General features: G+C 68.0%; 110 protein-coding genes and 1 other RNA gene (2 of these 111 only partly in view). 71 read left to right on the top strand and 40 right to left on the bottom strand.

Translation table 11 applies throughout. The annotated features are described in order from the left end of the window. The 3 genes in view from ACFWUU_RS07405 to ACFWUU_RS07395 are tightly spaced (at most 10 nt apart) and all read left to right on the top strand, a layout consistent with a single transcriptional unit that may run on beyond the window. Window positions 1-165, top strand: the end of a protein-coding gene (locus ACFWUU_RS07405; protein ID WP_380173524.1) for a nitrilase-related carbon-nitrogen hydrolase. 678 nt of this gene lie to the left of the window's left edge; only the last 165 of its 843 coding nucleotides appear in the window; its start codon lies off the left edge, out of view; it ends in the stop codon at window positions 163-165. Between the two features lie 10 nt (window positions 166-175). Beyond that, on the top strand, window positions 176-1,582 hold the full coding sequence (hydA, locus tag ACFWUU_RS07400) for a dihydropyrimidinase (protein ID WP_380173522.1): 1,407 nt from the start codon (window positions 176-178) through the stop codon (window positions 1,580-1,582). A 9-nt stretch (window positions 1,583-1,591) separates the two neighbouring features. Beyond that, complete coding sequence (locus tag ACFWUU_RS07395; RefSeq protein WP_380173520.1) at window positions 1,592-2,584, top strand: TIGR03842 family LLM class F420-dependent oxidoreductase; 993 nt, start codon at window positions 1,592-1,594, stop codon at window positions 2,582-2,584. On the opposite strand, the gene ACFWUU_RS07390 is transcribed toward ACFWUU_RS07395, so the two are convergent. After that, window positions 2,554-3,090 carry a winged helix-turn-helix transcriptional regulator gene (locus ACFWUU_RS07390; RefSeq protein ID WP_380173518.1) on the bottom strand — a complete coding sequence of 179 codons (537 nt, stop codon included), beginning with the start codon at window positions 3,088-3,090 and terminating at the stop codon, window positions 2,554-2,556. The genes ACFWUU_RS07395 and ACFWUU_RS07390 overlap by 31 nt on opposite strands. A 29-nt stretch (window positions 3,091-3,119) precedes the next feature. On the opposite strand from ACFWUU_RS07390, the gene ACFWUU_RS07385 reads away from it, so the two are divergent. Both ACFWUU_RS07385 and ACFWUU_RS07380 read left to right on the top strand, forming a co-directional pair. After that, window positions 3,120-3,491 (top strand): VOC family protein, encoded by a 372-nt coding sequence (locus tag ACFWUU_RS07385; RefSeq protein ID WP_380173517.1) that lies wholly within the window; start codon window positions 3,120-3,122, stop codon window positions 3,489-3,491. Beyond that, window positions 3,488-3,820 (top strand): YciI family protein, encoded by a 333-nt coding sequence (locus ACFWUU_RS07380; protein WP_380173515.1) that lies wholly within the window; start codon window positions 3,488-3,490, stop codon window positions 3,818-3,820. Before ACFWUU_RS07385 ends, ACFWUU_RS07380 begins: the two co-directional genes overlap by 4 nt. Here ACFWUU_RS07380 and ACFWUU_RS07375 read toward each other — a convergent pair. Continuing rightward, a complete protein-coding gene (locus ACFWUU_RS07375; RefSeq protein WP_380173513.1) occupies window positions 3,807-4,223 on the bottom strand; it encodes a cytidine deaminase family protein in 417 nt (138 codons plus the stop codon). The genes ACFWUU_RS07380 and ACFWUU_RS07375 overlap by 14 nt on opposite strands. Window positions 4,224-4,421: 198 nt before the next feature. Here ACFWUU_RS07375 and ACFWUU_RS07370 point away from each other — a divergent pair, with 198 nt between their 5' ends. Next, the gene (locus ACFWUU_RS07370; protein ID WP_134104957.1) at window positions 4,422-4,625 is read left to right on the top strand and encodes a cold-shock protein; all 204 of its coding nucleotides are present in this window, start codon (window positions 4,422-4,424) and stop codon (window positions 4,623-4,625) included. 48 nt (window positions 4,626-4,673) lie between these two features. Here ACFWUU_RS07370 and ACFWUU_RS07365 read toward each other — a convergent pair whose 3' ends face one another. The 3 genes from ACFWUU_RS07365 to ACFWUU_RS07355 form a co-directional block, all read right to left on the bottom strand. After that, window positions 4,674-5,945 (bottom strand): ABC transporter substrate-binding protein, encoded by a 1,272-nt coding sequence (locus tag ACFWUU_RS07365; RefSeq protein ID WP_380173511.1) that lies wholly within the window; start codon window positions 5,943-5,945, stop codon window positions 4,674-4,676. 104 nt (window positions 5,946-6,049) lie between these two features. Continuing rightward, a complete protein-coding gene (locus ACFWUU_RS07360; protein WP_157997087.1) occupies window positions 6,050-6,214 on the bottom strand; it encodes a hypothetical protein in 165 nt (54 codons plus the stop codon). Then, on the bottom strand, window positions 6,207-6,590 hold the full coding sequence (locus ACFWUU_RS07355) for a hypothetical protein (RefSeq protein ID WP_233714559.1): 384 nt from the start codon (window positions 6,588-6,590) through the stop codon (window positions 6,207-6,209). Before ACFWUU_RS07355 ends, ACFWUU_RS07360 begins: the two co-directional genes overlap by 8 nt. A 107-nt stretch (window positions 6,591-6,697) precedes the next feature. On the opposite strand from ACFWUU_RS07355, the gene ACFWUU_RS07350 reads away from it, so the two are divergent. The 7 genes from ACFWUU_RS07350 to ssrA all read left to right on the top strand — a co-directional run bounded on the left by ACFWUU_RS07350 (window position 6,698) and on the right by ssrA (window position 12,673). Beyond that, complete coding sequence (locus ACFWUU_RS07350; protein ID WP_233714558.1) at window positions 6,698-7,747, top strand: carbohydrate kinase family protein; 1,050 nt, start codon at window positions 6,698-6,700, stop codon at window positions 7,745-7,747. A gap of 173 nt (window positions 7,748-7,920) precedes the next feature. Then, on the top strand, window positions 7,921-8,610 hold the full coding sequence (gene ftsE, locus ACFWUU_RS07345) for a cell division ATP-binding protein FtsE (RefSeq protein ID WP_130444829.1): 690 nt from the start codon (window positions 7,921-7,923) through the stop codon (window positions 8,608-8,610). Window positions 8,611-8,629: 19 nt separating this feature from the next. Next, a complete protein-coding gene (gene ftsX / locus ACFWUU_RS07340; RefSeq protein ID WP_380173509.1) occupies window positions 8,630-9,541 on the top strand; it encodes a permease-like cell division protein FtsX in 912 nt (303 codons plus the stop codon). A 96-nt stretch (window positions 9,542-9,637) separates the two neighbouring features. Beyond that, complete coding sequence (locus tag ACFWUU_RS07335) at window positions 9,638-11,080, top strand: M23 family metallopeptidase (RefSeq protein ID WP_380173507.1); 1,443 nt, start codon at window positions 9,638-9,640, stop codon at window positions 11,078-11,080. 21 nt (window positions 11,081-11,101) lie between these two features. After that, window positions 11,102-11,575, top strand: coding sequence for an SsrA-binding protein SmpB (smpB, locus tag ACFWUU_RS07330; RefSeq protein WP_137253166.1), 474 nt, complete (start codon window positions 11,102-11,104; stop codon window positions 11,573-11,575). A gap of 73 nt (window positions 11,576-11,648) precedes the next feature. Further along, on the top strand, window positions 11,649-12,209 hold the full coding sequence (locus tag ACFWUU_RS07325) for a DUF1707 and DUF4870 domain-containing protein (RefSeq protein WP_380173505.1): 561 nt from the start codon (window positions 11,649-11,651) through the stop codon (window positions 12,207-12,209). 88 nt (window positions 12,210-12,297) lie between these two features. Beyond that, window positions 12,298-12,673, top strand: a transfer-messenger RNA (tmRNA) gene (ssrA, locus tag ACFWUU_RS07320). 195 nt (window positions 12,674-12,868) lie between these two features. Here the strand turns inward: ssrA and ACFWUU_RS07315 are convergent. Next, window positions 12,869-13,285 carry a nuclear transport factor 2 family protein gene (locus ACFWUU_RS07315; protein ID WP_380173503.1) on the bottom strand — a complete coding sequence of 139 codons (417 nt, stop codon included), beginning with the start codon at window positions 13,283-13,285 and terminating at the stop codon, window positions 12,869-12,871. A 221-nt stretch (window positions 13,286-13,506) separates the two neighbouring features. Between ACFWUU_RS07315 and ACFWUU_RS07310 the strand changes: the two genes are divergently transcribed. From ACFWUU_RS07310 to ACFWUU_RS07300, 3 genes are read left to right on the top strand one after another with little or no spacing between them, the layout of a single operon-like run. Then, window positions 13,507-14,415, top strand: coding sequence for an alpha/beta fold hydrolase (locus ACFWUU_RS07310; protein ID WP_380173501.1), 909 nt, complete (start codon window positions 13,507-13,509; stop codon window positions 14,413-14,415). Between the two features lie 31 nt (window positions 14,416-14,446). Beyond that, window positions 14,447-14,887, top strand: a complete 441-nt coding sequence (locus ACFWUU_RS07305; protein WP_380173499.1) for a MarR family transcriptional regulator — start codon at window positions 14,447-14,449, stop codon at window positions 14,885-14,887. Further along, window positions 14,874-15,113 carry a hypothetical protein gene (locus ACFWUU_RS07300; RefSeq protein WP_380173497.1) on the top strand — a complete coding sequence of 80 codons (240 nt, stop codon included), beginning with the start codon at window positions 14,874-14,876 and terminating at the stop codon, window positions 15,111-15,113. The genes ACFWUU_RS07305 and ACFWUU_RS07300 overlap by 14 nt, the downstream gene beginning before the upstream one ends. 1 nt (window position 15,114) lies before the next feature. Here the strand turns inward: ACFWUU_RS07300 and ACFWUU_RS07295 are convergent, their stop codons facing one another. Continuing rightward, a complete protein-coding gene (locus ACFWUU_RS07295; RefSeq protein ID WP_380173495.1) occupies window positions 15,115-15,435 on the bottom strand; it encodes a nuclear transport factor 2 family protein in 321 nt (106 codons plus the stop codon). A 77-nt stretch (window positions 15,436-15,512) separates the two neighbouring features. On the opposite strand from ACFWUU_RS07295, the gene ACFWUU_RS07290 reads away from it, so the two are divergent. Further along, window positions 15,513-16,283 carry a helix-turn-helix domain-containing protein gene (locus ACFWUU_RS07290; RefSeq protein WP_380173493.1) on the top strand — a complete coding sequence of 257 codons (771 nt, stop codon included), beginning with the start codon at window positions 15,513-15,515 and terminating at the stop codon, window positions 16,281-16,283. On the opposite strand, the gene ACFWUU_RS07285 is transcribed toward ACFWUU_RS07290, so the two are convergent. From ACFWUU_RS07285 to ACFWUU_RS07275, 3 genes are read right to left on the bottom strand one after another with little or no spacing between them, the layout of a single operon-like run. After that, complete coding sequence (locus ACFWUU_RS07285; protein ID WP_380173491.1) at window positions 16,280-17,470, bottom strand: epoxide hydrolase family protein; 1,191 nt, start codon at window positions 17,468-17,470, stop codon at window positions 16,280-16,282. The genes ACFWUU_RS07290 and ACFWUU_RS07285 overlap by 4 nt on opposite strands. Beyond that, a complete protein-coding gene (locus ACFWUU_RS07280; RefSeq protein WP_137253175.1) occupies window positions 17,467-17,889 on the bottom strand; it encodes a MarR family winged helix-turn-helix transcriptional regulator in 423 nt (140 codons plus the stop codon). Before ACFWUU_RS07280 ends, ACFWUU_RS07285 begins: the two co-directional genes overlap by 4 nt. 36 nt (window positions 17,890-17,925) lie before the next feature. Next, window positions 17,926-20,013, bottom strand: coding sequence for an FHA domain-containing protein (locus ACFWUU_RS07275; protein ID WP_380173489.1), 2,088 nt, complete (start codon window positions 20,011-20,013; stop codon window positions 17,926-17,928). 478 nt (window positions 20,014-20,491) lie between these two features. Between ACFWUU_RS07275 and ACFWUU_RS07270 the strand changes: the two genes are divergently transcribed. Next, complete coding sequence (locus ACFWUU_RS07270; RefSeq protein ID WP_137253177.1) at window positions 20,492-22,804, top strand: M4 family metallopeptidase; 2,313 nt, start codon at window positions 20,492-20,494, stop codon at window positions 22,802-22,804. Window positions 22,805-22,867: 63 nt separating this feature from the next. Here ACFWUU_RS07270 and ACFWUU_RS07265 read toward each other — a convergent pair whose 3' ends face one another. From ACFWUU_RS07265 to ACFWUU_RS07255, 3 genes are all read right to left on the bottom strand, one after another. After that, complete coding sequence (locus ACFWUU_RS07265; protein WP_380173487.1) at window positions 22,868-24,046, bottom strand: hypothetical protein; 1,179 nt, start codon at window positions 24,044-24,046, stop codon at window positions 22,868-22,870. Window positions 24,047-24,205: 159 nt separating this feature from the next. After that, window positions 24,206-24,904: a hypothetical protein gene (locus ACFWUU_RS07260; protein WP_380173485.1), complete on the bottom strand. Its 699-nt coding sequence runs from the start codon at window positions 24,902-24,904 to the stop codon at window positions 24,206-24,208. After that, the gene (locus ACFWUU_RS07255) at window positions 24,901-25,470 is read right to left on the bottom strand and encodes a helix-turn-helix domain-containing protein (RefSeq protein WP_380173484.1); all 570 of its coding nucleotides are present in this window, start codon (window positions 25,468-25,470) and stop codon (window positions 24,901-24,903) included. The genes ACFWUU_RS07260 and ACFWUU_RS07255 overlap by 4 nt, the downstream gene beginning before the upstream one ends. Before the next feature lie 72 nt (window positions 25,471-25,542). Here ACFWUU_RS07255 and ACFWUU_RS07250 point away from each other — a divergent pair, with 72 nt between their 5' ends. From ACFWUU_RS07250 to ACFWUU_RS07200, 11 genes are all read left to right on the top strand, one after another. Continuing rightward, window positions 25,543-26,460: a DNA polymerase beta superfamily protein gene (locus tag ACFWUU_RS07250; protein ID WP_380173482.1), complete on the top strand. Its 918-nt coding sequence runs from the start codon at window positions 25,543-25,545 to the stop codon at window positions 26,458-26,460. Then, window positions 26,450-27,205 (top strand): DNA polymerase beta superfamily protein, encoded by a 756-nt coding sequence (locus ACFWUU_RS07245; RefSeq protein WP_380173480.1) that lies wholly within the window; start codon window positions 26,450-26,452, stop codon window positions 27,203-27,205. The genes ACFWUU_RS07250 and ACFWUU_RS07245 overlap by 11 nt, the downstream gene beginning before the upstream one ends. Window positions 27,206-27,409: 204 nt before the next feature. Then, on the top strand, window positions 27,410-29,533 hold the full coding sequence (locus tag ACFWUU_RS07240; protein WP_380173478.1) for an alpha-galactosidase: 2,124 nt from the start codon (window positions 27,410-27,412) through the stop codon (window positions 29,531-29,533). Window positions 29,534-29,670: 137 nt separating this feature from the next. After that, window positions 29,671-30,513, top strand: coding sequence for a carbohydrate ABC transporter permease (locus tag ACFWUU_RS07235; protein ID WP_137253185.1), 843 nt, complete (start codon window positions 29,671-29,673; stop codon window positions 30,511-30,513). Further along, window positions 30,510-31,409: a carbohydrate ABC transporter permease gene (locus ACFWUU_RS07230; protein ID WP_380173475.1), complete on the top strand. Its 900-nt coding sequence runs from the start codon at window positions 30,510-30,512 to the stop codon at window positions 31,407-31,409. Before ACFWUU_RS07235 ends, ACFWUU_RS07230 begins: the two co-directional genes overlap by 4 nt. An 8-nt stretch (window positions 31,410-31,417) precedes the next feature. After that, window positions 31,418-32,779 carry an ABC transporter substrate-binding protein gene (locus ACFWUU_RS07225; protein ID WP_380173473.1) on the top strand — a complete coding sequence of 454 codons (1,362 nt, stop codon included), beginning with the start codon at window positions 31,418-31,420 and terminating at the stop codon, window positions 32,777-32,779. A 182-nt stretch (window positions 32,780-32,961) separates the two neighbouring features. Further along, window positions 32,962-33,513: a DUF1707 domain-containing protein gene (locus tag ACFWUU_RS07220; protein WP_380173471.1), complete on the top strand. Its 552-nt coding sequence runs from the start codon at window positions 32,962-32,964 to the stop codon at window positions 33,511-33,513. Next, the gene (locus ACFWUU_RS07215; RefSeq protein WP_137253188.1) at window positions 33,510-33,923 is read left to right on the top strand and encodes a hypothetical protein; all 414 of its coding nucleotides are present in this window, start codon (window positions 33,510-33,512) and stop codon (window positions 33,921-33,923) included. Before ACFWUU_RS07220 ends, ACFWUU_RS07215 begins: the two co-directional genes overlap by 4 nt. Further along, window positions 33,916-35,370 (top strand): multicopper oxidase family protein, encoded by a 1,455-nt coding sequence (locus ACFWUU_RS07210; protein WP_380173469.1) that lies wholly within the window; start codon window positions 33,916-33,918, stop codon window positions 35,368-35,370. Before ACFWUU_RS07215 ends, ACFWUU_RS07210 begins: the two co-directional genes overlap by 8 nt. A 46-nt stretch (window positions 35,371-35,416) precedes the next feature. Next, window positions 35,417-35,887, top strand: coding sequence for a hypothetical protein (locus tag ACFWUU_RS07205; protein WP_380173468.1), 471 nt, complete (start codon window positions 35,417-35,419; stop codon window positions 35,885-35,887). A 9-nt stretch (window positions 35,888-35,896) separates the two neighbouring features. After that, complete coding sequence (locus ACFWUU_RS07200) at window positions 35,897-36,187, top strand: hypothetical protein (RefSeq protein ID WP_380173466.1); 291 nt, start codon at window positions 35,897-35,899, stop codon at window positions 36,185-36,187. A 266-nt stretch (window positions 36,188-36,453) separates the two neighbouring features. On the opposite strand, the gene ACFWUU_RS07195 is transcribed toward ACFWUU_RS07200, so the two are convergent. From ACFWUU_RS07195 to ACFWUU_RS07175, 5 genes are read right to left on the bottom strand one after another with little or no spacing between them, the layout of a single operon-like run. Beyond that, window positions 36,454-37,551 (bottom strand): sulfite oxidase, encoded by a 1,098-nt coding sequence (locus ACFWUU_RS07195; RefSeq protein ID WP_137253190.1) that lies wholly within the window; start codon window positions 37,549-37,551, stop codon window positions 36,454-36,456. Window positions 37,552-37,595: 44 nt separating this feature from the next. Next, complete coding sequence (locus ACFWUU_RS07190) at window positions 37,596-38,204, bottom strand: response regulator transcription factor (RefSeq protein ID WP_130444881.1); 609 nt, start codon at window positions 38,202-38,204, stop codon at window positions 37,596-37,598. A 10-nt stretch (window positions 38,205-38,214) separates the two neighbouring features. Further along, window positions 38,215-39,351 (bottom strand): sensor histidine kinase, encoded by a 1,137-nt coding sequence (locus ACFWUU_RS07185; RefSeq protein WP_137253192.1) that lies wholly within the window; start codon window positions 39,349-39,351, stop codon window positions 38,215-38,217. A gap of 17 nt (window positions 39,352-39,368) precedes the next feature. Then, window positions 39,369-40,103 carry an ABC transporter permease gene (locus ACFWUU_RS07180; protein WP_380173464.1) on the bottom strand — a complete coding sequence of 245 codons (735 nt, stop codon included), beginning with the start codon at window positions 40,101-40,103 and terminating at the stop codon, window positions 39,369-39,371. Continuing rightward, entirely contained in the window at window positions 40,100-41,002 is a 903-nt protein-coding gene (locus ACFWUU_RS07175; protein WP_380173462.1) for an ABC transporter ATP-binding protein, read from the bottom strand. The genes ACFWUU_RS07180 and ACFWUU_RS07175 overlap by 4 nt, the downstream gene beginning before the upstream one ends. Window positions 41,003-41,176: 174 nt before the next feature. Between ACFWUU_RS07175 and ACFWUU_RS07170 the strand changes: the two genes are divergently transcribed. Then, entirely contained in the window at window positions 41,177-41,668 is a 492-nt protein-coding gene (locus ACFWUU_RS07170; protein WP_137253195.1) for a DUF1269 domain-containing protein, read from the top strand. On the opposite strand, the gene ACFWUU_RS07165 is transcribed toward ACFWUU_RS07170, so the two are convergent. Next, window positions 41,665-42,948 (bottom strand): hypothetical protein, encoded by a 1,284-nt coding sequence (locus ACFWUU_RS07165; protein ID WP_380173460.1) that lies wholly within the window; start codon window positions 42,946-42,948, stop codon window positions 41,665-41,667. The two genes, ACFWUU_RS07170 and ACFWUU_RS07165, sit on opposite strands and share 4 nt — an antisense overlap. A gap of 173 nt (window positions 42,949-43,121) precedes the next feature. On the opposite strand from ACFWUU_RS07165, the gene ACFWUU_RS07160 reads away from it, so the two are divergent. After that, window positions 43,122-45,410, top strand: coding sequence for a chitobiase/beta-hexosaminidase C-terminal domain-containing protein (locus ACFWUU_RS07160; protein ID WP_380173458.1), 2,289 nt, complete (start codon window positions 43,122-43,124; stop codon window positions 45,408-45,410). A gap of 16 nt (window positions 45,411-45,426) precedes the next feature. On the opposite strand, the gene ACFWUU_RS07155 is transcribed toward ACFWUU_RS07160, so the two are convergent. Then, window positions 45,427-46,404, bottom strand: a complete 978-nt coding sequence (locus tag ACFWUU_RS07155; protein WP_380173456.1) for an acetylxylan esterase — start codon at window positions 46,402-46,404, stop codon at window positions 45,427-45,429. Between the two features lie 109 nt (window positions 46,405-46,513). Here ACFWUU_RS07155 and ACFWUU_RS07150 point away from each other — a divergent pair, with 109 nt between their 5' ends. Beyond that, window positions 46,514-47,548 (top strand): LacI family DNA-binding transcriptional regulator, encoded by a 1,035-nt coding sequence (locus tag ACFWUU_RS07150; protein ID WP_380173454.1) that lies wholly within the window; start codon window positions 46,514-46,516, stop codon window positions 47,546-47,548. A gap of 55 nt (window positions 47,549-47,603) precedes the next feature. Further along, complete coding sequence (locus ACFWUU_RS07145) at window positions 47,604-48,503, top strand: aminoglycoside phosphotransferase family protein (RefSeq protein WP_380173452.1); 900 nt, start codon at window positions 47,604-47,606, stop codon at window positions 48,501-48,503. 6 nt (window positions 48,504-48,509) lie between these two features. Here ACFWUU_RS07145 and ACFWUU_RS07140 read toward each other — a convergent pair whose 3' ends face one another. Next, complete coding sequence (locus ACFWUU_RS07140; RefSeq protein ID WP_380173450.1) at window positions 48,510-49,145, bottom strand: TetR/AcrR family transcriptional regulator; 636 nt, start codon at window positions 49,143-49,145, stop codon at window positions 48,510-48,512. 66 nt (window positions 49,146-49,211) lie between these two features. Between ACFWUU_RS07140 and ACFWUU_RS07135 the strand changes: the two genes are divergently transcribed. The 3 genes from ACFWUU_RS07135 to ACFWUU_RS07125 are packed head-to-tail and all read left to right on the top strand — an operon-like array spanning window position 49,212 to window position 52,303. After that, window positions 49,212-50,666: a flavin-containing monooxygenase gene (locus ACFWUU_RS07135; protein ID WP_380173447.1), complete on the top strand. Its 1,455-nt coding sequence runs from the start codon at window positions 49,212-49,214 to the stop codon at window positions 50,664-50,666. Between the two features lie 54 nt (window positions 50,667-50,720). Further along, entirely contained in the window at window positions 50,721-52,025 is a 1,305-nt protein-coding gene (locus ACFWUU_RS07130; protein ID WP_380173445.1) for a hypothetical protein, read from the top strand. Next, window positions 52,022-52,303, top strand: a complete 282-nt coding sequence (locus tag ACFWUU_RS07125; protein ID WP_380173443.1) for a hypothetical protein — start codon at window positions 52,022-52,024, stop codon at window positions 52,301-52,303. The genes ACFWUU_RS07130 and ACFWUU_RS07125 overlap by 4 nt, the downstream gene beginning before the upstream one ends. Window positions 52,304-52,357: 54 nt before the next feature. On the opposite strand, the gene ACFWUU_RS07120 is transcribed toward ACFWUU_RS07125, so the two are convergent. Together ACFWUU_RS07120 and ACFWUU_RS07115 are read right to left on the bottom strand one after the other, a co-directional pair. Then, entirely contained in the window at window positions 52,358-52,579 is a 222-nt protein-coding gene (locus ACFWUU_RS07120) for a hypothetical protein (protein WP_137253205.1), read from the bottom strand. 358 nt (window positions 52,580-52,937) lie between these two features. Beyond that, the gene (locus ACFWUU_RS07115; protein WP_233714565.1) at window positions 52,938-53,678 is read right to left on the bottom strand and encodes a MerR family transcriptional regulator; all 741 of its coding nucleotides are present in this window, start codon (window positions 53,676-53,678) and stop codon (window positions 52,938-52,940) included. A 79-nt stretch (window positions 53,679-53,757) separates the two neighbouring features. On the opposite strand from ACFWUU_RS07115, the gene ACFWUU_RS07110 reads away from it, so the two are divergent. The 6 genes from ACFWUU_RS07110 to ACFWUU_RS07085 are packed head-to-tail and all read left to right on the top strand — an operon-like array spanning window position 53,758 to window position 60,387. After that, window positions 53,758-55,581 carry a hypothetical protein gene (locus tag ACFWUU_RS07110; protein ID WP_380173441.1) on the top strand — a complete coding sequence of 608 codons (1,824 nt, stop codon included), beginning with the start codon at window positions 53,758-53,760 and terminating at the stop codon, window positions 55,579-55,581. After that, complete coding sequence (locus tag ACFWUU_RS07105; RefSeq protein WP_380173439.1) at window positions 55,578-56,765, top strand: alpha/beta fold hydrolase; 1,188 nt, start codon at window positions 55,578-55,580, stop codon at window positions 56,763-56,765. Before ACFWUU_RS07110 ends, ACFWUU_RS07105 begins: the two co-directional genes overlap by 4 nt. A gap of 46 nt (window positions 56,766-56,811) precedes the next feature. Then, window positions 56,812-57,960: a CaiB/BaiF CoA transferase family protein gene (locus ACFWUU_RS07100; protein ID WP_380173437.1), complete on the top strand. Its 1,149-nt coding sequence runs from the start codon at window positions 56,812-56,814 to the stop codon at window positions 57,958-57,960. A gap of 60 nt (window positions 57,961-58,020) precedes the next feature. Then, complete coding sequence (locus tag ACFWUU_RS07095; protein WP_380173435.1) at window positions 58,021-59,448, top strand: NAD-dependent malic enzyme; 1,428 nt, start codon at window positions 58,021-58,023, stop codon at window positions 59,446-59,448. Next, window positions 59,445-59,822, top strand: a complete 378-nt coding sequence (locus ACFWUU_RS07090) for a VanZ family protein (RefSeq protein ID WP_380173434.1) — start codon at window positions 59,445-59,447, stop codon at window positions 59,820-59,822. The genes ACFWUU_RS07095 and ACFWUU_RS07090 overlap by 4 nt, the downstream gene beginning before the upstream one ends. A gap of 7 nt (window positions 59,823-59,829) precedes the next feature. Next, a complete protein-coding gene (locus tag ACFWUU_RS07085; RefSeq protein WP_380173432.1) occupies window positions 59,830-60,387 on the top strand; it encodes a YqgE/AlgH family protein in 558 nt (185 codons plus the stop codon). A 6-nt stretch (window positions 60,388-60,393) separates the two neighbouring features. Here ACFWUU_RS07085 and ACFWUU_RS07080 read toward each other — a convergent pair whose 3' ends face one another. Next, the gene (locus ACFWUU_RS07080) at window positions 60,394-60,657 is read right to left on the bottom strand and encodes a DUF3039 domain-containing protein (RefSeq protein WP_380173431.1); all 264 of its coding nucleotides are present in this window, start codon (window positions 60,655-60,657) and stop codon (window positions 60,394-60,396) included. A 148-nt stretch (window positions 60,658-60,805) separates the two neighbouring features. Between ACFWUU_RS07080 and ACFWUU_RS07075 the strand changes: the two genes are divergently transcribed. Continuing rightward, entirely contained in the window at window positions 60,806-62,596 is a 1,791-nt protein-coding gene (locus tag ACFWUU_RS07075; protein WP_380173429.1) for a DEAD/DEAH box helicase, read from the top strand. A 166-nt stretch (window positions 62,597-62,762) separates the two neighbouring features. Next, window positions 62,763-66,095, top strand: a complete 3,333-nt coding sequence (locus ACFWUU_RS07070; RefSeq protein ID WP_380173427.1) for a CARDB domain-containing protein — start codon at window positions 62,763-62,765, stop codon at window positions 66,093-66,095. A gap of 78 nt (window positions 66,096-66,173) precedes the next feature. Here ACFWUU_RS07070 and ACFWUU_RS07065 read toward each other — a convergent pair whose 3' ends face one another. Both ACFWUU_RS07065 and ACFWUU_RS07060 read right to left on the bottom strand, forming a co-directional pair. Then, window positions 66,174-66,920: a family 16 glycosylhydrolase gene (locus ACFWUU_RS07065; RefSeq protein WP_380173425.1), complete on the bottom strand. Its 747-nt coding sequence runs from the start codon at window positions 66,918-66,920 to the stop codon at window positions 66,174-66,176. A gap of 47 nt (window positions 66,921-66,967) precedes the next feature. Then, window positions 66,968-67,810: a helix-turn-helix transcriptional regulator gene (locus ACFWUU_RS07060; protein ID WP_380173423.1), complete on the bottom strand. Its 843-nt coding sequence runs from the start codon at window positions 67,808-67,810 to the stop codon at window positions 66,968-66,970. A gap of 101 nt (window positions 67,811-67,911) precedes the next feature. Between ACFWUU_RS07060 and ACFWUU_RS07055 the strand changes: the two genes are divergently transcribed. Then, window positions 67,912-68,634 (top strand): SDR family oxidoreductase, encoded by a 723-nt coding sequence (locus ACFWUU_RS07055; protein ID WP_380173421.1) that lies wholly within the window; start codon window positions 67,912-67,914, stop codon window positions 68,632-68,634. A 67-nt stretch (window positions 68,635-68,701) separates the two neighbouring features. On the opposite strand, the gene ACFWUU_RS07050 is transcribed toward ACFWUU_RS07055, so the two are convergent. Further along, on the bottom strand, window positions 68,702-69,250 hold the full coding sequence (locus ACFWUU_RS07050; protein ID WP_134104901.1) for an NUDIX hydrolase family protein: 549 nt from the start codon (window positions 69,248-69,250) through the stop codon (window positions 68,702-68,704). 14 nt (window positions 69,251-69,264) lie between these two features. Beyond that, window positions 69,265-69,939, bottom strand: a complete 675-nt coding sequence (locus ACFWUU_RS07045) for an AraC family transcriptional regulator (protein ID WP_170989608.1) — start codon at window positions 69,937-69,939, stop codon at window positions 69,265-69,267. Between the two features lie 87 nt (window positions 69,940-70,026). Here ACFWUU_RS07045 and ACFWUU_RS07040 point away from each other — a divergent pair, with 87 nt between their 5' ends. Both ACFWUU_RS07040 and ACFWUU_RS07035 read left to right on the top strand, forming a co-directional pair. Further along, window positions 70,027-70,788, top strand: a complete 762-nt coding sequence (locus ACFWUU_RS07040; protein WP_380173419.1) for a phytanoyl-CoA dioxygenase family protein — start codon at window positions 70,027-70,029, stop codon at window positions 70,786-70,788. A gap of 29 nt (window positions 70,789-70,817) precedes the next feature. Next, window positions 70,818-72,050: an MFS transporter gene (locus ACFWUU_RS07035; RefSeq protein WP_137253218.1), complete on the top strand. Its 1,233-nt coding sequence runs from the start codon at window positions 70,818-70,820 to the stop codon at window positions 72,048-72,050. Here ACFWUU_RS07035 and ACFWUU_RS07030 read toward each other — a convergent pair whose 3' ends face one another. Beyond that, a complete protein-coding gene (locus tag ACFWUU_RS07030; protein ID WP_380173417.1) occupies window positions 72,051-72,800 on the bottom strand; it encodes a hypothetical protein in 750 nt (249 codons plus the stop codon). A gap of 55 nt (window positions 72,801-72,855) precedes the next feature. Here ACFWUU_RS07030 and ACFWUU_RS07025 point away from each other — a divergent pair, with 55 nt between their 5' ends. Continuing rightward, window positions 72,856-73,500 carry an IclR family transcriptional regulator gene (locus tag ACFWUU_RS07025; protein ID WP_130444922.1) on the top strand — a complete coding sequence of 215 codons (645 nt, stop codon included), beginning with the start codon at window positions 72,856-72,858 and terminating at the stop codon, window positions 73,498-73,500. Here the strand turns inward: ACFWUU_RS07025 and ACFWUU_RS07020 are convergent. After that, the gene (locus ACFWUU_RS07020) at window positions 73,497-73,967 is read right to left on the bottom strand and encodes an Lrp/AsnC family transcriptional regulator (protein WP_137253220.1); all 471 of its coding nucleotides are present in this window, start codon (window positions 73,965-73,967) and stop codon (window positions 73,497-73,499) included. The two genes, ACFWUU_RS07025 and ACFWUU_RS07020, sit on opposite strands and share 4 nt — an antisense overlap. Window positions 73,968-74,117: 150 nt before the next feature. On the opposite strand from ACFWUU_RS07020, the gene hppD reads away from it, so the two are divergent. The 7 genes from hppD to ACFWUU_RS06985 all read left to right on the top strand — a co-directional run bounded on the left by hppD (window position 74,118) and on the right by ACFWUU_RS06985 (window position 80,594). Beyond that, window positions 74,118-75,320 (top strand): 4-hydroxyphenylpyruvate dioxygenase, encoded by a 1,203-nt coding sequence (gene hppD, locus ACFWUU_RS07015; RefSeq protein ID WP_380173415.1) that lies wholly within the window; start codon window positions 74,118-74,120, stop codon window positions 75,318-75,320. A 151-nt stretch (window positions 75,321-75,471) separates the two neighbouring features. After that, complete coding sequence (locus ACFWUU_RS07010; protein ID WP_380173413.1) at window positions 75,472-75,945, top strand: hypothetical protein; 474 nt, start codon at window positions 75,472-75,474, stop codon at window positions 75,943-75,945. A 91-nt stretch (window positions 75,946-76,036) separates the two neighbouring features. Further along, window positions 76,037-77,413, top strand: coding sequence for an FAD-binding oxidoreductase (locus ACFWUU_RS07005; protein WP_380173411.1), 1,377 nt, complete (start codon window positions 76,037-76,039; stop codon window positions 77,411-77,413). Between the two features lie 135 nt (window positions 77,414-77,548). Then, a complete protein-coding gene (locus ACFWUU_RS07000) occupies window positions 77,549-78,139 on the top strand; it encodes an LppP/LprE family lipoprotein (protein ID WP_233714569.1) in 591 nt (196 codons plus the stop codon). Between the two features lie 15 nt (window positions 78,140-78,154). Then, window positions 78,155-78,853: a two-component system response regulator CseB gene (gene cseB, locus ACFWUU_RS06995; RefSeq protein WP_137253224.1), complete on the top strand. Its 699-nt coding sequence runs from the start codon at window positions 78,155-78,157 to the stop codon at window positions 78,851-78,853. Between the two features lie 3 nt (window positions 78,854-78,856). Then, window positions 78,857-80,101, top strand: coding sequence for an ATP-binding protein (locus ACFWUU_RS06990; RefSeq protein ID WP_371407777.1), 1,245 nt, complete (start codon window positions 78,857-78,859; stop codon window positions 80,099-80,101). Between the two features lie 79 nt (window positions 80,102-80,180). Next, window positions 80,181-80,594 carry a hypothetical protein gene (locus ACFWUU_RS06985; protein ID WP_380173409.1) on the top strand — a complete coding sequence of 138 codons (414 nt, stop codon included), beginning with the start codon at window positions 80,181-80,183 and terminating at the stop codon, window positions 80,592-80,594. A gap of 48 nt (window positions 80,595-80,642) precedes the next feature. Here ACFWUU_RS06985 and ACFWUU_RS06980 read toward each other — a convergent pair whose 3' ends face one another. The 3 genes from ACFWUU_RS06980 to ACFWUU_RS06970 form a co-directional block, all read right to left on the bottom strand. Continuing rightward, window positions 80,643-84,395, bottom strand: a complete 3,753-nt coding sequence (locus tag ACFWUU_RS06980) for an endo-alpha-N-acetylgalactosaminidase family protein (RefSeq protein ID WP_380173407.1) — start codon at window positions 84,393-84,395, stop codon at window positions 80,643-80,645. A gap of 104 nt (window positions 84,396-84,499) precedes the next feature. Further along, complete coding sequence (fahA, locus tag ACFWUU_RS06975) at window positions 84,500-85,723, bottom strand: fumarylacetoacetase (RefSeq protein WP_380173405.1); 1,224 nt, start codon at window positions 85,721-85,723, stop codon at window positions 84,500-84,502. After that, window positions 85,723-86,574 (bottom strand): hypothetical protein, encoded by an 852-nt coding sequence (locus ACFWUU_RS06970; protein WP_137253228.1) that lies wholly within the window; start codon window positions 86,572-86,574, stop codon window positions 85,723-85,725. Before ACFWUU_RS06970 ends, fahA begins: the two co-directional genes overlap by 1 nt. 74 nt (window positions 86,575-86,648) lie before the next feature. On the opposite strand from ACFWUU_RS06970, the gene ACFWUU_RS06965 reads away from it, so the two are divergent. Further along, on the top strand, window positions 86,649-87,842 hold the full coding sequence (locus ACFWUU_RS06965) for a homogentisate 1,2-dioxygenase (RefSeq protein WP_380173404.1): 1,194 nt from the start codon (window positions 86,649-86,651) through the stop codon (window positions 87,840-87,842). Between the two features lie 23 nt (window positions 87,843-87,865). Beyond that, on the top strand, window positions 87,866-88,582 hold the full coding sequence (locus tag ACFWUU_RS06960; RefSeq protein WP_380173402.1) for a hypothetical protein: 717 nt from the start codon (window positions 87,866-87,868) through the stop codon (window positions 88,580-88,582). On the opposite strand, the gene ACFWUU_RS06955 is transcribed toward ACFWUU_RS06960, so the two are convergent. Beyond that, entirely contained in the window at window positions 88,579-89,367 is a 789-nt protein-coding gene (locus ACFWUU_RS06955) for a polysaccharide deacetylase family protein (RefSeq protein WP_380173400.1), read from the bottom strand. The genes ACFWUU_RS06960 and ACFWUU_RS06955 overlap by 4 nt on opposite strands. 129 nt (window positions 89,368-89,496) lie before the next feature. Here ACFWUU_RS06955 and ACFWUU_RS06950 point away from each other — a divergent pair, with 129 nt between their 5' ends. The 5 genes from ACFWUU_RS06950 to ACFWUU_RS06930 all read left to right on the top strand — a co-directional run bounded on the left by ACFWUU_RS06950 (window position 89,497) and on the right by ACFWUU_RS06930 (window position 95,883). Beyond that, window positions 89,497-91,314 (top strand): bifunctional metallophosphatase/5'-nucleotidase, encoded by a 1,818-nt coding sequence (locus ACFWUU_RS06950; RefSeq protein ID WP_380173398.1) that lies wholly within the window; start codon window positions 89,497-89,499, stop codon window positions 91,312-91,314. A 586-nt stretch (window positions 91,315-91,900) separates the two neighbouring features. Continuing rightward, window positions 91,901-92,545 (top strand): FadR/GntR family transcriptional regulator, encoded by a 645-nt coding sequence (locus ACFWUU_RS06945; protein ID WP_380173396.1) that lies wholly within the window; start codon window positions 91,901-91,903, stop codon window positions 92,543-92,545. Beyond that, window positions 92,542-93,285, top strand: coding sequence for a creatininase family protein (locus ACFWUU_RS06940; RefSeq protein WP_380173395.1), 744 nt, complete (start codon window positions 92,542-92,544; stop codon window positions 93,283-93,285). The genes ACFWUU_RS06945 and ACFWUU_RS06940 overlap by 4 nt, the downstream gene beginning before the upstream one ends. Before the next feature lie 148 nt (window positions 93,286-93,433). Continuing rightward, window positions 93,434-94,354, top strand: a complete 921-nt coding sequence (locus tag ACFWUU_RS06935) for an alpha/beta hydrolase family esterase (protein WP_380173393.1) — start codon at window positions 93,434-93,436, stop codon at window positions 94,352-94,354. Next, window positions 94,351-95,883, top strand: coding sequence for an AbgT family transporter (locus tag ACFWUU_RS06930; RefSeq protein WP_380173391.1), 1,533 nt, complete (start codon window positions 94,351-94,353; stop codon window positions 95,881-95,883). Before ACFWUU_RS06935 ends, ACFWUU_RS06930 begins: the two co-directional genes overlap by 4 nt. Here ACFWUU_RS06930 and ACFWUU_RS06925 read toward each other — a convergent pair. Then, a complete protein-coding gene (locus ACFWUU_RS06925) occupies window positions 95,876-96,454 on the bottom strand; it encodes a nicotinamidase (RefSeq protein WP_137253235.1) in 579 nt (192 codons plus the stop codon). The two genes, ACFWUU_RS06930 and ACFWUU_RS06925, sit on opposite strands and share 8 nt — an antisense overlap. A gap of 75 nt (window positions 96,455-96,529) precedes the next feature. Further along, window positions 96,530-97,309 carry an SDR family NAD(P)-dependent oxidoreductase gene (locus ACFWUU_RS06920; RefSeq protein ID WP_380173389.1) on the bottom strand — a complete coding sequence of 260 codons (780 nt, stop codon included), beginning with the start codon at window positions 97,307-97,309 and terminating at the stop codon, window positions 96,530-96,532. A 137-nt stretch (window positions 97,310-97,446) separates the two neighbouring features. On the opposite strand from ACFWUU_RS06920, the gene ACFWUU_RS06915 reads away from it, so the two are divergent. Continuing rightward, complete coding sequence (locus ACFWUU_RS06915; RefSeq protein WP_380173387.1) at window positions 97,447-98,598, top strand: cation:proton antiporter; 1,152 nt, start codon at window positions 97,447-97,449, stop codon at window positions 98,596-98,598. Next, on the top strand, window positions 98,595-99,632 hold the full coding sequence (locus tag ACFWUU_RS06910; RefSeq protein ID WP_380173385.1) for a DUF2252 family protein: 1,038 nt from the start codon (window positions 98,595-98,597) through the stop codon (window positions 99,630-99,632). The genes ACFWUU_RS06915 and ACFWUU_RS06910 overlap by 4 nt, the downstream gene beginning before the upstream one ends. Here the strand turns inward: ACFWUU_RS06910 and ACFWUU_RS06905 are convergent. Further along, window positions 99,621-100,769, bottom strand: a complete 1,149-nt coding sequence (locus ACFWUU_RS06905) for an NAD(P)/FAD-dependent oxidoreductase (protein WP_380173383.1) — start codon at window positions 100,767-100,769, stop codon at window positions 99,621-99,623. The two genes, ACFWUU_RS06910 and ACFWUU_RS06905, sit on opposite strands and share 12 nt — an antisense overlap. Before the next feature lie 95 nt (window positions 100,770-100,864). Between ACFWUU_RS06905 and sigJ the strand changes: the two genes are divergently transcribed. From sigJ to ACFWUU_RS06885, 4 genes are all read left to right on the top strand, one after another. After that, on the top strand, window positions 100,865-101,722 hold the full coding sequence (gene sigJ, locus ACFWUU_RS06900) for an RNA polymerase sigma factor SigJ (protein ID WP_380173381.1): 858 nt from the start codon (window positions 100,865-100,867) through the stop codon (window positions 101,720-101,722). 79 nt (window positions 101,723-101,801) lie between these two features. Then, window positions 101,802-103,346: a fibronectin type III domain-containing protein gene (locus tag ACFWUU_RS06895; RefSeq protein WP_380173379.1), complete on the top strand. Its 1,545-nt coding sequence runs from the start codon at window positions 101,802-101,804 to the stop codon at window positions 103,344-103,346. 132 nt (window positions 103,347-103,478) lie between these two features. Further along, complete coding sequence (locus ACFWUU_RS06890; RefSeq protein ID WP_380173377.1) at window positions 103,479-104,675, top strand: MFS transporter; 1,197 nt, start codon at window positions 103,479-103,481, stop codon at window positions 104,673-104,675. Window positions 104,676-104,694: 19 nt separating this feature from the next. Further along, complete coding sequence (locus ACFWUU_RS06885; RefSeq protein ID WP_380173375.1) at window positions 104,695-105,459, top strand: sulfite exporter TauE/SafE family protein; 765 nt, start codon at window positions 104,695-104,697, stop codon at window positions 105,457-105,459. Here the strand turns inward: ACFWUU_RS06885 and ACFWUU_RS06880 are convergent. After that, window positions 105,456-106,451: an ElyC/SanA/YdcF family protein gene (locus ACFWUU_RS06880; protein WP_380173373.1), complete on the bottom strand. Its 996-nt coding sequence runs from the start codon at window positions 106,449-106,451 to the stop codon at window positions 105,456-105,458. The two genes, ACFWUU_RS06885 and ACFWUU_RS06880, sit on opposite strands and share 4 nt — an antisense overlap. An 82-nt stretch (window positions 106,452-106,533) precedes the next feature. Between ACFWUU_RS06880 and ACFWUU_RS06875 the strand changes: the two genes are divergently transcribed. Beyond that, window positions 106,534-107,769 (top strand): D-arabinono-1,4-lactone oxidase, encoded by a 1,236-nt coding sequence (locus ACFWUU_RS06875; protein ID WP_137253245.1) that lies wholly within the window; start codon window positions 106,534-106,536, stop codon window positions 107,767-107,769. On the opposite strand, the gene ACFWUU_RS06870 is transcribed toward ACFWUU_RS06875, so the two are convergent. Together ACFWUU_RS06870 and ACFWUU_RS06865 are read right to left on the bottom strand one after the other, a co-directional pair. Then, a complete protein-coding gene (locus ACFWUU_RS06870; protein ID WP_137253246.1) occupies window positions 107,759-108,457 on the bottom strand; it encodes a cache domain-containing protein in 699 nt (232 codons plus the stop codon). The two genes, ACFWUU_RS06875 and ACFWUU_RS06870, sit on opposite strands and share 11 nt — an antisense overlap. Beyond that, on the bottom strand, window positions 108,454-109,200 hold the full coding sequence (locus tag ACFWUU_RS06865; RefSeq protein ID WP_137253247.1) for a FadR/GntR family transcriptional regulator: 747 nt from the start codon (window positions 109,198-109,200) through the stop codon (window positions 108,454-108,456). Before ACFWUU_RS06865 ends, ACFWUU_RS06870 begins: the two co-directional genes overlap by 4 nt. A 119-nt stretch (window positions 109,201-109,319) precedes the next feature. Here ACFWUU_RS06865 and ACFWUU_RS06860 point away from each other — a divergent pair, with 119 nt between their 5' ends. Together ACFWUU_RS06860 and ACFWUU_RS06855 are read left to right on the top strand one after the other, a co-directional pair. Continuing rightward, entirely contained in the window at window positions 109,320-110,756 is a 1,437-nt protein-coding gene (locus ACFWUU_RS06860) for an aminobutyraldehyde dehydrogenase (RefSeq protein ID WP_380173371.1), read from the top strand. After that, on the top strand, window positions 110,753-111,380 hold the 5' portion of the coding sequence (locus ACFWUU_RS06855) for an ABC transporter ATP-binding protein (RefSeq protein WP_380173369.1). Its footprint extends 443 nt past the window's final position; 628 of the gene's 1,071 nt are visible here — the first part of the coding sequence; it begins with the start codon at window positions 110,753-110,755; the stop codon falls past the right edge of the window. Before ACFWUU_RS06860 ends, ACFWUU_RS06855 begins: the two co-directional genes overlap by 4 nt.

The raw sequence follows: 111,380 nt of genomic DNA, 5'->3' as shown, positions 1-111,380 counted from the left end.
TTCGTCGACCCCGAGGGCAAGTTCGTCGGGGACGTCGGCCATGACCACGATCCGGAACTGATCATCCGCGACCTGGACCTCGGGCTGCTGGACACGGTCCGGGACCGCTGGCAGTTCTACCGCGATCGCCGCCCGGATGCCTACGGAGACCTGACGAAGCCTTAAGGGGACCTACATGTCTTTGCTGGTCAAGGGTGGAACCGTTGTCGGACCGACCGGGACGCGGGTCGCGGACGTGCTGGTCGAGGGCGAGAAGATCGTTGCCGTCCTCGACCCGTCGTTCACGCCGACGATCACCGCCGACGAGGTGATCGATGCCTCCGGCAAGTATGTGATCCCGGGCGGGATCGACGCGCACACGCATATGGAGATGCCGTTCGGCGGTACGTCGGCCAGCGACACGTTCGACACCGGGACCCGCGCCGCGGCGTACGGCGGGACCACGACGATCATCGACTTCGCGATCCAGCGCACCGGCGAGGTGGTGCAGGACGGGCTGGCGGCCTGGCACGCGAAGACCGAGGGCGAGTGCCACATCGACTACGCGTTCCACATGATCCTCGGCGGCGTCGACACCGACGCGCTGAAGGCGATGGACCAGCTGGTCGCCGACGAGGGCATCACCAGCTTCAAGCTGTTCATGGCGTACCCGGGCGTCTTCTACTCCGACGACGGGCAGATCCTCCGCGCGATGCAGACCGCGCGGGCCAACGGCGCGATGATCATGATGCACGCCGAGAACGGCATCGCGATCGACGTACTCGTCCAGCAGGCGCTGGAACGCGGCGAGACCGACCCGATCTACCACGGCATCACCCGCCCGGCCGCGCTGGAGGCCGAGGCAACGAACCGCGCGATCGCGCTGGCCGAGGTCGCGCAGGACTGCCCGCTGTACATCGTCCACCTGTCCGCGAGTCAGGCGCTGGCCAAGGTCGCCGAGGCGCGGGACGCCGGCCGCAACGTGTTCGCCGAGACGTGTCCGCAGTACCTCTATCTGACGCTGGAGGACCAGCTCGGGGCGCCCGGTTTCGAGGGTGCGAAGTGGGTGTGCTCGACACCGCTGCGGAGCAAACACGAGTCGCACGCTCGGGATCTGTGGAAGGGGCTGCGGAGCAACGATCTGGCGATCGTGTCGACCGACCACTGCCCGTTCTGCATGAAGGATCAGAAGGAGATGGGCATCGGCGACTTCTCCAAGATCCCGAACGGGATCGGCGGCGTCGAGCATCGCGTCGACCTGATCTTCCAGGGCGTTGTCGACGGCCACCTCTCGCTCGAGCGCTGGGTGGAGACGATCGCGACCACGCCGGCCCGGATGTTCGGGCTGTACCCGCAGAAGGGCATCGTCCAGCCGGGATCCGACGCCGACCTGGTGATCTACGACCCGAACGGTACGACGCGGATCGGGGTCGAGACGCATCACATGAACATGGACTACTCGGCGTACGAAGGGGTCGAGATCCAGGGCCGGGTGGGCACCGTGATCTCGCGCGGCGAGGTAATCGTGGCTGACGGCAACTACCATGGCCGCAAGGGCCGGGGGAAGTTCCTGAAGCGTGGCCTGTCGTCGTACCTGATGTAAGGGGGAGCCGTGGACTTCGGTGTGGTGTTCCAGTGTGATCCGCCCGCGTCCACGGTCGTGGAGCTGGCCCGGAAGGCGGAGGACGCCGGGTTCGACTACGTGTGGACGTTCGACTCGCATCTACTGTGGCAGGAGCCGTTCGTCATCTACAGCCAGATCCTGGCCAGCACGCAGCGGGTGATCGTCGGGCCGATGGTGACGAACCCGGGGACGCGGGACTGGACCGTGATCGCGTCCCAGTTCGCCACGCTGAACGAGATGTTCGGCAACCGGACGATCTGCGGGATCGGTCGCGGCGACTCCGCGCTGCGCACACTCGGTGCGAAGCCGGGGACGATCGCCGAGATGAAGCAGTGCGTCGAGGTCGTGCGTTCGCTGGCGCGCGGCGAGACGGTCGAGTACCGCGGGCAGCAGCTGAAGTTCGCGTGGGTCGACAACGGCGCGCTCGACGTGTGGGTCGCGGCGTACGGTCCGCGGGCGTTGGCTGCGACGGGAGAGGTCGGCGACGGCTACATCCTGCAGCTGGCGGATCCCGATATCGCCGAGTGGATGATCACCGCCGTACGGCGTGCTGCCGAGGAGGCGGGGCGCGATCCGATGGCGATCAAGTTCTGCGTCGCGGCCCCGGCGTACGTCGGCGACGACCTGGAACACCAGCGCGAACAGACCCGCTGGTTCGGCGGCATGGTCGGCAACCACGTCGCGGACATCGTCGAGCGCTACGGGTCCAGTGGCGCCGTACCGCAAGCCCTCACCGACTACATCGAAGGCCGCAAGGGCTACGACTACGCCGAACACGGCCGCGCCGGCAACACCCACACCACCTTCGTCCCCGACGAGGTCGTCGACCGCTTCTGCATCCTCGGCCCCGTCGAGAACCACGTCACCCGGCTCAATCAATTGAAGGATCTCGGCGTCGACCAGTTCGCGCTCTACCTGCAGCACGACGCCAAGGAAGAGACCCTGGCCGCCTACGGCAAGGACATCATCCCGAGCTTCTGAGCAGCCTCAGCCAACCGCAGGCCCGGTGGAGTGGCGAGGTAGACGGCCGACGGCGGGTAACCGGTTGTGACGCTGCGGCTGATGAGGTCGGCCGCCTCGAGTTCCTTCAGCGTCAGCGTCAACGCGCGCGGCGTGATGTCCGGGAGCGCCCGCCGGACCTCCGAGAACCGGTGTGCCCCGGCCAGCAGGGTGAGCGTCGGCAGCGACCACTTCTTCAGCCCTACGTCCGTGACGTCCAGTTCGTCGAGCAGTTCTGTGAGCGCGGCGGCCGATGCACCGAGCACGGGGGAGGTCAGCAGGTATTCCGGGCGTAGCGGGTGGCCTTTGCCCGGATTGCGCTGGATCAGGCCGGTCCCAAGCAGGAACGTCAGCGTCCGGCGTAATGACTCGCGGCTCACACCGAGGGTATTGCTGAGGTTCACGAAACGGCCGCCGTGGCCGCGGTGCAGCTCGGCCAGCACCGGGACGGCCCAACGGAAATGAACCAGGCGGGCAAGCGTTGACACGAAAGTAAGCTTAGTATAAAAACAGGACTATGGGTGGGATCGAGTACGACGGGCGCGCGGTCTGCGCGCTGGATGTTTCCGACCTGGAGCGGGCCGTGCAGTGGTACGAGCAGGCCCTCGGCTTCGAGGTCGTACACCGGCTGGAGTCCTGGGGCTGGGCCGAGTTGAGTACGCCGCTACCCGGGATCTCGATCGGCCTCGGCCAGGTCGAGGACCCGAAGACCGACGGCGGGGTCGTGGTCACGTTCGGCGTCCACGACATCGACAGGTCCCGCGCGCACCTGGAGTCGCTGGACACCCGCTTCGACGGCGAGACCCGGCAGATCGCCGACGAAGTCCGCCTCGCCACGTTCTACGACCCGGACGGCAACGCCTTCATGCTCGCGCAGAGGTTGGTGTGAGCACGCCGCCGCGCCCGGGCATGGAGAGCCTCACGCTGGTCCTGCTCCGCCGTCCGGCGACTCCGACGGACTTCACCGAGGACGAGGCGGACCGGATCCAGCAGGCCCACCTCGACTTCCTCGACGGCAAGCGGGCGGCCGGCGTGATGGGCGCGGCCGGCCCGTTCCGGGACCACGACGACCAGGTACTGCGGGGTTTGTGCGTCTACCGCACCGGCATCGAGGAGGCCCGCAAGCACGCGGCCGAGGATCCGGCGGTGCAGGCGGGCATGCTCGAGGCGGAGGTCATCACCTGGTGGTTCCGCGAGGGTGAGATCAGGCTGGGTTAGGCGTCCAGCGGTAGGCGCCCGGGAGTAGGTCGGTGGCGAGGACGGACCTGGGGCCGTCGTCGGTCGGCAGGATGACGCGGATGCCCGGGTGGTAGTCGACCAGGACCTGGCGATCGCGGCCGCACGGACCGACGACGCCGCGGCCTTCGTTGCCAACGGCCACGATCGTGGTGAGCTCGCGGGCACCGTCCGCGCGGGCGCGGCCGAGGGCGACCAGTTCGGCGCACGGGCCGCCGGTGAAGTGGTAGAGGTTGATACCGGCGTACATCCGGCCGTCGATCCCGCGGACGGCGGCACCCATCGTGTAGACGCCGTCGGGTCCGTCGGTGTTCGCATCGACCGTACGACGGGCCAGCTCGATCAGCTCGCGGTCGTCGTCGGTGAGCGGTTGCAGGGAGAGCATGCGGCCAAGCCTGCCACGTCAGCCCACGCCGGATGGAACAAATTTGCCGCAGGCGTGGTTGGATGTACTAGGTCTAGTTTCAGTAGCTGTGGTTTATCTCGATCTTTCCTTGCGAGAGATGGTGTGCCGCGCCGGTGCGACGAACGCCGGGCCTGCCGCGACCGCGGTGCGCCTCATCTCTGACAAGGGAGCAACAACATGGCACAGGGAACTGTGAAGTGGTTCAACGCCGACAAGGGCTTCGGCTTCATCACCGTCGACGGCGGCGGAGCGGACGTTTTCGTCCACTACTCCACCATCCAGACCGACGGGTTCCGTAGCCTCGACGAGAACCAGCGGGTCGAGTTCGACATCGCCCAGGGCCCCAAGGGCCAGCAGGCGGAGAACGTCAAGGTCGTCTGACTCCGAACAGCCGCGGCTCCCACTCGTGGGGGCCGCGGCTGTTTTGTTTCAGCCGGCGATGCGTTTCAGCTCGGCCTCGGTGACGGACCTCACCTTCTTGATCTCCGCGGCCGGGTCGGCGCCGCTGCGGATGATCCGGTTCAGCGCGTCGGAGTACGCCGTACTGGCTTTGGGTGACCAGAGCATCGGGTTCTGCGGGCGGCCGTTCTCGTTGAGCAGCTTGACCGCGTCCGCCGCCGGGCCGGACTTGAGCTTGTCCGCCTTGCCGGCCAGGCTCTTGCGCGCCGGGACGTGGAAGCCGTACGACTGCGCGAAGTCGAGCTGGTCGTCGGTCTGGTCGACCCACAACCACTTGATGTACTTCTTCGCCGCGTCGATGTTCTTCGACTTCGCGTTCACGCACGCGCCATAAGCACCGACGGGGACGCTCGCCTCGCCGGTCGTCGCGTTGAGCTTCGGCCAGGGGAGTACGCCGTAGTCGCCCGGCAACGCCTTCTCGATCACGGGAAGCGTCCACAGCCCGGTGAACTGCATCGCGGTCAGGCCCTGCGTGAACGCAGCCGGGTCGGACCAATCGGTCGGTGCCCCGAGCAACAGAACCTTCGAGGTCCAGAGCTCGCGCAACTTGCTCAGCGACTCGGCCGCGCGCGGGTCGTCGAACCCGAACTGGTTGTCCGCGGTCAGGTAGTCCAGACCGGCCGACCAGAGCGCCGGTCCACCGAGCACGCCGACCCCGCCGTCGTTGCCGACGAACAGACCCTTCACCTTGTCGTTGGTCAGCTTCTTCGCCGCGGCCAGCAGTTCGTCGACGGTCTGCGGCGGCTGTACGCCGGCTGCGCTCAGCATGCTCTTGCGGTAGACCATCAGCTGCATGTCGATCACCTGCGGGATCGCATACAGCTTGCCCTCGTACGACATCCGCTGGACCAGCGCGACGTTGAAGTCGTTCTTCGCGTCGCCCAGGATGTCGCCGAGGTCCACGACCTGGTTGCCCTTGATCATGTCGATCGTCGGGCCGTTCGGGTACTCGAACGTGTCCGGACCCTGGTTCGTGAGCAGCGCGGTCGAGGCCTTCTTCTCGTAGTCGCCCGGCGACCACTGGATCGTCACGGTGGCGTCCGGGTAGGCCTTCGCGTACTTCTCGACCGCCTGCTGCGTGCCCGCTTCGCCGTATTGGTGGTACCACTGCTGGAGCGCCGGCTTGTCGCCGCTGCCGCTACTCGAGGGCCGCCCGCTGTTGGATCCACACCCAGCCACCGCCATCGCCGCCAGCCCGGCACCGAGCCCCAGCACCCGCCGCCTGCTGATCCCACCACTCATCACACCGTCTCCAGTCCCGCACGGTCCCACAGCCCGTGCGCATCTGCTGACCCTACGTCGACGGCAGGGCTTCGGAGACGGTAATTCCAGCGCTCGAACTGGGATCAGGCAGGAGCCGGCGCGGCACCCGCGCCGTTGCCCGGCCGGGCGCTCGCGATCCGCGCGACGCCGGCATCGGGTTTGCGGCCGGCCTTGCGGGCAGCCTCGACATGCAACCGGGCCAGCTCGACGGCCTGGCGGGAGACCTTCACGGTCTTCTTCTCAGCCATTGTCACTGTCTCCCTCGACGACCTCGATGTCTGCATCCGCAATATCAGCGTACGCGGCCGCGCCGACCCGGTCGATCGCTACCGCGGCAGTCAGCGCGGCGACCAGGTCGTAGTCCTCCGGCTGTAACAACTCCGACCGCATCAGTGAGCGCAGCGTCACCACGCCGGCGTCCGTGCCCGCATCGTCCTCGCCGTCGAGGATCTGCTCGACCGCCCAGCGGACCATCCGCATCGTCTCCTCACGGTGCCGCCAGGTGTCGAGCTCACGATCGGACTTGCGGACCAGGTACGACCCGAGGAAGACGCCGCCGAGCGCGAGCAGCGGACTGAGCACCGTCATCACGACGCCGACGATCGAGATCCAGGTGGGGATCACGCACGCGCCTCCCAATTGCATGGTTTTGACCGGCTGATGATGTTACGAAGGAGCATTCCACCCGCCACCGACAAAGCTGACCCAGGATGACAAGGAGCGGTGTCACCGTGACCGACGAACCCGACATGTACGACGTGTTCGTACAAGGGACCGTGTTCTACGACATCGTGATGACCGGCCTGGAAACCGCCCCGACCACCGGGACCGAGATCTTCGCAGAAGGTATGGGGTCCTGCCCCGGCGGCGTCGCGAACTTCGCGATCGCGGCCGCCCGGCTCGGCCTGAAGAGCGGCCTGGCCGCCGTCTTCGGTGACGACGTGTACGCCGACTTCTGCTGGCGGACCCTGGCCGACCAGGAGGGTGTGGACCTGTCCCATTCGCGACGGATCGGCCACTGGCACTCGCCCGTCACCGTCTCGATGTCGATCGACCGGGACCGCGCGATGGTCACGCACGCCCACGAGGCGCCCGGCGACCCCAGCAAACTGGTCGGTCCCGGCCTGAAGACGCGGTCCGCGATCGTGCCGGTCGCCGACGAGTTGCCCGGCTGGACGGTCGAGGCACGCGAGTCCGGTGCGCTGCTGTTCGGTGACGTCGGGTGGGACCCGACGGACGAGTGGTCGCCGGCCGTTCTCGACGTACTGGAAGGGTTCTACGCGTTCACGCCCAACGCGACCGAGGCGATGTCGTACACGCGGACCGACACGCCGAAGGCCGCCCTGCACAAGCTGGCCGAGCGGGTGCCGCTGGCGGTCGTGACGAACGGGGCAGACGGCGTACTGGCGATCGACTCGACGACCGGCGAGGAGGAGCAGGTGCCGGCGCTGCCGGTCCGCTCGTACGACCCGACGGGTGCCGGCGACGTCTTCCTCGCGTCGCTGGTCCTCGGAACGCTCCGCGGCTGGCCGCTGGCTCATCGGCTTGCGTTCAGCAACCTCTGCGCCGGGCTGTCGGTCCAGCACTTCGGCGGATCGCTCGCGGCGCCGGGCTGGGGCGACATCATCGACTGGGTCCGCGACCACAGCCGGCACCGGCCGGGCGACGTCGACCCGGCCATCCTCGAGCACTACACGTTCGTCGGCGACGTCCTGCCCGCCGGGCCGGTCCCGATCGTTCGCCGGGCGTCGGCAACGATCGCGCGCCAGTCGGACGCCTGACACATCCGTTTCAAACGCACCGGGTATCGGACGCGCCCGTACGTACCGGCAGGCCTGGTCGGCGGCACGCCCGGGAGCGCCTAGACTGATCGCCGGCCGCTCCGGTGGCGTACGGTGCACTTCGTGGTTACCGTCGCGCCGCTTCCTGTTCCCGACCACGGCCGGATGATCCCGTGATCCGCTTCGAGAATGTGTCCAAGACGTACGAGGGCCAGTCCAAGGCCGCTCTGCTGAACGTCAACGTCGAGATCGAGAAAGGCGAGTTCGTCTTCCTGGTCGGCACCTCCGGGTCCGGCAAGTCGACGTTCCTGCGCCTGGTACTGCGTGAGCACCGGACCACCCGCGGTCACATCATGGTCGCCGGCAAGGACCTGAACCGGCTGGCCAGCTGGCGGATCCCGCAGATGCGCCGCCAGATCGGGACCGTGTTCCAGGACTTCCGGCTGCTGCCGAACAAGACCGTCGCGGAGAACGTGGCGTTCGCGCTGCAGGTGATCGGCAAGCCCCGCTCGCACATCCGCAAGACCGTTCCCGAGGTGCTCGAGCTGGTCGGCCTGGACGGCAAGGAAGACCGGATGCCGGACGAGCTGTCCGGCGGTGAGCAGCAGCGGGTGGCGATCGCCCGCGCGTTCGTGAACCGGCCGATGATCCTGATCGCCGACGAGCCCACCGGAAACCTCGACCCGGGTACGTCGGTCGGCATCATGAAGCTGCTGGACCGGATCAACCGCACCGGAACGACCGTGGTGATGGCCACCCACGACGTGTCGATCGTGGACCAGATGCGCAAGCGCGTGATCGAGCTGGAGAACGGCCACGTCGTCCGCGACGAGTCGCGCGGCGTCTACGGCTACCAGCACTGACCAGGGGACTGACTGACTGATGCGCTTGAACTACATCCTCTCCGACCTCGGTATCGGCCTGCGGCGGAACATGTCGATGACGATCGCGGTCGTCGTCACGATCTGGGTCTCGCTGTCGCTGTTCGGCAGCGCGCTGCTCGCCCGCGAGCAGGTCGACCTGATGAAGGGGAACTGGTACGACAAGATCCAGATCTCGGTCTTCCTGTGCACCAAGGACTCCGGCGGCCGCGGCTGCAGCGGGACCGACGTGACCCAGGAGCAGAAGAACCGGATCCAGCAGGTCATCCAGACCAACCCCGACACCGCACCCGACGGCGTCTTCTCGGAGTCGAAGTCCGAAGCATTCGAGTCGTTCAAGAAGCTGTACAAGGACTCGCCGATCGTCAGCACGGTCACCCAGGACCAGATGCAGGAGTCCTTCCGGGTCAAGCTGAAGGATCCACAGCGCTATCAGAACCTGGTGAGTGCGGTCAGCGGCTTACCGGGCGTCGATACGGTGCAGGACCTCCGGCAGTACCTCGATCCGTTGTTCAAGGCCCTCAACGGGTTGCAGGTCGGCGCGCTGATATCGGCCGGCTTGCTGCTGGTCGCAGCCCTGATGCAGATCTCCAACACGATCCGGCTGGCGGCGTACGCCCGGAGACGGGAGATCGGCATCATGCGCCTGGTGGGCGCCTCGAACTTCTATATCCAGCTGCCGTTCCTGCTCGAAGCGGTGCTGGCCGCCCTGGTGGGCGCGGTCTTTGCCTGCGGCACCCTGTGGGTCGGGGTGTACTTCGTTGTCATGCAGCGGGCCCAGGAGACGTTCCGGGTCTGGCAGTGGGTCGGCGCGGCCGAAACCTTCCGCGCGACGCTGATCATGGTCGTGGTCGGCCTGATCCTGGCCGTGATCCCGACATTCCTGACGACGCGGAAATACCTCAAAGTCTGACCCGGGTGACCTATCGTGCTGTATCAGGAGTCACAGAAGTAACAGACGTAACTCCTGTACCGCACGACAACTGAACCCAGAGCAAGGGGTCGACCTGTGGTCCCGCACTTCCCCGGTGCGAACCCGCGCAAGCGGGGGAGCATCAAGCGAGACGACAGCACCGGCACCGCCACCACGCCGTACCAGCGATCACGCACGCGACCGCCGGGCCGGCAGACGGTGGTTGCCGCTTGCTGCCTTGTCCTGTCCCTGTCCGCCGGAGTCCTGGCGGCGGTTCCGTCTGCCCCGTCGGCAGAGGCGAAACCGCCGGATCCAGCCGCCAAGAAGAAACAGCTCGACGCGCAGCTCGGTCAGCAGAAGGCCGATCTCGACGACGCGTCCGACCAGCTCGGCAAGTCCGTTGCCGCGTACAACCAAGCCGAGACGAAATACCAGGCCGTCCAGGTCCGGTACGCCGCCGCGCAGGGCCAGTTGGCCGCCGCGAAGGCCGCCGATGCGGTTGCCGCCGGCAAGCTTGCCGCGGCCGAGGCGGCTCTGCGTACGGCGGTGTCCGACGTCGAGGCCGGCGAGAAGCTGATCGCGGAGAAGCGGGCCGTCGCCGGTCGCGCCGTACGGTCGGCGTACCAGCAGCAGAACAGTCTCGTCGGGCTGTCGATCGCGCTGCGCGGTGCCGCGCCGGCCGATATCGCCACCGGGATGCAGATCCAGCGGAACGTGTTCGGCATCCAGAGCAACGCGATCACCAACCTGAACAACGCGCAGGCGGAGCTCGCCAGCCGTCGGGTCAAGGTCGCGGCCGCGGAGAAGGCATCCGAGGCGGCCCGGGCCGAGGCGGCGGCGACCGTACAGCGGGTCACCGAGCTGACCAAGCAGGTCGCGGCCGACAAGGCCGAGGCGGCGGCGGTCGCGAAGGTGAAGCTGATCGCGTTCAAGGCTGCCGAGAAGGAGAAGAACAGCGAGCTGGCGCAGTACAACTCGCTGCTGCGTGAGCGGGCGCGGGTCGAGGCGCTGCTGATCGCGCGGGCGAAGGCCGAGAAGGCAGCAGCCGCGCGGCGGAAGGCGGCGGCCGAGAAGGCCGAACGGGAGAAGGCGCGCAAGGAACACCGGCCACCGCGGAACATCCCGGATCCGGGCGGTTCGGGTGGCGGTCGGTTGAGTTACCCGGTGAGCAGTTACATCACCTCGCCGTACGGGATGCGGTTCCACCCGGTCCTGCATTACTGGAAGCTGCACGACGGCACCGACTTCCGCGCTCCCTGCGGTACGCCGGTTCGCGCCGCGGCCGACGGCGTCGTGACGGACAAGTACTACAACGGCGGTTACGGGAACCGGCTCTTCGTCTCACACGGAGTGATGGACGGTCGCTCGATCACGACCGTCTACAACCACCTCTCGAAGTACAAGGCCCACGTCGGCGAGCGGGTCCGCAGAGGCGAGATCATCGCGTGGTCCGGGACGACCGGCTACTCGACCGGCTGCCATCTGCACTTCATGGTCTACCAGGACGGCAACGTCATTAATCCGATGAAGTGGCTCTGAGCGACCTGCGATACTGGTCGGATGGTGAAACAGACCGGCCAGCAGAAGCCGATCGCGCAGAACCGGAAGGCGCGACACGACTACCACATCGAGGACGTGGTGGAGGCCGGGCTGGTGCTGACGGGGACCGAGGTCAAGTCCCTCCGGCTGGGCCGGGCCTCCCTCGTCGACGCGTTCGCCGCCGTCCGCGGCAACGAGCTGTGGCTGCAGGGCATGCACATCCCGGAGTACACGCACGGCACCTGGACCAACCACGAGCCACGCCGGGCGCGGAAGCTGCTGCTGCACAAGGACGAGGTGCAGAAGCTGATCCGGGCGGTCGAGCAGCAGGGTGTGTCGCTGATCCCGCTGTCGCTGTACTTCAAGGACGGGTACGCGAAGGTCGAGCTCGCGACCGGGCGCGGCAAGAAGGACTACGACAAACGCCACGCCCTCGCCGAGCGCCAGGCCAACCGCGAGGCCCAGCGCGCCCTGTCGGACCGCCACCGTCACTGACCGGGGATCGCTCAGGGACTGCTCCGGGCTGAACCCGATGGGGCGAACGGCAGGTCGCGCGCAGAGTGGAAGCATGTCCACTTCAGACCTGCTGGTGACGCCGGCCCAACGGGACCGCGCAGTCGAGATCCTGAAAGAGATGTACGCCGACGGCCGGCTCGACCACATGGAGTTCGACCTCCGGCTCGAGAAGGCCCTGAAGGCCCGCACCCGCGCGGAGCTGAACAGCACGTTCGACGGCCTGGTCGCACGGCCCGTCCCGACGTTCGCGCCGGCCGCCTTCACCCGCCCGGCGCCGATCCAGCGCTACCAGGGTGACGGGCGGGGGATGGGCACGGTCGCGCACTGGCTCGGCTACCCGACGTTCTTCGTCGGCCCCGCCATCGTGGTCGCCACCACCGGCCAGAAGAACCCCGCCGTACGCCGCCACGCCGTCGAGGCCCTCAACTTCCAACTGACCGCCGTCGGCGCCTTCGCCGCCCTCGGCATCCTCACCGGCTTCACCCACGGCTTCCTCGGGTTCCTCTTCCCCATCCTCGGAATCCTCTGGTTCCTCCTCACCGGCATCGGCGGCCTGGCCACCGCAGCCACCGGCAAGTTCCGCTACCCCTTCACCCTCCGCCTGATCAAGTAGGGGAATGTCAGGTGCGGTGGGTCTGTTGGACTTGATAGTGTGGATCTTCCACCACCCTCCGGGGCGGTGGGAGTTTGACAACTCAACAGGGGGTGAACGGTTTCGACTTTGGACGTTGGTTCCAAGGGAAGCGGGCCGAGGATCCAGGGTTATCTCGTTAACGATCTCTGGAAACCAATAAGTGCCAATACATCGCGCACTAGCTACGCTCTCGCCGCCTGACGGCCGAGCACTAAAGTAGCGGTCAGCCCGGGGATGCTTCCGACCCGGTTCCTGGCCTCAGCTAGGAAGCTTGCTGTGCTAGCCCGGTCACGGGGTTAGCACGGGACATTCACAGTGACTGAGCCTGTCAGCGAGATGTCTGTACAAACGCTGGGGCTGAGAAAAACGCCATTCAGACTGCGCCCGGAGAAGTCTTGAAACCCCGCCGAAGGACGCGGGTTCGATTCCCGCCACCTCCACGAAGGCGATGGGCGACTCGTGCCGACGGAAAGCGTCGGCCGGGTCGCCTTCGTCGTTTTGTGCGGCTGCGCTTCGCTTGCCGCAAGCGGGGGCTCCGCCACCCGCACCCCCTGCGCCTTCGCTTCGCTCGGCTCCGTGGCTGGGTTGAGCAGTCAGCTCACCTGCGGTGATGGAGTGAGCAGTCTCCGTGGCTTGTTTCAGTCTTCGGAGAGTAGTTGGGCTGTTTGGGCTGTGTCTTCGGTGCCTCGGTAGTGGTAGATCTTGCCGTTGCGGAAGCGCCACCAGTGGTGGAGTTCCATGACGGCGGATTTGCCGGTTCGGGTGCTTGTTGCGCCGAAGCGGATGATGGCCATCACGTCGGTGTCGTTGGATGCGATGGCCAGTGGGGTGAACTCGGTGACGGTGAGTGCTTCGGCGAGTTCTTTGAAGAAATCCGGGACCTCGGACTTGCCGTGCTTGACCCCGTGCCAGGGGGCCGGCGCCGCCTCGGAGACGGATGCCCAGTCGACGTCGTCGGTCAGCTGCTCGAGGATGAAGCCGACGTCGCCGCGGCCGAACGCGTCGTAGACCGACTCGACGGTCTTGATGTTGTCGCTTGCGCTGGTCTGCGCCATGGAAGCCTCCCCCAATTGTGTGGCCTCCCCCAGGGACCACGTCCCTTACCTACAGCTATAGGCCGGTCGGCCGCGGATGGGAACGCCTGAGGGAATATTCCGCACAGCGAATATTCGCTGATCGGGCAGATATCGGGACGCCGGCGGGTTGTACCAGTGGGGTGTCAGGCGGGTGACAGCGCGACGGGGGATGGTGGGGCTGTGAAGCAGGGAGGGCGCAGATGAGCGGCGTGCGAAATGGGCGGCGGGATGTCGTGGTCGCGGACGACGGGGCTGCGATCGAGGTACTGAGCTTCGGAGCGGGGCCGGGGCTCGTGGTGATTCCGGGCAACAACCGGCGGGCTCACCACTACGAGGCACTGGCGCGCGGGCTGGCCGGCGCGCATACGGTGCACGTGATCGAGCGACGCGGCCGCGGGGCGAGCGGTCCGCAAGGGCCGTCGTACGGCGTGGACACGGAAGTCGACGACGCCGTCGCGGTGATGGAGCACACCGGTACGCGGATGGTGTTCGGTCACAGCTACGGCGGTTTGGTGGCGTTGCACGTCGGGCTGCGGCGGACGGTCGATGCGCTGGTCGTCTACGAACCCGGCGTGAGCATCGGCGGGTCGTTCGACGCGAGTTGGCTGGAGGTGTTCACGCGGCAACTCGGGGACCGGCGACAGGTCGCGGCGATGGCGACGTTCCTCAAAGGGACCGGGCTGTTGCCGTTCCGGACCTCACCGTTGCTGTGGGCAATCTCCTTGCTGATGTTGCGCGGGCCCGGTGGGCACGAGACGCGGGCCATGATGCCGACGACGCCGGCGGAGATCGCCGAGATCGTTCGGCTCGACTCCGACGGCAGCCGGTACGCCGGGATCGCGTCGCGGACCCTTCTCCTCGGTGGTGAGAAGTCGCCCGCATACCTGACCGGAGTACTCCCGCAACTCGCGACGATCCTGCCGAGCGCCGAGTACACGATCCTGCCCGGCCTCGACCACAACGCCCCGGACGAGAACGCCGCTGACGTCATCGCCCAGCAGATCCGCCTGCACCTGGTCCGCGGGGAGCGCCACGGGTACGTCGACCACGAGTCGGTCGAGTACGGCGTACACCTGGCCGACGAACGGGTGCCGATCCATCGGGATTGACGATGGATCCGGCGCGGTGGACATTCTGTGTGTGAGCACGGCCGAACAGGACGCCCAGGCGTTCGCTGACCTCTTCCGCGAGACGTACCTGCGTTTCCACCGCCGGGACGGCAAGCGGACCGAGATGTCCGGCGCGAGCCGGGCCGTTCTGCAGCACCTCTCGCAGACCGGGCCGTTGACCGTCGGCGATATCGCGCTGCACCTGGACCGGGCGCAGTCCGTCGTCAGCGACATCGTGACCCAGCTCGAGTCCAAGGGCGTGCTGGAGCGCGAGCGCGATCCCGAGGACCGGCGCCGCACGCTCATGTGGCTGTCGCCGGAGGGCTTCGACGTACTGCGTGCCGATCGCGACGTACTGAGCGTCGCCGCGCTGGCGGACTCGTTCGCCCAGCTGCCAACCGGCGACCGGGCCGTGCTGCTCGCCACCCTGTCCCAGCTGATCCGAACGGAGCAGAAACATGACCACCACTAGCTGCGAGAGCTGCAGCATGCCGATCGAGAGCGGCCGGTACTGCGCGTACTGCGTCGATGCCGACGGCAACCTTCAGGACTTCGACACCCGGTTCGCGTCGATGGTGTCGTGGCAGGAACGCCGGCACCCGGGCGAGCCGCGCGAGAAGATCGAGGCCGACACCCTCGCCTACATGGCGACGATGCCGGCCTGGCGCGACCACCCGCGTCTCGCCGAGCATCGCTAGCTTATGACTTTTGTACGACGTCCCAGTGCTCCACGATTTGCTCGCCTTCGAAGCGCCAGATGTCGACCACGGCCTGACTCCCCTCGGCGGTCGTCATGAGGTAGTGCACGACCACATGGGTGTCGTCGGCAATGATGCGCCGGAGGTCGAGCTCGGCCCCGGCGACCGGTGCGCGGGCGATGAACTCGATGAAGGCGTCGCGGCCCGACGGGTTGCCGGGGCTGTGTTCGACGAAGTTCTCGTGCAGGAGCGGGCGGAGCGGCTCGAGGTTGCCGTTGGCAAACTCCTGGAACGCGTGCAGGGTCAGTTCCTTGATCGTCATGCCGACGACGATGAGCCCGCGGCGGCCGCGTTGTCGATTACATCGCTTGTAATTGCCCGGCCCGCGATACTCGGAGGGTGAGCGAAGACAGACCGGTCGGCGAACTGCTGCGGGAGTGGCGCCGGCGGCGGAAGCTGAGTCAGCTCGACCTCGCGATCCAGGCGGACGTGTCGCCGCGGCACGTGAGCTTCGTCGAGACCGGGCGGACGATCCCGAGCAGTGCGATGGTGCTGCATCTCGCCGAGCAACTCGCGGTGCCGCTGCGGGAACGCAACCGGCTGCTGGTCGCGGCCGGACATGCGCCGGTATACCGGCAGACGCCGCTCGACGATCCGGACATGGCGCGGGTCCGCGCGGCCCTCGACCAGTTCGTCCGCGCGCACACGCCGTACCCTGCCCTCGCCGTCGATCGCCGCTGGAACCTCCTGCTCGCCAATCATCCGTTCAACGCACTCCTGGCCGGCGTCGACCCGAAGCTGCTCACCCCGCCCATCAACTTGATGCGCCTCGGGCTGCACCCCGACGGCATCGCGTCGCGGATCATCAACCTGCAACAGGTCCGCGGCTACCTGCTGCCACGGCTCGCCCGCCAGGCCGCCGCCTCCGGCGACCCGGAGCTCGATCAGCTGTACGACGAACTCGTTGCCTTCGGCCCCGTCGACAACACCCCACCGGACCCCGCCGACATCGCCCTCACCATCCAGATCCGTCATCGCGGCACCGACCTCACCTTCCTCAACGCGATCACAACCTTCGGCACCGCGTTCGACATCACCCTCGAGGAGATCGCGATCGAGACCTACCTCCCAGCAGACGCCACCACGATGGACTACTTCCGCCGTACCTAACGAAGTTCGCGGAACGTACGGCGGAGGTCGTCGGTCCATTCCGTTGGGAGTTCCCATGGGATGAAGTGGCCGCCGTTGGGGTGGGCGGTGATGTTGGTGTGGTTGTACCAGGCGGCGCGGTCGCTGGCGAGGAAGTTGTCGACGCGTTCCTGTGGGGTGTGTACGCCGGGCGGGTCCTCGTGGCCGACGAACGTGATCCCGGTCGGCGCTTCGATCACCGGCGTACGGTCGTGGGAGGGCGTCCACGGGTAGCGGTTGTTGTTCGCGTACGTGCGGATCGAGGTATCGATCGCGTTGCCGGCCCAGAAGATCGTCGCGTGCGTGAGCAGGTCGTCGTCGGTGAACGCCTTCTCGCTCTCGGCCCACTTGTGCCAGCGTTCCATGATCCACGCGAGCATGCCCGCGGGTGAATCGGCGAGACCGAAACCGAGCGTGCTCGGGTCGAGTACGTGCACGGCCAGGTGGGACGCGAAGCGGTGCTCGAGCTCGAGGATCCGAGCGTGGATCTCCGGCGGTAGACCAGCTGGGATCGGGTTCCCGCCGCTCAGGTCCCACCCGCGGTCGCCGTTGAAGAACGAGAGCTTCAGCGCCGATCCGATATGCATCCCGTACAGCTCATCGGCGTACTTGTGCCCGAGCTGCCCCGTCACCAGCGCGCCGACGTCGCACCCGGCCGCGGCGTACTTCGGGTGCCCGAGAACTCCCGTCATGAGTTCGTGCCAGACGTCGGCGATCTTCCAGAAGTTCATGTCCGGCCGCGTCGGCGTCGAGAACCCGAACCCGGGCAGCGACGGCACGATCACGTCGAACGCGTCCGCGGGATCACCGCCGTAAGACGCTGGGTCGGCCAGCGGGTCGATCACCTTCGACCAGTGCCAGAACGTCCACGGCCAGCCGTGGCTGAGGATCAGCGGGATCGGATTCGGACCGACGCCGGGCTTGTGCATGAAGTGCACCGGTACGTCGCCGACGTCGACCCGGTAGTGGTCGTAGGCGTTGATCGCGCGCTCGGCGGCACGCCAGTCGAAGCCGTCGGCCCAGTACTCGACCAGCGGTTGCAGGCGGGTACGTCGTACGCCGTAGAAACCGTCGTCGTTGCCGGCGTCGCGCGGCCATTTCGTGGCGACCAGGCGGCGCCGGAGGTCGTCGAGAACCTCGTCGGATACGTGGATGGGCGTTGGAATCATGGGGAGTCCTCAGCAAGCTCGGTCAAGCGATGGAGTACGTCGACGGAGCCCGCGAGCACGGCACGCTCCTCAGGCGTCAGCTGGTCGACGAGTGCGGTCAGTTTCGCGACCCGGTGCGCGTGCCGGGAGTGGACGATCTCCTGACCCGCGCTGGTCAGGGAGATCAGGCTGGCCCGGCCGTCACTGGGGTCGGGGCGGCGTTGGAGGAGACCGTCCTGCTCGAGCTTCGCGACCAGGCTGGTCAGGGCGGGTTGTTTCAGCTGCTCCGTCGGGAGGAGCTCGGTGAGACGCATCGGGCCGGTCCGGTCGAGCGTGTGCAGCACCGAGAGGGTGGAGAAGTTGAATCTCCGCACCGACGGCAGCCGGATGAAGATCGTGTTGAAGTCCTCGATGACAGTCGTCAGCCGATCGACATCCATGCCGACGACTATATCAATTTTCGATGTATGTTCAAGTCAGTTGCTGAGGGCAACGGATACGGTGAACGCGGTGTCGCCGGATTTCAGCGTCAGGACGGCGGCGTCCGCGCTGTCCGGGAGCTTGCCCTTGAACGTGATCGTGCCGTGCTCGGTGCCGCCGGCCGCGACCTTGCTCGGCCAGTTGCTGCGGCGGGTGTCGGCGCGCAGGGCGGTGCCGTCCGCGGCGGTGAACGTCGCGCCGGCGATCGGGATCGTGACGGGCTCCTTCGCGCCGTTCGCGAGCATCACCTCGACGCGGGTGAAATGGCTCGTGTACGTGACGTTCTCGACCGTGATCGTGACCGCGGAGGAGGGTTTCGCGACGGGTTTCACCAGCCGGTCCTCGCCGGATTCGTTCCCGGTGAGGTAGCCGCCGACGTACTGCGTGCCCGCGGTCAGCGCGAACCCGCCGACGCCGACGCCGACGAGTACGACGGCGATCGCGATCAGGATCGAGACGTCGAACCGGCCAGGCGGGTGGTCCTTCGGCGCGGCCGCGTCGAGCAGCGCGAGCACCATCGCCACGACGAGCGCGATCCCCGGCGGCACCAGCCAGCGCAGTTCGCCGCCCGGTCCGTCGGCTAGGAACGTCACGATGAGGTTCACGATCAGCCCGAGAACGATGATCCCCGCGGCAACGATCAGCACCCGAGGCAGCCGCACGGTCCCGACAGCATCACCCTCGAACCCCGCCGTACGCCCGTCTCCGTCGGTCAGCCGGTCCGCGTTCGTACGCCGGTCTCCGGGCAAGCGGTCCGCGTTCGTACGCCGGTCTCCGGGTAGCCGGTCTGCGTTCGTACGCCGGTCGGGGTTGGCGCGTCGCTCGGCGTTCGTACGGCGGTCCGCGCCGGGCAGCCGTCGTTCGGGCTGCGCTCGGCTCGGTTCAGGCCAGCTGTCCGACGTGTTCCAGTTCGGCTCAGCCTGCTCAACCCGAGCCGAAATCTCCCGCGGCGTCCGAACCGGCTCCGGATTGTCCGCCGACGGATACGCCGCCCACCCCCCATCGCCCGCCCGATCCTCCACCTCAAACCCCGGCACTACCCCCGCAGCCCCATACTCATCCGCCTCGTACGCCGCCTCGCCGTACTGGCGGCCACCATCCGCGTCCTGGTCGTCCCGGTACTCTGCCGCGTCGCCCTGGTACGCCGGTTCGCCGTACTCCTCGCCACCACCCCCGCCCTGATCAGCCGGGTACTCCGCCGCCTCGGCCCGGCCCACCGGCTCGCCGTACCGCTCACCACCGCCCGCCGCGTCGGCCCGTCCTACCGGCTCGCCGTACTGCCGGCGACCGTCCGCGCTCTGCTCGGGCCGGTACTCCGCCGCCTCGGCCTGGTTCGCCGGCTCGCCGTACTCCTCGCCACCAGCCCCGCCCTGGTCGGCCCGGTACGGCTCCGCCTCGGCCCGGTTCACTGGTTCGTCGTACCGCTCACCACCGCCTGCAGCTTCGTCAGCCGACCATGGCACCTCGGCCGGCGGAAAGGCCCGGCCCGGCGCCCCGACCGCAGGTGCGGGAGGTGCAGCTGCCGGCCAGGAGCTGGCAGCCGGAGGCGCGGCCGGCGCGGGCGGCTGAGGCGCTGCTGCCCGTACGTCGGCCTGCTCGGCGTCAGCCGGATACGCCCTGGGCTCGGCGTCAGCCGGATACGCCCTGGGCTCGGCCTCAGCCGCATAGGCACCCGGCTCGGCGTCAGCCGCGTACGCGCCCGACTCCGACCCCGCCGCGTATCCGCTCGGCTGGGGACCTGCCGCGTAGGCGTCGTCCGGCTGACTCCCCGCCGGAGTGACGGGGTCGGGGATTGTCGATTTGTGGAAGGTGAGGACTGAGCGGCCGATGTGGATGCGGTCGCCGGTGGTGAGGGTTGTGGGAGCAGTGATGCGGTGCCCGTTCAGCCCGGTGCCGTTGCGGGACTCGTCGTGGAGGGTCCAGGTGGCGCCGTCGCGGGACAGGCGGGCGTGGATGCGGGAGATCTGGTCGTCCGCCTGCAGCCGGATGTCGGCGTTGGAGGCGCGGCCGATGGTGATCGTGTCGGCCTCGGCCGGCAGCGTCCAGCGCTGCTCGCCGAGCGACAGCACGAATTCGGTTTCCACTCACACCCCAGCCGGCGTCATCCTGATCGCGATCCCGTCGCGCCGCTGCCGGCGCGTCGCACCCCGCGGCAGCCAACCCGTCTGCGCGATTCTGCCATCCGCACCCGCCCCGTACCACCGGCAGTACCCACCCACCACCCTCCGCGACACCCCCCTCACACCCCGGACCGAACGCCCCGACCCCCCGACCCCCCGACCGTCACAAATCTCAGGATTCGGGCACCTTTGTCAGCTGTTAGTAGCGATGACAACGCGGTCAGTTGTCGTAAGGGTGCCAACGGCACGGTAGCGCCTTGCCCGGGTGCGATCGCGGACATAGTGTCCCCCCGCGCGATTCATCAGGGTTGGATGAAAAAGGGGGATTTTTCGCGGTAGCCCGGTGAATAGGCCGGAGGTTCCAGGCGGAGTGGTGCACCGCCTGCAGTCCGGCGAGGCGCAACCCGCCCAAAGCACCGCATTCGCGAAGGGACCAATACCAATGGTCTTGTTCCAGCGTTCTCGAAAGCCTGCCGTCTTCTTGGGCCTCACCGGCCTGGCAGCGGCAGCACTCGCCGGATTCGGTACGTCGGCCGCAGGTGCCGCGCCGAGTGCGGCACCCCCGCCCCGGCCCTCGCAGGCGCAGTCGAAGGCGTTCGCCGTCGACTCCGCGTCGTCGCTGGTCGCCGGCCGGCCGAGCGCATTGCATGCCTCGAAGGACGACAAGTTCACCGCGAAACCGGTGATCTCGGAGCCGTCCGGCCTGCAGTACGTCCCGTACGAGCGTTCGTACAAGGGTCTCCCGGTCATCGGTGGTGACTTCGTCGTCGTCACCGACGCCAAGGGGGCCGTGAAATCCACCTCGGTCGCGCAGACCACCGCCGTACCCGACCTGTCCACGGCCGCCAAGGTGACGGCCGCGACCGCGCAGAAGACCGCCACCAAGCAGCTGAAGAAGGTCGACTCCTCGACCACGCCGACGCTCGCGGTCTACGCGCTCAACGGCACTCCGAAGCTCGCCTGGCAGTCCCGGGTCAGCGGCACCAACGGCAGCGAGCCGTCGAGCCTGTCGGTGTACGTCGACGCGCAGAGCGGCAAGGTGCTCGGTACCCAGGAGCACGTGATGGCCGGCAACGGCACCGCGGCGTACAGCGGACCGAACCCGGTCCACCTGGACACCACCCAGTCCGGCAGCACGTTCTCGATGAAGGACCCGACCACCACCAACCAGTCCTGCCAGGACGCGGCGAACAACACCACGTTCTCCGGTCCGGACGACAACTGGGGCAACGGTACGGCCTCCAACAAGGAGACCGGCTGCGTCGACGCGCTCTTCACGGCCCAGACCGAGAAGCACATGCTGAACGACTGGCTCGGTCGTAACGGCTTCGACGGCAGCGGCGGCGGCTGGCCGATCCGCGTCGGTCTGAACGACGAGAACGCGTACTACGACGGCACGCAGGTGCAGGTCGGTCACAACACGGCCGGCGGCTGGATCGGTTCGATGGACGTCGTGGGCCACGAGCTCGGCCACGGCATCGACGACCACACCCCGGGCGGCATCTCGGGTTCGGGCACGCAGGAGTTCGTCGCCGACACGTTCGGTGCGGCCACCGAGTGGTACAGCAACCAGTCCTCGGCCTACGACCCGCCGGACTTCCTGGTCGGTGAAGAGGTCAACCTGGTCGGCAGCGGCCCGATCCGCAACATGTACAACCCGTCGGCGGTCGGCGACCCGAACTGCTACTCGAGCTCGATCCCGGGCGCCGAGGTGCACGCGGCCGCCGGTCCTGGCGACCACTGGTTCGTGCTGCTGTCACAGGGCAGCGGCGGTAACCCGAACGTCCCGACCTGCAACAGCTCGTCGGTGACCGGTCTGGGTATCCAGAAGGCCATCAAGATCATGTACAACGCGATGCTGATGAAGACCAGCAGCAGCTCGTACCTGAAGTACCGGACCTGGACCCTGACCGCGGCGAAGAACCTGTACCCGGGCAGCTGCACCGAGTTCAACACGGTCAAGGCGGCGTGGGACGCGGTCAGCGTTCCGGCCCAGTCGGCCGACCCGACCTGCAGCAGCACCGGCGGCGTCACGGTCACCAACCCGGGCAACAAGACCGGCACCGTCGGTACGGCGATCGCATCGTTCACGCTGTCGGCCACCGGCGGCACCGCGCCGTACACCTGGTCCGCGACCGGTCTGCCGGCCGGCATCACCATCGGTTCCTCCACGGGCACCGTGTCCGGTACGCCGACCACCGCCGGCACCTACAACGTGACCGCCACGGCCACCGCGAGTGCCGGAGGATCCGGTAGCGCTTCCTTCACGATCAGCGTCAGCCCGGTCGGTGGCGGCTGCTCCTCGCCGGGCCAGAAGCTCGGCAACCCGGGCTTCGAGACCGGCACGGCGACGCCGTGGTCGGCCTCGACCGGAGTCATCGACAACACCGCCTCCCAGCCCGCACACGGCGGCACCTGGAAGGCGTGGCTGGACGGCTACGGCCAGACCCACACCGACACGCTGAGCCAGTCGGTCACCATCCCGGCCGGTTGCGCGGCGACGCTCTCCTTCTACCTGCACATCGATTCTGCGGAGACCACCACGACTACGCAGTACGACAAGCTGACGGTGAAGGCGGGCTCGACGACGCTGGCGACGTACTCGAACCTGAACAAGGCGAGCGGCTACTCGCTCAAGTCGTTCAACGTCTCGTCGTTCGCCGGCCAGACGGTGTCGATCAGCTTCACCGGCACCGAGGACAGCTCGCTGCAGACCTCGTTCGTCATCGACGACACAGGCCTGAACCTGAGCTGACCCCCTGAAATGAACCCGGCCGCCGCACCTTCGGGGGTGCGGCGGCCGGCTCATGCCTGGGGCTTAGTTGAGTGACATCCGGGGCTCACCGTTGACGAGGCCGGTGCCGGCGATGGTGCAGGTGCCGCCGCGGTTCTGGGTGTAGGTCTGGCGGACGCAGTTGCGGAGTGCGAGCTGGGCCCAGTAGTTGGGGTGCAGGGACTCCTGGATGAAGTAGTTCGAGCCGATCGTGGTGACGGTGCGGATCTGGTTGATCCACTCGGTCCGGTCGACGGCGGTCGGCTGGGTCCAGGAGCTGAGGCCGACTTCCTCGTATAGGCCGACGGTTTTCTCGCAGAGGCGGCGGCCGTTGAAGGCGGACTGGAGTTCGAGGAGGCGGGCGTTGGCCAGGCCGGACTGGCCGATCGCGGCGCGGACGGTGTTGTTGATGGTGACGAGCGCGGTCGCGTTGGCCCAGTCGGCGTCGGCGTTCCAGAAGCCGCAGCCGCCGGTGCTCTGCCGGGTGAAACCGCTCTGGCTGTATCGGAACCCGCTGGCCGACGGGATCGGTGACGGATAGGTCTGTACGACGAGGCTCCACGCGCTGTCGCCGTAACCGGCGTTGCGCATCGCGGTGCGGATGTTCTGGAACGCGGTCGCGATCCTGGCGCGGACCGTGGTGATGTTGGCGGACGTGAAGTTGGCGACGACGGACGAGTCGTCCTTGCAGTAGTCGGGATCCCAGGACGGCGACAGCAGGAAGTCCTGCACGCACTGGGTGACGATCGACGCGAAGTTGAAGTCGTTGCCGCCGATCGAGACGACGACCTGCTTCACGTTGTGGGCGGCGGCGAACTGCTGCAGCATCTTCGCCTGGCCGAGGTTGCCGGCGCCGTCGTCGTAGAAGTCGATACCCGGCTTGAAGTAGTCGCCGGTGCCGGTCGTGGTCTTCGCGCCGGAGCAGGCCAGGTTGAGTCCGCCGACGCCGCCACCGATGTACGCCTCGGCGGACAGGCTGCGGTGGCAGCGCGGGATCTGCTCGGCGGTGTGGCTCGCGTTGTCGTGGTAGGCGTGCGCACCGAGCGCGTCGGCCGGTGCTTCGGAGTCGTTCGAGCTACCGGCCCAGCGGCCGGCCTCACCCGAGATGTAGGAATCCCCAACGGTGACGACGTACGGCGTACCAGAGCCGGGACCGTCGGCGTGTGCCGGGGGAGCGACCAGGCCGAGCCCGGTCAGGGAGAGTAGGAGGATTGCTGCGGACACTCGACGACTTCTCGGAACTCTCATCCGGAAGGCCTCTCTCGCCGGAGTTCGGTGATCTCAGGACCCCCACCAGATCACCGTCGGCGTCAAGGTACTCCCGGGTAACCCATCCCCGGTAGACCGAGCGTACTGACACGTTTGCGCCCTGTCACCACCGTGTCAGCCGAGGAGGTTGAGTTCCTCCGGCCAGCGCTGCTGCCACCAGGCGCGCCAGCGGGTCTCGATCGCGTCGCGGTCCACGTCGTCGTACAACGACAGGATCGCCATCGTGGCGCCGTCCGGCTTCTGCTCGCCCGGCGGGATGTGGCTCAGCACGAGCAGACCGTTGCCCCAGGCATCTACCGTCACGCCGACCTGATGCTCGCTGGTATACCAAATTTCACCTTTGATGGGTTGACCAACGAGCTCGAGCTCGACCGGTGTGCCGGCTTCCTGCGCCGGGATCCCGAGCTCGGCGATCGGAGACACCGCGCCCGTGCCGGAGAAGAACAGCGTGCGCCGGGGCTCGCCCGGATGCCGCTCGACCGCGAACCGCAGTTGGTGCAGGAAGGTGATCCAGCCCTCGGTGACGTCGTCGTAGTACGCCTCCCACTCGGGGTTGGCGCCACGCGGTGCGCGAGTCAGCGTGACCCGGGACCCGCCCTCGAACGGCTCGACCTCGAAGCGGTCCCCGTGGCCGAGCGTCAGCGTCGTACCGTCCTCGATCGTCTCGGTGAAGTAGATGAGGTCGATCTCCTCCTCCAGCCCACCCTGCGTCCCCTCGTACTCCCAGCCGTGCCAGTGCCGGATCTTCTCCTTGTTCCGCAGGGCGTCCCACACGACCTCGACCGGCGCCGCCACGGTGACCACGATCTTCATGACTCTCCTTCGGTACGGCGGGGTGCCGGATGACCGCCCGCGATCAATCGGTACGGCCGCCCGCCTTCGCTGTCGAACTGCTCGACGACCTGCTGCACTGCCGCGGTCAACGCGTCGGTGAACCGGTGCACATCACCCGGCTCCGCGAACCGCACCGCGGCCTCGAGCGTGAACGTCAGCAGCCGCTTCCCATCAGCGTCGGCCGCGTTCTGCATCCGCGCTACATCGCGCACGGTGCCTGCGGCGACCTCGACGAGATGCTCCGCGGCGTACTGATCCTGGATCTCGGTGAACGCATGACCCATCACGCCTGGATCGACCACCAAACTGGCTGACGCGCGCAGGATCCGTTCGGTGAACCCGCGCCGTTGCCGCTCCTCGACGAGCTCGACCAGCCCGGCCTTCTCCAGCTCACGGAGGTGGTAGTTGACCCGCTGCCGGGGCAGGTCGAGCGCGGCCGCCAGCTGGGTCGCCGACGCCGGCTCGCGCAGTAACTCGAGCAGCCGTCGGCGGATCGGCGACAACGCCAACCGCACCTTCTCCGGCTCCTCGACGTAGCGCAACATGCCCCCAATCTCCCAATTGACAGGAAAATTTGTCAAGGGCTGGAGATCCTGTGGTGGGGGAGCATGAGCGACATGTCTGTGCGAGGGCCGCAGTTGCCGGTGGGGACGCAGGTGGTGATCCGGGTCGCGGCGCCCGATGACCAGGGCGGTACGGCGCAGCGCGGGGCGACCGGGCGGGTAGCCGGCATCACCGCGGACGGGCGGTACGTCGTGCGGCTCGTCGACGGGCGGGAGACCGTTGCGCGACGCGATCAGTTGAGTCTGCGGACGGCATACCAGGACGAAGCGATCGAGCTCGAACTGCCGGACGGGGACCGACTGGTCCGCGAACACACGATCTACGCGGCCGTCGTCGGGTCGCGGGCGTTCGGCCTGGACACAGATGGGTCGGACACGGATACGCGCGGGGTGTACGTCGCGCCGACCGAGGCGTTCTGGTCGCTGGCCAAGCCGCCGACACATGTGGACGGGCCGGAGCCGGAATGGTTCTCGTGGGAGGTCGAGCGGTTCTGCGAACTGGCGTTGAAGGCCAACCCGAACCTGCTCGAGGTCCTGCACTCGCCGCTGGTGGTACGCCAAACTCCGCTCGGCGAGGAGTTGGTCGGCTTGCGACAGTCGTTCCTCTCGCAGCTGGTATACCAAACCTACTCGGGCTACGTGCTCAGCCAGTTCAAGAAGCTCGAGGCGGACTTCCGGCGGGACGGTTCGCCGAAGTGGAAGCACGTCATGCACCTGGTCCGGCTACTTCTCGCCGCCCGCAGTCTGTTGCTGGAGGCAACCTTGGTCGTCGACGTCGGACCGGATCGGGACCGGCTGCTCGCGGTCAAGCGTGGCGAGGTGCCGTGGGAAGAGGTCGAACGCTGGCGTCTGTCGTTGCATGAAGAGCTGGACGGTGCGCTCCAGCAGACGGCTCTCCCGGCGACGCCGGATGTCGCGACGGTCGACGAGTGGTTGCGGTCCGTACGAAAGAGGAGCCTCGGTGACGCGTGACATGCGGCAGCTCGACTACGCCGAACTGCGCACGATCATGGGCGAGCAGCCGTACCCCCTGGTCTTTGCGACGGTTTCGGGTGCTCACCTGTACGGCTTCCCGTCCCGCGACTCCGACGTTGACCTGCGTGGGGTGCATGTTCTTCCGGCCGCTGAGGTCGTCGGGCTCCGGACCGGGCCGGAGACGCTCGATCGCACCTGGTTCGAGAACGAGGCCGAGGTTGACCTGGTCACCCACGACCTGGCCAAGTCCGCCCGGCTGATGCTGCGCCGCAACGGCTATGTACTCGAGCAGGTGCTGTCGCCGCTCGTGGTCATCAGTACGCCGGAGCATGCCGAGCTGGTCGAGCTCGCGGGTGGCTGCATCACCAAATGGCATGCGCATCATTACCGCGGCTTCGCGAAGACGCAGTGGGAGTTCTTCCTCAAGAACGGCGAGCTCAAGCCGCTGCTGTACACGTTCCGGGTGCTGCTCACGGGTATCAACCTGATGCGCACCGGTGTCGTACAGGCTGATCTGCGGGAGCTGCTCGATGGGGCGCCGGTCTATGTGCCTGAGTTGATGGCCGCCAAAGCCGAGGCCGAGGCTGCGCCGATGGACGGTCCGTCGGGGGAGCGGCTGTCCGAGGATGTCAGCCGCCTCCAGACCACCCTCGACGAGGCGGAGCAGGCGAGTCGCCTACCCGACCGCCCGACAGTCGAGCCCGCCTTGCACGACCTCCTCATCCGCACCCGCCTCGGCTAACCGGCTAACCCCGCTCGCCGGTGCGCACGCCCTGTAGTAGGGGCCGTGCAGTGGGTCGTGGGTTGGATAACGGTTGCCGACGTCTGGGCTGACAACGCTGGACAGTCGTAGGGTAATTACTTAACTTCGTGAAGCATTGACATTGAGGCTGGCGGGGTAAATAGTTCCGTCCTGAAATCAATCAGAAAGCAGAGTGAATCAACAGTGTCGAACATCGAGATCCTGCAGCTCCGGGCCGGCGCGGTCAGCCTGGTGCTCGACTGCTCCGGTCCCGGCCTTCCGTCCGTCCTGCACTGGGGTGCGGACCTGGGTGAGCTGACCGAGAGCGCTCTGCTGGAACTGCGCCGCGGCGCAGGCGCAGTCCAGGACGGCAACGGCCTGGACGAGAACCGTCCGATCGCAATCATCCCGGAGTACTCGGCCGGCTGGTTTGGTATACCAGGCCTGAGCGGGCACCGCGACGGGCACGACTTCTCCGCCAGCTTCCAGCTGACGAGCGTCGCGCAGACCGGCAACACCGTGCAGGTCGACGCCGCCGACACCGAGGCCGGCCTCGATCTCAAGCTGACCGTCGAGCTGACCGACTCCGGCCTGCTGCGCGCCAAGGCGGACCTGACCAACACGGCCGCGACGCCGTACACCGTCGACGGCCTGCTGCTTGCGCTGCCGGTGCCGACCGAGGCGACCGAGCTCCTCGACTTGACCGGCCGGCACATCGGCGAGCGCCACCCGCAGCGCCACGAGTTCACCCAGGGCGCGCACATCCGCGACAACCGCCGCGGCCGCACTGGCGCCGACGCGACCCTGCTGCTGTTCGCCGGTACGCCCGGCTTCGGCTTCAACGACGGCGAGATCTGGGCCGTGCACACCGCCTGGAGCGGCAACCACCGCTCGTACGCCGAGCGCGGCATGAGCGGGTACGCCGTGATCGGCGGCGGCGAGCTCCTGCTCCCGGGCGAGGGCCGCGTCCAGCCACAAGGCACCTACAGCACCCCGTGGATCTACGGCTCGTACGGCGTCGGCCTCGACCAGGTCTCGCACCGCTTCCACGACTACCTGCGCGCGCGGGCGAACCACCCCAAGACCGAGCGCCCCGTCGTACTGAACACCTGGGAGGCCGTGTACTTCGACCTCGACCTGGACAAGCTGAAGGCGCTCGCCGACGCGGCCGCCGAGGTCGGTGCCGAGCGGTTCGTCCTGGACGACGGCTGGTTCCGCGGTCGCCGCGACGACCACGCCGGGCTCGGCGACTGGTACGTCGACGAGGGGATCTGGCCGAAGGGTCTGCACCCGTTGGTAGACCACGTAAAGGGCCTCGGTCTGCAGTTCGGCCTCTGGGTCGAGCCCGAGATGGTGAACCCGGACTCCGACCTGGCGCGCGAGCACCCGGACTGGATCCTCGCCACCGGCGACCGGCTGCCGCCGACCGCCCGCCATCAGCAGGGCCTGAATCTTGGTATACCAGCCGCCTACGACTACATCCTCGAGCGGCTCGACAGCATCCTGTCCGAGTACGACATCGCCTACCTGAAGTGGGACCACAACCGCGACTTCGTTGACGGCGGCAACCAGTTGACGGGTACGGCGGGCATCCACGAGCAGACCCTCGCGGTATACCGGCTGATCGACGAGCTCAAGCGCCGGCACCCGGGCCTCGAGATCGAGTCCTGCTCGTCCGGCGGCGCCCGGGTCGACCTCGGCATCCTCGAGCGCACCGACCGGATCTGGGGTAGTGACAGCAACGACGCCCTCGAACGGCAGACCATCCAGCGCTACACGCAGCTCCTGCTCCCGCCGGAACTGATCGGCTGCCACGTCGGCCCGCCGCGGGCGCACACCACCGGACGGACGCAGACGTTGTCGTTCCGCGCGACCACCGCGCTGTTCGGACACTTCGGTATCGAGTGGGACATCGCGTCCGCCAGCCCCGAGGAGCGCGAGGAACTCAAGGGCTGGGTCGCGCTGCACAAGCAGCTGCGGCCGCTGCTGCACACCGGTCGCGTGGTCCGTTCGGACCGCGGTCCCGAGGACGTACTCGTCCACGGCGTCGTCGCGCAGGACGGCGGGCGCGGCGTCTTCAGCGTCGTCCAGGTGAAGCAGTCGGTGACGTCTGCCGTCGGACGGGTCAGGCTGCCCGGACTCGACCCGCAGCGGACGTATCGGGTCAGTAAGGTCGCGACACCCGGACCCGAGTCGCGGTCCGCGGCCTGGTCGGTCGACGGTGGAAGTGTGGAGTTGAACGGCGCCGCCCTCGCCTCGGTCGGAGTACTCATGCCCGTGCAATGGCCCGAGAGCGCGATCTTGCTGGAAGTTACAGCGATCGGGTAAGCCCGCCCGATCGCCAAACAGAAGAGGAGATCCCCGTGACCGCCACCACCAACGCACCACCCGACACGAGACAAAGTCACGGGGACTCCGGAGCACCACCGGGGAAGCGACGAAGCCTGGGAGATCTGAAGGTGGCGATGATCTTCATCGCCCCGGCCACCCTGGGCTTCGTCGTGTTCTACATCTGGCCGACGCTGCGCGGCGCGTACCTGAGCTTCACCGAGTACAGCCTGCTCTCGGCACCGAAGTTCAACGGGCTGGCCAACTACGACCGGATGATCCACGACAGCTTCTTCTGGAACGCGCTCGGCGTCACGGTCGAGTACGTCGTGATCAACATCGGCCTGCAGACCGTCCTGGCGGTCGGGATCGCGATGCTGATGTACCGGCTGACGAAATCGATCACGGTCCGCGCGATCATCCTCGCGCCGTACCTGGTCGCGAATGTCGTGGTCGCGCTGGTCTGGTACTGGATGCTCGACGTGCAGGTCGGCGTCGTGAACACGTTCCTGGGGTGGGTCGGGATCGACCCGGTGGCGTTCTTCGGCGACTCGCACTGGGCGATCCCGACAGTTGCCGGGATCAACGTCTGGCGGCACATGGGGTATACGGCACTCCTGGTCTTCGCCGGCCTCCAGACGATCCCGTCGTACGTGTACGAAGCGGCCGAGGTGGACGGGTCGACCGAGTGGAAGACGTTCTGGCGGATCACGTTGCCGCTGTTGCGGCCTGTTCTGGTGATGGTCCTGGTGGTCACCATGATCGGGTCGTTCCAGATCTTCGACACCGTCGCGGTGACGACCCAGGGCGGTCCGATCAATGCGACACGAGTGATCTACTACTACATCTACGAGCGGGCGTTCACGCGGTTCGACTTCGGGTACGCCTCGGCGATGGCGCTGGTGCTGTTCGCGATCCTCGCGGTCGTCTCGCTGGTCCAGTTGCGGCTGCTGCGGGCGCGGGAGAGTGATCTCGCATGAGCATGTCGACTACCTCTGTGCGGCAGGTGAGCGTCGGGCGTGCTATCGCCTGGGTCCTGTTGTTCATCCTGCTGATCGTCACGCTGTTCCCGTTCTACTGGATGCTGCGGACGGCGTTCTCCGACAACACCCAGTTGCCCGGTCACCCGAATTCGCTGCTGCCGGTGGAGACCACGCTCGGCGCGTTCAAGCGGGTGCTCGGGTTGTCGAGTATCGAGGAGGCGCAGGCCCAAGGGGGCTCCGGTGCGGCAGTCAACTTCTGGCTGTACCTGCGGAACTCGTTGGTCGTGGCAACCGTCACGACGGTATGCCAGGTGTTCTTCAGCGCGATGGCGGCGTACGCGTTCGCCCGGCTGCGCTGGCCCGGCCGGGACAAGGTGTTCGCGCTGTTCCTGGCCGCGCTGATGGTGCCGCCGATCTTCACCACGCTGCCGAACTTCGTACTGATCAAGAACCTCGGCCTGCTGAACAGCTTCGCCGGCATCATCCTGCCCGGCGCGTTCATGACGCCGTTCGCGATCTTCTTCCTGCGGCAGTTCTTCCTCGGGATCAACCGGGAGCTGGAGGAGGCGGCGATGATCGACGGCGCGGGCCACCGGCGGATCTTCTTCGGGATGATCATCCCGCTGAGCGCCGCGCCGATCGCCACGCTGGCGATCCTGACCTACATCAACTCGTGGAACGACTACTTCTGGCCGCTGCTCGTCGGTCAGCAGGAGAACGTCCGCGTGCTGACGGTCGCGCTCGGAGTGTTCCGGTCGCAGACACCACAGGGCGGTCCGGACTGGGCCGGGCTGATGGCGGCGACGCTGATCGCGGCGCTGCCGATGATCATCCTGTTCCTTGCGTTCGCCAAACGGATCACGAACTCCATCGGCTTCTCGGGGATCAAATGATGAACCAAATGAATGCAACGCCGTCACGAAGGACTCTGCTGAAGGCCGGACTGGCCGCGCTCGCCGTACCGTCGCTTGCCGCATGCAACAACGGTGCTGCTGCCCGTGGTCCCGGCGAGGTCATCTACTGGCTGTGGGACTCCGCCCAGCTGCCGATGTACACCGAGTGCGCCAAGGTGTTCCACGAGCAGAACCCGCAGTACAGCGTGACGATCGAGCAGTACGGTTGGAACGACTACTGGTCGAAGCTGGTGACCGGGTTCATCTCCGACACGGCGCCGGACGTGTTCACCGGGCACTCGTCGAAGTACCCGCTGTTCGCGGCCAAGGGACAGGTGTTGCCGATCGACGAGTACGTTGCCAAGGACAACGTTAATCTGAGCATCTACCAGAAGAGCCTCGCCGATCGCTGGATCGGTGCCGACGGCAAGCGGTACGGACTGCCGAAGGATTGGGATACCGAGGTCTACTTCTACAACAGTGCGTTCACCGAGGCCGCCGGGATCAGCACCGAGCAGCTCAACTCGATGACCTGGAATCCGCAGGACGGCGGGACCTTCGAGCAGATCGTCCGCCGGCTGACGGTGGACTCGAAGGGGCGTCGCGGCGACCAGCCCGGGTTCGACAAGGAGAACGTGAAGGTCTACGGGCTCGGGTACGCCGATGCCGGCGGTGGTGACGGGCAGACCAGCTGGAGCTGGTATACCGCGATCAACGGCTGGAAGTACTCCGAGGGTGAGCCGTGGGGTACCAAGTTCTTCTACGGCGACCCGAAGTTCACCGAGACGATCGGATGGTGGCGGGGCCTGATCACCAAGGGCCTGATGCCGACGTACGCGCAGGCGAAATCCGGCGTGGACGTGACGACCTCCTTCGGCGCCGGGAAGTACGGGATGACCCCGAACGGCTCGTGGATGCTCGGGACGTACGGGCAGCTGAAGCAGGTGAAGACGAAGCTGGCGCGGTTGCCGATCGGTCCGATCGGGAAGCGGATGTCGATGATGAACGGTCTGGCGGACACGATCTGGGCCGGGACGAAGCGGCGTGACGCCTCGTGGGCCTGGGTGAAGTTCCTCGGTTCGCAGACCGCTCAGGACATCGTCGCGAAGGCGGGTGTGGTGTTCCCGGCGGTGGCGGCGAGCATGCCGGCGGCGAAGGCCGCGTTCGCCAAGAGCGGGTGGGACGTCACGCCGTTCCTGGAGCCGGTCGAGGCGGGCGACGTGTTCCCGTACCCGGCCAATCCGAATGCGGCCGACGTGACCGCGGTGATGACGCCGGCGATGGAGTCGGTGATGTCGTTCGAGGCCGAGCCGTCGTCGCTGTCGAAGGCAAACAACGACGTGAACAAGATCCTCGCCGTGAACAGCTGAGGGACCGCCTGGGGGTTCACCCTGGGCGGGCCTACGCCCGGGGGAGTACGCCGTACTGCGTCGGTAGGCGCAGGGTGCTCCTCCGGGGGTAGGTGAGGTGTCGCCGCTGAGGCGACGCGGAGACGGGGGCCGGAACGACAACCTTGGTGCCATCGGAGAACCGACGAGCATCGAGGAGCATCATGAGCGACGACAGGCCGGGCGGATCGATCCGCATCGGCGACAGTGAGCGTGAGGACGCGGTCAAGCGTCTGGGCGAGCATTACGAAGCCGGCCGGCTGAGCGCCGAGGAGCACTCCGAGCGGGTCGAGCAGGCACTGCGGGCGCGCACCGGGGCCGACCTGGACGGTCTCTTCACAGACCTCCCGGGTGCGCACCAGGCTGCAAGCGAGGCCGCGAGTGAGAGCGGAGCCGGTCAGGGCTGGGCCGGCCCGTGGGGCTGGCGCAAGCCGCCGTGGACGGCACCGCAGAACGCCGCAGGTGCCGGCGGACCAGCCGCGGGCGGACCAGGTGGCGGGGCTGGTGGGCCGTTCGGGGGTTCGCGGCCGGAGTGGGCTCGGCGGGGGTTCCTCGGGCGGGTGCCGCTGCCGTTGTTGATCGTGTTGGGTGTGGTTGGGGCGCTGGCGTCGTTCGGGTGTGTGGTGTTCGGCGGGCATCCGCCGTTCCTGCCGATCGTGTTGATCGTGGCGGCTGTGATCGTCGTCCGGAAGCGTCGGATGGAGCGCCGGGCATGAGGAAGGTATACCGGACGCTCGGTCTGTTGATCGCGATCGCGGTCGTGCTGCAGATCGCCTCGATCGCACTCGCCGGGTTCACGATCGCGAAGGACGCCGACGACGGGACCGCGATCGGGGCGGACTACACCAACTTCGGGGAGAGCTACCACAGCATCGCCGGTACGGTGATCGGTCTGCTCGCGCTGGTGTTCCTGATCGTCTCGTTCCTGACCGACGTACCGCGTGGTCGCGTGCTGGCCGGGATCGTGGTCGGCCTGGTGGTCCTGCAGTTCCTGCTCGCAGTCGTGTCCTTCGGGGTCCCGGCGCTCGGCGTGCTGCACGGGATCAACGGGCTCGCGATCGCGGCTGTGGCAAGCATGGGGGCGCGGCGGGCCGCCGTACCCAACCAGCCTGTGACCAGTGGCTGAGGTCAAGAAGCGGCGATGGGGCCGGCTGGTCGCACTCGGGATCACCCTGGCGGTACTCGTACCGCTGGGGTATCTCTGGGCGACCAGCCTGGTCCCGGGCTCGTACAACCCGGCAGAGATGGGGTACGCCGACTACGGCGGCGGACCGTCGATGCCGATGGAGCACATGCACCACGACGGGACCAGCGTCGCGGATCTGACCGGACCGAAGACTGGTATACCAAATGTGAACGTGACGCTGACCGCGCGGAAGCAGAAGTTCCAGCTGGCGTCCGGGGAGACCGTCGACGGGTTCACCGTGAACGGGACGTCGCCGGGTCCGCTGATCCGCGCGCGGGTGGGTGATCTGATCCAGGTGACGTTCGTGAACGAGTCGGTCCCCGACGGCGCCACGCTGCACTGGCACGGGATCGACGTACCGAATGCCGAGGACGGGGTCGCCGGGGTGACTCAGGACGCCGTACCGGTGGGCGGGAAGCATGTGTACCGGTTCAAGGCGACGGCGGCCGGGACGTACTGGTACCACTCGCATCAGGTGTCGGCCGACGAGGTGAAGGGCGGCCTGTTCGGGCCGATCGTGATCGCGCCGGCATCACCTGGTGAGGTGGTCGCGACGATCCACACGTACGACGGCAAGCGGACCATCAACGGCCGCACCGGGACGGGGCGGGTCGATCTTCCGGCGGGTACGACGGCGCGCGTCCGAGTGATCAACACTGACAACGCGATCCTGCGGGTTGGCCTCGTTGGTATGCCATTCAAGGTGGTCGCAGTAGACGGCCGCGACATACACGGACCAACTCCAACCACAGCGGCGTACCCGTTGGCTGCCGGCGGGCGCGTCGACCTGGAGGCCGTGGTGCCGGCCGGTGGGATGCGGTTGGACGCGGGTACGTCGTCAACGTCGCTGGCGATCGGACCCGCGGACCCACCGAAGGCCGAGTTGCCCGCGGACAACGTCGATCTGCTGACCTACGGCACCCCGGCGCCGCTCGGCTTCGACCCAGCGAAGGCGAACCGCAACTTCGAGTACCGGATAGGCCGGAGCGCCGGCTTCCTGGATGGCATACCAGGGCTGTGGTGGACGATCAACGGGCACAAGTTCCCCGACGTACCGATGTTCATGGTCGCCGAGGGGGACATCGTCAAGATGAAGATCTCCAACACCAGCAGCCAGGCGCATCCCATGCACCTGCACGGCCACCACGTCGTCGTCCTGTCCCGCAACGGCGTCGCCGCCACCGGCTCACCCTGGTGGACCGACACCCTCGAGGTCGGCAACAAGGAGACCTACGAGATCGCCTTCGTCGCCGACAACCCCGGCCTCTGGATGGACCACTGCCACAACCTCCCGCACGCCTCCCAGGGCCTGGTCACCCACCTCATGTACGAAGGCATCACCACCCCATACCAGGTAGGCGGCCACTCCCACAACGAACCCGAGTAGCGGAACCATGGGCCGTCGCCCGGCGTCAATCGCTCATGATGTTCAGGTGAGCACGCCGGACGACGACCTCCACGGCAGGCAGTTGGCGCTTTTGCTGGTTTTCTTCGGCGCGGTCGGCGGTGGCCTCTACTTCGTCGGCTGGCTGACCCGGCCGAGCTTCTTCTACGACAACCCCATTGCCTGTGCCGCGATTGCGGGCGGGGCCTGCGTGCCTGCGCACTGGCTGGTTGAGCAGTTCAGCTGGTGGCAGCGCCTGGAGCAACCGACCCGGCGCACCGCGGCTCGTCGCGACCGCGCGCGCCGCCGCGCGCTCGCCGAGGCCCGTGAGGCCGCGCGCCTCCGCCGCGTCCAGGACGTCGCCGCAGACGGCAGCGGTCGCCACAGCCGGGCCGGTCGAGGACGGATCGGCCGGCTCGGTGTGGTGCGTCTGGTGGTCGGTGGGGTGCTGGTGGTCGGTGGGCTTGCGATCGCGCCGTTCGGGATCGTCAACTCGGTGCACGACCAGCGGGTGGCGTAGAGAACGCCGGTGGAGCAGGCGGTCGTCATCTCGGTGAGCGTGGACAAATGGTCCAAGAACCACGACGTCACGATCACCGTGACGAACCCACGCGACGGCTCGAAGGTGGAGATCGACGGAGCGGACCAGTTGAAGCAGTTGCCCCGAGCGGGCGACCGGATCGGCGTACACGTCGATCCGGCCGACCCGACGAATGTGCTCGCCGCGGACGCCGACTGGAGCGTCCACTGGTACGTCTACCCGCTCTTTGTCATCGCTGCTGTCTTCTGCGCCGGCTTCTTCGCCTTCTTGTTCTTCTGATTTCAGGATGCCTGTTGCATCGAGGCGAGCCTGGCGCAGGCAGCGTCGAGAGCGGCCTTCTGCGAAGCGTAGGAGCCGTACCACAGAGGGTTGTCCGGCTGGGGGTCCAGTTGGTCGTCTACGTCGGCGTACCACTCTTGTGAGGTTCTGAAGACCCGTGCGTGTAGATGGTTTTCGTTCACCGCCACCACTCCTGGAGTGAGAACCGTGTACCTCTCCAGGATGTGGTGTGGGTCCGGCGGAAACGAACAACGACACGCGGGTTTTCAGGTCACGAGGACGGTGATGCGCTGGGCGGTGTTGTTGCTGAAGCCGCCCCGGTTCCAGTCGGCTTCGATTGGTTGCTCTCGGCCACTTGCGTCGTAGGCGCGGACCGTGAGCACGTGCTCGCCGGGGGTGGCCTCCCAGTCGTAGGCGAAAGCCCGCCAGGCGAGTTCGTCGTTGCCGAGGGCATCCAACGTGGCTTCGTGCCAGTTCACGCCGGCGTCGGTGCTGACCTCGACGCGTTCGATCGGCGCCCAGCCGGACCAGGCCCGGCCGAACAGCGGAACGGTGCCTGCGGCAACGAAGCGGTGGCGGCTCATGAAGTCCGGGAACCCCGGCGGTACGAGCAGCGCCCGCGGCTCGATCCGGGTCACCGGACGGCCCGGATCGTCGGGGCGCTGACGGATCACGTAGGCGACCGCGTTCTGGAACCCGTCGAACTCGTGGTCGATCAGCTCGATCGACCGCAGCCACTTCACACTCGCCATCCCGTACCACCCCGGTACGACGAGACGCAGCGGGTACCCGTGCTGCGGCGGCAGCGGCCCGCCGTTCATCTCCCACGCGACGATCGCACCCGAGTCGATCGCCTCCGTGAGCGACAGCCCGCGCTGATAGTCCTGTACGACGCCACGCTCGACCCCGCGGTCCGCGCCGGTGAACACCACGTCCACCGCATCCTCGCGAATCCCGGCCAACCGCAGCAGATCCGACAGCAGCACGCCGGTCCACTCCGCCGTACCGACCGCCTCCGACAGCCACGGCTGGCTGATCGGCCGCGGCTGCAGCGTGGCCCGACCGTTGCCCGCGCACTCCAGCGTGACGCGGATCGTACGGCGTCCCATCGCGCGCAACTCGGTCAGCCCGAACGACAACGGTTGCTCGACGCACCCGTTCAGCTCGAGCCGCCAATCGCCCGCGTTCGTTGCCGGTATGTCGTAATGCACCAGCACGTAGTGCAGCCCCGGCGGCGTCACGTCGTACCGCAGGCTCTCCAACGGCATTCCGTGGTTCCGCGCCGCCAGCTGCAACTCGTCGGCGGTGATCCCCTCACCCGTATCCGCCAACCGCCCCCGGACACTGAATTCCTCGATCGACACCACAAATCCCACCCCCTGGCCCAACCCTAGAGGGTTGGGGCCTCCTACAACCAGCCGTTGTCGACGGCGATGCGGGCGGCTTCGGCGCGGGTGCGGGCGCCGGTCTTGCCGATTGCGGCGGAGAGGTGGTTGCGGACCGTCCCCTCGGACAGGTGCAGTTCCTTGGCGATGTCGGCGACTGTCCCGCCCTCACGAGCGGCCCGCAGTACGTCGGCCTCGCGCCCGGTGAGCGGGCTCGTCCCTGCGACGAGCGTCTCCGCAGCGAGTGACGGATCGACGACGCGCAGCCCCTGGTGCACGCGCCGTACGGCGTCGGCCAACTGCGTCGCGGGCGTGTCCTTGACGACGAACCCGGCCGCGCCGGCCTCCATCGCGCGGCGCAGGTACCCGGGCCGGCCGAACGTGGTCACCATCAGCACCCGCACCCCGGGTACGGCGGTCCGCAGCGCGGCGGCCGCCTCGATCCCGTCCAGCCCCGGCATCTCCACGTCGAGCAGCGCGACATCGGGCTGGGAGTTCTTCGCGGCATCGATCACCTCGTCACCCCGACCGACCTCGGCCACCACCTCCAGGTCGGGCTCGAGGTCGAGCAGCGCGGCCAGGGCCCCACGCACCAGCGCCTGGTCATCGGCGATCAGCAGTCGGATACTCACAGGTCCATCCTCACAGGCCGACGCGAACTGCGAGCCGGAACCCACCGCCGGGCGCCTGACCGACCTGCACACTCGCACCGGCCTGGTCCGCCCGCTCCCGCAGCCCGACCAGCCCGTGCCCCGACGCGCCACCACCCGGCGTCGGTCCCTTCCCGTCATCCAGTACTTCGATCTGCGTCGCCGTGATCCGGATCGTGCACCGCTTCGCGCCGGAATGGCGTACGACGTTCGTCACGCCCTCCCGCACCACCCACGCGAACAGCTCCCGGTTCTCCTCCGGTACTTCGTCCATCGTGGTCGGCAGATCGGCCTTGATCTCCGCGGCCTGCAACGCGGCCCGCGCCGAGACCAGCTCACCGGCGAGGCTCAGCTCGCGGTACCCGGCGACCGCGGCCCGTACGTCGGCCAGCGCCGCCCGCGCCAGGCTCTCCACGTCCGCGACCTCGGCGGCCGCCCGGGTCGGGTTCGCCTCGATCAGCTTGCCGGCCAGCTCCGCCTTCACCGTGATGACGGTGAGCGAGTGCCCGAGGATGTCGTGCAGGTCGCGGGCGAACCGGTTCCGCTCCTCCTGCACGGCGAGCTCGGCCATGTCCTTGCGGGCGGCGTTCAGCTCGATGCTGCGCTGGATAGCCCGCCGCAGTCCGAACACCGCCAGCGCGCCGAGGAAGATCGCGAAGCCGTAGCTGCCGTCGTCGGTCCACCCGGGCACCACCCGCAACGAGACCTCGGTGCCGGCGAGCAGGACCGCGACGAACGCGACGGCCGCCCGGAGATCCAGCAGCATCATCGCGACCGACGCGATGTAGACCAGGCCCGTGAGCGCGGTCTGGCCGGCGGTCGGGATCATCAGCAGGCAGAGCGTGAGCATCAGGCCCAGGTACGCGACCTGCTGCCAGACCCTCAGCAGGTGCTTGCGGGCCATCCGGCGCAGGATCCCGAAGAACCCCAGGTAGCTGGCCGCGAACAGGATCACCGTCAGGAACCCGAGGACCTGGGTGACCCCGTCCTTGCGCTCCGCGATCTTCTGCAGCGGCTGCGCCAGGTAGAACAGCCAGACCCCCGCGGCCAGCCAGCCCCAGCGGCCCGGTCCGGCGCCGACGCGGTCGGCCATCCCGTCCAGGACGCTGGGTCTGCGGTTGGTCGTCACGGTGGTCACGGTACCGGTCAGGCGCGGGCCGTGTCGGCGCGGAATCGGCGCAGCCCGATGAATCCGAGTATGACGGTCCAGGCGAGCACGACGAGCAGCGCCTGGGTGTCCACCCCGCCCTGCGTCAGGGCGCTGCGGGAGGTCAGTCCGGTCCAGTACGCCGGGGTCAGCTGCGCGATGTGCTTCATGATCGACGGCATCTGGTCGACCGGCAGCCACAGCCCGCCGAAGGCCGCGATCAGCATCGTGCTCAGACCGGTGATCGGCTGCACGCTGTCCGGCTTGGCGACGTACCCGATGACCAGGCCCAGAGCCGCGAACGGCAGGGCGCCGAGCCAGGACACCATCGCGACCATCGCCCACTGGCCGGCGTCCAGGTGCACGTGGCCGACGGCCATACCGAAGACGAACACGACGAGCAGCGGCGGGATCGCCAGCAGCAGCGACAGGATCACCTTGTTGACGACGTACGCCTGCGGCTTCAGCGGGGTGAGCCGCAGCGTGCGGTTCCAGCCGCCGTCGCGCTCGGCCGCGATCACGCCGCCGCTGCTCATCGCGGCGGACATCGAGCCGAACATCGCCATACTCACCATCACGTACGCGATCGCGGAGATCCCGCCCTCGGTGGCGTCCTTGGGGATCGTCAGGCCGAAGATCATGAACAGCACCAGCGGCATCAGGATCGAGAAGATCAGCACCCGGCGGTTCCGCAGGGTCCGGCGGATGTCGAAGATCAGGTAGTTGCGGTTCATGCCAGGGTCTCCTCTTGGGCCGCGCTGATCGCGAGGACGGCGTCCTCCAGGTCGGCGGACGTGACTTCGATGTCGTGGGCGGTGGTGTTCTCCAGCAGGTGCCGCAGCGTGTTGTCGGAGTCCGCGCACTGCATCAGGACGACCTCACCGCGGGTCTCGACATTCCGTACGCCGGGCAGCGACGCGAGCGCGGCGAGATCGGCGCCGGGGATCGTGGCGCGGATGGTCCGGCCGGACACACTCGCCTTGATCTGTGCGGCGGTGCCGTCGGCAACGACCTTGCCGTTGCGCATCAGCACGACGCGGTCGGCGTACGAGTCCGCCTCTTCGAGGTAGTGGGTGGCGAACAGGACCGTGCGGCCGCGGGCGGTCTCGGCGTGCATCGAGGCCCAGAAGTCTCGGCGGGACTCGACGTCCATACCGGTCGTCGGCTCGTCCAGCACGATCAGGTCGGGCTGCGGGATGATCGCCATCGCGAACCGCACCCGCTGCTTCTGACCGCCGGACAGCGCCTTCATCGTCCGGCCGGTGAGGTCCGCGATACCGGCGCGCTCGAGCGCCTCCTGGACCGGCATCGGGTCCCTGTGCAGGCCGGCGACGAGGTTCAGGAGTTCGCCGACCTTGGCGTCCTCGATGATCCCGCCGCTCTGCAGCATCACGCCGACCTGACCCTGGGCGATCGCGTCGGTCGGCGTACCGCCGTACACCTGGACCGTGCCGTTGTCCGGCTTCACCAGGCCGAGCAGCATCTCGATCGTGGTCGATTTGCCCGCGCCGTTCGGCCCGAGCAGCGCCACCACCTCGCCGGCCCGGATGGTCAGATCCACCCCGGCGACGGCCTGCACGTCCGCATACTTCTTGGTCACACCCCGCAGGCTGACCGCAGTCGTTGTCGTCATACCCAGAAGCTTGTCCGAGGACGTCGTACACCCCCTGGATCGCTCGTCACGACCCACCCATGACATCCGTCAGCCCAACTATTCGCCCGGGCCGACCGTCCACCCAGTGAAGAGGAGGTGGTTGAGGTGGTCGAACTACGGGCACGAGTGGGAGGGTGGCAGGGGAGGGCCGAGATGGCGACGTTGACGGTATGGAAGTTCGAGACCTGGGACGGGGCCAACCAGGCGATCGGGACGCTGGAGAGCCTGGCGAAGCAGAAGCTGATCCGGGTGCACGATGCGGCGTCGGTCTCGTGGCAGCCGGAGAAGCGGCGGCCGCGGACCCGGCAGGTGCGGAACATGACCGGCCCGGGCGCGGTCGGCGGGGCGTTCTGGGGGATGTTGTTCGGGACGATCTTCCTGATGCCGTTCGCGGGAGCCGCGATCGGGGCCGCGGCGGGTGCGGTGGCCGGACGGCTCATCGACGTCGGGATCGACGACGACTTCATCAAGGAAGTGCGGGCTCAGGTGACGCCGGGTACGTCGGCGCTGTTCCTGCTGTCCAGTGACGAGGAGACGGACAAGGTCCGTGAGACCTTCAAGAAGACACGGCTCCGCGCCAAGCTGATCCATATCAAGCTGAGCGACGACCAGGAATCCGCCATCCACGAGATGTTCGACAACTAGACGTCCGGGTGGGCTGACACGAAGCTCTTGAAGGCCGAGTACGGCGGGTCGAGCGGCGTACCGTCAGCCTCGGTCAGACCCCACTGGGTGCCGCCGTCGAGCTCGTAGAACATCGCCGACTGGAACGCCTCGGTGGTGCGGTGGGAGCGGAACTCGGCGAGCTGACTCTGGATGTACGACGCCCGGTGCGTGGTGCCCTGGTTGGGATCGGAGTTCCACTCGGTCATCATGAACGGCTTGCCGTAGCGGGCCTTCGCGTAGACCGGGAGATTGAACGACGGGCCGGCGCCGTCCGTGCCGATGTGGAAGATGTCGCCGTCGCCCTCGTAGTTGTGCCAGGTGGTGATGTCCCAGCGGATCTGCGGGTAGCCGCCGGAGCCGTCCGGCTGCAGGCCGTCCCAGAGCGCGTCCGCGGCGCCGATGTCGGACTTGCAGAAGTTGATACCGCACGCCGCTGACGGCTGCACGGTCTTCACGCCGTCGATCAGGCCCTTCATGAAGCCGCGCATGATCGGCCAGTTCGCGTTGTTGAAGTCGATCGCCTTCGTGCCCGCGTCGGCGACGTGGTCCGGCAGGATGATGTACGGATCCCGGGTCAGCTCGTTGCCGCACTCGTACATCGTCACGCCGTACGGCGCGAAGGCCTGCGCGACCTGGGTGCTGATCGCGCGCGCGGCGTTGTACGCGTCCGACTCGGTGCCGTACGCCAGCGCTCCGCTCGCGTCGCGCAGGCCGGCGTCGATCACCGGGAACGTGTGTTTCCCGACGCTGTTCAGGTGACTTGCGATCGCGGCGGCGCGGCCGATCGTGCTTGCGTCGCCGCCGGTGTTCACGCGGAAGACCGATGCGCCTAGTCCGGACATCCGGTCCGCGATCACGGCCGGCGAGAGCTGGGTGTCGTAGTGCCCGTTGACGCCGTACATCAGACCGGCCGGGGCGGAGAGTGCGGTCCGCGGATCGGTGACCTTGCGCCAGACGTCGTTGAAGCAGACGTACCACTGGCCGCCGGTGCCGCAGTGGTACACCCGGCCGCCGTACCAGAGCAGGACGGAGACGTTGTAGGTCTCGCCGACGGTCGATCCGTTGCGGTAGATGACGCCGCCGGAAACGGTCCAGACGGCGCCGCCGTTGTCGGTGATCGAGGTGGCCGACGGGATGGTCGTGCCCTCCGGCGAGGCGTTGGGCGAGTCGCCGGCAGCGGCGTACGGCGTACCTGCGGTGGTGATGAAGGCGGCGGCAGCTGCCGCGCCGAGCAGCACGCGACGTGAGACCTGGTTCATTTCCGGCTCCCATCTGGAGGGAGATGCGCAATTGTTTGCGCAGTCAGCATGAGCGCCGGGAACCGAACCGTCAAGAGCTCGCAACGCACCGTTGACAAAGTTGTCATCGCGGTTCTAGCGTCCCCGATCAACCCCCTGATCCCGCGTGAATCTTGATCATCGACGGAGTCCTCGTGAAGATTCGTCCGCTGTCCGCAGGGCTTGCCGTGGTGCTGCTGTGTACGGTCTCGCCGGCGCCACCTGTGCAAGCACTTTCACTACCCTCCGAGGCTGTACCGGTGAGCTGTACGCCGGCGGCCCCGAACCCGACCACTGACAACGTCACCGACTACCGGCTCGACACCAATGCCGTCGCGCCCGGCCGTTGGTCGTACCAATCGATCGCCGGCGACGCCACCAGCCTGCTGGGCAAGGGCGGCTCGGGCGTGTTCGCGGCCGACGAGTGGGCGGCCGACGTGAAGAAGCCCGAACACGCCTGGTTCGTGAAGGCCGACGGCTCGATCGGCACTGACTACCGTGCCATCGCCGAGACCTACACGGTCGCCGACCAGGCAGACGGGAAGGACGTGCACCTGCGCGGCAGCTTCGATTCGCCAGGCGGCCGCTTCCGGGTGTTGCTCGCCCACGACGGCGATGCCACCAAGGTCGCGGGGCCGTTCACCGAGCTCTACAACTACACCGGCAAGGCCGCGTCCTTCGACCTCGACGTCATCGCGTCGAAGGGCGACGACCTCCTGTTCGTCAGCGATCAGGTCACCACCTGGTGGGTGCCCGGCAAGCTGAAGGCAGCGATCACCACCGAGTTGGCTCCGGAGACCGCGGCGGTCACGGCCACGCCCGGCCCTGGCGCGGTCCGGTCGGGAGCGACTGTGCAGCTCGCGAGCGCGACGAAGGATGCCTGCATCCGCTACACGACCGACGGCAGTGACCCGGCGACGTCGACGACGGCGTACCCCTACCGCATGCCGATCGCGATCACCGCCGACACCGACCTGAAGGCGGTCGCCACCGCGACCGGGTCCGCGCCCGGCGTCGTGGCCGACCTGCCGTTCGTGCTCAACGAGCCGTTCCGCGCGTTCGCCGGGGAGAACCAAGGCACCCAGACCGGTCTCGTCGCCGGCGTGCAATGGGACCGGATGGACTTCGACTGGGGATCGATCGAACCGGCGAAGGGCCAGATCGACCAGGCGGCTGTTGCCGAGTACCTGCGCCAGTTCAACCTCGCGAAGTCACACGGCATCACGATCCTGCCCGTGCTCTCGTACACGGCCGGCTGGGCCGCCAACCGCACCGGCTACTCGTACGACTTCCACGGCAAGACGTACGAGTACGGGCCGGTGAAATCCGAGAACAACGGCCAGTTCGTCCGTCAACTGGTGACCAAGGACGCGAGCGGCAAGGTGCTGTCGACGAAGGACGTGCAGACGAGCATCGGCCGTACGCCGCCGCAGAACCCGGCCGACTGGGCGAACTTCGTCAAGCTCGCGGTCGACACCCTGAAGCCGCTCGGGATCACCTATTTCCAGGTGTGGAACGAGGCCTACCCCGGCTCCGGATTCTGGGAGGGCGGCATGGATCAATACATGACCGACATTCAGTTGCCGGCGGCAAAGATCATCCACGACGCGGGCGTCAAGCTGGTGTACGGCGGTTGGATCTGCGGCGCGCCGCTGAGTGAGTACATCGCGCTGCTCGACAAGTTCAAGGCCTGGAAGAGCATCGACGTGTACGACCTGCACTACATGCCGATCGGCACGATGCAGACCATCTACGCGGCGGCACAGAAGCGCGGGATCAAGAATCCTGCCGTCTGGCAGACCGAGATCGGCTTCACCACCGAGGACAAGTTCGTCGCCGACATCTACCCGCGCGCCTTCCACTGGGCACTGAGCAAGGGCGGCAACGACCTCGACCGGTTCAAGCTGCTGTACTTCGCGGAGTGGGCCCCCGACGACACCAGCGCCTTCGGCTACAACCGGACCCTGCGCACCGGCAACAACCTCAGCCCGAAGGGGAAGACGCTGGTGACCCTGGCGAATCTGTTGCGCGGGGCAAAGGCCACGACGTACGACGACTTCGAGACGTCACCGCAGCTGAAGCCGGAGCTGAACGAGGCGCTGTCCACGGCCAACGGCTTCCGGCTCGACGACAAGCGGGTCGTGCTCGCGATCGACCTCAAGCGGCAGAACCAGGCCGACATCTTCGAGGACCCGAACACCGGTGACACCATCCACCTGAACTTCGGCGAGCCGACGATGACCGTCACGCTCCGGAACGTCCGCAACGTGAAGTCGCTCGACCGCGTCGACCTGTACGGCAACCGCACGCCGCTTCAATGGAAGAACACCGGCCACGAGACGATCCAGGCCGAGGTGCCGATCATCGATCCGGACCCGACCGTGAAGGAGCTCAACCAGACCGAGCAGGAGGACGTGTTCTACCTGTCGCTCCAGCAGAACTGAAGCACGATGCACGCCCTCACCTTTGCGCAAAGGTGAGGGCGTGCCTCCAATCCTCCTCGAGCAGGTCGTGCCCGCCGGCCCGCACGTGGGAACCGATTCCGCCGCCCTCGAACGCCGGAGTCGCCGCCACGACGGCCAGGTACTCGCCGATCGGATCGGCCCACGCGTCGTCCTCCGCGCTGGCGACATACACCCGCCGCGGCGCGATACAGGTGAGCAGTTGGTGCTGGTCGATCGGCAGGCTCTTCTCGAGACCGGCGTACGCCGAGAGCGACGGGACGAACCAGTGCGGGAAGCGCGAGGTGATCGCGGCGATGTCCTCGCCGCCGGGATGCCGGAAGAGCGAGGCGCCGCAACAGCCGGAGTCGTTCGACACCGTCAGGGAGAAGCGCTCGTCCTGCGCGCCCGCCCAGAGTGCGGCCTTGCCGAGCCGGGAGTGTCCGAGCGCGATCGCGCCGGCCGTGGTCAGGCCGTCGATGCCGGCGGCAATGTCGAGGCAGCGGGACATCCCCCACGCCCAGGCTCCGACCGCGCCCCACGATCCCGCTTCCGCCGGGAACAGGGCCCGTACGCCGGGAGTCGTCGGCGCCGGGTCGTCGGGCTCGATCTGGCGGTAGTCCACGGTCAGTACGGCGTACCCGGCGGCTGCGATCGCGGCGTACGGCCAGCGTTGTGCCTGGTCGCCGTCGATCGTCTGATCGTTTCCGGTGAAGTTGAGCGCGACGATGACCGGCGCCGGGGTTGTGCTCACGGGAAGGTGCAGGAGGGTGTCGAGCTCGAGGTCGCCGAGCGGGCAGCTGATCGTGGCCCGGTGACGGAACCGATGGGCGAGCTCGCACTCCTCCCGCGACCGCAGTACGACGTCGGTCAGGTGGCCGCCGGTCGGCGTACGGCCGTAGATCGTGCGGGCGAACTCTTCGACAGACGCGGCCCCGGTCGGCAGCTCGGGCAGCTCGGCACGCTGCCAGGCCTCGGGGAGTGCGGCGTCGGTCATGGAGGCTCCCTGTGAGGTTGAGCGTTTTCGCAGGCGATCTACGCCCGATCAGGTTAGTTGAGCGCAAGCGATTTCACACCTCTACACTCGGGTTTCGAGAGGAGGACGGATGGCGAAACGAGCCAGCATGAGCGATGTCGCCCGGGTTGCGGGGGTCTCGCTCACCACGGCCTCGCGCGCGCTGAGCGGCGGCGGGCGGGTGTCCGCCGAGACCCGTGCCAAGGTGATCGAGACCGCGGAGCGGCTGCAGTTCCAGCCGGACATGATCGCGCGGTCGTTCGTCACCGGGCGGAGTTTCATCGTCGGCGTCCTGGCCGAGAACGCGCACGGGCGGTTCAGCATGCCGCTGATCGTCGGCGCGACGAACTACCTCGGCCGGGAGAACATCGCCGCCGTCACCCTGGACGCGCACGGCACCCCGCGGGCCTTGCACGAGTACCTGAAACGTCTGCGGTCCCGTCGCATCGACGGCCTCCTCGTGGTCGGCGACGATCCCAACCGGGCCAGCCTCGTGCTCTCCGAGGACTTCGCCGTACCGGTCGTCTTCGCCTCGTCGTCCGCGACACCGGAGACCGACTACGTCGTCGCGCCGGACAACCGGGGCGCCGGTCGTGCCGCGGCCGAGCACCTGATCGGCCTCGGCCGCCGGCACATCGCCCATGTCACCGCTGCCGTCAACGATCCGGCGGTCGGTGCGCGGGTCGAGGGTTTCACCGGCGCGATGCGGTCCGCCGGCATGGCGATCGCGATGGGCGGCGGACCGCTGTACGGGAGCTACCTGCAACGGTGGGGGATCGACGCGGCCGAGCGCATCATCGAGAGCGGCCAGCCGGTCGACGCGATCTTCGCGGCCAACGACGAGATCGCGATCGGCCTGTTCGCGACGTTCCACCGGCACGGCATCCGGGTGCCCGACGACATCGCGATCGTCGGCTACGACAATCGGCTCGCCGGCGTACGGCGTCCCGATCATCCGCTCAGCACCTTCGACCCGGAGCTGCCGACGGTCGGCGCGCGCGCCGCCGAACGCCTGCTCGCCGTCATCGGCGGCGCCGGCGAGCCGGGCATCGACTACGTCCAGCCCCGCTTCGTCGAAGGACGCTCGACCGTGGGGCCGACGCTCGAGCCGTACGACATTCTCTGACCGTTCTGGCCGAAATCGTTTGACCGCGTGTCCGTGGGGTGTGAGGGTCCGGGGCGTGGACCGGGTTGCGAAGTTGCATGACGACGAGGTCGAGATCGACGCCTCGCTGGTGGAGCGGCTTGTTGCTGAGCAGTTTCCGCGGTGGGCGGGTCTGTCGGCGCGGGTTGTCGAAGGGTCGGGGACGGACAACGTGACGTTCCGGCTCGGGGACGAGCTCGCCGTACGGCTGCCGCGGACCGCGTCGACCAGTGGGCAGGTGGAGCAGGATCGGGCCTGGATGCCGCGGCTGGCGCCGTACCTGCCGGTTCCGATCCCGGAGCCGCTGGAGCTCGGGCGGCCGGGGCAGGGATATCCCTTCAGCTGGGGCGTTTACCGCTGGTTGCCGGGTGAGCCGTTCGACGCTGCGTCAGGCGATGCGGTGGCCGTCGCGCGGCAGTTGGCCGAGTTCGTGCGGTGCCTGCGAGAGGTCGACACCACTGGTGCGCCGGTGCCGTCGGGTGACCCGTTCGAGCGCGGTACGCCGTTGGCGCCGCGGGACGGGATGTTCCGCGAGGCGCTCGACGAGATCCGCGAGTACTTCGACGCCACGCGCGTCCTCGCGTCGTGGGAGGAATCGCTGGCCGCCGACACGTTCGAGGGCCCGGCGCGCTGGGTCCACGGCGACCTGATGTCCGGCAACGTGATGGTTGCCGACGGCAAGCTATCGGCAGTCATCGATTTCGCTACGGCGCGCGCCGCGGACCCGGCCGCCGACGTGATGCCCGCCTGGTGGATCTTCGAAGGCGAGTCCCGGAAGGCCTACAGACAAGCGCTCGCGGTCGACGACAACACTTGGCTCCGAGCCCGCGGCTGGGCACTCTCGCTCTGCATCATCGCCATCCCGTACTACCGCGACCGCAACCCCGACACGCTCCCCGACGGCCAGGCATACGTCGCGGACCTCCTCGCCGACTGATACGTATCAGGTGGATTTGAGGGTGTGCAGGCCCTGCCAGAGGAGGTCCTGGAGGGTTCGGGCGACCTTCTCGGGGGTTGGTGGGGTGGTGGAGCGGGTGCGCCAGATCGCTAGTCGTTCGGTGGCGCCGGAGATGCTTTGGGCAACTATCTGGACTTCGTCCTCGTCTACGGGGCGGCCGGCGGGGAGGTTCATCCGGACCATCGTGGCGATCAGTTCGATGAAGGCCGCGCGTACTTCGTCTGTCGCTTCCGCGGCCGGGCCGGCGCTGAGCATGCCCTCGTCGACGAGGACCGACCAAGCCTGCGGGTGGTCGTCGAGGAACTGGAACCACGCGACGAAACCGGCGTACAGCGCGTCCTCGGCGTCCGGCGCTTCCATCACGGCGTCGGACACCGTGTCCAGCAGTTGACCGCGGAGCCGGGCCAGGCAGGCGAGGAACAGGCCGTCCTTCGAGCCGTAGTACTGGTAGATCAGCGGCTTCGAGACGCCGACCTGTGCGGCGACGTCGTCCATCGACGTGCCCTGGTATCCGCGCTCGCCGAAGATCCGCTCGGCCGCCTCGAGAATCTCTCGTTCTCTCGCGGCTCGGTCGCGTCGACGCTTCGGCGCGGCGGAGGTCGCGGCAGTGGGCGAGGTCACTTGCGGAGTCTAACTGACTCCGAGTAACTTACTGGGAGTAAGTTCCAGCCGAGCGGGAGGCCAGGGATGACTGAGCAGCATCGGATCGTGGTGATCGGCACCGGGTTCGCCGGGATCGGAATGGCTGTCCGGCTGAAGCAGGCCGGGTACGACGACTTCGTCGTACTGGAGCGTGCCGATGACGTCGGCGGCACCTGGCGCGACAACACGTACCCGGGCTGCCGTTGTGATGTCCCGTCACACCTGTACTCGTTCTCGTTCGCACCGAACCCGAACTGGTCGTCGACGTTCTCCCCGCAGCCCGAGATCGAGGACTACCTGCGCAAGGTCACCGACGCGTTCGGCGTCCGGCCGCACATCCGCTTCGGCCACGCGGTCGAGTCGGCGCGCTGGGAGGACGGGCACTGGCGGATCGCGACCAGTGAGGGTGAGTTCACGGCGGACATCGTGCTGTCCGGCATGGGCCCGCTCGCCGAGCCGTCGTACCCGAAGCTGCCGGGGATCGAGGACTTCGAAGGTGAGGTCTTCCACTCGGCGCGGTGGAACCACGACCTGAACCTCAGCGGTCGCAAGGTTGCTGTCATCGGGACGGGGGCGTCGGCGATCCAGTTCGTGCCGGCGATCCAGCCCGAGGTCGAGGAGCTGCACCTGTTCCAGCGGACGCCGCCGTGGGTGATGCCGCGGCCGGATCGCAAGATCACCGCGGCCGAGAAAATGGTATACCGGCGGTTTCCCCTTGTGCAGAAGGCGGTTCGGGCCGGGATCTACTGGGGTCGCGAGTCGATGGTGCTCGGGTTCGCCAAGCTGCCGGCGATTATGAAGCAGGCGCAGAAGGTCGCCGAGAAGCACCTCGCGCACCAGGTCCGCGACCCGCTCCTACGTGCCAAGCTGACGCCGGACTTCACCCTCGGCTGCAAGCGTGTGCTGATCTCCGACGACTACTACCCGGCGGTCGCGCAGCCGAATGTCGAGGTGGTGACCGACGGGATCGCCGAGGTCACCCCGACCGGCATCGTCACGGACGACGGCGTGAAGCACGAGGTCGACACGATCATCTACGGCACCGGCTTCAAGGTGACCGACCTGCCGGTGATGGACATGGTGCACGGCCGCGAAGGAGTCTCGTTGCGCGAGGCCTGGACCAACGGCATGGAGGCCCACCTCGGTACGGCGATCGCCGGCTTCCCGAACTTCTTCATGCTGATCGGCCCGAACACCGGCCTCGGCCACAGCTCGATGGTCTTCATGATCGAGTCCCAGATCGCGTACATCATCGACGCGCTCAAGACGATGGATGCGCAGGGCCTGCGGGAGGTCGAGGTACGGCGGGAGGTCCAGCGCGCGTTCGTTGACGGGGTCCGCGCCTCGATGCGGAACACGATCTGGACCCGCGGCGGCTGCACCAGCTGGTACCTGGACTCGGAGGGGCGCAACACCACGCTCTGGCCGTCGTTCACGTTCCGGTTCCGTCGGCTGACCAGGCGCTTCGACCCCGACGAGTATCAGACTCTCGCTATGTGACATTGAGCGTGTTACATTCGATCGGTCGGATAGTCCGGGTGATCGGAGTGCGCGGTGCTGCCACTGCATGGGATCGGCGGTCGAGGCGACCTGCCGGTGCCGATGTGGCTGGCGATCTACTCCGCCGGCGCCGCAGTCGCGGTCTCGTTCTTCGCGCTCGCGGCGTTCTGGTCGCGTCCGCGGTTCGAGCGGATCGCCGGCCGACCGCTGCGCGTGCTGACCTCGGTCGTCGACAGTCGCGTGACCCGAGTCTTGTTGAAGCTCGCGGGTGTCGCGGCGCTCGCACTGCTGCTCGGCGCCGCCTGGTTAGGCGATACCGAGCCGTCGCTGAACCCGGCGCCGACCTGGCTGTACGTGTGGATCTGGGTCGGCATCATCCCGCTCTCACTGCTCTGCGGCCCGATCTGGCGGCTCGCGAATCCGTTGCGCACGATCGCCGGCCTGGTACGGCGTACGTCGTACCGGCAACTGTCCGACCGGATCGCGTACTGGCCGGCCGTGGCGGGACTGGGCGGGTTCCTCTGGCTCGAGTTGGTATACCAAAACGGATCCGAGCCGCGGGTGGTGGCGGTTGCCGTCAGCATCTACGCATTCGTGAATGTTGCCTTGGGCATCGTCTATGGTCCGGCCTGGTTCGCGATCGGGGACAGCTTCGAGGTGTACGCCGAGGTGCTCGCGCGTCTCAGCCCGATCGGACGGGGCGCTGACGGCGAGCTGGTCTTGCGAAACCCGCTGGCCGGCCTGGCGACGATGCCGCAGCGGCCAGGACTCGTTGGTCTGTTGTGTTTGCTGCTCGGGTCGACGGCCTTCGACGGCATCTCCCGCTGGTCGGTGTGGGCGTCGTGGGCTGGTGAGCTGAGTCGTTCGCAACACCTCGTGGTCTACACGCTCGGGTTGCTCGTCGCGGTCGCTGTCGTCACTGGGCTGTTCCTGTTGGCTGCGCGGACGACCGGAGCGGCGCAGATCCGGCCCGGTGGGATCGGGGTTGCCGGGCTGCCCGGTGCGTTCGTGCACTCGCTGGTGCCGATCGCGGTCGGGTATGCCGTGGCGCATTACTTCTCGTTCGCGATGTTCCAGGGGCAGGAGGGCTGGTTGCTCGCGACCGATCCGTTCGCGCGGGGATGGGATCTGCTCGGGACGAGCGGGATGCGGATCGATTACGCGTTCCTCGGCACCGGGGTCATCGCGGGGGTCCAGATCGGTGCGATCGTGCTCGGACACGTACTCGGGGTCGTGTCCGCGCACGATCGCGCTGCTGACCTGTTCCGGCGCCGGCAGCTACGGCGTGCGCAGTACCCGATGCTGGCCGCGATGGTTGCGTTCACCGCCGGCGGGATCGCGCTGGTGACGGCGTCATGATCGCGCTGCACATGGGTGGTATACCGGAGACCGCGATGGTCCTCGGTCCGATCCTGTTGATCGTCGCGTTCATCCGGATTGCTCGCCGCAACGAGGCGAACCTGCCTGACGAGGACGACTGGGACGCGGACCTCGGCGACCTCCCCGCCCAGCGGCCGGAGTCGGACGAGCGGGCGGACCCGGACGAGCGGGCGGACCCGGACGAGCGGGCGGACCCGGACCGAGGCCGCGACGTGGACCGGCGGCGCGGACCGGTCGATCACACCTGGACAAAGTGAGGCCCGGAGAACCCCCTGCGGTTCGCCGGGCCTCGCCCCCTTGCTCCCCGTGGCTTATGCGGCCAGAGCCGGTTCGTAGTACCCGCTGAGGCGGGTGGGTGTCGCGAGCGTGACGAGCTTGGCGAGCTCGGAGCAGCCGGCCGCGAGGGCGTCCTCGAGGGTGGGCCACTGGTCGACGCACCAGTACGGGTCGTCGGGCTGACGGTCGAGGTCGTCGTCGATGTCGGCGCACCAGCCGCCGGAGCGGATGTGGTGGACGTGCAGTCGAAGCTTCATGGCGGTTCAGCTCTCGGGTTCAGCTCTGGTTCAGCTCTGGGGTCAGAAGGGCAGTGGACGGCCGGACGGGGTCCGGAGGTCGAGGGTCTGGTTCTGGGTCTGGCGGCGGGTCGTCGTGGTGCGTGGTCGCCGACGGATCTGGATCTGGCGCATCGCCGTCCTCCTGCCTGGTCTGTTCTGGTAGCTATACGGTCGCGCGTGAGTGCTGGTTCACGCATGCGGAGGATTACCTATCTGTCTCCCGAGGAATCCCTGATGCGGGCCAGGGGAGGAGGTAGGGGATCGGCTGACCGCCGGATAGTGCTACCTAGGGGCAACGACCCGCCTCGCTTCGCTCGGCGGGGGAGAAAGAGATGGGTCAGCCGGTGGAGGGGAGGGTGTTCGGGTTGACGCCGAGTTCCTCGTAGGCGACCTGTTCGATCTCGCGGGCCATGGCCTCGCGGAACGCTGCGACCAGCGCCTGGCCGGCCAGCGGGATGATTCCTTCGAGCGTTCGCTGGATCTCGGGCCAGCCGTCGGCGGGCATGCCGGCGTTGGTGAAGTCGCGCCAGACGGTCGAGCGGAACAGTTCGACGTACGTCTTGGCGACCGCGTCGGCCTGGGCGAACAGTTTGGGCAGCATCTCGAAGATCGCTTCCATCGGGACACCGAGCTTGATCACCTCGAGGCCGGTGCGGAGCAGGTCCGAGTTCGGGATCCGGAGCCGGCCGTCCTCCAGCCGCTCCGCGATGCCCAGCTCGACCAGCCGCTCGATCACCGCCGGGTCGTACGGCACGCCGGCCCGATCGGCCAGCTGCTCGCCGTCGAGAACCTCAGGCTCCGACGGTGTCCACGGGTTGACGAGGGTCTCGAAGACCCCGAGCGCGAGCGCGCCGTCGGGGAGCTCGCCCAGCATCCGCTCGACCGCGGCGAGTGTGTAGCCCTTGTCGAGCAGCTCCCGGACCAGGGTCAACCGGGCCACGTGATCGTTGCCGTAGTAGCCGGTCCGGCCGACCAGCCGCGGCGGCGGGATCAGCCCGCGCCCGGCGTATGCACGCACGTTGCGGACCGTCATCCCGACCTTGGCGGCCAGTTGGTCGACAGTGAGCTCCTCTTCCACCCTTGACAGTCTTGCAGACTCCACGTTACATAGTAGATGTAACATCAAGCATGGCGCATGTCTGATGTAAGGAGCTTCGATGGCGATCCCGCTGGCGACCACCGGTACGGCGAGCTTCGACCAGATCGCGATCGTCACCGGCGTGGTGGGTTTGGTATACCTCGCACTCGCCGTGCTGCTGTGGCGGGAACGCACCGGACGCGTCACGCTGGTAGGTAGGTTTGCGGACACCATCGGGAGGCTGGACGGAGTCCCCCGATGGGCCGCACTGACGCCGTACCTGCACGCTGTCTCGTTGCTCGCCTGCGCGTTCGGGGTGTGGTGGGACATCGCGATCCACATCGACCGCGGCCGCGACACCGGCCCGTTCGGTACGGCGGCGCACTACCCGATCTTCTTCGGCATCCTCGGCGTGATCATCTCGGGCGTGTTGCCGATCGCACTCGCGGGCAAGCCGCTGCCGGCCCGCACGATCAAGCTGACCAAGGGGTGGCGGATTCCTTGTAGCGCCGCGCTTGTCACCGTCTGCGGGACGTTCGCGCTGGTCGGGTTCCCGCTCGACGACGTGTGGCACCGGCTGTTCGGTGAGGACGTCACGCTCTGGGGGCTGACCCACCTGCTGATGATCGGCGGGGTGGTCTTCTCGATCTTCGCCCGGTTGCTCGCGATCGCTGAGGTCGAGCAGTTGGTCGTGCCGAACAAGCGACGGCTGTTCCAGGAGATCGTGTCGGTCGGTGCGCTGCTGATCGCGTGGGACCTGTTCAGCACGGAGTTCAACTACGGCGTACCGCAGTTTCCCCTTGTTTTGCAGCCGATTCTGATCGTGTTCGGCGCCGCGCTCGGGTTCACGATCCTGCGGGCGCGACGCGGTCCGGGTACGGCGTTCGCCGCGCTGGCGGTCTACCTGATCATCCGCGGCGGGATCGCGTGGGCGGTGGCGGAGCCGCTGGGGCAGATCGTCGGGCACTTCCCGCTGCTGATCGTCGAGGCGGTTCTGGTCGAGCTGGTGGCGTTTGCCTTGGGCAACAAGAACCGCTTCCGGCTCGGTGCGGTCGCGGGTGCGCTGATCGGGACCGTCGGCGTGGTCGCGGAGTACGCCTGGAGTCGTGTCTGGATGCCGATCGCCTGGCCGTCGTCGATGTTGCCGTCCGCGCTCGGGTACGGCGTGATCGTCGGAATCGGAGCCGGTCTGGTCGGAGCGTGGCTCGCGACGCGGTACGCCGAGGTCGCCGGCGAGGAACGGGCCGTCGGGATCAAGCACATCCGGCCGGTCGCGGTCCGCCGTACGCATCAGCTCGGTGCGGTCGGGCTGGTCGCGGTCGTGGCGACGGTGTTCTTCTGCGTGCCGCGGTCGGCGGACCCGGGTGTGTCGGGTGTGGTGACGTTGGATCGGGTGGCCACCGGGGCCGAGCCGACGGCGTACGTCACGATCACGATGTCGCCCGGGGATGCGGTCGACGGAGCGCGGTGGTTCGAGGCGCTGGCCTGGCAGGGCGGCGGTTTGGTATACCAGCCGATGGAGAAGGTTGCCGACGGCACGTATCGGTCGGCCGGCGCGGTGCCGATGTACGGGAAGTGGAAGTCGATGATCCGGCTGCACCAGGGGCAGCGGGACATGGTGGCGGCCTGGGTGTACGCGCCGGAGGATGCGGCGATCGAGAAGCCCGCGGTGCAGGTGTCGAACGGGCAGACGGTCGAGTTCGTGAACGAGCAGCAGATCCTGCGGCGCGAGGAGAAGACCGACGTGCCACGATGGATGTGGAACGCCGGTTATGCACTGCTCGCCGTGGTCGGACTGCTCGAGATCATCGGGATCGCCTGGCTGGTCGGGCGTGGTGCGCGCGGCGGGCGGGCGCGTGCGGCTCATCTGGCCGCCGGCGAACGGGAACGGGAGATTGCGTGACGATCCAGTTGGAGCGGTCCGGGGTCACTGCTCGCGACGGAGTACGGCTGAACGTCGAGGTCACCGGGCCGGCTGACGCGCCGGTGACGGTGTTGCTCGTGCACGGGTGGACGTGTTCGACGCGGTCGTGGCACAACCAGGTGGAGAAACTGCCGGAGGTGCTCGGGCCGGATGCAGTGCGCGTCGTCACCTACGACCATCGTGGGCACGGCCGGTCGGCCGCTGCGCCTGCCGGGTCGATGCGGCTTGATCAGCTTGCCGATGACATGGTCACGGTTCTGGATGAGGTCGTCGGTGACGGGCCGGTGGTGTATGCCGGGCACTCGATGGGCGGCATGACGTTGATGGCGGCCGCGGAGCTGTATCCGGAATTGTTCGGCGCACGCATCCGTGCGGCGGCGCTGGTCAGCACCACCTCAGGCCACCTCACCGAGGGCGCCCTCGGCATCCCACCCCGCTTCGACCCAGCAGCTGCCCGAATCGCTCCCCGAGTGCTGAACGCAGTCGGCGCGAGAGCGGAGAAACGAGCGGCCCGCAGAGCCGCCGCCGCAGCAGCCGCTGCGGGCGCCGCCGCCGCGGCAAAGGACGGCGGAGGAGCTGACGGCGCGGGAGCGGGCGTGCTCGGCGTCGGTCCGGTCGGTGGCGGCGTGCTCGCCGATGGTTCGGCGGGCGTGCACCCCGCCGACGAGGCGGCAAGGCCGCGGGGCGGCGACGGCGGTGACGGCGGTGACGGCGGTGACGGCGGCGACGGTGGGGCGCGGGGTGTGCAGCGGGGGGCGCGGTTGGTGGTGGCGGCGCGGCGGCGGGCGGTGGCGGTTGCGGCGAGCTTGCAGGCGCCGGCTTTGCGGCGGGTGGTGTTCGGGAAGCATGCGGATCCGGCGGAGATCGAGCTGTTCCTGCAGGACCTGGCGATCGTGCCCGGTCCGTCGTACCTGGGGTTCTTCGAGACGATGATGGAGCACGATCGCGGCGATGCGCTGAAGGCGCTCGACCAGGTGCCGGTGGAGATCATGCACGGCACCCGCGACCGTCTCCTCCCGCCGCGGCACGCCAACCGGATCGCCGCGCAGCTCCCGAGCGCGCGCCTGTGGATCTACCCCGGCGCCGGCCACATGCTCATGCAGGAACGCCCCCGCGACGTCACCCACCGCCTCGCATCCCTTGCCCGCAAGGTGTCCGCCTGAGAGTCGCGTCACGGCCCGCTGCGGTGTCCTCGCCTACGCTCGACCCGTGAACCTTCTGTCCGACGTCGTGGTCGTGGACCTCACCCGTGCGCTCGCGGGTCCGCACGCGGCGATGATGCTCGGCGACCTCGGCGCCCGGGTGATCAAGGTGGAGACCCCGAACGGCGGCGACGACAGCCGCGGCTGGGGACCACCGTTCGTCGAGGGCGAGTCGACGTACTACCTGTCCGCGAACCGGAACAAGGAATCGGTGACCGCCGACCTCAAGTCGGCCGAGGGCAAGGAGTTCCTGACCAGGCTGGTCCGCAAGGCCGACGTCCTGATCGAGAACTTCCGCCCTGGCGTGCTCGACCGGCTCGGCTTCTCCACAGAGCAACTGCACGAGCTCAACCCCGGCCTCGTCATCCTCTCGATCACCGGCTTCGGGCACGACGGACCGGACGGCGGGCGTGCCGGGTACGACCAGATCGCGCAGGGCGAAGGCGGTCTGATGAGCATCACCGGCGCGGTCGAGCCGACCAAGGTCGGCGCCCCGATCGCGGACCTGCTGGCCGGCATGTACGGCGCTTACGGTGCGCTGGCCGCCTTGCACGAGCGATCGATCACCGGCAAGGGTCGCGTCGTGCGGACGAGCCTGCTCGCGTCGGTGATCGGCGTCCACGCCTTCCACGGCACGAAGTGGACGGTCGCGCATCAGCTGCCGGAACGGGTCGGCAATCACCACGCGCAGATCGCGCCGTACGGGATGTATCGCACCGCCGACACCAGCATCCAGGTTGCGGTGGGTAGCGAGGGGCAGTGGCGGACGTTCGCGCCGATCGTCGGCCTCGACCCGGAGGACGTGCGGTTCGCGGTCAACTCGCAGCGGGTTGCCCATCGTGACGAGCTGACCGCCGCGATCGAGGCAGCGTTCGCCGTCGAGCCGGCCGATGTGTGGCTGGAACGCCTTGCGGAGAAGGGGATTCCGGCCGGGAAGGTTCGCGACTTCCAGCAGGTGTACGAGTGGGAGCAGACGCTGTCCCAGGGCCTGCTGATCGATGTCGAGCACCCGACCCTGGGCACGATCCAGCTCCCCGGCCCGCCGCTGCGCTTCGACGACAACCCGTACGCCGGTGCCCGCGAGACCAACCTGCCGCCGCCGCGGCTGGGCGAGCACGACGAGTCGGTCAGGGCCTGGCTGGACGAGGACGCCTGAGCCGGGAACTTTACGTACGTAACCTCCGGGCCTTACCAGTGGCGTGAGAGGATCACCCGCGTGACTGCCTTGCCGAGTGTTTCGTACTCCATCACCGTTCGCCTCGAGGTGCCCGCGGGTGGCTCGACGGTGAGCAAGCTGACGACCGCGGTCGAGCAGGCCGGCGGTCTGGTCACCGCGCTCGACGTGACCGCGTCCGGCCACGAGCGGCTGCGGATCGACGTCACCTGCGCCGCGGCCGACACCGAGCACGCCGGCCGGCTGGTCGAGGCGATGCGGGCCGTGCCGGGTGTCGAGATCGGCCGGGTCTCGGACCGGACGTTCCTGATGCACCTCGGCGGCAAGATCTCGATGGAGGCCAAGCACCCGATCCGCAACCGTGACGACCTGTCGATGATCTACACGCCGGGTGTCGCGCGGGTCTGCCTGGCGATCGCGGCCAACCCGGACGACGCGCGCCGGCTGACGATCAAGCGCAACAGCGTCGCGGTCGTCACCGACGGTTCCGCCGTACTCGGCCTCGGCAACATCGGCCCGAAGGCCGCACTGCCGGTGATGGAGGGCAAGGCCGCGCTGTTCAAGCGGTTCGCCGGGATCGACGCGTGGCCGCTGTGCCTGGACACCCAGGACCCGGACGCGATCGTCCAGATCGTGAAGGCGATCGCCCCCGGGTTCGCCGGGATCAACCTGGAGGACATCTCCGCGCCGCGCTGCTTCGAGATCGAGGCCCGGCTGCGTGAGGAGCTCGACATCCCGGTCTTCCACGACGACCAGCACGGTACGGCGGTCGTCGTACTGGCTGCGCTCTACAACGCGCTGCGCGTGGTCAGCAAGGACATCACGAACGTGCGAGTGGTGCTGTCCGGCGCCGGCGCAGCCGGTACGGCGATCCTCAAGCTGCTGCTCGCCGCGGGAGTGAAGGACGCCGTCGTCGCGGACGTCGACGGGATCATCCACACCGAGCGCGAGGGCCTGTCGCCGGAGCTGCGCTGGATCGCGGAGAACACCAACGCCGCGAAGTACAGCGGCAACCTGAAGGGGGCGCTGGCGGGCGCCGACGTGTTCATCGGCGTCTCCGCGCCGAACATCCTCGACGGCGCCGACATCGCCACGATGAACGACGACTCGATCGTGTTCGCGCTGGCGAATCCGGTGCCCGAGGTCGACCCGGGCGAGGCCGGCGAGCACGCGGCCGTGGTCGCGACCGGCCGTAGCGACTACCCGAACCAGATCAACAACGTGTTGGTGTTCCCGGGGGTGTTCCGCGGTCTGCTCGACGCGCAGTCCTCGAAGGTGTCGGTCGACATGGAGCTGGCCGCCGCGAAGGCGCTCGCCGGTGTCGTCACGGACGAGGAGCTGAACGCCACGTACATCGTGCCGAGCGTCTTCCATCCCGAGGTGCACACTCGCGTCGCACACGCTGTCCGCGACGCGGCCGGCGGCAAGGCGCCGGCGCACGAGAACTACCCGGACGACTCTCCGGCGTGACCGTGCAGGTAGCGGATGAGACGAAGACGGGACGGTCGGTCTGGCTGTGGCGGATCGGGTTCGTCGCGGCGGTGGCGTTGCAGCTGTACGGCGTCTACTCGCCGCGTGAGGCGGGTCCGCACGTCGGGATCCCGCAGATCGACAAGGTCGCGCACGCTTTCCTGTTCGCGGCCGTCGCATTCACCGGGCTGAAGGTCGGCGTACCGGCGCGATGGTTGCTGGGAGCACTGGCCGCGAACGCCATCGTCAGCGAGCTCGTGCAGCACTGGCTGCTGCCGCAGCGCGACGGGGACCCGTTGGACGCGCTCGCGGACCTCGCTGGTGTTGCGATCGGTGCCTGGATCGGGTTCAGAGCGAACCGTCGTACGCCATGATGGAGGTATGACGGTCTCGACCCTGACAGGTTCGCTGCTGGTGGCGACCCCGTTGCTCGACGAACCGCCCTTCCGCCGGTCGGTGATCCTGCTGCTGGACCACGACGACGACGGCGCACTGGGGGTGGTCGTGAACCGCGCCGCGGACCTCGCGGTGGACCGGGTGCTTCCGGACTGGTCGACGGCCGTGGACGAGCCCGGCGTGCTGTTCATGGGCGGGCCGGTCGGGACCGACAGCGCGCTCGCGGTCGCCGAGGTGGTCGAGGCCGCGGACCCGCCCGGCTGGCGCGAGTGCTTCGGCCGGATCGGGCTGGTCGACCTCGACGTACCGCCGGTGCTGCTCGAGGGCGCGATCAGCCGGATGCGGATCTTCGCCGGGTACGCCGGCTGGTCCAGCGGTCAGCTCGAGGGCGAGATCGCGGAGGGCGCCTGGTACGTCGTCGAGTCGGTGACCGAGGACGTGTTCGGCCACGACCCGGAGACGCTCTGGCGCCGGGTGCTGCGCCGCCAGAGCGACCAGATGGCCTACCTGGCGACGTACCCCGACGACCCCACGATGAACTAGCGGGCGCTACTCGCCGTCGCCGCCACCGTCATCCGGGTTCAGCGAGTCCCAGATCTCCTTGCACTCCGGGCAGACCGGGAAGCGCTCCGGGTCGCGGCTCGGCACCCACACCTTGCCGCACAGGGCCACCACCGGGGTGCCCATCACCATCGCCTCGGTCAGCTTGTCCTTCGGCACGTAGTGCGAGAACCGCTCGTGGTCCCCGCCCTCCAGCGGCTGTGTCCGCTCATCGACAACCGTCTCCGCGCCCGGGGTCAGCTGAGTACTCATACCCCTGAGTGTATGACGTCCCACCAGGCGATCCGGGAACTTTATCCACAGACTGCCCGTACCCCGACATGCCGTACGACGGTTGTCACATCCGTCAGGTAACGTTCCTGCACGGCCGACAGTCGACTATCGGGGGAGAACGCCGTCCGTGGATTCGCATCTGCCCGCCGCGCCAGCCGTGCTACCACCGGCGTATCCGGAGCGTGCGGCGTGGGGTACCGCGAGCAAGCTCCGTGCGTGGCAGTCCGAAGCGCTGAAGCTGTATCTCGACGCCAACCCGCGCGACTTCCTCGCGGTGGCGACGCCGGGCGCGGGAAAGACCACGTTCGCGCTGACCGTGGCCGCCGAGCTGCTGCAGCGGCGGGTGATCGAGCGGATCACCGTGGTCACGCCGACCGAGCACCTCAAGGTCCAGTGGGCCGAGGCCGCCGACCGGGCAGGGATCGCGATCGACCCGGCGTTCGCCGGGCGGCGCGGTAAGACCAACAAGGACTTCCAGGGCGTCGCGGTGACGTACGCCGGGGTGGCGGTCAACCCGCTCGCGTTCCGGGTCCGGACCGAGCGGTTCAAGACTCTGGTCATCCTGGACGAGGTGCACCATGGCGGTGACGCGCTCAGCTGGGGCGAGGGTGTTCGCGAGGCGTTCGAGCCCGCGGCCCGCCGGCTCTGCCTGACCGGTACGCCGTTCCGCAGCGACGACAACCCGATCCCGTTCGTCACGTACGAAACGGCGCACGACGGGGTCGCCCGCAGCAAGGCGGACTACACCTACGGGTACGGGCATGCCCTGCGCGATCACGTCGTACGTCCGGTGATCTTCATGTCGTACTCCGGTGAGATGCGCTGGCGGACCAAGGCCGGTGACGAGGTCGCGGCGCGACTCGGTGAGCCGCTGACCAAGGACCTGACCGCGCAGGCGCTGCGGACCGCGCTGGACCCGGCCGGCGAGTGGATGGGGGCGGTTCTCGGCGCCGCGGACAAGCGCCTGACCGAGGTGCGGCGGCACATGCCGGACGCCGGCGCGCTGGTGATCTCCGGCGATCAGAACACGGCCCGTGCGTACGCCAAGACCCTTCGCGAGCTGACCGGCGAGGCGCCGACCGTCGTGCTGTCCGACGAGAAGGCTGCGAGCAAGAAGATCCAGAAGTTCTCCGAAGGGGAATCGCGCTGGATGGTCGCGGTGCGGATGGTGTCCGAAGGTGTCGACGTGCCGAGGCTGGCGGTCGGCGTGTACGCGACGCCGACCTCGACACCGCTGTTCTTCGCGCAGGCGGTCGGACGGTTCGTCCGGGCGCGGAAGCGGGGCGAGACCGCGTCGGTGTTCGTTCCGTCGGTGACCCGGCTGCTCGGGTTCGCGGCCGAGATGGAGGTCGAGCGGGACCACGTCCTCGGCCGGAAGAACAGCAACGAGGACGGCGACATCTTCGCCCTCGAGGACGACCTGCTGAAGCAGGCGAACCAGACCGAGGGCGCCAGCGACGAGCTCGAGGGGAACTTCGAGGCGCTCGGGTCGGACGCGAGCTTCGACCGGGTGGTGTTCGACGGCGGCGACTACGGGACGGGCGGTGACCAGGCGTCGGACGAGGAGCTGGACTTCCTCGGGCTGCCCGGTCTGCTGGAGCCGGACCAGGTCCGCGAGCTGCTGCACAAGCGCCAGCAGAAGTCCCTGGCCGCGCAGAAGAAGTCGTCCCGGACGACAAGTGACCGCGAGGACCCGACGCCCACCGAGCTGGCCACCCACGAGCAGATCGCCCTCCTTCGCCGCGAGCTGAACGGCCTGGTCGCTGCCTGGCACCACCGCACCGGCCAGCCGCACGGCGTCATCCACAACGACCTGCGCCGCAAACTCGGCGGCCCCGCGGCCGCCCACGCCTCCTCCATCCAGTTGAAGGAGCGGATCGAGCTGATCCGCGACTGGGCCACCCAGCGTCGCGCCTGAGTTTCGCTAGCCGTCACCCCGTCCTGGATTCAGGGCGGGGTGATTTCTGTGGGTGGCGAAGTGTTGACCTGCTGCGACGGGTGCTGCAAGCTTCGCGGTACTGAGCTGCAAGAAATCATCAATCTCATGCAATTAGCTCACCTCCCACCGCCCCGACGGAGGACCCATGCATCGGAAGACCCTCCTACGGCTGCTGCTTGCCGCCGTACTCATCGCCACCGGCCTGCTGTCCGTCCCGACAGCCACCGCCGCGACCCTGACCAAGACCCTCTCTGCCAGCAGTTCGATCGGGGAGTACCCGAGCGGCAACGCCGGCGACGGCAACCAGAACACGTACTGGGAGAGCAACAACAACGCCTTCCCGCAATGGATCCAGGCGGACCTCGGCGCCACCAAGGACGTCAATCAGCTCACGCTCAAGCTCCCCGCTTCGTGGGGCCTGCGGAGCCAGACGCTGACGGTCCAGGGCAGCGCCAACGGCTCGTCGTTCAGCACGATCGTCAGCAGTACGGCGTACTCCTTCAGCGGGAGCAACGTCGTGACGATCAACTTCACCAACACCGCCGCGCGCTACGTCCGGCTCACCTTCACCGCGAACACGGGCTGGCCGGCTGCGCAACTGTCGGAGTTCGAGCTGGCCGGGCCTGGTGGCGGGCCGGTCGAACCTCCGACCGGCACCGACCTCGCCGCCGGCAAAGCGATCGAGGCGTCCAGCTCGGTCTTCAGCTTCGTCGCGTCGAATGCGAACGACGGCAACGCCGGCACGTACTGGGAGTCCAACGGCTTCCCATCGACGCTGACCGTGAAGCTCGGCGCGAACGCCGACCTCAGCTCGGTGGTCGTCAAGCTCAACCCCGACCCGGTCTGGGGTGCACGCACGCAGAGCATCCAGGTCCTCGGCCGTGAACAGTCAGCCACGACGTTCACCTCGGTCGTCGCGCGAGCCGACTACCAGTTCGACCCGTCCGCCAACCAGAACACGGTCACCATTCCGGTCACCGGCCGGTACGCCGACCTCCGCCTGCAGGTCTTCAGCAACACCGGCGCACCCGGCGGCCAGGTCGCCGAGCTCCAGGTCTTCGGTACGGCGGCGCCCAACCCCGACCTCGTCGTGACGAACGTCGCCTGGTCCCCGGCCAACCCGACCGAGACCACGCCGATCACCCTGTCCGCAACCGTCAAGAACGACGGCTCGGCAGCCGCCCCGGCGAGCACCCTGAACTTCCTCCTCAACGGCAGCACAGCCGGGACGGCGAACGTCGGCGCTCTCGCGGCCGGCGCATCCACCACCGTCACCGCCGACGCCGGGACGCGTGCCCAAGGCAACTACACCGTTGCCGCCGTCGCCGATCCCACCAACGCGATCGTCGAACAGAACGACACCAACAACACCCTGCAAGCGACCAGCCAACTGCAGGTCGCCCAAGCTCCCGGGCCGGATCTCCAGGTCACCGGCATCACCTCCAACCCGGCCAACCCGGCTCCCGGCGCAGCGGTCTCCTTCACCGTTGCCGTCAACAACCGTGGTACGTCGGCCTCAGCCGCGAGCGTCACCAAGCTGACCGTCAGCACCACCACCCTCACCGGCAACACTGCGTCGATCGCCGCCGGTGCCACCGCCAACGTCGCGATCAGCGGAACCTGGACGGCGACCAACGGCGGCGCGACCCTGACCGCAACCGCCGACTCGACCAACACCGTTGCCGAGACCAACGAAACCAACAACACCCTGACCAAGTCGATCGTCGTCGGCCGCGGTGCCGCCGTACCGTTCACGTCGTACGAGGCCGAGGCGGGTTCCTACACCGGCACGCTGCTGACGGCGGATGCGCTGCGGACCTTCGGGCACACGAACTTCGCCACCGAGTCGTCCGGCCGTCAGTCGGTGCGGCTGAACTCGAGCGGGCAGTACGTCGAATTCACCTCGACCGTTCCGACCAACTCGATCGTCGTCCGCAACTCGATCCCGGACTCGGCCGACGGGCAGGGGCTGCAGGCAACGATCAGCCTGTACGTCGACGGCACGTTCAAGCAGAAGCTGAACCTGTCGTCCCACAACAGCTGGCTCTACGGCAACACGGACCAGCCGGAAGGACTCACCAACACCCCGGGTGGCGATGCACGCCGTCTCTTCGACGAATCACATGCCTTGCTCGGTACGTCGTACCCGGCCGGCACGAAGTTCCGGCTGCAGCGCGACGCCGGCGACACGGCGTCGTACTACATCGTCGACCTCGTCGACCTCGAGCAGGTCGCGCCGCCGCTGACCCAGCCGTCCGGCTGCACGTCGATCACGCAGTACGGCGCGGTGCCGAACGACGGCGTCGACGACGCGGACGCGATCCAGCGGGCGGTGACCGACGACCAGAACGGCGTGATCAGCTGCGTCTGGATCCCGGAAGGTCAATGGCGGCAGGAGAAGAAGATCCTCACCGACGACCCGCTGAACCGCGGTCAGTACAACCAGGTCGGGATCAGCAATGCCACGATCCGCGGCGCCGGGATGTGGTACTCGCAGCTGTACTCGACCATCGAGCCGCAGAACGCCGGCGGTATCAACCACCCGCACGAAGGCAACTTCGGCTTCGACATCGACAAGAACGTGCAACTCTCGGATATCGCGATCTTCGGGTCCGGGCGGATCCGCGGCGGTGACGGGAACGCCGAGGGCGGCGTCGCGCTCAACGGCCGGTTCGGGACCGGTACGAAGATCAGCAACGTCTGGATCGAGCACTCGAACGTCGGGGTCTGGGTCGGACGCGACTACGACAACATCCCCGATCTGTGGGGCCCGGCAGACGGGCTCGAGTTCAGCGGCATGCGGATCCGCGACACGTACGCCGACGGGATCAACTTCACCAACGGCACCCGGAACTCGAAGGTGTTCAACTCGTCCTTCCGGACCACCGGCGACGACTCGCTGGCCGTCTGGGCGAACAAGTACGTGAAGGACCAGTCGGTCGACATCGGCCACGACAACTCGTTCACCAACAACACCGTGCAACTGCCGTGGCGGGCGAACGGCATCGCGATCTACGGAGGTTATGGCAACAACATCCAGAACAACCTGATCTACGACACGATGAACTACCCCGGCATCATGCTCGCGACCGACCACGACCCGCTGCCGTTCTCCGGTACGACGCTGATCGCGAACAACGCGCTCTACCGCTGCGGTGGCGTGTTCTGGAACGAGGCGCAGGAGTTCGGGGCGATCACACTGTTCCCGTCGAACCTGCCGATCCCCGGCGTCACGATCCGCGACACCGAGATCTACGACTCGACGTACGACGGGATCCAGTTCAAGACCGGCGGCGGCGAGATGCCGAACGTTGCGCTCAGCAACATCCGGATCGACAAGTCGAACAACGGCTCCGGCATCCTTGCGATGGGCGGCGCCCGCGGCAACGCGACGCTCTCCAACGTCACCATCACCAACTCCAGGGACGGCGACATCCTCAAGGAGCCCGGCTCGAGCTTCACCTTCACCGGGCAGTAGTCAGGCCACCGGGCAAACCCAGCCCCGCCCGGTGTCCCCGAGGCCCCGCACCCCGTCCGAGGTGCGGGGCCTCAGCTTCTACGGGCGGTAGACCCGGACGTAGTCGAGCTGCATCGACCCGGCGCTCACGGTCGGCGGGATCTTCCCGTACACGAACAGATCCAGAATCAGCGCGTCCCCGCTCCCGGAGTACGCGCCCTGCCGGCACACCTCTTTGCCGTCGACATACCAAACCGTATGGTCTGGTCCGACCTGCTCGGCGATCGTGTGCCAGTCGGTGGTGAGGTCGGTCGGCGACTCGTAGGTGCAGGCGCCGCCGGGGGACTGGTGATTGGTCAGGTACAGCGCCTCGTGGTTGTCGCTGTAGAACTCGTACGTGTCCTGCTCGTTCGACCCGTTGCCGTTCCACGTCCAGGTGGAGGGCCAGAAACCCTGGTCCGCCGGGAGTTTCAGCCGCGTCTCGATGTAGTCACCAGGCTGTACGGCGAACGACTGCGCCGGCTCGTGCCCGCACGCCTGCCCGGTCGTGATCAGCGCGCCGGACCACTCGTACCCAGCTGCCGGGTTGTTCTTCCGAGCCGTCATCGTGAGCTTCCCGTCGCTGACCGACAGCGCGTCCCAGGTATGCCATTCGAGCTGCTGGTTGCCCGTGTTGCCGAGGCATTGGTCGGCTTCCGCGTTCGAGTGGATCGCCCACTTGGCCCGGTCGATCGCCGTACCGTCGAACTCGTCGGCGAACACCAGCTTCCCCGGCGCGGCGTCGGCCGCGCGGATCGGTACGGCGAACAAGCCGAGCACCACCAAGGGAGTAAGTAACTTACGCATCAGCTAGACCTCTCCGTCGGAAACCAACGGATCAAACGGTCGCTTGATCAGGGTCGGGTTGTCAACTCCTGCATGCCGATCACATCCAGCAGCCGGATCGCCTGATCGGACTCGGATCCGGGCTCGGCCGTGTAGAGCACGACCCGCTGGTCGCGCTCGGGGACGACGAGCACCTCGCAGATCACGTCGATCCGGCCGACCTGCGGATGGAAGATCGTCTGGCACAGCGACTGCTGCCGCCCGACCTCGTGCCGGGCCCAGATCTCCGCGAACTCCGGGCTCCCGTCGAGCAGGTCGCGCACCAGCCGCGCGATCTCCGGATCGTCCGGGTACTTCGTCGTCGCTGTTCGCAGGTCGGCCGCCGCCTCCGCCGCGAACTCCCGCGTCGCTTCCTCCCCGAAGAGCTCGGTCTGCCGATCCCTCAGGAACCGCAGCCGCAGCAGGTTGCGTTCGCGGGTGGGCAGGGCCGAGAAGTCGGTGATCAGTGCCGCCGCGAGCGGGTTCCAGGCGAGGACGTCGTACTTCGCGTCGAGCACCAGACTGGGTACGTCGAGCCGGCCGAGCATCCGGAGTACGCCGGTGCGTACGTCGACGGGCGGCCCGGGCGGCGGTCCTGGTTGCTCGCCCGCGAGCCGGAAGAGGTGATCGCGCTCGTCGTCGGACAGCCGCAGTCCGCGGGCCAGTCCGGTCAGCACGGCCCGGGACGGACGCGGACCGCGGGCCTGCTCGAGGCGGGTGTAGTAGTCGGTCGACATGGTCGCCAGGCTCGCCACCTCCTCACGGCGCAGCCCCGGCGTACGGCGGCGCAGGCCGGCGGGCAGACCGACATCGCTGGGTTGCAGGCCTTGCCGCTTGATCCGCAAGAACTCTGCGAGCTGTCCCCGATCCATGGTCCCAGGATCCCAGCCGCGCAACTGCCGAACCAGGGACCGCCGATCCCAGGGTCGGCCCGCTCTGCCTCGGACGCGCGATCCGCCCGAACGTGGACGGCATGAACACGAACAAGATCGCGCTCGTCACGGGCGCCAACAAGGGCATCGGCAAGGAGATCGCGCGGCAGCTCGGGCAGGCCGGATTCACCGTGCTGGTCGGGTCACGGGACGTCGCGCGCGGCGAGGTCGCGGTGAAGGAGTTGGTTGCCGAGGGCCTCGATGCGGTCGGGATCCAGCTGGAGGTCACGGACGAGGCGTCGGTGCGAGCGTCGGCCGAGCGGGTCGGGGCGGCGTACGGGCGGCTGGATGTGTTGATCAACAACGCGGCGATCATCCCGGAGGGGGACGATGCGGTGTCGCGGATCGGGGACGGCGTACTGCGGGAGGCGATCGAGACGAATGTGCTCGGGTTGGTGCGGGTGACGCAGGCGTTCCTGCCGCTGCTGACCGCGGATGCTCGGATCGTGAACCTGTCCACGTCGCTGGCGTCGTTCGAGCAGGTCGGGGATCCGGAGTCGCGGATGTCGACGGTGCTGACGCTCGGCTACAACTCGTCGAAGGCGGCGGTGAACATGGTCACGGTCATGCTCGCCAACGAGCTCCGCGGCACGGGCATCCTGGTCAACGGCGCGGACCCGGGGAACTGCGCCACCGACATGGGTGGGTGGAGTGCGGCGCGTACGCCGGCGCAGGGCGCGGCGGTCGCCGTCGGGCTCGCGACGCTGGGTGCCGACGGGCCTACGGGGCAGGTGTATGCCGAAGAAGGCCGCCTCGCCTGGTAGCCCACGCCGCAGCCGGGCGCCGGCGAAGCGGATCGCCGCCGGCGCGCGGCTCGCGTCCGGCTGGGCGTCAGACGATGGCGCCGGACCAGGCGAGGGCCTGTTTGAGGAGTTGACCGCGGCCGCCCTCGAGGTCGTTCAGGAGGCTCGGGGCCAGGGCTTCCTCGGGGGTGAGCCAGGTGAGCTCGAGGGCGTCCTGGCGCGGGTTGCACTCGCCGGTCACCGGGACGACGTACACCAGGGCGACCGCGTGCTGGCGCGGGTCGTGCAGCGGCGTCACGCCGGGGAACGGGAAGTACTCCGCGACCGTGACCGGCACGAGCGTCGCGGGCAGGCGGGGGAACGCGGCCGGGCCGAGGTCCTTCTCGATGTTGCGCTGCAGCGCGTCGCGGATCGACTCGTTGTGCATGACCCGGCCGGAGACCAGCGTGCGGATGATCTCACCGGTCGCGGCCGAGGTCCGCAGCAGTACGCCGATGTGCTCGATCTGGCCCAGGGCGTCGACCCGAGCCGGGACGGCCTCGACGTACAGGATCGGGACCCGCGTACGGGTCTCGGCGAGCGCGAACTCGGACAGCCAGCCGGGATTCGGGTCAGGCGTTTGCAGCGACGACGTCATGAGCACATCTTTGCTTACGGTCTGAAAGCGGACCTGTACTGGGATGGACTCAGTCCGAATGTTGAGCGGAATCTTCTGGTCGCGTGGCTCGGGTCGTGCCAGCCGACCGTGGCGCCGATGGTCGCGACCGGTAGCTCGGTCTCGATCAGGAGGCCGGCGGCGCGCTCGGCGCGGATGCGGTTCAGGTAGGCCATCGGGGACATGCCGACGGACTTGCCGAAGAGCCGAATCAAGTACCCGGGCGCGAGGTTGACGCGCGCGCCCAACTGTTCGAGAGTCCAAGGTTCGGCCAGGTCAGCCTCCAGCAGCCGCATGGCGTGCTGCACCGCCGGATGCGCAGGCGCCTGCCTGCCGGCGCCTGGAACGAGCGCGCCGGACAGCAGTCCGAACACGTCCGGTCCCAGGTAGGCGTTCCGGACCACCAGCCCGGCGCATTCGACGTACCCGTGCCACTCGCCGGGCCGAAGTACGACCACCGAGTCCGGCCCCAACTCGACCTCCCCGGCGGCCGACACATGCACACCTCGCCCCGCGACTACGACCGCGATCTCGAAGAACGCGTGGCTGTGTACGGCGACGTCCGCGACCAGCTCGAGTCGCTCGCCCGCGACCGGCAGCCGCGGGTCCGGGAAGACCTCGCTGCTCAGCACGTTGTGCACGACCGCCTCCAGGAGGTCAAGATCAGTCAAGTCCTGGTCAACCACTGCCTGTCCACAGCAGCTGCGAACAGCGAGCCTGGAACCACCTTCCCATCAACGGAATCCAGGAGCGATCCGATGACCACGACCGAGCCTACGACACCGCTCACCCTCGACGAAGAGACGATTTCCGCCTATCGCCGCGACGGCGTGGTCCGGATCAAGAACATCATCGGCCGCGAGGAAGCAGCCCGGTTCGCGGAGGCCGCCGTCGCCGCGACCGAGAACGTCGACGACCTGTTCAAGGAGTCGAAGATCTTCAACCAGTACGTCAACGTCTGGCGTCAGAACGACGTACTGCGTGAGCTCACCCTCGACCCTCGACTCGCCGCGGCGGCGACCGCGTTGGCCGGCGTACCGTTGCGGATCTGGCACGACCAGGTGCTGATCAAGCCGCCGCACAACGGCGCCGCGACCGAGTTCCACCAGGACGCGCCGTACTGGCCGCATGCCGGCTCGCGCGCCTCGTTGTCGGCGTGGATCGCGCTGGTCGACGTACCGGTCGAGCGAGGGTGCATGACGTTCATCCCCGGCTCGCAGAACCACCAGAACCTGCGCAGTCAGGACCTGTCCGACCGCGACGACCTGTTCCGCGCCGCGCCCGACCTGCGCTGGGAGGAGCGGCTGACGATCCCGCTGCAGGCCGGCGACTGCACCTTCCACAACGCGTACCTCGCGCACTCGGCGACGCCGAACCTCACCGACGACCCGCGGATCGCGCACGTCAACATCTACTTCGACGCCGAGGCGACGTACACCGGTGTCGGCCACGTGGTCACCGACGGCCTCGGGCTGACCGTCGGCGCACCGCTGGAGCACGAGCTGTTCCCGACTGTTTAATCTTTCACGTGGTGACATAAGTTGTCGTTGTGCGTCTGCTCACCGACATCCGTCCGTTGCGTGAGTCAGCCGATTTCCGGCGGTTGTGGGTCGGGTCGACGGTGTCGCAGCTCGGTCAGCAGATGACCGCGGTGACCGTGTCGATCCAGGTGTACGCGATCACGCATTCGACGTTCTCGGTCGGGCTCGTCGGGTTGTTCTCGCTGGTCCCGCTGGTCGTCTTCGGGCTGTACGGCGGGGCGATGGCCGACGCGATCGACCGGCGCATCCTCTCGCTCGTCTCGTCGGCCGGACTGTGGCTGCTGTCGATGGTCCTCGTGCTGCAGTCGCATCTCGACTGGGGCAAGGTGTGGGTGCTGTACGCCGTCGTGGCCTGCCAGTCGGCGTGCTTCGCGGTCAACAACCCGGCGCGGTCCGCGATCATCCCGCGGCTGATCCGCCCCGAGTTGCTGCCGGCCGCGAACACGCTCAGCCAGGCCGCGTTCAACCTGGGCTTCACCGCCGGGCCGCTGCTCGGCGCGGCGGTGATCGCCTGGCACGGGTTCGCGGCGGCGTACCTGGTCGACGTGATCACGTTCACCGCGGCGCTCTACGCGCTGTTCCGGTTGCCGGCGGTGCCGCCGACCGGCGCGATCCGGCGGGCCGGGCTGCGGTCGGTGCTCGAGGGGTTCACGTTCCTGCGGGCGGCGCCGGCGCTGCTCGCGACGTTCCTCGCGGACATCCTCGCGATGGTGTTCGCGCAGCCGCGGGCGTTGTTCCCGGCGGTGGCGGGTGCGTTCTTCGGCGGCGGAGTACGGACGGTCGGGTTGCTGCAGGCCGCGCCGGCGATCGGGGCGCTGATCGGGGTGATCTTCTCCGGCTGGGTGACCCGGGTACGTCGGCAGGGCGTGGCGATCGTGCTGGCGATCACGGCGTACGCCGCGGCCGTCGGGCTGTTCGGGTTGTCGCGGACGATCTGGCTGGGGGTGGCGTTGCTCGCGATGTCCGGTGCGGCCGACATGGTGAGTTCGGCGTACCGGAACACCGTGCTGCAGTCAGCGGCGCCGGATGCGATGCGCGGGCGGCTGCAGGGAGTCTTCATCGTCGTCGTGGCCGGTGGGCCGCGGCTCGGAGACTTCGTCGCTGGTACGACGGCGTCGTTGACCAGCCCCACGATCGCGCTGCTCGGCGGCGCCGCGGTCTGCATCACCGGCCTGTTCATCCTGCTCGCGCGGAACCGGCCGTTCCGGGTCTACGACTCGCAGACCCGCGCGTTGAGCTGATCAGCCGCCGGTGGCGAGCTTCTTCAGGACGGTGAACCAGGAGTCCAGGTCCGGGTTGATCTCGGTCATCGGCTTGTCGCCGACGGTCACCATCTTGCGATCGCCCAGCGGCTTCTTCAGCTTGAACGCGGTCAGCGAGGCGTTGTCCTCCGGCGGACACGGGGTGTCGACGTCGACGGACACCACCACCTTGTCCTCCTGCTCGTCGACCCGCAGATCACTCGCGCAGGAGATGCCGGTCCCGATCAGCATGTCGCCCTCGTCGTACTTCGGCGCGTTCTGGATCCACTTCAGGTACGCCGGCTTCTTGCCCTTGATCAGCTGGTAGTACTGCACCGGCTGCGGGGTCTTCTCCGTGGTCGGGCCCTTGCCGTCGCCGAGGAAGGTGCCGAAGACCATGTCGACGCACGGATCCTTCGCGCCCGGGCCGTCGATCGCGCCGAACGCCCGCGCGGCCTTGTAGCAGCCGACCGCCTCGCGGTTGAACGAGATGTTGAAGCCGACCAGGATCAGCGCACCGACGACCAGCGCGATCGCGAGCATCCGGCGGCTCTTCAGCTGCTGCGGACCGAGTACGCCGGCCGCGCGCCGGGCCTCCTCCGGGGTCGCGTCGGCGGGGATCGGCGCGGTGCGGAACAGGGCCATGATCGAGCTCGTCCACTGCGGATTGATCAGGGTCGGAATGGCGTAGACCAGGATCAGCACCACGGCCACGAGGACGGCGGGGAGCAGCGACCAGTAATTTCGCACGGCAGCAAGATACGGGGCCATCGGTCCGCGCCCGAATAACGGATACTCTTTCTAGGTGCCCGCCGAGACTTCGCAGACGCTCGACCGAGGACTGACCGTCCTCGAGTTGCTCGCGGACGCGCCGGACGGCCTGTCGATCACCGAACTGGCCGCCGCGCTCGGGGTCAGCCGGACGGTCGTCTACCGCCTGGTGAACACGCTCGAGCTGCATCGGCTGGTGCGTCGTGACAGCGAGGGACGGGCGCGGCTCGGTCTCGCCGTACTGCACTACAGCCGTCGCGTGCAGCCGACGCTGCGTGACGCTGCCCTTCCGGTACTGCGTTCACTGGCGGAGGACACCGGTGCGACCGCGCACCTGACGGTCGCGGACGGTGAAGAGGCGCTCGCGATCGCCGTCATCGAGCCCAGCTGGACCGACTTCCACGTGTCTTATCGGATGGGTTCCCGCCACGCGCTCGACCAGGGCGCCGCCGGCAAGGCAATCCTCGCCGGCCGCCGCAAGCCCGACCCCGCCGGCCGCCCCTTCGTAGTCACCTCAGGCGAGCTCCAAGCCGGCGCCCAAGGCGTCTCCTCCCCGGTCCTCGGCGTCCCAGGCGTGGAGGCCTCCATCGGCGTGGTCGTCCTCGGCAAACTCGACCGAGACTTCGTAGGCCCCCGAGTAGCCCGAGCCGCAGTAGAAGTAGCCAAGCGCCTCGCCTAGTTCTTGGTGGCTGCTTCCACCAAGGGGAGTACTCGGTGGGGGATTTGTTCGGCGAGGGCGATCACCGTGGACGCTCTTTGGATGCCTCGGACGATGACTACCTGGTCGATCACGCGTTGGAGGTCTGCGTTGGAGCGGGCGACGATGCGGCACCACAGGTCCTCGGCGCCGGTGATCGTGTGGACCTCGAGTACTTCGGGGATCCGCGCCAGCGCCTCGGCGACCGTCGTGTGACCCGACCCCTGCTCGATCTGCAGCGTCGCGAACGCCGTCACCGGATATCCGATCGCGGTCGTGTCGATGTCCGGCCCCCACCCGCGCACCACGCCGTCACGCTGCAACCGGTCCAGCCGCGCCTGGACAGTGCCCCGCGCAACCCCCAGCCGCCGCGACGCCTCGAGCACCCCGACCCGCGGCTCGGCCGCGAACAACCGCAGGATCCGGCCGTCCAGCGCATCCACTGACATGGCCATCCTCCGTCAATAGTCAGACTGACCAAATAGCCTAGCAACTCCACCATATGACTGCACAGCTTGTGCAGTGAAATAACGAACAGTTGCACAACCTGTCACCATCCCGCGAGGCTCGGTGCACGTACCCGACCCGGGAGGACCCCGATGACCAGCACCGACCTCACCCCCGCAGAGCTCGACGCCGATCTCGACCTCGACCAGCTCAAGCAGCTCGTCGGCCTGGTGCCGTACGACGAGAGCACCGACCCGTTCCCGGTCACCGCGATGGACGCCGTGGTGTTCGTGGTCGGCAACGCCACCCAGACCGCGAAGTGGTACCAGCTCGCGTTCGGCATGGACCTGGTCGCGTACTCCGGTCCCGAGACCGGCAGCAAGGACAGCAAGTCGTACGTCCTCAAGTCCGGCTCCGGCCGCTTCGTCATCTCCGGCGGCGTGAGCCCGAAGAGCCCGCTGCTCGACCACCACCGCAGGCACGGTGACGGCGTCTCCGACCTCTCCCTCGAGGTCCCGGACGTGGACAAGTGCATCGAGCACGCCCGCAAGGTCGGCGCTGTCGTCCTCGAGGAGCCGAACGACGTCACCGACGAGCACGGCACGATCCGTCGCGCGGCGATTTCGGCGTACGGCGACACCCGGCACACGCTGATCGACCGCAGCAAGTACGACGGCCCGTACCTGCCCGGCTTCGTCGCCGCGACCACCCAGGTGACCCGTCCCGAGGGGCACCCGAAGCGGCTGTTCCAAGCGGTCGACCACGTCGTCGGCAACGTCGAGCTCGGCAAGATGGACGAGTGGGTTGCCTTCTACAACAAAGTCATGGGCTTCGTGAACATGGCCGAGTTCATCGGTGACGACATCGCCACCGACTACTCGGCGCTGATGAGCAAGGTCGTCGCCAACGGCAACCACCGGGTGAAGTTCCCGCTGAACGAGCCGGCGGTGGCGAAGAAGAAGTCGCAGATCGACGAGTTCCTGGAGTTCTACGACGGCGCCGGCGCGCAGCACATCGCACTCGCCACCAACGACATCCTGCGCACCGTCGACATCATGCGCGCCAACGGCGTCGAGTTTCTCAACACCCCCGACTCGTACTACGAGGATCCGGAGCTGCGGTCCCGGATCGGCAACGTCCGCGTGCCGATCGAGGAGCTGCAGTCCCGCGGCATCCTGGTCGACCGGGACGAGGACGGCTACCTGCTGCAGATCTTCACCGCCCCGATCGGCGACCGCCCGACGGTCTTCTACGAACTGATCGAGCGGCACGGCTCGCTCGGCTTCGGCAAGGGCAACTTCAAGGCGCTGTTCGAGGCGATCGAGCGCGAACAAGAGCGACGCGGCAACCTCTGAGCCACGGCCGGCACGCCGAGAAGCTTGCCAGATGCAACTGACCACGGCGTGTCGCCGTCCGATTACCGGAATGACTGTTGGGGCAAGCTCCGTTCGCGTAGTGTGCCTTCCTGAGTGTGCGTCGGGGCGTGCACTCAGGAAGGGTTTCGTCATGAAGACACTGGGCATTCTGCTCAGCACCGCAGGACTGGCCGGAGTCGGCGTGCTCACCTTCGCCGCCGCAGCGCCGGCCCAGGCGGCCGAAACGGCCACCTGTTCAGGTGCGAGATCCATCGCGTCGGCACCGATGCTGCGCGACCACAAACCACCCAGTTGGGGCACTGTCCGGTTGGTCCGGGACAACTGCTCGCAGTACTGGGCCGAGATCAGCATGGCGTCGCCGGTGGTGGCCAATGCGAAGGCCAACGCCTTCGTGGTGCAGTACGGCGGCGGCAACAACGGCCGGGTGCTCAGCTGTGACAGCAGCGGCGGCAACGGTTCGGTGATCGCGGGGCAGCGCACCTGCCGGACACCGAAGATCAAAGGCGGCAGCGGTATCACGTTCGCCGCGATCGGCCGCGAGTACCACAACTACGGCGGCGGCTACGAGGAGATCTCGGAGAACGCCACCAAACGCACCCGCTGAACGGTCTGTGTCCTGCTGTGTCCTGCTGTGTCCTGATGCGGACATGGACAGGGGCGCGCAGTACCGCGCAGTAGTTACTAGGCTCGACGGTATGAGTGAGGTCGTCGAGCAGTTGCGTCAGGTCCTGCCGCCCGAGGCGTTGGTCACCGATCCGGACCGGATGGAGAGCTACCGGTACGACCGGGCGATGTTCTGCCCGGCCGGGATGCCGCTCGCCGTCGTGCTGGCGCGGGAGACCGCGCACGTGCAGGCGGCGGTGCGTATCGCGGCCGAGGCCGGCGTACCGATCGTGCCGCAGGGCGCGCGGTCCGGCCTGTCCGGCGCCGCCAACGCGCTCGACGGCTGCATCGTCATCTCGCTGGAGAAGATGGACAAGATCCTGGCCATCGAGCCGGTCGATCGGTACGTCGTCACGCAGCCGGGCGTCTACAACGCCGTACTGTCCCGCGCCGTGGCCGAGCACGGACTGTTCTACCCGCCGGACCCGTCCAGCTGGGAGTTCTGCTCGATCGGCGGCAACCTGTCCACGAACTCGGGCGGCCTGTGCTGCGTCAAGTACGGCGTGACTACGGACTACGTGCTGGGTCTGGAGGTCGTGCTCGCGGACGGACGCATCCTGCGGACCGGCCGCAAGACCGTCAAGGGCGTCGCCGGGTACGACCTGGCCAAGCTGATCGTCGGCAGCGAGGGCACGCTCGGCATCATCACCGAGGCGACGCTCGCGCTCCGCCCGGCGGCCGCCAAGCCGCGGACGATGGCGGCGCTGTTCGCCGACGGTGTCGAGGCCGGCAACGCGATCCTCGAGATCATCCGCAGCGGCGTGTCGCTCAGCCTGCTGGAGATCATGGACCGGACCACGATCCAGGCGGTCAACAAGTACAAGCGGATGGACCTCCCGGAGGAGGCCGGCGCGATGCTGATCGCGCAGTCCGACGCGGGCGGTGAGGCCGGCGCCGCCGACGTGGCCACGGTCGCGAAGCTGTGCCGCGACAACGGCGCGCTCGAGTGCATCGAGGCCGAGGACGACGCCGAGGGCGAGCTGCTGCTCGAAGGACGCCGGGTCGCGCTGACGGCGTTGGAGGAGCTCGGTACGACGATGATCGACGACGTCGCCGTACCGCGGTCGCGGCTGGCGGAGTTCATCGGCCGCCTCGAGCAACTGTCGGCCGAGCTGGACATCACCATCGGCGTGCTCGGGCACGCCGGCGACGGCAACATGCACCCGACCGTGGTGTTCGACCAGACCGATCCGGACCAGGCCAGGCGCGCGCAGGAGGCGTTCGACCGGGTGATGGAGATCGGGCTCGAGCTCGGCGGGACGATCACCGGCGAGCACGGTGTCGGCGTACTGAAGCGCGCCTGGCTGGCCGAGGAAGTGGGGCCGGTCTCGCTGGACGTCCACCGGGCGATCAAGAACGCGCTGGACCCGAAAAACCTGCTCAATCCGGGCAAGATCGTTGCCGAGTGAGGTTGTGATCCAACCGCAATAGAACTGTCGAGGCCATTCGACGTCCATGCCCGTCGAATGTGACGTCCGGCCGACACTATGGAAGGTACTTAGCTGAATTCGCGGGGGGACTGGATGCAGGGTAGGAGGCGCCCGATGGGTCTGTGGCGCCGTACCGTGCTGCCTGCCGTAGCTGCTCTGGTCGGGACGATCACGCTCTCTGCCTGCGCGAACGGCGGCGGACTGCGGGTCGAGGGCCCCGAGTCACCGCCGCCGAGCCCGACGCCGTCGGTTGCCTTCGGCACCACTCAGCCGCACCCGGAGAAGACCCCCGAGGTGGCCGTCGACCTGGCCAAGGTCCGGGTCAGACTGCTCGCCGATCGGCACCTGTCCAGCTACGCCCGGACAGTCCTTTCGAATTGCACGGTGATTTCGCGTTGCCTCAGCAGGGGTAAGACCGTTGATGTATTGCACAGCGGTACACCTCAGCAGATCGTTCTGATCCACACCCTGGAGAAGTTCGTCTTCGGTATCTTCCTGATCGCCGTCGAGCCCTCGGGCCCGCGACCGATCTGGAACCTGAACGTCGAGCAACCGACCGTGACTGCCAGCCCCGACGGGAACCTGGTGGTCGAGTCGAAGATCTTCACGATCAACGACCCGGTCTGCTGCCCGTCGGGCCGACGGGTCGAGGTCTACCGTTGGAACGGTCGGCAGATGACCAAGGTGAGCTCGGCGAACCAGTAGGGAGACTGAAGTTCGGTGGTACCGGAAGAACCGGCAGCGCGCATTCTCATGGTCGAGGACGACGCGGTGATCCGTGAGGCGACCCAGTTGACCCTCGAACGGCACGGCTACGACGTCACCACGGCCGAGGACGGCCTGGAGGCGATCGAGCGATTCGAGAAGATCCACCCGGACGTCGTGATGCTCGACATCATGCTGCCCGGCCTGGACGGCATCTCGGTCTGCCGACGGGTCCGCGAGACCAGCACGGTCCCGATCGTGATGGTCTCGGCCCGCGGTGACGCGCTCGACGTCGTACTCGGTCTGGAAGCAGGCGCCGACGACTATGTGACCAAACCCTTCGACACCCAGGTGCTGGTGGCGCGGCTGCGGGCGGTGATGCGGCGGGCGGTCTCCGATCCTGAGCGTCCGGCGCCGGCGGCCGGCTCCGGCGTCGAGTCGTTCGGCGACCTCGAGCTGGACCGGGAGGCCCTGGAGGTCCGCCGCAGCGGCGCGACCGTCCAGTTGACGCCGACCGAGCTCAAGCTGCTGATCGAGTTCGCCAACAACCCCGGCGTGGTGCTGAGCCGCTCGACCCTGCTGCAGCGGGTCTGGGACTACGAGTGGGGCGGCGACGGCCGGCTGGTCGACGTACACCTGCAGCGGCTGCGGACCAAGATCGGTGCCGACCGCATCGAAACCGTCCGCGGCTTCGGGTACAAGTTGCGTGCGTAGTTGATGGGACTGCGCGGCAAGCTCGGTCTCATCTTCCTGCTGGTCTCCGCGCTCGCGATCCTCGTACTGTGCGTCGCGGTCTACACCCAGGCCCAGTCGGCCCGGCTGGACCGCACGCGCAGTTTCGCGGACGAGCGGATCCAGCTCGCGGCGCAGAGCTACGACACCAACGACGTACCGGTGTTCGGGGCGAAGGTGGACGATCCGGAGCTGCCGCCGCAGCTGCGCGACGCCGTGCTCGAGGGCAAGCGGGCCACGTTCAAGACCGGGTCGCCGCACGCGAAGATGTGGGCGGCGGTCGCGGTCAAGGACGGCAAGATCCTCTCGATCGAGCAGGACTACGAGACCAGCGACGACTCGATGAAGGCGTTGCAGCAGGCGTTGCTGCTCGGCGGTATCGGCACGGTCGCGCTGGTCGCCCTGGTCAGCGTGATCCTGGCGGGCAGCCTGTCCAAGCGGATCGTTGCGGTGGCCGGTACGGCGCGGCGCATCGCCGCCGGTGATCTGGACGCGTCGGCTGCGCAGGCCGTTGGCAAGGGCAAGGATGAGGTGCAGTCGCTGGCGACCGCGATCGACACGATGGCCAGTTCCTTGCGCGGCCAGCTCGAGGCCGAGCGCCGGTTCACCGCGGACGTCGCACATGACCTTCGTACGCCGGTGACCGGGCTGACCACTGCAGCCGAGCTGCTGCCGCCGGGGCGACCTAGCGAGCTGGTTCGCGACCGGGCCAAGGTGCTGCGGCGACTGGTCGAGGACCTGCTCGAGATCGCGCGCTTCGACTCGGGTGTCGAGCAGGCCGACCTGGAGCTGGTCGGACTCGGCGCCTTTGTCGGATCGGCTGTAGCCCGGCTGCGGATGCAGCAAGCGCTGGCGCCGGACAGTGTCATCGTTCACCTGCTCGGGCCGGACCAGACAGTGTCGACCGATTCGCGCCGGATCGAGCGGATCCTGGCCAACCTGATCGTCAACGGGCTACGGCACGGCAAGCCGCCGGTCGAGGTGACGGTCAGCGGCCGGACCGTCGAGGTGGTTGACCACGGCAACGGTTACCCGGAGGAGTTGATTGCCGAGGGCCCGCGTCGGTTCCGGTCCGGGATGGCCGAGCGCGGTGTCGGGCACGGCCTCGGGCTGACGATCGCTGCCGGCCACGCGAAGGTGCTCGGCGCCGATCTGACCTTCGGCGAGGCGCCGGGTGGCGGCGCGCTCGCGCGGCTCGTACTGCCGGCCGAACCTGAGACGCAGTCGTAACACAACTCTTCAACCTTTGCCGCCGCCGTCGCGTCTTCTCCTCCGTAACACCAACAAAACGAGGGGAAACCAGAACATCATGCGTACTCAGTTGATTCGCCGTACCGCTGCCGTCGTCGCCGGTCTCGCACTTGCCGGTGGGGGACTCGGCATCACCGGCGCCCTGCAGGCCAACGCCGCCACGACGCACACCACCGTGGCGAGCGCGTCGGTCGCGGCGAAGTCGATCACGATCAAGTCGGACAAGACCACCGCGAAGGCGTGGGCGAAGGTCTCGTTCACCGGCAAGACCAGCGGTATCGCGAAGAACACCGTGGTCCAGGTGCAGCGGCTCGAGAACGGCAAGTGGGTCAACTTCCCGGCCACCACCAAGGTGACCAGCAAGGCCACCTACTCGGTCTGGGTGCAGAGCGGCCGCGTCGGCGTGAACAAGTTCCGCGTCGTCGCGGCGAACACCGCCTCCGCTGCGGCCTCGGTGACCATCACCAAGTAGGACGCGAAACGGCGCCACTCCCCAAGGGGCGGGGAGTGGCGCCGTTTCTCAATGCGTGCCGTACACGTTGAACTCGGCGGCCGATCCGAAGACTGCGCCGTTCAACGAGCTCGTGCCGACGAACTTCACATACCGCCCTGGCTTGGCGGTGAAGTCGACACGCTGTGCGGCGATGGAGTTCGGGAACTGCCCGGTCGCAACCGGCGTACCCCAGTCCTGACCATCGGCACTCACATAGATCTCGTAGCCCTTGAACATCCCGTTCGTCCCGCTCTGCCGGGGCAGATAGCTGAACCCGTTCACGCTGTACGTCGACCCGAGGTCGAGCGTCATGTGATGCGGGAAGTCAGCCGGTGTTGGGACCTCGGACCAGGCGGAATGCCAGATAGTGCTGGGGTTTCCGTCCAGCGCCATCGTTGCGGCGCCGCCGGTGGCGACGTCCTCGCTGTCCACATCCGCCACCTTGATCCGGGACTGCGGCACGATCCCCGGCGGGAGCACAGTCGCCTCCGCGCTGATCATTGCCTGACCACCCGTTGCCGTCAGCACATACTTTCCTTCTGGTGTACCAGCCGGCGGCGTGACATCCCAGGTGGTCGTCGCCGTCATGCCCGCAGCCACGCTGGCATGGGTTGCCGGAGTCGTCGCGGTGACCGTCCAGCCGTCCGGCGCCTGGAGCCCGAGCGTGATGTTGCTGGCAGCAACCACATCGTTGTTGGTGAAGGTCGTCGTGACGGTGTTCGCCTCGCCGGAGACGAGCCCGGTCAACCCGGAGATCGCGACCGAGGTGCAGTCCGCCGGCTCCGACGTCGTACCGAGATCCGTGACGGCGAAGTTGTCCATGATGAAGTCGGTCTGATCACCGCCGTCGGTCAGCTTGCGCAGACCGACCCAATAGTCACCGCCGCATCCGGCCACGAACTCCTGGTTGAACGCCGCCTTCGTGCGCTGCTCGCCGATCGGGGTCGCCTTCACCTCGACCGAGTCTGGACGATCCACGCCCTGAACCCACGCGTACTGGCCGGCGCGACCGCTCTCGTAGTCGAAGCTGACCTTGTACTTGTGGCCCGGCTGGAAGTTCACCGTCGACGGAGTGGTCCGGTATACCAAACCGGCGTTCTCCTCATGCGACTTCAGCGACCAGTCGCCGTCGAGGACATCGTCGACCAGCTTCCCGTTCCAACCGGCCTGCGTGTACGGCGCGTGCTCCTTCGCCAGCACCGTCCGCGGATCGGTTACCCCGCCGGCGTCGCCCTTCACGAACGGGCCCCAGCCCTGGTCGACATTCTCGAAGTCATCCACCAGCCCTGCCGCAGGTCGCTTCGTCTCCGCCACCCGCACGTCATCTACCCGAACCTGCGCTGCGCCAGCGGCTGCACCGATGGACAGGTCGGCCGTACTGCCCTTCGCGTCGAACACCACTCGAGCGCGCTGGTAGTAGGCCTCGTGTTTGTCGTCGGCGGCAACCATGTTCTGCGCCGTCGATCTGGTCACCACGTTCTTGCTGCCGTCCACGGTGATGGTGGTCGGGCGGGACTTGCCCGGCTCGACCTCGACCCAGGCGGACGCGCTGTACGTGCGACCACGCGTCAGCCCGGTGATCCGCTGCTTGACAGACGAAGCCTTCGTGCCGAGCTGGGCGACGTGCTGACCGTTGTCGAGGGTCGCGATGGTCGCGCCGCCGGTGGCGTTCCAGGCGGTCAGGTTGCCGGCGTTGAAACCGGGGTCCTTGAGGTGCGTGCTTTCACCCCACGCGGCGTCGCGCGGCTTCGGAGCGGCGACCGGGTAGAGGACGTACGGCTTGCCCGCAACCGCATCGAGCGTGATCGCGCCGTGGTGCGCCCGGACGGTGGTCGGCTTCGCGCGGCCGGTGTCCGTGAGCTGGTACGCGGTGAAGGTGTTGACGCCGGCGAACGCCGCGGGCAGCTGCCACGTCGTACGGCCGCCGGTCGGGTTGTAGTGGTAGAGCTTCTTGTTGTTGTCCCACGGGAGCAGGTACTTGTCGCCGTCGAGCACCTTCGCGTTCCCGACGTACACGGCTCGCTTGCCGTTCTCGACCGCGCCGCGGACGCTGCCGGTGAACGTGATGTCGTTGGCGTTCCAGTCGATGATCTTCTGCTGCTGGAGGAACTTCGTCGGCAGGTTCTGCTTCCAGATGTTCGCGTAGAACTTGTTCCAGTCGGTCTCGCCGGTCCAGCCCTCGAACTCGACGATGCTGGCCTGGCCGAGGATCGGGTCGCTGTTCCAGACGTCCTTCTCGTGATTGCGGACGAACCGGATGATCTGCGAGTTCAGGCCCTTGTTCGTCGGGCCGCCGTAGTCGAGGTCGTTGGCCCAGTGCGACCACAGCGACGTACGCTCGTGCCGGTCGGCCCACTCGGTCGCGATCTGCCAGCCCTGGTCGGAGAGCTGCCGGGTCAGACCGTCGGCGAGCCAGCCGGACTGGTAGTAGACGTCGATGTACAGCTCCTGCAGGTTCTTGTCGGTCTCGTCGCGGAGCTGCTGGAACCGCTTCACGATGTTGCCGGAGGCAAGATCCGGGCGCTGCTTGATGTAGTAGCTCTGGTTCAGCCAGTTCCAGCCCTTGGCGGTCTTGTCGACCAGGTCCTCGCTGAACGCGTTCGCCTCCGGGTAGGACTCGGTCGCGTTCACGTGGACGCCGAAGGCCGCGTTCCAGGACTTGCCCTGCTTGAGCAGCGTGTTGAGGTCGGTCAGCCCGCCGGCGCGGAGGTTGTAGTTGCCGCCGTAGTCCGGGTGACCCGAGTCATGCCCCTCGGAGGCGTACCCCTTCAGGATCGCCATCTGGCCGAGCCCGTCGGTCGACAGCGAGATGCGCTTGACGTCGTCGAGCGTGCGCAGGAACGGGTGCGTCGCCTGGCTGGCGAAGTTGAACGGGATGTGCGTGATCACGCGGTCCTTGACCTGGCCGCCGCCGTTCGGCTCGACCATGATCGAGCGGAACGCGACCGCGCCGTCCTCCCAGTCGACGGTCTTGTCGTGGTTCGCATCCGGCGTCACCACGACCTTCGCCCAGGGGAGCGGCTCGGTGTACGGCGAGGTGTCGGCGCGGTAGGTCCACTGGCCGCTCCAGACGCCGACGCGGGTGCTGCCGTCCGCGCCCTTGCGTGCCTGGTGCCAGAACCGGGCGCCGTCGTCGACCGACTGGCCGGAAGGCTTGTCGTACGTCGAGTTCGACTCGATGCCCGCTGCCAGGCCGCTTGTGTTGACGAACGCGTACGCCGCACCGGTCGCGGACGTCTCGCCCGGGGTGGCTGCGGTGATCGGCGTGATCTTGTCCGCGGTACGCGTCGAGTCCGGGTCCAGCGTGGTGAAGGCGGTCGTCGCGCCTGCGTCCGTGCTCGCGACCGAGACCAGGTCCTGGTTCGGGATGTCGATCGTGTGCACGCGACTCGCCTCGGTGTCACGGACCGCGTCGATCGCGAACTTCGTCACCCGCCCGGCGACGCTCAGGCTGGCGTCGAGCTCGACACCGGGCAGGGCGTCGAAGGCGAGCGTGTACGACGCGCGGCCGTCCCCTACCGTCGCCGGCTTGGCGAGGTGGGCGGTCCGGGCGGTGCCGTCGATCGTGACCGTCGAGATCGCGTCCGGCTGGCCGCCGAGGGCCTGCCCGGAGGCGTTGTCGACGTACTTGACCACCCGGGGGAAGTCCGCCCCGACGGTGACCGTGAGTTCGTTCGACCGGAGAGTCAGGTCGCCGGCGGCGTGCGCACCTGAGGGCACGCTCAGCACACCGGCAGCCAACGCTACAGCCAGTACTCCACACCCCACTGAACGTTTCATGCGGAGAAAGTTCGCACGTAACAGCTAACAGGTCAAGAGAAACGAACACTAATGAACAAGATTCGCCTCGCCTTCGGCATCGGCACAGGAAAGGCGGGGGTGGTTCAGGCCGACCGCGTGGGGTGTGGGTGGGCAGGCGTGATCCGTCCGGTCACCTCGCCGAGGCCCCGGCGGGAGCCGTCGGCTGCCGTTGCCCATGCCCCGATCGTCACCTCGTCGCCGTCTTCGAGGAACGTGTGTTCTTTGCCGTCGACGATGAGGGGTTCGCGGCCGCCCCAGCTCAGTTCGATGAAGGAGCCGCGTTGGTTCTTCTCGGGGCCGCTGACGGTGCCGGAGGCGTAGAGGTCGCCGGTGTGGACGGTGGCGCCGTTGACAGTCATGTGGGCGAGCATCTGGGCGGGGGACCAGTAGATCTCCCGGTACGGCGGGCTGCTGACGAGGTGGCCGTTGAGGTACACCTCGAACGTGATGTCGTAGTTCACGAGGTTCTTCCCGGCCAGGTACGGAAGGACGGGCGGGTCCTGGGCCGGGAGGGGTACGGCGGATGCCGCGAGGGCGTCGAGGGAGACAACCCACGGCGAGATCGACGTCGCGAAGGACTTGCCGAGGAACGGGCCGAGCGGGACGTACTCCCACGCCTGCAGATCGCGCGCGGACCAGTCGTTCACGAGTACCACGCCGTACACATGGTCCTCGAAATCGTCAACGGAGATAGGCTTTCCGAGCGTCGACGGCGTGCCGACGACATATCCGAGCTCAACCTCGATATCCAACCGCTGCGACGGCCCGAACGTCGGCGCCGCCGCGTCCGGCGCCTTCCGCTGACCGCTCGGCCTGACGATATCGGTGCCGCTGGCAACGATCGTGCCGGCCCGGCCGTGGTACCCGACCGGGAGGTGTTTCCAGTTCGGCAGCAGCGGCTCGGAGTCCGGGCGGAAGAGCCGGCCGAGGTTCGTCGCGTGCTGCTCGGAAGCGTAGAAGTCGACGTAATCCGCGACTTCGAACGGAAGCTGCATGGTGACTGCGGACTGCGGGATCAGATGCGGCTCGACGGTGTCCCGATCGTTGGCGTTGCGGACCAGCTCGAGCAACCAACTGCGAGTCGCGCGCCAGGCGGGCCGGCCGAGCGCGAGGAACGCGTTCAGTGTCGGCTCGGCGAACAGTTGCGCGCCGTCCAGCATCTGCGCCGACGCGACCGGCGCGAGGTCGATGATCTGGTCTCCGATCGCGGCGCCCACCCGGGGCTCCTCGTCCCCGTGCCGGAACACGCCGAGCGGCAGGTTGTCCGGCCCGAACGGCGAGCCGTCCGGGATGTCGATCCAGCTCATCAGCCCTCCATCAAACCCAGTGTCGTCAGGTCGTTCCGCGGTTCGTCGATGCTGCACGACCCGAACGACGTGAACCACCGCCGCGTACTCATCGCCTGATCGTCGGTCAACTCACCGGCTCGAGCAGCAAGCACCTTGCCGTCCCGCTCGTTCAGAACCGAGACCACCTCATCGTGCGCCGCGCCGTCGAGCGACGCCCGCGTAGCGAGCAGCACATTGAGGAACCCGTGATGCTCGAACCCGGTATCCGAAGCGGTATGCCGGACCGCGTTGTGCAGCCCGGCCGTGCACTTGAAGGCCACCTCACGATCCAGGCAGGCGATGACGAAGGACGCCACCTGCTCCGCCGACGGGAACAACGACACGTCGAGTCCACCGGTCCGCAGCTTGGCGGCGTACCCGGCGTCGGCGACCACGTCGAGCGCGCGCTCCCACGCTCCGTCGAGCCCGATCTCGACGTACGCCGTCTCCTCGTCGAGGCAGTCGTCACACGCGCGGACGACGCGCAGCGCGTTGCGGGACAGATCGTCCTCGTCGCGCAGCCGGACCTCGACCGCGGTCACCTCGACGTCCTTCGACCGGTCGCCCCAGCGGATCGCCGGCTCGATCCCGCCGGCGCCGCCGGAGATCACCACCGACACGCGCAGCGGCCCGTCGCCGGAGCGCGCCGCCTCGGCGGCCACGTCCATCAGGTCCTGGTCGGTGCAGACGAACGGCCCGACGAGGTCGGCGTACGGCGACGTCAGGTGGGACCGGTGTGCGGTGACGGCCTGGGCCATCGGAAGGTTCCCCGGCGGGAACATGGCTGCGTCGTCGACCAGGTGCCGGAACAAGGCGGGGACGGTTGACATGGCCCAGAGCCTAACGGATGCTTTCGGTAAGCGGACGCACGCGTTCGATTATCGGATACTCTGGAGCAATTCTGATGGCGTTCTACCGGCAGGTCGGGGAAGTTCCGCCGAAGCGGCACACCCAGTTCCGGAAACCGGACGGCGGGCTGTACTACGAGGAGCTGATGGGGGAGGAGGGGTTCTCATCGGACTCGTCGCTGCTGTACCACGCCGGCGTGCCGTCCGCGATCGTCGATTCGCAGGTGTGGGACCTGCCCGATCTCGCCACCGTCCCCAACCACCCGCTGACGCCGCGGCACCTCAAGCTGCACGATCTCTTCACCGACACCTCGAAGTCGAACGCAGTCGAGGACCGGCGGCTGGTCCTCGGCAACGGTGACGTCCGGATCTCGTACGTCGTCGCGGAGCAGCCCTCGCCGTACTACCGGAACGCGATCGGCGACGAGTGCGTGTACGTCGAGAAGGGCTCGGCGACCGTCGAGACGGTGTTCGGCGTACTGAACGCTGTCCAGGGCGATTACGTGATCATCCCGCGCGCGACCACACACCGCTGGCTGCCCGGCCCGGAGGGCGTGCACGCGTACGCCATCGAGGGCAACTCGCACATCGCGCCGCCCAAGCGCTACCTGTCGCGGTACGGGCAGTTCCTCGAGCACTCGCCGTACTGCGAACGCGACCTGCACCCCACGACCGAGCCGCTCGTGGTCGAGGGGACGGATGTCGAGGTACTGGTGAAGCATCGCGGGAACGGCGCCGGCGGGATCGTCGGCAGCCGGATGACGTATGCGACGCATCCGTTCGACGTGGTCGGGTGGGACGGCTGTCTGTACCCGTACACGTTCAACGTGAGCGACTTCGAGCCGATCACCGGGCGGGTGCACCAGCCGCCGCCCGTGCACCAGGTGTTCGAGGGCTACAACTTCGTGGTCTGCAACTTCGTACCGCGGAAGGTCGACTATCACCCGCTGTCGGTGCCGGTGCCGTACTACCACTCGAACGTCGACTCCGACGAGGTGATGTTCTACTGCGGCGGCGACTACGAGGCGCGGAAGGGCTCCGGGATCGGGCTCGGATCGATCTCGCTGCACCCCGGCGGGTACGCGCACGGTCCGCAGCCGTCGGCGATCGAGGCCTCGCTCGGCGCGGAGCGGTTCGAGGAACTGGCCGTCATGGTCGACACCTTCCGCCCGCTCGAACTGGGCGAGGGCGGCCAGGCTGTCGACGACGGTGTGTACGCCTGGACGTGGGCTGGTCGCCGCAAGTCGTAGCTGTTTGTGGGATTCTTTCCTCTGTGAGTGAGGACGGGGACACGTCGCAACAGGTCGTGGAAGAGGTTTCACCGGAGCCGGAGTCGGGCGAATCGCCGGAGGTGGAAGTGCAGATGCCACCGCACGACCCGGAGATGCCCTTTGTCGTCGGCGTCGATCGGGACGCGGTGGTCCGCCGGCGCGAGGTGGTCCGGACCGTGGAGCGTCGCGGTGCCTGGATCACGCTGGCGATCGGCGTGGTCGGGATCGCGGCCGCGCTCTACGCGCTGCTCGCGTTCCGCGGCTCGGGGATGTGGCCGTTCGCGATCTTGTTGATCCTGGCAATGATCCCGCTGGTCCTCAGCACGGTGATGGTCTACCGGCTGCAGGCCGAGCGGCAGCAGTGGTACGACACCAACGAGCTGCAGCCGGTCGCGATGCGGATGTCGCTCAAGGGGCTCGAGCTCGCGTGCGACGGAGCGGCGTACCCGGTGGTCCTGCAGTGGCAGACCGTCCGCGGCTTCCGGCAGCAGAAGCTGCTCGGTCAGTACGTCCTCGACCTCGACCTGGTGCCGGGGGTGAGCGCGACCACGGCCGGTGTCCGTGGCCTCGACCAGGCGCCGGTCCGCAGCGTCGTCAAGCCCAATCCGCTCCTACGCCCCACCGGTCTCTTCCTGGTGAAGGCGCTGGACCAGCCCGTCCACATCATCGACGAAGCCATGAAGCACTTCTCCGGCGGAACGGCGCAGGTCCGGCGCTAGCAGGGCAGTGAGCGGTACGTGTAGCCGAGCTTCGTCAGCTTGGTGAGCGCGCTGTCCAGGGCGGCGACGGTCTGGGAGCGGTTGCCGCCGCCGTCGTGCATCAGGATGATCGCGCCGGGGCGGGCCCCGGACATGATCGCGTGCTCGATGTGGGCGACGCCGGGCTTCTCCCAGTCCTCGGTGTCGACGTCCCAGAGGACCTCGTGCTGGTGGTACGCCGCCGCGATCGCGTGGATCTTCGCGTTGGTGGCGCCCTCCGGCGGCCGCAGGCACTTCGACTTGATGCCGCCGGCGATCTCCTGTCGTACCTTCGCGTCCGGGAGGCGCGTCAGCGTCTTGTGGTCGTACGTGTGGTTGCCGACGTGATGCCCGGCGGCGCGCTCGGCCGTGACCAGCTCCGGGAACTGCGCCACCTGGATCCCGATCACGAAGAACGTGGCTTGCGCGTGGTGCTTCCGCAGTACCTGAAGGACCTTCGGGGTCCACTCGTGCTGCGGGCCGTCGTCGAACGTCAGGTACAGGACCTTGCCGTTGTCGGTCAGGTTCCAGTCGTCCGCCGGTGGCTTCGGCGCCGGCGGCTTGACGGCCGGCCGGGTGGGTTTGGTCGACGACGACGTGCCTCGCTTGGACGTGGTCGACGTACTCAGGAGTCCGTGAGTAGGCGCCTTGTCGACGGGTTTCGCGGACGTGGTCGCGTGTTTGGACGGACTGGCGGCTTGGGCTAGGACGGCACCGCAAAGCAGGGCGGCGACCAACGGCAGGAGTTTGCCGGGCGGCTTGGTCATGCACGGCATCCTCTCGCGTCGCACGGTTCATCGAGGCACCGGGTCACCCGTAGGGTGGGCTCTCGTGCCGGAGATCCCGGCGGCAGACCAGTGAGGCGGCTGATGACGAACAGCGGTGAGCGTACGACGATGACCAGACGGACCCTGATCGGCGGAGCATCCGCCCTGGCCGCGGCCGGGTTCACGGCCGTCCCGGCGTACGCCGGCGGAACCGGACACGGCCGGAGTGTCCGCTTGAGCGTCATGGGCACGACCGACCTGCACGGCAACGTCTTCAACTGGGACTACTTCAAGAACGCCGAGTACGACGACTCCGCGCACAACGACATCGGCCTCGCGAAGATCTCCACGCTCGTCACCGCGGTCCGGGACCGGATCGCTGCGGACCGCCACGCGCCGCGGCCGCTGCTGCTCGACGCCGGCGACACGATCCAGGGGACTCCGCTGGCGTATTACTTCGCGAAGATCGAGCCGATCACCGGCGGTCACACGCACCCGATGGCGGCGGCGATGAACCGGATCGGGTACGACGCGGCGGCGCTCGGCAACCATGAGTTCAACTACGGGATCGAGCTGCTGCGCAAGTTCCAGCGGCAGCTGCGGTTCCCGCTGCTCGGGGCGAATGCGCAGGACTGGACGACGGGCCTGCCGGCGTTCCCGCCGTACGTGCTGAAGCGGGTGCAGGTGCCGGGCGAGAAGCCGATCACCGTCGGCATCCTCGGCCTGACCAACCCGGGCATCGCGATCTGGGACAAGGCGAACGTCGAGAACAAGCTCAAGTTCGGCGGGATCGTCGAGCTGGCGAAGGTGTGGGTACCGCGGGTGCGCAAGGCCGGCGCCGACATCGTGATCGCGTCCGTGCACTCGGGGATGGACCTGTCCTCGTCGTACGGCGACGCGCTGCCGTATCCGGAGAACACGTCGGTGCTGCTGGCGGAGACCGTGCCCGGTATCGACGCCGTACTCGTCGGGCACGCGCATCTGGAGATCCCGGAGCGCCTCGTCACGAACAAGACCAGCGGCGAGCAGGTCGTGCTGAGCGAGCCGCTGAAGTGGGGCATGCGGCTGTCGCTGATCGACCTCGACCTGCAAAAGGTCCGCGGGCGGTGGAAGGTCGTCAGTCGGCACAGCCAGGTGCTGAACGCGAACACCGTCGACGCCGATCCGCACGTGGTCGAGCTGCTGCAGAAGGATCACGACAAGGTCGTCTCGTATGTGAACTCGAAGATCGGCACGTGCACCGAGCCGATGTCGGCGGCTACGGCACCGTGGGAGGACACGGCTGCGCTGGACTTCGTCAACTTCATCCAGGCTGATGCGGTGTCGAAGGCGCTGGTCGGTACGCCGCAGGAGTCGCTGCCTGTGCTGGCGATCGCCGCGCCGTTCAACCGAGCGGCTGCGATCCCGGCCGGGGATGTGTCGATCCGCGATGTGGCTGGGTTGTACATCTTCGACAACACGCTGCTCGCGGTGACGATGACGGGGGCGCAGGTGAAGGCGTACCTGGAGTTCTCGGCGGCGTACTACAAGCAGGTGACCGGGGCCGGGCCGTTCCCGTCCGACCAGATCACCAACGCGCCGACCTCCACTGCGCCTGGTGGCACGCCGGACTACAACTACGACGTCGTCGGCGGTCTTTCCAAGCCGCTCACCTACAAGATCGACATCGCGAAGGCGGTCGGGGCGCGGATCACGGACCTTTCGTACGACGGGGTCGCGGTCGCTGCCGACCAGGAATTCGTCGTCGCAGTCAATAACTACCGCCAGTCCGGCGGCGGCAATTTCCCCCACGTCTCCACCGCGCCGGTCGTCTACAACCGCCAGGTAGAAATCCGCCAACTGATGATCGACTACGTAACCGCCACCGGCTCGGTCGACCCCAACACCTTCCACACAGTCGACTGGTCCCTAACCTCAAACGGCACCCCCATCACCGTCACCAGCTAACAACCAGCCCATCACGGTGCCACGCGCGGCGCGTGGGAATGTGGTCGAGCCCTCGCGTTGCTAGGCGCGGCTCCTTCGTCGCCGTGCTGCGCGCCGCCCCACCCACCCCCGGGCTTATCGCCCGGAGCATCCCTTCCGGCTATCGCCGGGGTGCCCGGCTATCGCCGGATCTTCCGGCTGCCGCCGGGGTCTGCGGCTGTCGCCGCGGTCGACCGCCTCGCCGCGCGCCTGCATGTGCGCGGCGGGGCGGATCGGGCGTCGACCAGGGCACCTCGCGGAGTGTGGTCGACCCTCGCGGGGCTGCGCACGGCTCCTTCGTCGCCGTCCTGGGCGCCGCCCCACCCACACCTGGGGCTCCCGGCTGCTGCCGGAGTCTGCGGCTGCCGCCGTTTGTTGAACCGCGGCGGCAGCCAGGCCTCGTGGTTGTCGGCGAGGTGGATCGCCCTAGCGCCCCGACCTTCCCCGGCCGGCTCACCGCCGTTGCGGCCTACGAGGCGGTGGGCTCTTGACCGGGGGAGAGGCTAAGTGATTTAGTCAGTTTGTGACTTACTCAGCGGCTGAGGTGCCGCCTAGCCTGTCTGACCGGTTGACCGAGTCGATTCTTGGGATCATCCGGGATGGTGGGTTGGGGCCGGGGGATGCGATTCCTTCTGCGCGGGAGTTGGCGAAGCGGTTTGCGATTACGACGCCGACGGTGCGGGAGGCGTTGCGGAAGTTGGAGGCGACGGGGGCGGTCGAGTTCCGGCACGGGTCCGGTACGTATGTCGGTCCGACGATCAACAACGTCGTACTGGCGAATCCGCACCGGCCGCCCATCACCAAGGACTCGGTGCTGCAGCTGATCAGCGCTCGGCTCGTACTCGAGCCGGCCGTCGCCGCCCAGTCCGCAGTCGCGCGCCAGCCCGAGAATCTTGAACGCCTCGAGGCCGCAGTCACCAACGCGCTCGTCCCGCCCGGCGGTCCGGCGTTCGCGCTCAACTTTCACGTCGAGCTCGCCGCCGCATCCGGGAACCCTTTACTGCAAGAGGTTCTGTCGTCCCTGCTGAAGGTGCGCGTCCGCGAGCAGCAGCAGATCCGAGCGCTGTACGACAACCGCGAGCGCGACCACGAAGAGCACCAGGCGATCGTCGAGGCCGTCCGTGCCCAGGACGCTGCCGAGGCCGAGCGCCTGACCCGCGAGCACCTCGACAACATCCGCCGAGCCATCGAGTCCGCTCCGGAGTGGTCATGAATCTCGCCGAGATGACGACCGATGAAGCACTCGTCGCCGTACGCCGGTCCCCGCTGGTGATCGTGCCGGTCGGCGCCCAGGAGCAGCACGGCGGCGGGATGGCGATGTCCACCGACACCGTTCGCGCGGTCGGCGTGGCCGAGCGGGTCGCCGAGCGGTTGGACGGTCGCGCGGTGATCGCACCAGCCGTCCCGTACGGCGTTTCGCCGCACCACATGGCCTTCGCCGGCACCATGACGTTGTCCCCGGCAACGTTCATGCAAGTACTCCGGGATGTCGTCGCCAGCCTGCACGAACACGGCTGGCGCCGGTTCCTGGTGATCACCGGGCACGGTGGGAACAACGCCGCCCTGTCCGTACTCGCGCAGGAGTACGTCCGCAGCGAGCTCACGTTCGCGTGGACTCCGGTCACGTCCGTGGTGTCGGACCTGATCACAGGAGTCAGCGAGGTACACGGTCACGCCGGCGAGGCGGAGACCGCGCAGATGCTGTACCTGGCCCCGGATCTGGTTCAGGCCGATCGCCTGGAGCCGGGCGCCACCATGCTCGACGAACTGACCACGACGGCCCGGCTGTCCCGGCAGTCGCACGGACCGCGGCTGTCCGTCGGGTTCGACGCGTACCACAAGCGTGGCGTACTGGGTGATCCCCGTCGCGCCACCGCCGAGGACGGTCGTCTCCTGGTGGAGACCGCCGCCGACCGGATAGCCGCCTTCGCCGACGAACTGCTGTCGGCCTGATCGCAGAGCCAACCCCGCACAGCCAACCCCGCAGAGCCTGATCAAGCCGGCCTGACGTCGTACCACCCCGAACGCTGGACCTTCGCTCAGGGAGGTCCAGGCGCGAGCCTGCCCGCCCGCAGGCCGCATGCCCGAGGAGGCACCCCTGATGAACCTCGCACGCCCAAAAACACTCAGCGCACTGCTGGCGTCGGCGGCTCTGGTGACCGCCGCCACCACGTTGCCCACGGCAACCGCATCGGCCGCGTCCACCACGCCCGGCTGCGGCAAGCAGGCTGCCCCGAGCGGCGACTACACCGTGCAGAGCGGCGGCCTCGCCCGCACCTACCGCCTGCACGTGCCGGACAACTACAAGAGCTCCAAACCCTCCGAGCTGATTTTGGTATACCACGGCCGCGGCAAGACCGGCGCCCAGACCGAAGCCTTCTCCGACCTCTCCGAGCTCGACGCGATCGTTGCCTACCCCAACGGTGTGATCGGCGACGAGGACAAGCAGGCCTGGCAGGGCGCGCCGTACGCCGCCAAGGGCGTGGATGACGTGAAGTTCACCGCCGACCTGCTGGACGAGCTGGAGTCGAAGTACTGCGTCGACACCCGCGCCGTCTACGCGACCGGCAAATCTAACGGCGCCGGCTTCACCGGGATTCTGGCATGCCAAATGGCTGACCGGTTCGCGGCGATCGCCCCGGTCTCCGGCGCGTTCTACATCCAGGGCACGCACTGCGCGCCGAGCCGTCCGATCCCGGTCCTCGACATCCACGGCACCGGCGACACCACGATCCCGTACGGCGGTGACGGCGAGCGCGATCTGCCGAGTATCCAGACCTGGGTCCGCGACTGGACGGTCCGCGACCACTGCAACCCCGATCCGAAGACGAGTCAGCTCGGTGACGACGTACTGAAGTTCACGTACAAGGGCTGCAAGGCTGACGTCGTACACGTCGCGGTCACCGACGGCGGCCACAGCTGGCCGGGCTCGGACTCCACATCCGGACCGGGCTATGTGACGCAGACATTCGAGGCGCACGAGCTGATCGGCGCATTCTTCAAGGCGCACAAGCTCTCATGAGTACGACGACTGAGACGAGGGAGCTGCCCCGGCTGGTCCGGGCGATGGCTGTCATCGAACGCGTCGGGAACGCGCTGCCGCATCCGTTCTGGCTGTTCTGGATCCTGTCCGCGATCCTCGCCGTCGTCAGCGCGATCCTGTCGGCGCTCGACGTTTCGGTGCTCTCGCCCAAGGACGGCAAGGAGGTCGCCGTACAGAACCTGCTGTCCGGCGACGGGCTGCAGATGGCGGTCTCGACGGCGATCTCGAACTTCGCCGAGTTCCCGCCGATGGCGACGATCGTGGTCGTGATCATGGGCGTCGCGCTGGCCGAGCGGACCGGGTTCCTGCAAGCGTTGATGCGGGTCAGCGTGTCCCGCGTGCCTACGTCGATGGTGGTGTTCGCGGTCGCGTTCGCCGGCACGATGGCGCATGTCGCGTCCGCGGCGGCGTACATCATCCTGGTGCCGCTGGGCGGACTCGCGTTCCGCGCGGTCGGTCGGTCGCCGATCCTCGGCATCGTGGTCGCTTACACGGCGATCGCGTCCGGGTACGACGCGAGCCCGATCCCCACCCCCAACGACGCGATCTTCGCCGGCATCACCACCGCGGCCGCGAAGACGATCGACCCGGACGCGCACATCTCGGTGCTGTCGAACTGGTTCTTCAACATCGCGTCGTCGGTCCTGCTGGCGCTGGTGATCACGCTCGTCACGCGGCTGGTCTTGAGCAAACGGACCGACCTGGACGCCGACCCGGACGCCTCCGGTGACGATCCGGATCAGCTGGCCGTTTCGGTTGCCGAGCGCAAGGGTCTGCGCCGGGCCGGCATCGTCTTCCTGGTCGCGGCGGTGGCGATCGTCGCAGTACTGCTGCCGCACGATTCACCGCTGCGGGGCAAGGACGGCAGCATCGTCGACTCGCCGTTCCTGGACGGGATCGCCGTGGTCGTCGCCGTACTGTTCGGTCTCGTCGGCATCACGTACGGCGTGACCGTGAAGGCGATCGAGCGCGCGGCCGACGTACCGAAGCTGATGGCCGAGGGGATCAAGCAGATGGCGCCGGTCCTGGTGCTGTTCTTCGCGATCGCGCAGTTCCTCGCGTACTTCGACTGGAGCAACATCGGCGATCTGCTGTCCGCGGAGTCGGCGCGCTGGCTCGGCGATCTCGGGGCGCCGAAGGTGGTGATCTTCCTCGGCATCCTCGCGCTGCTCACGGTCATCAACGTGCTCGTGACCAGCGGCTCGGCGATGTGGTCGCTCACCGCGCCGATCCTGGTCCCGATGATGCTCCTGCTCAACGTCCCGGCCGAGACCACGCAGGCGCTGTTCCGCATCGCCGACTCGGGCTCGACGGCAATCACCCCGATGAGCCCGTACTTCGTGATGGCGCTCGGCTTCCTGCAGCGCTACCGAAAGGACGCCGGCGTAGGCACCCTCGCGTCGTACACCGTGCCGCTCGCGGTGTCGATGACTATCGCGTGGACCCTGCTGTTCCTGGCGTGGTGGGCGCTTGGCATCCCACTCGGCCCGGGCGCGCCCGTCAGGTGACGTCGACGCCGGCGGCCCGGAGATCGGTCAGGGCTTGTTCGGTCGATGAGGGTGCGACGCCGGCGGTCAGGTTGATCAGGACCGTTGTGCCGAAGCCCTCCTTGCGGGCGTCCAACGCCGTGGCGCGGACGCAGTAGTCCGTCGCGATGCCGCAGACGTCGACGTCGGTCACGCCCTTGCCGCGCAGCCAGTCGGCCAGGGCGTGACCGCCCTCGTGGGACTTCCCTTCGAAGCCCGAGTACGCCGCGGCGTACTCACCTTTGTCGAAGATCGCGTCGAACGGTTGCGGGTCCAGGTTCGGGTGGAAGCTGACCCCGTCCGTCCCGGCCACGCAGTGCCGCGGCCAGGAGTGGACGAAGTCGGGTTCCTTGGAGAAGTGGTCGCCGGGGTCGATGTGGTGGTCGCGGGTGGCCACGACGTACGCGTACTGGCGTTCGTCGGGCTCGGCCTCATGCCAGTGGTGGAGGAGTTCGCCGATCCGGAACGCGACGTCGGCCCCGCCGGCGACGGCCAGGCTTCCGCCCTCGCAGAAGTCGTTCTGCACATCCACCACGATCAGTGCCCGGGCCATCGCGACGCTCCTTCATCGGGGGAGTTCCCTCTGCCCACGGTACAAGCGTCGACGCCGTCTAGCTGGTATTGCGAGTTATGCGGGCAGCAGGGTCCCGCCGGTCACGCGCAGGATCTGGCCGTGGATCGCCTTGGTTCGCGGTGACGTGAGGAAGAGGATCGCGTCCGCGAGTTCGGTCGTCTCCGGCAGGTGCCGGGCGCTGAATCCGGCCGCGATCTGCTCCAGCGCGGGCTGCGGGATGACCCGGTGCGCGCCGTTCTCCAGGGTGATTCCGGGCATGACGACGTTGACGAGTACGCCGTCCGCGCCCAGGTCGTGCTGCACACTCGCGACCAGCCCGTGCAGCCCTGCCTTGGCCGCGCTGTACGGCCACGACCCGGGCAAGCCACGCTCGGCGAGGTCCGTGGAGATCAGCACCAGCCGCCCGTGCGCGGACCGCCGCAACGCCGGTGCGACCTGCTGCACCAGGTGGTAGTTGCCCTCGAGGTTGGCCCGCATGATCGGCACCCACCACTCGGCCGGCCCGTCCTCGACCTTCGTCGGCCGGTCGTGGAACCCGGCGTTACCCCAATCGACCGCGTTCCCGACCACAGCATCGAGCCCACCCCAGTGCTCCACCACCGACGCAACAGCCGCCGCAATCGTCTCGGGCGCGGAGAGATCCATGGGTACGACGTACGCCGTACCGCCCGCCGCCTCGATCTCCTCGGCGACCGCCTCGGCAGCGTCCTTGCGCGAGTTGTACGTGATCGCGACCCGCGCCCCCTCGGCGCCGTACGCGATCGCCGTCGCCCGCCCGATCCCCGACGACCCGCCCGTCACCAGCACCGCCGCGTCCTTGAATCCCAGGTCCATGACCCGTCCTTCCGGTATTTGTTAGTCGGCTAAGCAGAAAACTTAGCCGACTAACAAATCGAACGCAAGCCGCTGACGTCCGCCGATTCTCAGCGTTCCGGGAGCACAATGGCGCTCTCTGTGGGAAAGGAGCTGCGGTGAGCTTCACCATGCTGGCCGTGGTGGTTGCGGTCGGGTTGATCGGTCCGCTGCTGGCGCTTCCGCGCGGCTGGCACATCCCGGTCGTGCTCGGCGAGTTGCTGGCCGGCGTCGTCCTGGGCAAGACGGGTTTCGGGTACTTCGTCGCGTCCGACGACAAGTTCACGTTCCTCGCCGACATCGGATTCGGCCTGGTGATGTTCGTTGCCGGGACCCACGTTCCGGTCCGCGACGAGAGCCTGCGCAAGGCGATCCGGCCAGGGCTGCTCCGCGCGGTGGTGACCGGCATCGTCGCGACCGGTCTCGCCTACGCCCTGAATGCGGTCTTCGACACCGGGCACGTCGCGCTGTACGCCGTACTGATGGCGTCCTCGTCCGCGGCGCTGGTCCTGCCGATCGTCGACTCGCTCGGACTGGGCGGGCGGCCGGTGGTCGAGTTGCTGCCTCAGGTCGCGATCGCCGATGCCGCGTGCATCGTGGCGCTGCCGTTGGCGATCGATCCGCCGCACGCCGGCCGGGCGGCGCTCGGTGCGCTGGCGGTCCTCGTGGCCGGCGCTGGGGTGTACGTCCTGCTCAACTGGGCGGAGCGGTCCGGCGCACGGCGTCGGGCGCACAAGGTGTCGGAGGACCGGCAGTTCGCGATCGAGCTGCGGGTCAGTCTGATCGTGCTGTTCGCGCTGGCCGGTCTGGCGACGGCGACGCATGTCTCGATCATGCTCGCCGGGTTCGTACTCGGGCTGGCGGTCGCGGCGGTCGGCGAACCGCGGCGGCTGGCGCGGCAGTTGTTCGCGTTGACCGAGGGTTTCCTCGGGCCGGTGTTCTTCGTCTGGCTCGGCGCGTCGCTCGATCTGCGCGAGCTCGGGACGAAGCCGGAGTTCATCGGCCTCGGCGCCGCGCTCGGTCTCGGTGCCGTGATCAGCCACCTGTCCGGGATGCTGACCCGGCAGCCCCTGAGTCTCGGCGTGCTGGCGTCGGCCCAGCTCGGGGTTCCGGTGGCGGCGGCCACGGTCGGTACGACGTTGCACGTCCTTCAGCCGGGGGAGCCGTCCGCGCTGATCCTCGGTGCGCTGGTGACGATCGCGGTCGGTGTCGTGGCGGCCGGCCTCGCCGTACGACGTGGTCTGGTCACGCCGAAGCCGGTGTCGGGGTGACGGCCGATCCGGTCGCGGCGACCGCGGCGTACGAACGGTGGCTCGCGACCCGGATTCCCGTGGTGGCAGAGGATCTCGAGCTCAAGCATCGCGAACTGGCAGCGGATCCGCTGCGCTTCCTCCGTGGCACGTACTACCTCTGGCTCGAGCGCGTCGCCGAACTGGCGCCGGCGGTGCTGGACGGTCCGCAGGTGCCTGCCGTCGGCGATCTGCATGTGCAGAACTTCGGGACGTGGCTCGACCATCGCGGCGTACGGCGCTGGGGCGTCAACGACCTCGACGAACTCGCCTGGGGCTCGCCCGCACTCGACCTGCTCCGGCTCGCGGTGTCCGCCGTACTGACCCCGCAGGTGACGGTCGGCCCGAAGCGGATCTGCCGCCTGCTCCTCGACGCGTGGTCCACGACCAAACCGGGCCGCGCCGTCGATCTGGCCGACCCGAAGGCCGAACATCTGCGGGCGTTGGTGCCGAAGCAGACCGATCCGGAGAGGTACTACGACAAGCTCCGCGCCGGCCCGCCTGCGGATCCGTCGGTCCTGCCACCCGGGGTCCACGCGGCCATCGAGATCGCCGACGCCACCTGGCATCAGCGCCAGGCCGGCACCGGATCCCTCGGGCATCCGCGAATGGTTGCTGTCGGCAAAGACATTGCCCGGGAGGTGAAGGTCGTCGGCCCGCCGACCTCCGACTACGTGCGGGTCGGAGCGCAGCCCGACGACCTTCTCTACGGCCGGGTCCTGAGCGCCGTTCGCGGCCCGGACCCGATGCGCCGCATCGACGGCTGGCAACTGCGCGCCCTGGCCCCGGACGTCGAACGCATCACGATCGAGTCCCTCCGCCCGAGAGCCGTCGAACTCGTCCTGACCTCGATGGCCCGAGCCGCCGCCGACGTCCATGGCGTCATCCCACACCACCTCCACGACGCCCGCCGACACGTCGAAGCCCTCCCGGCCGACTGGCTCCTGGACGCCACTCGCCGACTCGCCGACGACACACGGGCCCGGTACGACGAGTACACCCGCTCACGTAGTTGACACGCGCGGCCCGCCCTTCGGCCACCCCATGGAGCCCGGGTCGTGGGCCTCGCGCCGGATCCTCTTCTCGATGACGAACTTGCAGGCGGTCTCCTTGATCACCGCGCCGAGTCGACCGGCGATGTAGAGGTTCACGGCCGTGTCGTCCTTGCGGGCAAGCTGCCTGATCCCGGCATGCCGGCCGAGGCTCACGCACGCACCCGTGAACGCGAGGTCGAGCGCTGCCGGTTCGGTGCCCGCGATGCGACTCAGCACGGTATTGGCGGCCTGCGCCCCGAGCGGCCCAGCGGCGTACGTGCTCATCCGCAACGGCCGACCCGACGGCGCAGCCGCATCACCTGTCGCGACGATGCGATCGTCGTCCACGCTGGTCAACGTCTCGTCGGTCAGCAGCCGGCCAAGCGTGTCGGTATGCAGTCCACTCGCAGAAGCCAACTCCGGTACGCCGAAGCCCGCAGACCAGATCGTCAGCGCACTCTGACGCACCACTCCGTCGGACAGCACGACCGCATCCGCCCGCACCTCGGTCACCCTCTCCGCCTCGAGTACTGCGACCCCGTGCCGAGCCAGCCACTTCGCGATGTACCGACGACCCTGCGCGCTGAAGGTCGGCGCCAGCTTCCCACCACCGACCAGCGTGACCTTGCGTCCCTGTTCTGCCAGTTCGGCAGCCGTCTCGATACCGGTCAACCCACCGCCGACCACCGTCACCGGAGCATCGCCAGGCAACTGGTCCAACCGGCCGCGCAGGAGTTGTGCAGGCTCGTACTCCGCGATGTCGAACGCGAACTCCGCCGCACCAGGCACCGACCGCGGAATCGCAGCCTTACTGCCGACCGCATAGATGAGGTAGTCGTAGTCCAGCGCCCGGCCCGACGCCAGCCGCACTCGGCGGTCGGCGGTGTCGATGGACGTCGCGCTGTCCACGACCAACCGGATGCCCTCGCCGAGCAGGGTGCCGTAGTCGATCGTGGCGTCGCCGGTCCGCGCGACGAACTGGTGCAGCCGGATCCGTTCGACGAACTTCGGGCGGGGATTGACCAACGTGATGTCGACATCCGCGCGCATTCGTAGATGGTTCGCTGCGAGCGTTCCGGAGTACCCGCCGCCGATGACGACGACCTTGTGTTCAGACATGGTGAGTGTTCCTCTCGTTGTTCTCACCAGTCCGACCAGTGAGTCCGTCGGAACGTGAGGCCTCACATTTCGCCGCGCTGTGTTGTCGTACGGTCATGAACGAACGGCGCCAGCTGATGAATCTCGCCTACCGCCTGCTCGGCTCCCTGGCCGATGCCGAGGACGTCGTCCAGGAGGCGTATGCCCGGTGGTACGCCATGTCCGCGCAGCAGCAGGACGCGATCGCGTCGCCAGGTGCGTGGCTGACGACGGTCACCAGCCGGCTCTGCCTCACGCTCCTGTCGTCGGCCCGAGTGAGGCGGGAGACGTACGTCGGGGAGTGGATCCCTGAGCCGCTGCCGGAACCGACAAGCCTCGATCCGGCCGACCGGGTCACCCTCGACGAGTCGGTGAACATGGCGTTCCTCGTCGTACTCGAGTCGATGACACCGGCCGAGCGCGTCGCGTTCATCCTGCACGACGTGTTCCGGTACCCGTTCGCCGAAGTCGCCGAGATCGTCGGCCGAAGCCCGGCGGCCTGCCGTCAGCTGGCTTCCTCGGCCCGCCGCCGCATCCGCGACTCGCAGGCGCCCGCTACGCCGGCCGCCCGGCAGGCGCAGATCATCAGGGAGTTCAAGCAGGCCTGGGAGGCCCAGGACATCGAGGCTCTCGTCGGCCTGCTCGACCCCGATGCCACCGTGGTCGCCGACAGCGGCGGCCTGGTCAGCGCCGTACTCGGGCCGATCGAGGGGGCCGAGCGGATCGCGCGCTCGATGATGAAGTTCGCCGGCAAGCTCCGCGAGTTGACGATCGTCGAACGGACGGTCAACGGGCAGCCCGGGCTGGTCGCGCAGCAGGACGGCGTGACCGTGACGGTGTACGCGTTCGAGGTCGTCGGGGACCGGATCAAGCACATCTGGGGTGTCCGCAACCCCGGCAAGCTCCGGCCCTGGTTTCGCGACAACGTGAGCTGACAGTTACTGTTTGACGGCGCATTGTTACCGAGTCATGGGTCGGCATCTTCCGCCGGAGCGGGCCCAAGGGGGTTCGCTCATGAAGAAGGCCGTCTTGGCAGTCGTCACCGGTGCGGCCGTGGTCGCCGCGGCGCTGGTGCCGTCCGGCCCGGCTGTGCAGGCCGCGACCGAGGCTGGCGCGCACAGCGCGCCGCGCGGGTTCGGCTCGGCGTTGTCGTCGGTGGAGCAGTTGTCGTGGCAGACGAACGCGAGCGTGAACGCGGTGGCCGTCGCGGGCAACCTGGTGTTCGCGGGTGGCCTGTTCACCCGGGTCCGGCCGCCGGGCAAGGCTCGTGGTGTCGGTGACGTGGCCCGGAAGTACTTCGTGGTGCTGAACCGGACGACCGGCGTACCGACGCGGTTCGCGCCGCAGGTCAACGGGCCGGTGTGGAGTGTCGACACGTCTCCCGACGGTCGGTGGGTTGTGATCGGCGGCGACTTCACCGTCGTCGACGGGGTGTCGCGGTCGCATGTGGCGATGTTCAACAGTGCCACCGGCAAGCTCGTCGCCGGGTGGGACCCGGTGGTCAACTTCCGGGTCGCGGCATTGAAGGTCACTGACAAGACGGTCTACCTCGGCGGCTCGTTCGGCCTGGTGGACAAGATGACGCGGAACCGTCTTGCCGCGGTCAGGCTCGACACCGGCACGCTGCTGCCGTGGAGCCCGGACGCGAACGACGACGTCCACGCGATCGAGGTGTCGACCGACGGTGAGCGGGTGTTCGTCGGCGGCGGCTTCACCCGGATCGGCGGCCGGAACGATCACGCCCTCGCGATGCTGAACGCGACGACCGGCGCGGTGCTCTCGATGCGCGCGGCCGGGGCGATCCCGGCGAAGACCGAGGGCTGCGACAGTCGGGTGAAGGACCTCGAAGTCCAAGGAAACAAGGTCTTCGCGTCGAACGCCGGTACGGGCAGCGTCAGCTGCTACGACGGCGTCCTCGCCGCGGACGCGACGACCGGCAAGCTGATCTGGCAGAGCCACTGCCAGGGTGCGACCGAGGCGATCAAGGCGATCGGCAACTGGCTGTACAAGGGCTCGCACGCGCACAACTGCAGCGCGGACGGCGGGTTCCCCGACAAGACCGGGATGCATCACCTGCTCGTCTACAGCACGATCACCGGCAAGCTCGGCCCGTGGTTCCCGAACACGGACGCGGGTGGCGAGACTCTCGTCGGGCCGCTGGCGTTCGCGTCCGGCGGCAACGACCTCTGGGCCGGTGGCGATTTCACCGAGGTGAACGGCGTACCGCAGGAAGGTCTGACGCGGTTCACCAGCGCCCCGGGCGGAGCCGCGCCGGCCCGACCGGCCGCGCCGAAGGTCGCCAGCGCGCGGGTCAACAAGGTGACGATCAGCTTCCCGACCGTGCTCGACCGCGACAACATCGCGCTGACCTACGTCCTCTACCGCGGCACGACGCGGATCGGTGCCTGGTCGCGCTCGTCGAACTCCTGGACCAAGCCGACCGTCACGACCGTCACCGACCCCGGCCTGTCCAGCGGCCAGAAACTGTCCTACCGCCTCGAGGTCAGCGACGGCCGCAACGTCCAGAAAAGCCCAGCGGCTACCGTCAAGGTCCGCTAGCGTTGGCGGTCGACTAGAAGCCTTCGAGGAGTTGGGGATGCCCGGTCAACCGGGCACGCGCTGACCGCAACTGTCATCGCGTGCCGCCTGCAGAGCATCAAGCGGCACTTTCCCCTGCCCTGGGAGACTTTCGTGTCGCTGTGGACGCATCGTGATTTCGTTCGGCTCTGGATCGGCCAGAGTGCATCACAACTCGCAAGCTTCGCCGGTCAGGTAACGCTGCCGCTCGTCGCGGTCACCTCGCTCGGCGCGGGTGCCGCCCAACTCGGCGTGCTGCGTGCCGTGCAACAACTCCCGATCCTGCTGTTCTCGCTGGTGGTCGGCGTACTGGTCGACCGTTGGCGGTTCCGGTCAGTGCTGGTGGCCGCGGATCTGGGTCGTGCGCTGGTGTTCGCGTCGGTCCCGCTCGGGCTGGGACTCGGCTTGCCGTTCTTGTACGTCGTGGGTTTCGCGGCCGGTGTGTTCACGGTCTGCTTCGACGTGGCATACCAATCCGCGCTGCCGCGCCTGGTCGAGCGAGATCAGCTTGCCCAAGGCAACAGCATGCTCGAGACGACCCGGTCGGCCGCACAGATCTCCGGGCCGGCGCTCGGCGGCGGACTCGTGTCGCTGCTGACCGCGCCGCTCGCAGTACTCGCCAGCGCCGCGCTCTTCGCATTCTCGAGTCTGTCCGTAGCCCGGATCAGCAACCGGACAACGACCGGAGTTCCGCGGACCGGCGTGCTGCGCCAGATCGGCGAAGGCCTGCGGATCGTGGCTCGCGACGCGTCGCTGCGGGCGATCGCGGCGGCGACCTGTGTGTACCAGTTCGGCTTCACCGCACTGACCACGGTCTACCTGCTCTTCCTGAGTCGCACCCTCGGCCTGCCGAGTGCGGTCGTCGGTCTCGTGCTCGCGTCCTTCGGCCCGGGTGTGCTGATCGGCTCGTTGCTCTCCGCCTGGCTGCCGAGGCGCTTCGGCTACGGCCGGGTCGTGGTCTTCGCCGCCTTGATCTCGGATCTAGTGATGCTCGTCACGTCAACACTGCACGGCTCCGGACCGCTCACAGTCGCCGCGCTGATCACCATCAACGTCCTGTACGGCGCTCTCAGTCAATCCGTCGACGTCGCGGTGACCGCAGTACGGCAACTCGTTACGCCATTGGAGGTCCAAGGCCGGGTCGTTGCCACGATCAACTTTCTCGGACTGGGTCTGACACCGCTCGGAGCGTTACTCGGCGGCGCACTCGCCGCAGCGGCTGGCGTCCGTACGGCGTTGCTCGTGGCGACGGTCTGGCTGTTCCTCTCGCCACTGTGCCTCACGCGGCTTCGACGTAGTCTGGCGCGGTGAGATCACCCGTGAGCTACGCGTGACGGGGCCGGAGCAACTGGCTGTCGTCGGTGCTGGACTGGGCGCAGGCATTCTGACGTCGACCGTCGGGGTCGCGTCGTTGCTGAGCTTCCCGGTGCTGATCGCGTTGGGGATCCCGCCCGTGGTCGCGAACGCGTCGAACACGCTCGGCTTGCTCCCGGGTGCGCTGAGTGGCGCGATCGGTTACCGGCGCGAACTGCGTGAGGTCCCACGAAATCAGACGGTGGCCGTCGTGGTGATCTGTGCTATCGGCGCGATCGGCGGTGCCGCACTGCTCCTGGCGCTGCCGTCGCGCGTATTTGCGTCGGCAGCACCCTGGCTGATCCTCTTCACCTGCCTGATCGTCGGCGTACAGCCGTGGATCTCGAAGTGGCTGCGGGCCCGGTCCGACCATCCGCACGGCACCGGACGATCGATGTCACCGGCAACCACTCTGTTCACCGCACTCACCGGCGTGTACGGCGGTTACTTCGGCGCGGGTGCCGGCGTCATGATGATGGCCGTCCTCGGCCTCGGACTCGACCTGGAGCTCCGGATCGTCAACGGTCTCAAGACCCTCGCGCTGCTCGCCGCGAACCTCGTCGCCAGCATCATCTTCGTCTTCATCGCCGACCTCAACCTCGCCGCGTCGGGACTGCTCGCGGCCGGTTCCATCGTCGGCGGGTACGCCGGCTCCCACATCGGCCGCCGCCTCCCCGCCACCTTGCTGCGCGTCCTGATCGTGCTCGCCGGCGTGGTTGCCGCCGTACTGATGCTGCGTTAGACGTGCTGCCAGATGGCCGCGGCCGCGATCAGTAGGCAGATGCCGCCGTTGAGGTAAGGGTGGCTGAAGAGGATCGCGACGAACTCGCGGATCGTTGCCGTCGGCCAATAGTACGCGGCGGTCGGGGAGCCGATCACCTGGCCGTTCACCTTGGCCTTTCGGGCCGTCATCGCGGCGCGGAACGCGTGGAAGTTGTTCGTCACGATCAGGCAGCGGTACTTCGGCGTACGCGCGACCATCAACTCGCGGCTGAAGGTCAGGTTCTCCCAGGTGCTGGTCGACCGGTCCTCGCGCAGGATCGCCTCGTCCGGGACGCCGCGCTCGATCAGGTACGACGCCATCGCGTGCGACTCGGGCAGGTCCTCGTCGCGGCCTTGGCCGCCGGACGTGATCATCATCGGCGTACGGCCTCGGCGCAGCGCCCGTTCGTACACCTGCTTGCCGCGGTCCAGCCGGCTCGCGAGCAGCGGCGTGACCCGCGAGCCGCGCAGGCCGGCTCCGAGCACGATGACGAAATCGACCTTCCGGGACGAGCGGACCCGGCTGTAGACGAACGCGTACACCAGGAAGCAGACGAACAGGAACGCGATATAGGTCAGCACCCCGATCAGCACCGAGCGCAGCGCTGCGAGCGGCTCCCAGCCGATCTTCTGCACCGCGACGCTGAACACGACGAACCCGATGATGCCGAGCCCGGCGAGCAGCGAGAGCAGGTTCTTCGGCCGGCGGCCCTCCCGGCGCAGCATCGTGATGCCGTTGACGACGAGGAACACCGCGAGCACGGCGATCGCCAGCGGGATGACGGCGAGGATGGCCAGCACCAGCCAGCGGGCCGCGGTGTTGTTGAAGGCGTCGACCACGAAGATCATCCCGATCCCCGCGAAGATCAGCGTCAGGACCAGGAAGATGCCGTTCTTGAACAGTCGCCGGTCCCGCAGGAAGCTGACCGCGAACACGACGAACCAGAACGCGGCGGCGACGAAGGCGTACATCGGGCACATGAAATCACGGCGGCCTGACCAGAAGCTGGAACTCAGGGATTCGTGAGTGTCCGGCGTGTGCGAGGCTGACCGCATGAGCAGCGTGACTAACTGGGCCGGCAACGTCAGGTTCGCCAGCGAGCTGCAGCGGCCTCGGTCCGTCGAGGAGCTGCAGGAGCTGGTCTCGGCGGCGGAGAAGGTGCGGGTGCTCGGCACCGGGCACTCGTTCAACCGCATCGCCGACAGCACCGGGGCGTTGGTGAGCGTCGCCGACCTGCCGTCGGAGATTGCTGTTGACGAGCGTGGGGTCACGGTCTCGGCCGGGCTGCGGTACGGCGAGATCACGGCCGCCCTGGAGGCTCAGGGGCTCGCGCTGCACAACCTCGGTTCACTGCCGCACATCTCGGTGGCCGGGGCATGCTCGACCGGGACGCACGGCTCCGGGGATGGCAACGGCCCGCTGGCGGATGCGGTCAACGCGATCACGTTCGTGGACGCTCGCGGCGAGCTCGTCACGCTGAACCGCGGTGACGAGGACTTCGCCGGGTCGATCGTCTCGCTCGGCGCGCTCGGGGTGACGGTGAGCCTGACGCTCGACGTACAACCGTCGTACCAGATCAGCCAGGTGGTGTACGACGGGTTGCCGGTGGAGCGGCTCGGGACGGACTTCGCCGAGGTGATGGGCAGCGCGTACAGCGTCAGCGCGTTCACCGACTGGGTCGACCCGGATGTGATGGTCTGGCGGAAGTCGCGTGATCTCAGCGCGCCCGCACCGGAGTGGCTGGGTGCTCATCTAGCGGACGGCGCGCGGCATCCGATCAAGGTGATGCCGGCCGACTACGCGACCCAGCAGGGCGGCGTACCGGGTCCTTGGAACGAGCGGCTGCCGCATTTCCGGCTCGAGTTCACCCCGAGCAACGGCGACGAGCTGCAGTCGGAGTACTTCGTGCCGCGCGATCGGGCGGCCGAGGCGTTCGAGGTACTACGGGCCCTGGGCAACCTCTTCGCGCCGGTGATCCAGGTGTCCGAGGTACGGACGATCGCGGCCGACGAGCTGTGGTTGAGCCCGAGTCAGGGCCGGGACACGGTCGCGCTGCACTTCACCTGGATCCAGGACGAGGCTGCGGTCCGCCCGGTCGTCGCTGCGATCGAGGAGGGTCTCGAGTCGCTCGACGTACGACCGCACTGGGGCAAGGTCTTCGCGGCCGACGCCGCGACGCTGGCCGAGCGCTACCCGCGGGTGAAGGACTTCATCGCGCTGGCCGCGAAGTACGACCCGGCGGGCAAGTTCCGTAACGAGTACCTCGACACGTTCCTGCCTACGCGCTGAGCTCGACCAGCGACAGGGGAAGATCCTCGACCCGGTACGCCGGGGCCGGGGTTCGCAGCAGCGTGCCGCCGACGTGGCGGGCGCTGTTGCTGAGCACGATCCGGCCCTGGTCGTTGACGATGGCAACCTTCCGGTGGGTGGCCCGCAGGCACGGCAGGACCGCCTTCTCGAACGTGAAGACCCGGACGTCGGCCCCGGCCACGCCGACGAACCGGTCGCGGACGAGGACCGGCACGGTGAAGGTCAGCGTGTAGTCGTCGGTGCAGAGATAGTCGACGTACGGACCGGTGATGTGCCGGCGGCCGGTCCGCTGCGGTACGTCGTACCAGGGCAGGGCCGCGTAGTCGTAGAAGTTCTCGCCGCGCGGATCGGTGTCGACGATCAGCCGCTCGGTGACGCCGTTGCTGAGCATGAACCACTCGAGCCACCACTGGGCGTCGGCCAGTGCGTCGATCGCCGCGACGAAGCCGGCGCCCTGGATCGATGAGCCCTGGTCCTCGAGCGCGGGCCGGACGAGCTCGATCACGCCGCCGAGGTCCGCCCGGCGGACGGTCGGCTGCCGGTCGAAGACGGCCGCCGTCGCCGCGCCGATCCGGTCCGCCAGCCCGAACGCCTCCCCGACCACGGACTCCACCAGCTCGAGCACCGTCTCGAGCCCGGCGTCGAGGGTCAAAGACTCTGTGCTCATGTGTCCTCCAACGCCAGTCTGAGGTCGATCAGCCGTGCCGTCGAGTCGGCCACCCGTTCCTCCGCGGCGGCGCGGGCCCCGTCGCCGTCGGTGCGGTCGATCGCGGCGACCACTTCGCGGCAACTCCGCACCGTCCGGCGGTGGCTGTCGTCGTCGCCGAACGCGAGCCAGAGCAACGTGCCGACCTCCGCCTGCAGGCTCACCTCGGCCCGGTAGAGCCGGGTCGACTGCGCGGTCGCGGCCACCTCGATATGGAACTGCGCGTCCGCCCGCCGGCGTCCGCCCAGTCCTTCGGCGTTCTCCAGGCCGTCGCAGACCGCGGTCAGTCGGCGTACGTCGTCCGGTGTCGCCCGCTCGGCCGCCAGCCGGGCTGCCGTCCCGGCGATCGCGCTGTAGTGGTCGCCGAGATCCCGCAGCTCCGCCAGGCTCAGCTCGGCCAGCCGGTCGCGGACGATCGCGGTCGATATCTCCTGGTGGGCGCGGACGAAACTGCCGCCGCCGCGACCCCGCCGGGTGTCGATCAGACCGCGCTGCCGCAGCGCCGAGAGCGCCTCCCGGATCGTGGCGGTGGAGACGCCGAAGATGCCGGCCAGGTCGGTCTCGCCGGGCAGCTGCCCGGAGTCGGGGACCAGGCCGAGCGCGATCGCGTCGGTCAGCCGGCGGGCCACCAGTTCCGATCGGCTCAGCGTCTCCAGCGGTGCGAACACCGCGGCCGCGCCACTGCCGTAGAACCGCAGCGCCATCCGGTCTCACCAACCCTCACGACACGACTTCGACACAGGTCGCGGACATTGTCGCCGATCGCTTGAACTTTAACATCTGGTTTCATATGTTTACGCCCAACCGGCGTTCAGGAGTGCTGATGCGAACAGTGCAGAACCTGATCAATGCAGAGCGGCAGGACGCGCGCAGCGGCGCGACCAGCGAGCTGATCGACCCCGCCACCGGCAAGGTCTTCGGCACGGCGCCACTGTCCAGCGACGAGGACGTGGACACGGCGTACCGGGCCGCGGCCGCCGCGGTGCCGAGCTGGGGCGCGATCACGCCGGCCGAGCGACAACGGATGCTGCTCCGGTTCGCCGATCTGGTCGAGGCGCGCGGCGACGACCTGGTCGCCGCCGAGTCCGAGAACACCGGGAAGCCGCTCGAGCTGACCAGGACCGAGGAACTCGCGGTCATGGTCGACCAGCTGCGGTTCTTCGCCGGGGCGGCCCGGCTGCTCGAGGGCAAGTCGGCCGGCGAGTACCTGGCCGGTCACACGTCCTGGGTCCGGCGTGAGCCGATCGGTGTCGTCGGCCAGATCACCCCGTGGAACTACCCGATGATGATGGCGGTCTGGAAGGTCGGCCCGGCGCTCGCTGCCGGGAACACGCTGGTGCTGAAGCCGGCCGAGACCACACCGGTGACAACCGTGATGCTCGCGGAGCTGGCGGCCGAAGTACTGCCGCCCGGAGTCTTCAACGTCGTCTGTGGCGACCGCGCCACCGGCCAGGCCGTGGTCGCGCATCCGACGCCTGGCCTGGTCAGCATCACCGGCTCCACCCGGGCCGGCTCGGAAGTCGCCAGTACGGCGGCTCTCGATCTGAAACGCACCCACCTCGAGCTGGGCGGCAAAGCACCGGTGCTGGTCTTCCCCGACGCGGATCTCGCCGCGGCGGCCGAGGCGATCGGCATCGCCGGCTACTTCAACGCCGGCCAGGACTGTACGGCGGCCTGCCGTGTCCTCGTCCATGCCTCGGTCCACGACGAATTCGTGCAGGCACTGGTCGACTGGGCCCGGGACAACGCGAGACCAGGGCTCGCCGACGACGCCGACGCGCTGTTCGGTCCGCTGAACAGCCGCCTGCAACTGGACCGGGTCCGCGGCTTCCTGGCCCGGATGCCGAGCCACGGCACGATCGCGCTCGGCGGTGAACAGCCCGGCGGAGCTCTTGCCGACGGCTACTTCCTCGAGGCGACCGTGGTCACCGGACTGCGGCAGGACGACGAGATGATCCAGGACGAGATCTTCGGTCCGGTGATCACCGTGCAGTCGTTCGCGGACGACGACGAGGGTCTGCAGAAGGCCAACGACGTCCAGTTCGGGCTCGCGTCGAGTGTCTTCACCGCCGACCATTCGCGCGCCTTGCGGATGTCCAGGGCGCTCGACTTCGGCTGCGTCTGGATCAACACGCACATCCCGCTGGTGGCCGAGATGCCGCACGGAGGCTTCAAGCACTCCGGTCACGGCAAGGACCTGTCGATGTACGGCGTCGAGGACTACACCCGGGTCAAGCACGTGATGTCGGCGATCGGATGACGTCGGTGGACGCGCAGGCGCAGACCGTGGCGACCGAGGCCGCCGCGGTCAGCCTGCGCGGCCTGCGGAAGACGTTCGGCGAGGTGACCGCGGTCGACGGGATCGATCTCGACCTGACCGAGGGCGAGTTCTTCTCGATGCTCGGCCCGTCCGGCTCCGGCAAGACCACGGTGCTGCGGATGATCGCGGGCTTCGAGACGCCCACGGCCGGCCGGATCCTGCTCGGCGGCGCCGACGTCACGGACCAGGCGCCGTACGCACGGGACGTGAACACGGTCTTCCAGGACTACGCGCTCTTCCCGCACATGAGCGTGCTGCAGAACGTCGAGTACGGGTTGCGGGTCAAGGGCGTCGACCGGCGCAACCGTCGTACCCGGGCTGTCGAGGCGCTCGAGACGGTCCGGCTGGAGGGGTACGGCGACCGTCGGCCGAATCAGCTGTCCGGCGGCCAGCAGCAACGCGTCGCGCTGGCGCGAGCGCTGGTGAACCGGCCCAAGGTGCTGTTGCTGGACGAACCGCTCGGCGCGCTCGACCTGAAACTCCGGCGGGAGATGCAGATCGAACTGAAGGCGATGCAGCGCGATGTCGGTATCACCTTCGTGTTCGTCACGCACGACCAGGAAG

The sequence above is a fragment of the Kribbella sp. NPDC058693 genome (genome assembly GCF_042715335.1).
Taxonomy (GTDB): Bacteria; Actinomycetota; Actinomycetes; order Propionibacteriales; family Kribbellaceae; genus Kribbella; species Kribbella jiaozuonensis.
This window is presented reverse-complemented; position numbering and strand designations above follow the sequence as displayed.

What these genes read in the sequence shown, in the direction of transcription:
- hydA (WP_380173522.1), top strand. Translation starts at nt 176, where the DNA reads ATGTCTTTGCTGGTCAAGGGTGGAACCGTTGTCGGACCGACCGGGACG.
- ACFWUU_RS07385 (WP_380173517.1), top strand. Translation starts at nt 3,120, where the DNA reads ATGGGTGGGATCGAGTACGACGGGCGCGCGGTCTGCGCGCTGGATGTT.
- ACFWUU_RS07375 (WP_380173513.1), bottom strand. Translation starts at nt 4,223, where the DNA reads ATGCTCTCCCTGCAACCGCTCACCGACGACGACCGCGAGCTGATCGAG.
- ACFWUU_RS07370 (WP_134104957.1), top strand. Translation starts at nt 4,422, where the DNA reads ATGGCACAGGGAACTGTGAAGTGGTTCAACGCCGACAAGGGCTTCGGC.
- ACFWUU_RS07365 (WP_380173511.1), bottom strand. Translation starts at nt 5,945, where the DNA reads ATGAGTGGTGGGATCAGCAGGCGGCGGGTGCTGGGGCTCGGTGCCGGG.
- ACFWUU_RS07360 (WP_157997087.1), bottom strand. Translation starts at nt 6,214, where the DNA reads ATGGCTGAGAAGAAGACCGTGAAGGTCTCCCGCCAGGCCGTCGAGCTG.
- ftsX (WP_380173509.1), top strand. Translation starts at nt 8,630, where the DNA reads ATGCGCTTGAACTACATCCTCTCCGACCTCGGTATCGGCCTGCGGCGG.
- smpB (WP_137253166.1), top strand. Translation starts at nt 11,102, where the DNA reads ATGGTGAAACAGACCGGCCAGCAGAAGCCGATCGCGCAGAACCGGAAG.
- ACFWUU_RS07325 (WP_380173505.1), top strand. Translation starts at nt 11,649, where the DNA reads ATGTCCACTTCAGACCTGCTGGTGACGCCGGCCCAACGGGACCGCGCA.
- ACFWUU_RS07315 (WP_380173503.1), bottom strand. Translation starts at nt 13,285, where the DNA reads ATGGCGCAGACCAGCGCAAGCGACAACATCAAGACCGTCGAGTCGGTC.
- ACFWUU_RS07310 (WP_380173501.1), top strand. Translation starts at nt 13,507, where the DNA reads ATGAGCGGCGTGCGAAATGGGCGGCGGGATGTCGTGGTCGCGGACGAC.
- ACFWUU_RS07300 (WP_380173497.1), top strand. Translation starts at nt 14,874, where the DNA reads ATGACCACCACTAGCTGCGAGAGCTGCAGCATGCCGATCGAGAGCGGC.
- ACFWUU_RS07295 (WP_380173495.1), bottom strand. Translation starts at nt 15,435, where the DNA reads ATGACGATCAAGGAACTGACCCTGCACGCGTTCCAGGAGTTTGCCAAC.
- ACFWUU_RS07285 (WP_380173491.1), bottom strand. Translation starts at nt 17,470, where the DNA reads ATGATTCCAACGCCCATCCACGTATCCGACGAGGTTCTCGACGACCTC.
- ACFWUU_RS07280 (WP_137253175.1), bottom strand. Translation starts at nt 17,889, where the DNA reads ATGGATGTCGATCGGCTGACGACTGTCATCGAGGACTTCAACACGATC.
- ACFWUU_RS07270 (WP_137253177.1), top strand. Translation starts at nt 20,492, where the DNA reads ATGGTCTTGTTCCAGCGTTCTCGAAAGCCTGCCGTCTTCTTGGGCCTC.
- ACFWUU_RS07260 (WP_380173485.1), bottom strand. Translation starts at nt 24,904, where the DNA reads ATGAAGATCGTGGTCACCGTGGCGGCGCCGGTCGAGGTCGTGTGGGAC.
- ACFWUU_RS07255 (WP_380173484.1), bottom strand. Translation starts at nt 25,470, where the DNA reads ATGTTGCGCTACGTCGAGGAGCCGGAGAAGGTGCGGTTGGCGTTGTCG.
- ACFWUU_RS07250 (WP_380173482.1), top strand. Translation starts at nt 25,543, where the DNA reads ATGTCTGTGCGAGGGCCGCAGTTGCCGGTGGGGACGCAGGTGGTGATC.
- ACFWUU_RS07235 (WP_137253185.1), top strand. Translation starts at nt 29,671, where the DNA reads ATGATCTTCATCGCCCCGGCCACCCTGGGCTTCGTCGTGTTCTACATC.
- ACFWUU_RS07230 (WP_380173475.1), top strand. Translation starts at nt 30,510, where the DNA reads ATGAGCATGTCGACTACCTCTGTGCGGCAGGTGAGCGTCGGGCGTGCT.
- ACFWUU_RS07225 (WP_380173473.1), top strand. Translation starts at nt 31,418, where the DNA reads ATGAATGCAACGCCGTCACGAAGGACTCTGCTGAAGGCCGGACTGGCC.
- ACFWUU_RS07220 (WP_380173471.1), top strand. Translation starts at nt 32,962, where the DNA reads ATGAGCGACGACAGGCCGGGCGGATCGATCCGCATCGGCGACAGTGAG.
- ACFWUU_RS07215 (WP_137253188.1), top strand. Translation starts at nt 33,510, where the DNA reads ATGAGGAAGGTATACCGGACGCTCGGTCTGTTGATCGCGATCGCGGTC.
- ACFWUU_RS07180 (WP_380173464.1), bottom strand. Translation starts at nt 40,103, where the DNA reads ATGAACCGCAACTACCTGATCTTCGACATCCGCCGGACCCTGCGGAAC.
- ACFWUU_RS07175 (WP_380173462.1), bottom strand. Translation starts at nt 41,002, where the DNA reads ATGACGACAACGACTGCGGTCAGCCTGCGGGGTGTGACCAAGAAGTAT.
- ACFWUU_RS07170 (WP_137253195.1), top strand. Translation starts at nt 41,177, where the DNA reads ATGGCGACGTTGACGGTATGGAAGTTCGAGACCTGGGACGGGGCCAAC.
- ACFWUU_RS07165 (WP_380173460.1), bottom strand. Translation starts at nt 42,948, where the DNA reads ATGAACCAGGTCTCACGTCGCGTGCTGCTCGGCGCGGCAGCTGCCGCC.
- ACFWUU_RS07155 (WP_380173456.1), bottom strand. Translation starts at nt 46,404, where the DNA reads ATGACCGACGCCGCACTCCCCGAGGCCTGGCAGCGTGCCGAGCTGCCC.
- ACFWUU_RS07150 (WP_380173454.1), top strand. Translation starts at nt 46,514, where the DNA reads ATGGCGAAACGAGCCAGCATGAGCGATGTCGCCCGGGTTGCGGGGGTC.
- ACFWUU_RS07135 (WP_380173447.1), top strand. Translation starts at nt 49,212, where the DNA reads ATGACTGAGCAGCATCGGATCGTGGTGATCGGCACCGGGTTCGCCGGG.
- ACFWUU_RS07125 (WP_380173443.1), top strand. Translation starts at nt 52,022, where the DNA reads ATGATCGCGCTGCACATGGGTGGTATACCGGAGACCGCGATGGTCCTC.
- ACFWUU_RS07120 (WP_137253205.1), bottom strand. Translation starts at nt 52,579, where the DNA reads ATGAAGCTTCGACTGCACGTCCACCACATCCGCTCCGGCGGCTGGTGC.
- ACFWUU_RS07110 (WP_380173441.1), top strand. Translation starts at nt 53,758, where the DNA reads ATGGCGATCCCGCTGGCGACCACCGGTACGGCGAGCTTCGACCAGATC.
- ACFWUU_RS07085 (WP_380173432.1), top strand. Translation starts at nt 59,830, where the DNA reads ATGACGGTCTCGACCCTGACAGGTTCGCTGCTGGTGGCGACCCCGTTG.
- ACFWUU_RS07080 (WP_380173431.1), bottom strand. Translation starts at nt 60,657, where the DNA reads ATGAGTACTCAGCTGACCCCGGGCGCGGAGACGGTTGTCGATGAGCGG.
- ACFWUU_RS07070 (WP_380173427.1), top strand. Translation starts at nt 62,763, where the DNA reads ATGCATCGGAAGACCCTCCTACGGCTGCTGCTTGCCGCCGTACTCATC.
- ACFWUU_RS07065 (WP_380173425.1), bottom strand. Translation starts at nt 66,920, where the DNA reads ATGCGTAAGTTACTTACTCCCTTGGTGGTGCTCGGCTTGTTCGCCGTA.
- ACFWUU_RS07060 (WP_380173423.1), bottom strand. Translation starts at nt 67,810, where the DNA reads ATGGATCGGGGACAGCTCGCAGAGTTCTTGCGGATCAAGCGGCAAGGC.
- ACFWUU_RS07055 (WP_380173421.1), top strand. Translation starts at nt 67,912, where the DNA reads ATGAACACGAACAAGATCGCGCTCGTCACGGGCGCCAACAAGGGCATC.
- ACFWUU_RS07050 (WP_134104901.1), bottom strand. Translation starts at nt 69,250, where the DNA reads ATGACGTCGTCGCTGCAAACGCCTGACCCGAATCCCGGCTGGCTGTCC.
- ACFWUU_RS07040 (WP_380173419.1), top strand. Translation starts at nt 70,027, where the DNA reads ATGACCACGACCGAGCCTACGACACCGCTCACCCTCGACGAAGAGACG.
- ACFWUU_RS07020 (WP_137253220.1), bottom strand. Translation starts at nt 73,967, where the DNA reads ATGTCAGTGGATGCGCTGGACGGCCGGATCCTGCGGTTGTTCGCGGCC.
- hppD (WP_380173415.1), top strand. Translation starts at nt 74,118, where the DNA reads ATGACCAGCACCGACCTCACCCCCGCAGAGCTCGACGCCGATCTCGAC.
- ACFWUU_RS07010 (WP_380173413.1), top strand. Translation starts at nt 75,472, where the DNA reads ATGAAGACACTGGGCATTCTGCTCAGCACCGCAGGACTGGCCGGAGTC.
- ACFWUU_RS07005 (WP_380173411.1), top strand. Translation starts at nt 76,037, where the DNA reads ATGAGTGAGGTCGTCGAGCAGTTGCGTCAGGTCCTGCCGCCCGAGGCG.
- ACFWUU_RS07000 (WP_233714569.1), top strand. Translation starts at nt 77,549, where the DNA reads ATGGGTCTGTGGCGCCGTACCGTGCTGCCTGCCGTAGCTGCTCTGGTC.
- ACFWUU_RS06990 (WP_371407777.1), top strand. Translation starts at nt 78,857, where the DNA reads ATGGGACTGCGCGGCAAGCTCGGTCTCATCTTCCTGCTGGTCTCCGCG.
- ACFWUU_RS06985 (WP_380173409.1), top strand. Translation starts at nt 80,181, where the DNA reads ATGCGTACTCAGTTGATTCGCCGTACCGCTGCCGTCGTCGCCGGTCTC.
- ACFWUU_RS06980 (WP_380173407.1), bottom strand. Translation starts at nt 84,395, where the DNA reads ATGAAACGTTCAGTGGGGTGTGGAGTACTGGCTGTAGCGTTGGCTGCC.
- fahA (WP_380173405.1), bottom strand. Translation starts at nt 85,723, where the DNA reads ATGAGCTGGATCGACATCCCGGACGGCTCGCCGTTCGGGCCGGACAAC.
- ACFWUU_RS06970 (WP_137253228.1), bottom strand. Translation starts at nt 86,574, where the DNA reads ATGTCAACCGTCCCCGCCTTGTTCCGGCACCTGGTCGACGACGCAGCC.
- ACFWUU_RS06965 (WP_380173404.1), top strand. Translation starts at nt 86,649, where the DNA reads ATGGCGTTCTACCGGCAGGTCGGGGAAGTTCCGCCGAAGCGGCACACC.
- ACFWUU_RS06955 (WP_380173400.1), bottom strand. Translation starts at nt 89,367, where the DNA reads ATGACCAAGCCGCCCGGCAAACTCCTGCCGTTGGTCGCCGCCCTGCTT.
- ACFWUU_RS06950 (WP_380173398.1), top strand. Translation starts at nt 89,497, where the DNA reads ATGACCAGACGGACCCTGATCGGCGGAGCATCCGCCCTGGCCGCGGCC.
- ACFWUU_RS06940 (WP_380173395.1), top strand. Translation starts at nt 92,542, where the DNA reads ATGAATCTCGCCGAGATGACGACCGATGAAGCACTCGTCGCCGTACGC.
- ACFWUU_RS06935 (WP_380173393.1), top strand. Translation starts at nt 93,434, where the DNA reads ATGAACCTCGCACGCCCAAAAACACTCAGCGCACTGCTGGCGTCGGCG.
- ACFWUU_RS06930 (WP_380173391.1), top strand. Translation starts at nt 94,351, where the DNA reads ATGAGTACGACGACTGAGACGAGGGAGCTGCCCCGGCTGGTCCGGGCG.
- ACFWUU_RS06925 (WP_137253235.1), bottom strand. Translation starts at nt 96,454, where the DNA reads ATGGCCCGGGCACTGATCGTGGTGGATGTGCAGAACGACTTCTGCGAG.
- ACFWUU_RS06920 (WP_380173389.1), bottom strand. Translation starts at nt 97,309, where the DNA reads ATGGACCTGGGATTCAAGGACGCGGCGGTGCTGGTGACGGGCGGGTCG.
- ACFWUU_RS06905 (WP_380173383.1), bottom strand. Translation starts at nt 100,769, where the DNA reads ATGTCTGAACACAAGGTCGTCGTCATCGGCGGCGGGTACTCCGGAACG.
- sigJ (WP_380173381.1), top strand. Translation starts at nt 100,865, where the DNA reads ATGAACGAACGGCGCCAGCTGATGAATCTCGCCTACCGCCTGCTCGGC.
- ACFWUU_RS06895 (WP_380173379.1), top strand. Translation starts at nt 101,802, where the DNA reads ATGAAGAAGGCCGTCTTGGCAGTCGTCACCGGTGCGGCCGTGGTCGCC.
- ACFWUU_RS06880 (WP_380173373.1), bottom strand. Translation starts at nt 106,451, where the DNA reads ATGTACGCCTTCGTCGCCGCCGCGTTCTGGTTCGTCGTGTTCGCGGTC.
- ACFWUU_RS06875 (WP_137253245.1), top strand. Translation starts at nt 106,534, where the DNA reads ATGAGCAGCGTGACTAACTGGGCCGGCAACGTCAGGTTCGCCAGCGAG.
- ACFWUU_RS06870 (WP_137253246.1), bottom strand. Translation starts at nt 108,457, where the DNA reads ATGAGCACAGAGTCTTTGACCCTCGACGCCGGGCTCGAGACGGTGCTC.
- ACFWUU_RS06865 (WP_137253247.1), bottom strand. Translation starts at nt 109,200, where the DNA reads ATGGCGCTGCGGTTCTACGGCAGTGGCGCGGCCGCGGTGTTCGCACCG.
- ACFWUU_RS06860 (WP_380173371.1), top strand. Translation starts at nt 109,320, where the DNA reads ATGCGAACAGTGCAGAACCTGATCAATGCAGAGCGGCAGGACGCGCGC.